Source organism: Agarivorans aestuarii, from assembly GCF_019670125.1.
Lineage (GTDB): Bacteria > Pseudomonadota > Gammaproteobacteria > Enterobacterales > Celerinatantimonadaceae > Agarivorans > Agarivorans aestuarii.
In genome coordinates, this window is record NZ_AP023033.1 from 2,300,614 (window position 1) to 2,415,956 (window position 115,343).

Sequence of the window (115,343 nt, forward strand, 5' to 3'; positions counted from 1 at the left end):
CATAGATTTCAAGTGATTGAGTTTGAATCGATTTTATCGAACTATTACTTGTTTTTGAATCAATAACGAAGCAATAACGCGCTTAGCCTCTAAGTTTTCTTCAGCAACTGCATAATAGTCTTTGATATTATGCAGTTGCTGTTCTAATTTTAGTGTAACTAAGAATAATGGAGCAGGGCATGAGTGACTTTCTTTTCATCGATGATATCGACGAGCCTTCAGAAGAAGTTACCAAACCAACATGGAAATTACTGGTCATTGACGATGAAGCAGAAATTCATTCTGTGACCCGATTAGTATTGTCTGATGTGGAAATTGATGGTTATAAGCTCGAGTTTTTATCGGCATACAGTGCTGAAGAAGCACAACGAATGTTCGAAGAGCATAACGACATAGCCATTGCACTAGTAGACGTAGTAATGGAAACCGACCATGCAGGTTTAGAACTAGTTAGGTGGATTAGAGAGACCAAAGAGAATCACGCTACACGCCTAATTTTGCGAACCGGCCAACCAGGGCAAGCTCCTGAAGAGTCAGTGATCAAAGACTACGATATTAATGATTACAAAAGTAAAACCGAGTTAACCGCCACTAAGCTTAAAACCATTACCTATTCAGCAATTCGCTCTTATCGAGATATCTTGTTTATTGAGCGCCACCGTCAAGGCTTGATAAAGGTCATCGAGTCCACATCTTTGGTACTTAAAAGTAAAACCTTGTATCACTTTGGCTCTGCGGTGCTAAAACAATTGGTTGAGCTGTTTCAGCTCGAAAGCTCAGCTATGTACATCACAACCCTTACCGAAGATGTCCTTCGTCATCAATCTTTTAACGTACTTGCCGCCACTGGTGACTTTGTTACTAACGAGCATAACGAATACAATTTCGACCAAAGCAAAATCCCGGAAGACGTAAAACTGCTACTAAAACGTGCTTTAGAAGAAAAGAAAACTTTAGTTACCGATAACTGTTATGTCGGCTTCTACCCAACTGATAGTCGCAGTGTTAGCCTGTTGTACGTGCAACACGAAAACCCCTTAGACGATATTGAAAAAGGCCTGCTTGAAGTATTCGCCACCAATATTGCTCTTACTTTTGAAAACCTCACTATTAAAGAAGAAATTCAAGATACTCAAAAAGAGCTGATATTCATTATTGGCGATGCTATTGAACAGCGCAGTAAAGAAACCGGTTCTCATGTAAAACGGGTATCGTTAATTTGTGAGTTAATGGCCAAAAAGCTCGGTTTTGACCCAGAGTTTGTAGAAGCGTTCAAACACGCTGCGCCGCTTCATGACTTAGGTAAAATCGCTATCCCAGAGTCGATCTTGCATAAACCTGGTAAGTTAGATGCAGAAGAGTGGAAGATCATGCAAACCCACGCGCAAGTGGGTTACGACTTATTAGCAGATTCCAATAAAATCATCGCACGTTTAGGTGCCGAAATTTCTTTATGTCACCATGAAAAATGGGACGGCAGTGGGTACCCTCGCCAACTTGCTGGAGAAGATATACCTTTTGTTGGTCGTATTATGGCAATCACCGATGTATTCGATGCCTTAGGCTCTAAACGCTCTTATAAAGAGCCTTGGAGCAATGACGAGATTAAACAATTCATTATTGAACAAAAAGGCAAGCATTTCGATCCGCAACTGGTTGATATTCTTGTAAATGACTTTGATGAATTCCTCGAAATAAGAAACACTTACCCTGACTAAGTTTTTTATTGAGTTTTATCCTTAAAAGGCGCATTCTCACAGCATTATTCAGCTAAGTTCGTTGCTTAGCGTTACTGTGAGAAGGCCTTCTTTTGGCACTTAAACCTACTATCTACAAATTGCGAATATCCTTATCAGATTTAAACCGCAATTATTACGACACTATCAACCTTACTATTGCTCAGCATCCATCTGAAACTCTTGAGCGAATGATGGCGCGGACTATTGCTTATTGTTTGAATGCTGAAGCAGATTTAGAGTTCACCAAAGGGCTTAGCGAGGTTGAGCAACCAGACATTTGGCAAAAATCTTTAGAAGGTGACACCTTGCTGTGGATAGACGTAGGCGAGCCAACTCCAGAGCGAATTAAAAAAGCAACAAGATCAGCTAAGCAAGCCAAGGTATACAGTTTTAATTCAAAATCAGATACTTGGTGGCAACAAACAGAGAATAAAATCAACTTGTTAGATGCAGAAGTGTGGCAGTTTAGCTGGGATGAAATGGTTACATTAGCCAGTTTTACTCAACGTACCATGGATATGTCAGTCACTATTACCGAAGAATCTGCCTATGTAACCAGTGATGACAATGAAATAGAGATCCACTGGAAAAACTTAAAGTAATCTTTAAAGAAGGAAGCCTTTGTTTCCTTCTTATCCGCAACACTTTTTAAATTTTTTGCCACTTCCACAACTGCATGGATCATTACGCTTAGGTGTTTTTTCTACCACCTTAGTACTAGGTTTAGCAATTAACAGCTCTAGCTGCTCAATATTCTCTTCAGCTTCACTATCTACTGTTATATCCACTACCATGCGGTGTTCTGCCGCACGCTGGCTAAGCGCTATCTTACGTTCTTCGCTGTTTACTAAGAGCGGCAAAGGGTTTTCTTCGGTTCCAATTTTTGCTTCTCGCTTGGTATTAAAACCAAAACTTTCGTGCTTTGGTTTTTTCTCAATACGACCTTTAAAAAAGAACTTAGACATATACTCCCCCTCGAAACAAATTAATTAGAGCAGGCTTATACAGCAATATTTACGACAAATAAACTACTAAAGAAGCTTTTAAAGCTCACACAGGTGGGATGCGGGAACCTAGGCAAAAAAAAGCCACTTAACAAAAGTGGCAATACAAAGGCAAAACATATTCAACCAAATATTTAGGGTTGGGAGTGGCCATAGCCAACCACTCTCGAGTTGAACTGAACGCGAGAACTAGCCGTTGTTACGATTAGTTAAGTAAATTAAAGCACTTACTAACGGATTTGGTTACTGTCAAAGTTAACAGTTTGACAAATCCTGTTACCTTTACTAGCTAATGTTTGATTTGTTAATTAGCTTGGGGCGAACTAAGGTAACTAGAACATCGACATAGATCTTAGAAGTTGTAGGGTTTGCAGTAATGCTCACAAGGTCGGTCCCAAAACCACTACTAAGGAGTTGATATGGCAACGTTAAACGGTATTCCTAAAAGCTTAATTGGCTTATGCATAGGCATGGTGTCTACAGCTTGCTTAGGCTATGAGCAATGCGAAAATGATTGGATAAACAAATCTGATCAACAGTTTGCTGCAGATTGTGTCGCCATGGCTTTTGACGACGACTTGAAAGCTCGGGAACAATTTGCGTGGATGGCATTCACCAGAATTAATCAGCTGATTAAAGATAGCCATGGTGTATCTAAGTCAGACAAAGTACCGCAGTGGATGGCATGGGCCACTGATGACGACACGTTTAAAACCTTTCCAACCTTTAAGTTTACAGAAACTAATCGCGCCGATATAACCGACGTGACTTCTAAAAAAGTATTAGCTGGCGAAGTATCAATGACTGATCCTGATTCAGCCAACGAAGAGGTTACCCGTAACGCTGTTAGCTACAATTATCTCACTGAAACTGCTAAGTTAAATACCAAAGTTGGCGTATTAACTTACCTTAAAGCCGGCAACCAAGTAGACATGCCGGTTGGAACAATTGAATTAAAAGCTTCATGGCTAAAAGTTCCTCCAGGAGGTGCACCAGAAGGCGCTCTTACATTTGGTTTCGAGGATGGTGTGTATTGGTGGAGGGGAGTGCACATCATGGTTAAAATGCGCTCTTTAAAAAACAATGACGACTTATTTTATAGCGAAGAGCCTAGCTGGTTTTGGACCACATTCGAATTTAATGGTAACCCGGGCTTAGAACATGTTCGTGATCAGTTTGTCACCCAACGTGCGCCATTATCAGACAAAGAGAGAGATACGATACTTAAACAAGGTGGCATTAGTGGATTTGGTTTTGAGCACTATTCTCCTAATGGCACTCAAATACGTTACACCGAAAATGCCGAGGGCAAAGTTCCGGTAATATTGGGGCATACAGATATGGAAGACTTTGCAGGCGCACCTAATACTGCTCAGCCTAGTTATTGGGCTAGCTTCAACTCGTCTTGTCATACTTGCCACGCCACTGCAGCCATCAACCCAGAAACCGAAACTTACTTTCCGTTTTCGGTGCCCGTTGGCAAACTAACTCCTCAATACTACGGCCAGCCGTCATCAGATAAACCAAATCTATACTTAGGAGACGGTTTTGTGCCTTTAGACTTTATGTGGCCTATAGCGTTTCATGCTAAGTAATCGTGGATAAGCTTGTATGCAAAGTGGCGACGGTTAGTTTCTACTTTGCGTAAACTTAGTCTATAAACCTTGCTTTATAGAATCTCTAAATCATCCAAACACTGCTGAGCTTTATCCAGAACCTCACTACGTTGCTGCTCAGTTTTTTTGAACCAAGAACTCATTACCATTTGGGTTCTTGGATTTTTAGCCATGGTATCCTGATGTTTGTCCATAAAGTGCCAATACAAAGCATTTAGCGGGCAGGCAGTATCTTCTGTAGTTTGCTTAACTTTGTAGGCACAATCCGAGCAGTAATCGCTCATTTTATTTATGTAGTTCCCACTAGCAGCGTAAGCTTTCGAGCCAACAATACCGCCATCAGCGAATTGGCTCATACCCCTGGTATTGGGCATTTCAACCCACTCAACGGCATCGATGTATATACCTAAGTACCACTGATCAACTTCGTCTGGATGAATACCAGTTAACAAACAAAAGTTCCCTGTTACCATTAAGCGTTGAATGTGATGAGCGTAGGCAAAATCTAAGGACTGTTTTATTGCATGTCGCATACAGTTCATTTTGGTGTCTGCTGTCCAAAACCAGCTTGGTAATTCACGTTCAGCTTGTAAGGTATTGAGTGAAGCGTATTCAGGCATGTTGGCCCAGTAAATACCGCGAACAAACTCTCGCCAGCCAATTATTTGTCTTACAAAACCCTCTATTTGGTTAATGTCAATATTGCCATTACCGTTCTCATACGCATAAATGGCCGCATCAACAACCTGCTTTGGGCTAATAATTTTGGCGTTTAAAGCAAATGAGATCCGAGAATGATACAAACTCCAACCTTTATCTCCGTCGAACAGAGCGAGTTTCCCCGTCATTGCATCTTGGAACTGACCAAATCGCGGTAAGCAGACTTCACAAAAGTAGCTCAATAGTTCCAGCGATTGCTTACGGTTTACCGGCCAAAGTAAGTGGTTGTTAGCGCGTCCAATGGTTTTAATCTTATGTCTGTCTAGTCGCACTAAAATACTACTCACGTCGTTGGCAAATAACAAAGGCTCAGGCACATTCGCTAAGTCATCTGCTTTTAGCTTATTGCGATTGTTTGTGTCGTAATTCCATTTTCCACCTAGAGGCTTATCGTTAACCATCAGTACATTAAAGCGCTGGCGCATTTTTCTATAAAAGCCTTCTAAGCGATGACTTTTCCCTTTTTTGAAATAGTCTTTTATTTCTTCGTCAGCAAGGTAGAAATGTTCACTGCTATATACACCAGTAGCGATGGGAAGCGAGTTGCAAAAAGTACTTAGTTGATGTCTTAAGCGAAACTCATCGGGATATTGGTATTCAAATTTTTTTACTTTGTACTTGCGGAATAAGTAATTCAAAAGTTCTGGCAGGTCTGCAAAGTCTTCAGTGTCATCTAGGTTTAAATGTAAAGCTTGATGTCCGGATTGCTCTAAAGCCTGGCTAAACAGCTCCATTGCAGCAAAAAAGGCCGTTACTTTTTGAATGTGGTGAACGGTATAACAAGCTTCTTGTTTAAGTTCAGCAAGCACATACAAGGTGTCCGTGTCCTTTGTTTTATACCAAGAGTGATTAGCATTTAGTTGATCACCAAGTATTAAGCGTAAGGTGCGGTATTGTCTCTTTCGCCCGGTCATTCAGTCCTGTTCCTTGTGCTGTCGGATATCAATTCAAAAATCAACTTATCTACAGTTAGTCTTACGGTTAGCAGTTGATGAAGGTTCAAGCGTTATTCTAAAAGTCTTCTTAATACTTAAGCGTAGCCGCAGAAACTAGCTTGCTTTAGAAGCTTTAAAGGCCAACTAAGCTATGCTTATTGGTAGTTTTCATTATTATGCTTTGGTGACTTAGCCACCATGTAGAAGGGATTCGAAAATGGCACTTTTAGACCTAAATCTAGCGCTTAATAAGCTTGTTGAAAAAGTTGATCAAGTAGAAGGGATTGTTGTTGAACAAGGCAAGGCTAAAGCTTGGGAAGCATTAGACAATGGCGCTAAAAAATTATTAAGCAAAGTAGGTATAGATGCCTCAGAGCTTAAAAGCTTGTTTTCATTTGTCGAGCAGGTAGCCACCGACCCCTCACTCGTGTTGGCAACAGAAGAATGGAAAGTACCTTTAGCTACAGGCCTAAGTGTAAATGGCCGCATTGGCGGTCACCTAGTTATTGACCTCGTACAGCCAATAGACAGCCAACAATATAGTGAGTTTCAGCAAGTTAATATGGCTACTGTAGCGCTTGATCAAACCTTGCAATTAAACACCGGGTTAAGCGTTAACCTGCCAATCAAACTACTTAATTTGGCTAATACCAGCAACGCTCACCTTAAGTGGCAAGTAAAAGTAGTGTGCGCCGTGGCGCATGACCAAAAGCTAATTAGCTTTTTGGCTCAACTAACCAAAGAAAAGTTACCCTTGTTTTCGCTAGAAAACCTAGCAAAAACCATCAATGCGCAGTATCCAAAACATGCAGTTCAAGGCTTCATTGTTAACCAAACCAGAGCCATATCTACCTCAACCACGGCTACCTTGGGCCACGTTTGGAGCGTATCTAGCAGCAACCAAGTATTAGATATAAAACTAAACGCAAATGCTGGTGTATCGTTTAAGGCCAATTACGCCTTTAGCGGAGAATTTAAGCTAGTAGTAAAGCCCGCGGATATTGGCTTACAAATAGCTATGTACCAGGTTACCAGCAGTAGTAAGGAACAGGGCGTAAGCCTAGACGCAATGCTTAACTTAGAAGGCTTAGATAAAGTAGCCGAAGCCTACCTTACAACACCATTAGAACAGCTCGACGGTGCAGCGCAACAACTACAAACACTACTTGAAGGCTACAAAGAGCCGGGCACTTGGCTAGTTGAGCAGCTAGACGATCACTTAGCGCAAGCGCTTAGCGACCAAGATTGGAAAGACATCGCCTTACTGCTCGCCGATGGCGATAACCAAGGCATATCGGCAGAGTTAGGCGAGGTGGTTAAACAAAAGCTCTCGCTAGCCTTAAGCTTAAAACCAATGCAGTGGATGAGTAATCCTAATGATGTGTCTAAGCAAATAAGTCACTATTTACAAGAAAACACCTTTTTAAGCCCTGCGATGTTAACGCGACTAAAACTCGATGAGTTTGTTACTAAAGGCTGCAATAAGGCTAATGAAAAAGTAACCGAACAAATCGCCTCAATCGCCGAGCAAGCTCAAGGCCAAGTAAGTCCCTTGCTCAAACCGCTTAAACAAGTCAAAGACGCCAAAACCAAACTAAAAGATCAGTTAAATCAGCAACAATTAAATCAAGCCTTAAGTGACTGTGTAAGCAATTGGTTAGAGCAATACAACCAAGCGCGAACAACCCTTAGCTTAGCCATTAAAAAGGCCGGTGATCTACAGCTCGGTTTATCTTTGTATGGCACTCAAGGCAAGCAAACCACAAATGAAGCAATGCTATGTTTTAACATCCAAAAGGTTAGCGCCGCAGCATCACAACAACTTTATCAAGACCTACTACTGGGCAAGCCAATAGATTTAGACGCACTTAATACCATGAAGACAAAAGGCAATATCAGCAATTTGTCGGGGTGGTTAGTAAAAAGCTGTAAGCTACGAAAAGAAGTCGGCCTTAAATTTAACTTAGGCGACGATTTTCAGTTTTCTCAGCAGAGTGTGATTGAGAAAATAGCCAAGGCCAAAGTTGATCACACCGGTCAACTGCTTGAACTTAAGGCAGACAACGTAATTAGGCACAGTTCTAAAACTCTTAAAGAAAGCAGAAGCGCAGAGTTTGTAAGTGCCTTCGACGTATTAGCGGCGCTTAAATTTGGCGCAAGCCCCAACATTGGTATTGGTTTAAGCTTCGAAGATAAAGGGGTGATGACACCAACAGAAATGCAGCAGTTTTTAGCGCCCTTAAGCCATGAGTCACTGTCATTAATCAACAGCAAAAGTTACCTATTAGCTCTTGAACGCTTTAAAGTGCTCTACCAAAGTCAGCAGCTGTCGCGCTCAATTATCGAGTGCCAGTTAAGCTTGAGTGCCAAAGATATCCGCTGTTTAGCTGCGGCAATTCCCAGCGAAATAGAAGCCAGTGCAATAGAACTGTTGTATAACATGACATTATCTAGCACCGATAAAGACCAAATCGAAACTGCCAGCAAAGCTGGTGAGATCAATAAGCGCCAGCTAGAAGCATTTTTAGATACCGAAGTCTCAAGCTCGGCACCTTCGGGCGCTCATACCTCGCATAGTCTTCTACAAAAGAAAGTACAAACCATATTAGGCAACGCGCAGCGTCTTTCACAGTTTGTGGGTATATATAGCAAGCTAAGTACGCAAATTGAATCACTAGACAGTACCGATCCAAAAGCCTACATAAACACGGTTAACCAAGCCAATGAAGAGCTGGTTAGCGCGATGCAGTCCTTTATCAAGGTGAGAGGTTGGTTTAGTGGCTTGTTTACCGAAGCCCTTCCTAAAACCACGGTGGTATTGTTGGTTATTCTTGCCAAGTACTTTGGCAGAGACGAGCCACTGTTAAGCCCGGTTATTTCCTACGACATCAGTGGCAAAACCGAAGTGTTGTAAACAACTAGCCGTGCAAGCAACAAGATTGCACGGCTAGTTAAGTTACTAGCTTTGTTACATCCCCAAATAGCCACGTATGTGGTCGCCGAAAGGTTGGTAAACCTTATCGTCTGTCCAATATTGGGTATGGCTCCAAGGCGTATTACCACTAATAATCCCGCCAACTTGCACACACTTATCTACCACAAACTGGTAACTTGGGCCTAAGTCATTAAGCGGCCAACCTAACCAATCATCGGCATCAAAATAGTTAAGCCAGCTAAACTGGGGATTAGGTTTATCAAAACACTGCCGCTGGGTTAAACCACCCAAAAACAAAGGGATATTACAGCCAGTAGTAAACAGCAGTTTTTATCGGCTACCTTTTAGGTAAGCAATTTTGTCATCATCAATGTTAGTTAAAAAGTCATTGTGGTTAATATCCCAAACCTTAGCGTTATTTCTATTTAGCGCATCCCAAAAGTAGTTAGAAACCACCTGTGCGCCAAGGCTATGGCAAATGATCAACACCGGCACGTCTAAGTTAAAGCCGCAGTCATCCATACCCTTAAACATGGCAGCCTGTATGGCCTTAACGATATTCATGTACTCTTCGGTTTGCCGGCGCCCAGCCACTTCTAAGCTTGTAGCATCGGCAAAGGAGTTCATAAAAAAGCGCCGGCCAAAGTTAGATATAGTGCTAAATTGATTGTGATATTTATCCCAAATGTCACTCATCAATTGGTCTTGCGGGGCTTGTAAGGCCGAGTAGTATTTAGCGCGCTGTAACGACACCTTGTTCATTACATCTACGCCAAGGTAAGCGGTCAGTTTTTGTTCTAATCCATCGGCAAAGTTGGGTTTACGTTGCCCCATGCCATGCACTGCTAAAACAATAAGCTCTTTCATAACCGTATCCTCTAGGGAAGTTGTTAAGGATTTAAGAGGCAGCTGAACAGCGTATTTAGTAAAACTCAGCCTTTAAATTTTAGTTCATCCAAAGGAAGTTAAAACCCTATTCAAAATTAATATGCCTAAGGTCAGTTATTGATTGAGCATTGCAAAGCTCTTGTATAAGGGCCATGGCCAGTTTAAAGGATTGACCATTATCAGCACAGGTCTGTATGACCTAGTGCGAAAAGGATAGGGCGCTTATGCTCGGCACAACTAACGAAATTGCATTCTCACAAGATGCACCTTTAAAGGTGGTCATTGATGTGGGTTCGCAACTGATTATTTTAACTATCGTGATTGTCACTGCGCTAATCGTGCTTGGCAAAGTGACTAAGGGCTAGGGCATGTTTCAAACACTTGGCGAGATAGGCTTTGCGCCGGTTGAGGTGCTAATAGCTGCGTCACTTATCTTAAATTGGCGTTTGTTATCCCGCATGGATAAACGCCTATACAAACATGAATGGCAGCAAGAGCTAGCCACCAAGAAGAAACGCAGCACCAAACGGAAAACCAGCCGCAAGAAAGCGTTTAAGTTGTTTAAATAAAAAAGCCCGCATAAGCGGGTTTTGTTTGATTAAAGTGTAATTTTACCAAATGTAATCAAGGCAAAGGTACAAAAAAACGGAACTAGCTAAAAGATAAGGTAACACATAATCGCTAAAGCAGGCTTGTTGATAACAAAACGAAAGTGCACCTTTTAATCTGAAAAAAGTTAATTTAACTATGCTAAACCTAATTTCTACCTTAAACTTTTCGGTAAACCAGCGATTATCTCTACCTTCTTGCTCATCTACAGTTTCTATCTCCCCTTCATAAACCACGGCAAAGAAGCGTTTGTAGCTTAAAATGAGGTTGTCGCCATGAACAAAATTACTTAACGTTGTTTTTTCTATGTTTGGGTAAGATTCAAGAAATACTTTTTCTATATAGTCTTTAGTGTGTAGATTTATGCATCTTGAGTAAATCGTTGATACTAAGCACGGCGCATCTTGCTTTTGATACTGATAAAACCTCCACCCAAAGTAAATCCAAAACAGTAAGATCAGGGTGAAAACTGAGTGAGAATCACCCAATTCAATTTTTAAACCGAAAATTGATAACTCTTTTATCTTGATTCCTAAGTGGATATAGCAAGCAACTAAGATACTAAATAGCAGAAAATTCCTACGCTGTCGTATCAAACCATCAGACATCTTTACGTCCACGAATACCTCTAAGCTTCAAAAAAAGAAGGGGTGCATGTTTTTGCCATTTTTATTCCTTCCACTTAGCAAGCGCATAGGCTTGGCAGGAAGTTATAACTGTTATTTCATTTCTTCCCATGGAAATTCTTATGCGCTGCTCGTTGATTTGCTCTATTTCTTTTCCAACACTGTCTGAATGCTCCCAAGCGATTGAAGTTAGTTGACCTTTGCATGAAGTAGCTAGAGAGTCACTTTCTGGAATAAATTGGTAACGAGAATAAAAAACGGTAATCCCAAAACCTTTTTCGTTGTCTTCTATACCATACTCAGTGTGATCATCGTATGTAGAGAGAGGTATGTTTGTATGACTCACAGGTCTAGCGCAACCTAACATTAATAAGACAAGCGCTGATACTAGATATAACTTCATGTGTGTTCCTAATTTTAATTTTGCAAATATAATAATATTATCAGTATTCTATGTGTAGTGTTATCAGAGGATTAGTAAATGCCGCTAATACCATTTATCGGCCATACCATTTTTCGATGACCATTAATTTAAGGAGTGCGGCGAGGTGAAAATTGTTATTAAGGTGCTGCTCATAATGCTTGCACTCGTGATTGTGTTTCTTTATGTCATGGGAGGTGAGGAGCCCACTACCAATGCAAAAACCTACAAACACGAGAACTATAATGGGCTATATCCTATCTCATACTCCAGTGATTCCAGCCTTTGTGGTGAGGTCGGGTATCAATTCAAGCTAATACATCAAAACGATGGGCTGAGTGATACTTCTAAGATGCATAAAAGTAACTGTAAAGATTTGGGCGGAGGTGATCTTGAGGGGTACATTTTCCCTAAAGCCCGACCAAATATGAGGGTGTTTTGGCAATTTAAGAATGGAAGAGTTAATTACAAATGAATAATAGAGGCGCGGAATGCGCCTTTTTTGTTACCTAATATTTAAAACGTTAGGTTGCTTATCTACCCAGTAAGGCACAGGCGCAGAGCGCCTATTGTTAAGCCATTTCTGAACACGTTCATATTGTGGTAAATCAAAAGCCTGACAAATCGCATTAAGCTGTTCTGGCTTTAAGCATTGTCCGGTAGGCGTATATAGAAGCCCGTTAAAGATTCGAAAATCTTCCTAACCTAAAGAGCATGGTAAAAATCCGCTAGCTGCAACGTCCATTAAGCGCTTTGCGGTGTTGGGAGCTTGATTCTTTTTTATACCAATCACGAGCAGTGCGCTCGGGTATGCCAAAGTAATCGGCCACTTGAGCCGGTGAGTCGAAATAGTTTTTTAAGTCTGTGCCGTTAAATGTTGGATGCAGTTGGCTATTTACATATGCAAAACTCCTCATACGGGGCTTGGAGAGTGCGGCAATTGCAGTATTGTTAGCAATTGATTTATATGGATACCAATATATTCAATTTAACATAATATACATTATGCGTCTTATGGGTGAGTTTTTAGTAATCCACACAAGTTTGCCTGTAATGCCGCGTAAGAATTGCAATTACTTTAAGTGATCCAAAGGCTTATGTTCAGCAGACTGATGGCGTTCTACGCGTGATGTATGCAAATACTGGGATGTGGTGTCGATACTATCGTGGCCAGCGTCGGCTTGCACATGTGATAACGGTCGACCCACTAAGTTTATGTCGTGAGAAATTCCGGTGTGTCTAATGCTGTGTGGTGTTAATTGGCGAATTTCATTGGCGTCTTGTTTAAAACCGTCTGCCTCGGCAAGCTTAGCGGCTTGTTCAATGAGAATGTAGATTTGCTCTCTTAATTGGCGAATACCAAGATTGGCATTAAGTAGTCCGGAGTCTCTACCTCGGCCAGCTGCTCGGTGCCTTACAAACAATGGCGTTTTCTCATTGGGTGTTGGCAAAGGCATTAGTTGTAAAAAGCGTCGATAACGCTGCAAGGCTTCTAGCAATTGTTTAGACACTGCAACAGTTCGTTTTTTACCGCCTTTGCTGCGCGGTATATAAAAGCCCCATACAGAGGTTTTAGTATCACGTTTAAATTGTCCCATTATCGGAGAAAAACCAGGCCTTGCGGCTACTTCGGATATTCGCAAATAGCAGCTGTACATAAGGCTAACTAAAAACAAAATGCGCTCGTTATCCTCTGGCGTTTGTTTAGCTAATTGATTAGCTGCGCTCATAACGTAAGACCACTGTAAGTCACTAAAGGATTTGATGTCTTCTAGGTCTTCGCCACTAATGGTGTGCTGGCTGCTAGCTTTAAATCGACCATTTTTCATTAAGGCCATGGCTGGGTTACGCTCGGTATATTCTTCGTTAATTAAGTAGGCATAAAACGAAGATAAAACGGCTAACTTGGTCTTTAGTGCTTTGTCGCTAATTTGGTAAGGCTGTTCTATACCGTCTATTTTTTTGCCTAAAAACGGCCGCCATTGTGGATTTGGCACACGTTCTTTTAACTGTTTGTCGACAACAAATTGGGCAACATTACGATAAGCGATTAGCTCTAGCGGTGGCTTGCAGCAGTAATCCAAATATTTACTTAGTACCCGTCGCGTTACCAAAGATAAGGAAATTTGCTCAACGGTATAAGTCCAATGTAAAAAGCTGGTGAGTTCGCTTCGATAGGTTTTATAATTGTTCTCGCTATGACGCTGCTCTAGCAACCAATCTACTGCGTATTCATAAACAAACCCTGCATCGCTAACCGCACTTAAGGTGATTTCTGCTAGATGTTGGTTAACGATTGCATTGCCGTCTTCAAGATATTGCAGGGAATCAAACAGTGGAATGGCTGGCGGTAGTATTAGCATGGGTGAAGTTAAGCTACTGAATAATATTGATATTATAACCCAAAAAGCAATTGCCGATAAATAGCATTATCGGCAATAAAGGATTAAATTGTTTACTCTATAAATGTAAAACCTAAGCCAAACTTACTGCTATAATAAGCGATTGGCTAACAGGCCCTGAATGATGAATGCTCGATGTGAGCCTTAGGATTTACAATGAATTTAAAAAATGAACTTCAATCAATTCACAACAAATTAGATACGGCAAAACGTAAGTTAGATGCCGCCCACGAACGTGGTGACACAGTGATGATTAATCAGTTCAATACTACTATTACCGCACTAACAAAAAAGCTAAAAAGTGTAAAAGCTCAGCAAACCAAAAAAATCAGCCAACAAGGCGGTGATGTTAAGTCCCTTCCCTTTAACCGCGTGCTGACTAAACAAGAACAAGCAGATATGGGTAAGTTAAAGAAGTCGGTTAAAGGTTTGGTGGTAGTACACCCAATGACAGCCTTAGGCCGTGAAATGGGCATTAAAGAAGTTACCGGATTTGCACCAAAAGAGTTTTAATTGTTTGGGCAAAGTGCTCGCTTTGCCCTACTCCTTTTTATGCTAATACTGAGCCACAAAGTTTGCCGGAATGTGACCAACGAACTTGCCGTCGTTGTCGTAGTCAAACCCGCCTACTCTTCACCTTGTTTGTACCATTGTTGAATGAGCCTAGTTGCGTTAGTTGGAACCTCTTTGAACGCCAAAGCATAGGCAATGAAGCTACAACTAAACTAATTGTTACAAGCTGCATCATGCTAAGCCACTAATAAAAAAGCCAGCTTAGCGCTGGCTATTAAATTGTGGTTGTAATTTCTAGTTTAAATCACCATCTTGCCAAAACTTAGTGCCTTTAATGGTGGCTTCTAAAGACAGCCCGGCTTCAGTTAACTGATAAATTTCTACATCACCAATAGCGCCTTCTACTTCGGCAGACCCCCCTTTATCACCTGCGGTTGCGGCTGCATCCGCTTGGGCGCCAAATAACCAGCCACTCTCTACAAACTTGTCGAAGGCTTCCCGAGTTTTGAAAATCATTAATGCACGAAAATCTTTTACACCTAAACCAAAACCTACTCCGGCTTCGCCCATTTTCATATAGGTTCTCTTACCCGAGGCGTTATCGACTGCTATGCCGGTTCCGCCGCCAGCTGAAATAACAAACAAATTAACCCCCACATTGCTGAATACTGCATAGCCAACACCACTGGACATTTTGCCCGATATATCGGGCTTTTCTTGTTTAAATTTAGCGATGGTCTCGTTCGCTGATTTATTGTATTCAGCCCGGTCTTCCTCTACACCTGCAAAGCTAAAGCTACTAATAAACAATAAGGTGATACTTAAAGCTGTGAGTAGGTTTTTCATCGTAGTTCCTCGTTATCCGATTTAAACTAATTTGAGAGTGGCAGTGCCACAGTAATTGTAGTGGTATTGTCTTTATCGCTGGTACGCATACTTACTTCGCCATTTTGCGCATCGCTAAGTAGGCTAACTGAATAAGTGCCTAAGCCAGTGCCGGTATCTTTTCCAGACGTAACATACTTTTCCCAAAAGTTTTCTCTAATGGCTTCGGGCACTGCGCCAACATTCTCAGTAGTTACCTGGACCTTTTGATCTACTACGTTAATTGATACCGAAACTCGACTGCGGCTAGGCGCTGCTTCACAGGCGTTTTTAAGCAGATTAAAAAACAGCGAATAACTTAAGGACTGGTCACCCAAGGCTAATACTTCGTTACCTGGATCTTCTTCTTCAGGTTCTAAGTACATTAATAGTTGCTTGGTGCTAAAGGTTTTCCTTACTACGGTTAACATTTTCTTAAGCATTAAGTGCACAGAAAATGGCTTAGCCTTAAGTTCAAAGCGGCCTTGTTCGATTTTATATAACTCGGTTGATAGGTTAATCATGTTGAGTAATTGCATAGACAGTTCGTCTATCATCACTGAGCTTTCGTTAATACTAGCAGTTGCCTGACGATCGGTTTTTATTTGTTCAGCTAAGGCAACGATACCGGCAATTGGCCCCTTTAAATCGTGCCTTAACAACTGATCCACACTGTTTTTTAGCTTCTCTTTTTCGATTAGATTATCTAAATCACTTTGTAGGTGTTTATGTAGATCGACTGATCGCAGATGATTGCGTACTCTAAGTTTAAGCAATTCGGGTTGTATAGGTTTTGTGATGTAGTCTATGGCTCCACCTTCTAAGCCTTTAGTTTGGTCACCAATCTCGGTTAAGGCGGTAACAAAAATAACCGGAATGTGTTGAGAGTTAGGATGTTGGCGGAGCTTTTCTAACACTTCATAGCCATCCATTTCTGGCATCATTACATCAAGTAATACAAGATCTGGTGGCGTTTCAGAGCAACAGATCTCTAACGCCTTTTTGCCGGTTTTAGTGAGCAGTACCCGGTAATCATCACGTAATAAGCCACCTAATAAGGTGAGATTTTCTGGTGTATCGTCAACAACTAATACTGTGTTTTGTTTTGACGCAGCTAAAGATGTTGCTACTACCGGTTCCGGTACAGGAAGCTCTTCTAACTCAGGTTCGTCATTGCTGGCTAAGGATTGACGGTTTCTCACATCACCTTTTGCTGCTTGCTGCAATCTAGATTGCAACAAAGCGGTGGTGAAAGGCTTGATAATAAGGTCGGTGACACCTTGGCTAATGGCTTCAGAAACTCTGTCTCGCTCTGCTTCTGCGGTAATCATAATAAACGGAATATGCCGCCATGTTTCTGATTGTCTAACTGTTTTAAGAAACTCGATGCCGCTCATGACCGGCATATTCCAATCAGACAGTATTAGGTCTACATGGCGCTTTTTTAATACATTTAGCGCTTGCGCTCCGTTTTCTGCCTGTATTACTTGGCCGATGCCAAAGCGACGTAATTGCTCATAGGTGATTTTTCTTATTGGTGCCATATCGTCTACGATTAGCACTGTGAGTTTTTTTAATTGCATGTAAACGCGTATCCTTCCCGCCAGGCCATTTATTCTTCTAGTGACTCTTTAAATCGTTCTTTTACTTCTAGTATTTCGGGAAGTGCTTCTATAAACAATGGCACTAATCTCGGGTCGAAATGGCTACCCGCTTCACTTTCTAACAGCTCGATGGCTTTTTCTACTGGCCACGCTTTTTTGTATGGACGTTCGCAAGTGAGTGCATCAAATACATCGGCAATGGCAACAATGCGCCCCTCGATGGGAATATCTTCTCCGGAAAGCCCATTAGGGTATCCTTTGCCGTTCCATTTCTCGTGGTGGGTTAATGCGACTGTTCTAGCAAGCTCGAGTAATTCTGAGCTATCTCCTTCGCCAAGGATTTCACCACCGATTACTGCATGACTTTGCATGATGTCCCATTCTTCGGCATCTAATTTACCGGGTTTTTGAAGTACTCGGTCAGGAATACCGATTTTGCCGATATCATGCATGGGCGCAGCATTCATCAAAATGTCGGCGTCTGCTTCGCTCATTCCTGCAGCTAAACCAAGAATGCGCGAGTAATAACTCATGCGAATAACGTGCATGCCGGTTTCGTTGTCTTTGTACTCGGCGGCTCGACCTAAGCGTTGAATGATTTGTAAACGGGTGGTGTTAATTACGTCGGTTTGTTCTTTTACCTTGCGGTCTAACTCGCGATTTTGATTGTACAAAGCGAGTTGGGTTTTCACCCTCACTTTTACTACTGGAGGGCTTACCGGCTTAGTTATGTAGTCAACAGCGCCAAGCTCTAGACCTCTTAATTCGTCGGCTGGGCTTATTTTTGCAGTAACAAAAATAACCGGAATATGGCGAGTGCTTAAGTCTTCTTTTAGGCGTCGGCAAACCTCGAAGCCATCTATGCCTGGCATCATAATATCTAGCAGTATTAGGTCGGGTTTATTGGCTTTAGCAACAATCTTTAATGCCATATCACCATTGCGTGCCACTTGCAGCTTGTAATCATTTCGCAGAATGCCTGCCAATACGTCGATGTTCTCTGGGGTATCGTCCACAATGAGAACAGTGGCCCTGTTTTCCATAAAATATCCTTGCTTACCAATCCATCGATAAAAATAGTTAGTAGTAACTATAGGCTTAAAATCAACAATTTAATAACAATGACGCTTAAATAATATGCGTTTCATTAGATTAACACGAATGTTTAGACCTAAGTCTAATTGGCGCTACCACAGAGCTAAAGCGCTTTACAAAAAGCCAATGTTACGTAAAGCCGATTTTTGGTTACGCGAATGTAAATTATTGGTTCATAATTGATCTAGATCAATGCGGTTTGTTGATTGGAAAAGATTTGTTAAATATTTAGCGAAGATATGCAAATAACTAGTTTTTCAAACTGTTATTTGCTTAGTCGATGAAGTATGATCGCGCCGTTAAGCTACTGGTTATAGGCTCTATTCGTGCTAAACGTGAATGTAGTTTAACAATTCGTTTCATGTTGTTGATGCCATAGCATCAAACTCGCTTAAACAAATAATAAATAGCAACGGAAGCATGTATTTATGAACCAAGCAGCTAGCACAGAGACTGATTACAACTACACGGTTGTTCGCCAGTTCACTGTAATGACCATTGTTTGGGGTATAGTAGGCATGGGTGTTGGTGTATTAATTGCGGCGCAATTAATTTGGCCTGCCCTTAACTTCGATACTCCTTGGCTAACTTATAGCCGGTTACGTCCCCTTCACACAAACGCCGTTATTTTTGCATTTGGTACCAGTGCATTAATGGCTTGTTCTTTTTACGTGGTACAGCGTACTTGTCAAACCCGATTGTTTGGTGGCCCACTCGCCTCCTTCGTATTCTGGGGTTGGAATTTGATTATCGTATCGGCTGCGATAACACTGCCTATGGGTTTCACTACTTCTAAAGAGTATGCGGAACTCGAATGGCCAATTGGCATAGCAATCGCGATTGTATGGGTGGCTTATGGAATAGTCTTCTTTGGCACCTTGGTCAAAAGAAAAACTTCGCACATCTATGTTGCTAACTGGTTCTTTGGTGCCTTTATTATCACCGTTGCTGTATTGCACATTGTAAACAATGCTGCCATTCCGCTAACTATGACTAAGTCGTACTCTATTTATGCTGGCGCCGTTGATGCAATGGTGCAGTGGTGGTACGGCCATAACGCGGTTGGCTTCCTGCTTACTGCTGGCTTCTTGGGTATGATGTACTACTTCGTACCAAAACAAGCTGGTCGCCCGGTTTATAGTTACCGTTTATCTATCGTTCACTTCTGGGCGCTAGTATCAATTTACATTTGGGCTGGTCCTCACCACCTACACTACACTGCGTTGCCTGATTGGGCACAGTCTTTAGGTATGGTGATGTCTCTTATCTTATTTGCTCCTTCTTGGGGCGGTATGATTAACGGTATTATGACCTTGTCTGGTGCTTGGCATAAACTTCGTTACGACCCAATTCTACGTTTCCTAATTGTTTCATTGTCTTTCTACGGTATGTCTACCTTCGAAGGCCCAATGATGGCAATTAAAACGGTTAACGCCTTATCTCACTACACCGATTGGACTGTTGGTCACGTTCACTCTGGTGCTTTAGGTTGGGTAGCCATGGTATCTATTGGTAGTGTTTATCACTTAATCCCTGTGTTGTTCGGCCAAGGCCGTATGTACAGCACTAAATTAATTAACACCCACTTCTGGCTAGCCACTATTGGTGTAGTCCTTTACATAGTAGCAATGTGGATCTCCGGTGTTATGCAAGGTTTGATGTGGCGTGCGGTAAACGAAGATGGCACCTTAACATATTCATTTGTTGAGTCGTTGCAGGCTTCTTACCCATTCTACTTTGTTCGCTTTATCGGTGGTGTGTTCTTCTTAACCGGGATGTTTGTTATGGCTTACAACGCTTATAAAACAATTACCGCTGAGAAAGGCTCTTTAGAAGCGATTGAACACGGACAGGAGGCATAACATGAAACACGAGTTAATCGAAAAGAATGTTGGTTTACTGGCCATATTCATTGTTATCGCGATTAGTTTTGGTGGTTTGGTGCAAATCACCCCGCTAATTTTCCAACCTGAAACCACTGAACCAGTAGACGGCCTAGTGCCTTACACTGCTTTGGAAATGGAAGGTCGCGATATTTATATCCGCGAAGGCTGTAGTAACTGTCATAGCCAAATGATTCGTCCTTTCCGTGCTGAAACTGAACGTTATGGCCACTACTCTGTAGCGGGTGAAAGCGTATGGGAACACCCATTTTTGTGGGGTTCTAAGCGAACTGGACCTGATCTGGCACGTGTTGGTCAACGTTATTCTGATGAGTGGCACCGCGTACACCTTATTAATCCACGCGATGTAGTACCTGAGTCAAACATGCCTGGTTTTCCTTGGTTAGAGGAAAACCTAGTAGATGGCTCGTTAACTGGTAAGAAACTAGCGCTATTTAAAAACCATTTTGGTGTGCCTTATACCGACGCTGACGTCGAAGGCGCAGCAGAAGCCGTTAAAGGCAAAACCGAAATGGAAGCTTTGATAGCTTACTTACAAGTGTTGGGTACAGCATTAAAATAAGGAGTTAGTTATGGACTTTGGTACATTTAGCGGCCTATATACTGCATTCTTAATGGCGATATTTATTGGCATTTTTGCCTGGGCCTACAGCAAGAAACGCAAAAAGGATTTTACTGAAGCTGCCAACTTGGTTTTTGCCGACGAGCCTAAAACTAGCCCGACAAAGGAATTTGAAGGAGCACAGAAAAAATGAGCACATTTTGGAGCGTGTGGATTACTGTAATAACCTTAGGCAGCATCGCAGGATGTTTCTTGCTGCTAAGGGCATGTAATAAAAACAACACCGGCGTAAAAGAAGGTGAATCAATGGGCCACGAGTTTGATGGGATTGAGGAGTTAAACAACCCTCTTCCTAAGTGGTGGTCTTATATGTTTATTATCACCATTGTTTTCTCGTTGGTTTATTTAGCTGCCTATCCTGGCTTAGGGAACTGGCAAGGTTTTCTTGGTTGGAAGAGCTCAGAAATGGGCATTAAGAGCATTGCAGAAGGTCAAGAGCGCGTTGCCGCTTACGACGGCAATGTCGCTAACCAATATCAAGGCGAGCTAGAAAAAGCTGATGCACGATTTGGCGAAGTTTTCCGCCAAGTTGCGTACAACGAATCAGGCGAATACCGAAGCGTAGAAGAACTTTCTGAAGATCCAGCAGCGGTTAAAATTGGCCAACGCTTGTATCTACAAAACTGTTCGCAATGTCATGGTTCTTCAGCTCGTGGTGGCAAGGGTTTCCCTAACTTAACCGACGGCGATTGGTTATATGGCGGAAGCGGCGAAGCGATTAAAGCTAGCCTTATGCATGGTCGTCAAGGTCAAATGCCTGGTTGGGAAGCAGTACTAGGTGATGATGGTATTAAAGAAGTTACCGCCTATGTTCTAAGCTTATCTGGCCGTAAGGTTAACGATGTAGATGCAGCAAATGGTAAAGGCCGTTTCGCAGTATGTGCAGCTTGTCACGGCGCTGATGGTACCGGTAATCAAACGCTTGGCGCACCTAATTTGACCAATGGTATTTGGTTATACGGTGGTTCACGTCGTGCTGTTGAAGAAACCCTACGCTACGGTCGTAACGGTGTAATGCCAGCTTGGAAGGATATTCTAGGAGAAGATAAGATCCAGCTTATTTCTGCCTACGTTTATCAGCTTTCTAAGAGCGAATAGACTTAAAATTTATAAAAAGCGACGCCTATGCGTCGCTTTTTTTTGTTATATTTAAGCCCCCCTTGTGAATGGAAGTATGCTGTTATGCAACAAGCTTGGTATAAACAATTTTGGCCGTGGTTTTTAATTGCGCTGCCTACGGCTGCTGTAGTTGCTAGCCTAACTACTTTTTATATTGCTGCTACAACTAACAACGACATGGTGGTTGAGTCTTACTACAAAAAAGGTAAAGCAATTAACGCTGACTTGTCGTTAATTGAAAAAGCGGCTCAATTGGGGATCAAAGCATCTGTTTCACCAGCCACCAACGGTTTGGTATTGGATATGTCCTTGCCTGAATCCTTAAAAAACCAACCACTCAAAATTGAATTAGCGCATAAAACTCTCGCAAAAAATGACCGCAGTTATGTCGTTACTGCTGATGGTAACGGTCGCTACCGCTTTGGCGATGACTTAAATGACTCTGGCCGCTGGTTTATTCGTGTTAGTCCAATGGATGATTCCTGGAGATTACAGGAAGAATTACAACTCCCGCTTTACAACGCAGAAGAAATAGATGGCAAGTAATCAAGGCCTGTGTTTTCACTGTAACGAAGTTATTCCCAAAGGTGTAAATCTACATGTTTCAATTCTCGGTAGCTCTCAAGCAATGTGCTGCCAAGGTTGTGCTGCCGTTGCGCAAACAATTATTGAAAGTGGTTTAGAAGACTATTACCAACATAGGACAGCTGCGGCACCAAGTGCTCAAGGCTTAGTCCCAGACGCCTTAGTTAAAATGTTGGAATATGATGACGAAAGCGTTCAGCTAGAGTTTGTTGCACAAAACGAAAACAGCAAAGAGGTTTTACTCTCAATCGAAGGCATTGCCTGTGCTGCTTGCGCTTGGTTAATCGAAAAGCAATTATTGCATATTCCCGGTGTTCAGAAAATTCATGTGAACTCGACCACCCAACGTGCGACGCTTGTGTGGGATGACCAGCACGTTAAGTTAAGCCAGCTACTGCAAAGTGTGCAAAAACTTGGTTATAACGCCACTCCCTTTCAAACTGATAAGCAAGAAGAAATAGATCGCAAGTTATACCGTAGCCATTTGCTAAAACTTGGTGTAGCCGGACTAGCCACCATGCAAGTAATGATGTTTGCCATTGCGCTATATGGTGATCTGTTTGATGACATGGAGCTTATCTATCGAGATTACTTTCGCTGGGTGAGCTTAATCATGGCAACCCCAGTGTTGCTATTCTCGGCTCAGCCTTTTTATTTTGGTGCTTACCGAAGCCTCAAAGCGAAAACTCTCAATATGGATGTACCAGTGTCCATTGCATTATTAGGCGCTTATAGTGCGTCACTGTATGCCACGGTAAACGGCACTGGTGAAGTCTATTTTGAATCGGTTTCTATGTTCACATTTTTGTTATTGCTTGGCCGTTTGCTCGAGTTGCGTGCTAGACGCAAGGCCAGTGAAACCAGCTCTAATATGCTTAAGTTAGTGCCTAAGTTGGCTATGCGGATTGATGAGTCCGGTCAACAACAAAAGGTTGCAGCGAGCCAGCTTAAACATTCAGACATCATCGTCATTTTGCCTGGCGAGGTGGTGCCAGCCGATGGACAAGTGGTGTTTGGAGAAAGTGAATTTGATGAGTCTTCACTTACTGGCGAATCACTACCTATTACTAAAAAGCACGGTGACAAGGTATTTGCCGGTACGATTAACCATGAACAAACTGTTCATTTAGAAGTAGAAGCGGTATCGCAAAATACCTTTATCGCTAATATCATGCGTTTACAAGAGCAGGCGCAAAGCGAAAAACCTAAGATAGCAACAATAGCCGATAGCGTAGCCCGCTATTTTGTTTTTGGTTTGCTGGTGATCGCCGCGCTCACCTACACCTACTGGCATTTTCATTCACCAGAAGATGCCTTTTGGATTACCCTTGCTGTTTTAGTTGCTACTTGCCCCTGCGCCTTATCGTTAGCAACACCTGCTGCATTGACAGCGGCCACCCATAAATTGTCTAAAACAGGCTTATTGGTTAAACGTGGGCACGTATTAGAAAGCCTGGCTAAAGTCACGTCAGTGGTATCTGATAAAACAGGAACACTTACCGAGGGCAAGCTACAAATTAAACACGTTAATACCCGTGATGATGTTGATGAGACGACAACGCTTAACTTGATTGGTGCTTTAGAAGCACAAAGCTCCCATCCAATTGCCAATGCCTTTAGCGAATACCAGAGCTACACGGCAAAAAATATAGAACACCATACTGGCTTAGGTTTAAGTGGAGAGGTAAAAGGCTTACAGCTCAAACTAGGTAAAGCGTCCTTTTGTGGTCAACCAGCCGAACCAAAAGCTGGAATGCTCGAACTAGTATTAATGGTCGATGATAAGTTAGCTGCCAGAGTTTATCTTTCAGATACCATCAAAAAAGACGCTGTTAGGTTTTCTCAAGGTTTAAAAACTCGAGACATCTCGCTTTCAATGTTAACTGGAGATGACTCTGCACAAGTGGAATATGTTGCAAAACAGTTACATATCACCGACATCTCCAGCGGCGCTTTACCTCAGCAAAAACTTGAAGTGGTTAGAACTAAAACGCAAAAGTCCCCTCACCTGTTAATGCTTGGCGATGGAGTAAACGACGGCCCAGTTTTGGCTGCTGCACCGCTGTCGGTTGCTATGGGTTTAGGCACCGACATCGCAAAATCTAGTGCAGACGCGGTGTTGCTCGGCAGCAAACTTACTACCTTACTTACTGCAATGGACCTTGCTAAAAAGACAAAAAAGATTATTGCGCAAAACCTCGCGTGGGCCTTGGGGTATAATGCCCTGATATTGCCCTTGGCAGTAGCAGGTATAGTTACACCCTATATGGCCGCTATTGGCATGTCGTTATCATCCCTGGCGGTACTCACTAATTCCTTAAGGTTAAACAAGCAATGAGTATTATATTTGTCTTGATCCCCATCGCCCTCATCTTTGTATGTGTAGGAATTGGTATTTTTTTCTGGGCTGTTAAAAGCGAACAATTCGAAGACTTAGACCGCCAAGGTATCAACATACTGTTTGACGATAAAAATAAGAGCAAACATGACGATGATCGCCCAAGCTGATTTTGCTGCTGCATTTATCACTGGTTTATTAGGCGCCACGCACTGCATAGCAATGTGTGGCGGCATCGCTTGCATCTTAGGGTCTCGCGCAAACAATTCCTCCAATAAGTTTTTAGTAAGTATCGGTTTTAACCTAGGCCGCATCCTAAGCTACTCGATTGCCGGTGCTATTGTTGCCGGCTCTATTCAAGCCATTAGCCAAGTTCATCGCTCGGTTTATATGTTGGTTGGTTTGCAATGGTTTGCTGCAATAATGCTCATCTTACTGGGCATCCACCTTACTCGTTGGTGGTCCATTCTTACTCCCCTAGAACAACTTGGAAAAGGTTTATGGTCAAAGGTACAACCTAGGGCAAGTAAGATGTTAGCACTACAACATCCAGTAGCCAGCCTACCTTTAGGCATGTTATGGGGTTGGCTACCTTGTGGTTTGGTATATTCAACTCTGGTATTAAGTGCTAGCCAAGCACATTGGCTAAACGGAGCAGGCGTGATGTTTAGTTTTGGTTTAGGTACATTTAGTGTGATGTTGCTGGCTGTATTACTGGGCCAACAATTGACTAAACTAATGACAAATCGAATATTACAAGTGTTTTCAGGATTGAGTGTTTTATGTCTGGGGATCTACCAAGTTGTTACATTGTTGTAGCAATAGATCTAGAAAACTTATTACATAAAGAGTAGAATTGCCTCGAACTCCTATAGCATAGTTTGAGTATGAGCATTAACCCAAAAGCTAGTCAAAGAATCCAAACTGGTGGATGTGAAATCCACTGCCAAGATTGCAGTATCGCCCAGTTATGTATCCCTTTCTCTCTTAACGAGACAGAGCTAGATCGCTTAGATAGTATTATTGAGCGTAAAAAGCCTATACAGAAAGGTGAAGAAATATTTGCTGCTGGTGATAAGTTAAAAAGCTTATACGCCATCCGCTCTGGCACAATTAAGTCCTATACCATTACCGAGCAAGGTGATGAACAAATTACCGGTTTTCATTTAGCTGGAGATTTAGTTGGTTTCGATGCCATTAATAACCAAGAACACCCTAGTTTTGCGCAAGCGCTAGAGACATCGATGGTATGTGAAATTCCGTTTGATACCATGGATGAATTGTCTGCCACCATGCCAAAATTACGCCGTCAAATGATGCGCTTAATGAGTAACGAAATTGTTGCAGACCAAGAGATGATTTTGTTACTAAGCAAGAAAAATGCTGAAGAACGCTTAGCTGCCTTTAACGGTTTATCGCAACGATTTTCTGAACGAGGCTTCTCGCCTAGAGAGTTTCGTTTAACAATGACGCGTGGTGATATCGGCAACTATTTAGGGCTAACTGTAGAAACCATCTCCCGTTTACTTGGTCGTTTCCAAAAAGCAGATATGATTGGAGTAAAAGGCAAGTATATCTCAATAACAGACCGAGACGCTCTCCGCCAACTAGCTGGTACCAAACAAAGCTAAGTATCTAATAACACTGACCTGATTTACATCAATCTATGGTAAAAAAATCTAGGTCAGTGTTAACTATCTCTAATTTATTTCCTACAAAATGAGCTAAAGTTAAGTAGCTATTCCAGACGATTCTAGGAGCTGCTTTATGATTAAGTATCGTAATATTTTGGTGGTTATCGACCCCCTTCACGACACCCAGGCGGCTTTGTCTCGTGCAGTGTTTCTTGCACAAAAAGAAGACAAGGCAAAAATCAAAGCTCTACTCACTATTTATGACTTTTCTTACGAAATGACCTCCATGCTCTCAGGCGAAGAACGTGAAGCAATGCGCTCAGGCGTTATAGAGGAGCGTAATGTTTGGTTAAATGAAGTAATTGCTGCAACAAACACCGCTGGTATAGAAATAGAAACTAAGGTAGTTTGGAATAATCGATTATACGAAAGTGTCATTGAAGAAGTACTCGACTTTGGTCACGACCTAGTGGTGAAAGCGACACACCCCCACCCAACTTTACAGTCTATTATTTTCACACCTAACGATTGGCACATTTTGCGCAAATGCCCTACGCCAGTATTGATGGTAAAAGAGCATGATTGGCCAACGGAAGGCAAGATCGTTGCTGCGATACACGCTGGTGCCGAAGACGAAGAGCATCACAAGTTAAATGAACGAATAGCAAATGAAGCAAAAGATCTAAGCAAGTTACTCGATGCTAATTTACATGTAGTTACTGCCTATCCAGCAGCTCCGGTGAATATTGCCATAGAGTTACCAGATTTTGACCCGCTTAAGTACAACAAGAACGTCATGGAGTTCCACAAAACCGCACTCAATAAGTTTGTAGAAGAACAATTTGAACAAGCGGTTACTACACATCTAGAAGAAGGCTTACCCGATGACGTTATCCCCGAGGTGGCAAACGATATAGATGCTGAAATCGTTATATTAGGCACCTCTGGCAGAAGCGGCTTTAGTGCGGCACTTATTGGTAATACAGCTGAACATGTTATTGACCAATTAGACTGTGATTTATTGGCGCTTAAACCGCAAAACTTTGTGAGTCCTTTTCAAAAATAGATAGTGCTTAACTAACGTAAAACATTGCTTAAGCAAAGCGGGGTTATATAATAGCCCCGCTTTTTTATTGGGAACACACTATGTCAGTTACAGCAAAACAACAATACAACCACAACAAACTACAAAAGCGACTTCGTCGTCATGTTGGTCAGGCAATTGCCGACTACAATATGATTGAAGATGGTGACAAGGTAATGGTTTGTTTATCTGGTGGTAAAGACAGTTATGCAATGCTAGACATACTAATGAACTTGCGTGCTCATGCCCCGATACACTTTGATATTGTTGCCGTTAATTTAGACCAAAAACAACCGGGCTTCCCAGAGCACATATTACCCGAGTACCTTGACGGCCTAGGTATTGAATACAAAATAGTAGAAGAAGATACTTACTCGATTGTTAAAGATAAGATCCCAGAAGGTAAGACAACCTGCTCGTTATGCTCGCGTTTGCGCCGTGGAATATTGTATCGAACGGCTACTGAGCTTGGCGCTACAAAAATAGCCCTTGGCCATCACCGTGACGATATTCTAGAAACGCTATTCTTAAACATGTTCCATGGCGGCAAGCTTAAAACCATGCCACCAAAACTTGTTAGCGATGATGGTAAGCATGTGGTTATTCGCCCGATGGCCTATTGCAAAGAAAGCGATATGGAAAAATATGCTGAGCTAAAATCTTTTCCTATCATCCCCTGTAACCTTTGTGGTTCACAGGAAAACCTACAACGTCAGGCAATTAAACAAATGCTAAATGACTGGGAAAAGCGATTTCCTGGTCGAATTGAATCAATGTTTAGGTCTGTTCAAAATGTTGTGCCTTCACACTTACTAGACCATCAACAGTTCGACTTTAAATCAATAACTCGTGATAGCGGGGTTATTGATGGTGGTGACATTGGCTTTGATGCTCCAGAGTTAGAAGACCAGCCAAGCCAACAAAGCCAGGCTGGTATTGTGCAAGTTGTTGAGCTTTAACCCGCTATAATCGGTGTGCGGGTTGGCCAAATTTTTTGGTTAACCCTCATCATTTGCTGTAACTCTTCAACGTAGGCTTGACCGCGTTCAGAATAACTACTCAGTTGAGTCGCGAGCTCTATCGCATTTAATTCTCCGCTAGCACGAGCTTGATTACGTTGCTGCTGGAAGCCTTTGTAAGCTGGATGACTGTTTAAATTGTTCATATAAACGCTTACAGACTCATACACACTATTAAACCTTCTTACTTCGTGATTAGCACCATCGTTACGGTTTAACGGAACCAAACCACAGCCTTTTTTATAACACCATTGACCAAATAAATTATTACCTTCGCGAGCAAATCGCGAGGTTCCCCAAGCAGATTCATTCGCCGCCTGTGCCAATACCAATGCTGGTGGAATTAAATCAACTTTAACTAACAATTGTTGTATTTGAGTGTTCGCATCCAGTGATTGCTCTACTCGATATAGTTCACCAAGTTCGTTTAAGGTTTGTTTCTGTTTGTTTGAGAGGGCTGAGCTCTTAGCTAACTTTGCGGCTATAGCTTCCACTTCTGAGCGTTGCTGTAATATTTTGCTATTGCTTGCTTCTATTAGCGGAGTAAGAAAGTTGGTAAAAGTTTGCTTCTTCTGTTGAACATTTTCTATTTCGTGCAGTGGAGGTAAATTTTGTGATTGTGCTTGCTGCTCTGGGGATTGTTCACAAGCAATCAAAAATGCTGCTAGTAATCCCGCTAAAATAATTCTTTTCAATTATTAACTCTTAGTTCTGAAGTGAGCTCACTAAGAAACTCAGGTACTAATTCGCTGGCGGGGCCGTAATAACGTTCGCCAAATTCGCTTTGCATTTCCGATGGCTCTAAGTTTAATTCAATAGTGCGCGCATCATGGCTCGCAGCTTCGTGAACAAACCCTCCGGCTGGAAAAACATGACCGGAAGTACCGATCGCCATAAATATATCACAGTGATTAAGTTGGTGATAAATTCTATCTAAACCAATTGGCATTTCGCCGAACCAAACAACATGAGGTCTAAGTCGCGTCGGAAATTGACAACAGGTGCACAACACGTCACTACCTAAGTCTTCCTTCCACACGGTTGTCTGATTACTAATTGGGCACCGTGCTTTTAGTAATTCACCGTGCATATGCAACACATTCTTACTGCCTGCTCGTTCATGTAAATTATCGATGTTTTGTGTAATAACTAGCAATTCGATGTCTTGATGCTTCTCAAGTTCTGCTAAGGCAAAGTGAGCTGGATTAGGATGAACATTGCCGTCTTGTAACTGCTTACGTCGTAGATTATAAAACTGATCAACAAAATCTGGTGAGCGTTGATATGCCTCTGGAGTGGCAACATCTTCTACTCGATGCTTTTCCCATAAGCCGTCTGCATCTCGAAATGTTTGAATACCTGATTCAGCAGAAACACCTGCCCCGGTTAAAACAATGACATTTTTTTTCATATTCATCTTCTTTTCATCTGATTCAGGTACAAGCTACTATAAATATATAATAAGACAGCATAAGACCCCATCCTACTTAAGTTGTAACAGTGTTCATCACGCAGCCTTTTAACTAAGTATTAACATACTAGCTAGTAGGAATTTCGACATAAACTAAAATATCTAGTTTCTACTTCCATTGTGACATTCAAAATCAAACTTTTGCGGCATATCTCGCTTTTAACACTTTTAAGGTAACTAAATCAGGGAATTATCATCAGCTGTGCTAATCTTGATCTAGCGCAATAAAAACTTGATAAGCCAGAATGTCTACCGGCTTGATACTATATTCATATATATTGAATAGTTTTGCGCTAGTGGTCAGTTATTCGGCATTCTACCGCGATTACGGTGTTACAATAATGTTGACACCCAATATTTGAATGTTTATGTTGTTATTGGCTCAAATTAGCACTCAAGCAAATTATTCGAGTGATATACCCCACAATAGAAGACAAACTGTACAGGGAAGAAAACATGTTAAAAAACACGCATATTAAAGCTGCTGTTGCTGCTGTTGCACTAGCCTTTGCTGCTAACGCAAGCGCTGCTGAAGGAACGTTAGACAATGTGAAAAGTAAAGGTTTCTTACAATGTGGCGTTAGTACTGGCTTGCCAGGTTTTTCAAACCCAGATGCTGACGGCAACTGGCAAGGTCTTGATGTAGACGTATGTCGCGCAGTAGCTGCGGCCGTTTTAGGTGACGCATCTAAGGTTAAATATACTCCCCTTACCGCCAAAGAGCGCTTCACTGCACTTCAATCAGGCGAAATTGATATCCTTTCTCGTAACACTACTTGGACGCTAACACGTGATAGTTCACTAGGTTTGAACTTTGCCGGTGTTAACTACTATGACGGCCAAGGTTTCATGGTAAGTAAAGAGCTGGGTGTTTCTTCAGCTAAAGAATTAGATGGTGCAGCTGTTTGTATCCAATCTGGTACTACCACTGAACTAAACCTAGCGGATTACTTCCGTGAGCACGGTATGAAATACACTCCAGTAGTATTTGATACTTCAGACCAAACAGTTAAAGGTTTTGAAGCAGGCCGTTGTGACGTTCTAACTTCAGACCAATCTCAGCTTTATGCTCTACGCATTAAGCTAGCTAAACCAGATAGCGCGATGGTTTTACCTGAAATCATTTCTAAAGAGCCTCTAGGTCCTGTTGTTCGTCAAGGTGATGACCAATGGTTAAACATTGTTAAGTGGTCTCTATTTGCAATGATCAATGCAGAAGAATATGGCCTAACTTCAGCTAACGCAGATGACATGCTTAAGTCAACTAACCCTAACGTTCGTCGTATCTTAGGTTTAGAAGGTCCTAAAGGTAAAGGTTTAGGTCTTGATGACAAATGGGGCTACAACATTGTCAAGCAAGTTGGTAGCTACGGCGAGTCTTTTGAGAAGAACGTAGGTACAAGCTCTCCACTAGGTATTGCGCGCGGTGTAAACGCCCTGTGGAATGACGGTGGCTTCCAATACGCTCCACCAATTCGTTAATTTCTACCTTATTAGAGCAGGGCTTGCCCTGCTCTCTTCGTTTTAATCCTACATTACTAGGTTACATTATATGGCTGCTCATCCTTCTTCAAAGGATAACTCAGCAAATAGTCTTCGTAAGATCTGGTTTGATCCCAACGTAAGAGCGCTAGTTTTCCAAATTATTGTCGTTATCGGTGTTATTGGTTTCTTTTATTACATCATCAGTAACGCGCTTTTCAACTTAGAACAACGTGGCATTACCACTGGTTTTGGTTTCATGAACCAAACAGCGGGCTTCGGCATTATTCAGTCTTTAGTCGAATACGACGAGAGCCACACTTTTGGTCGAACTTTCGTTGTTGGACTATTAAATACAATTTTAATATCAGCATTAGGTATCATTTTCGCAACCATACTCGGTTTTATTATGGGTGTGGCTCGTTTATCTAATAACTGGCTAATTTCAAAAGTTGCCACGGTTTACATTGAAACCATGCGTAACATTCCTTTATTACTTCAAATATTCTTTTGGTACTTTGCAGTACTGCGGGCTTTACCAAGCCCCAGACAAAGCGCGCACATAGGCGAAGCGGTTTTCCTCAACGTACGCGGTTTATATATGCCAAGTCCGGTGATGGAAGCGGGTTCTAACATAGTGGTGTTTGCTTTTATCGCTGCCATTATCGGTTCGTTCATTATCGCTAAGTGGGCTAAGAAGCGCCAAATGGCTACTGGTCAGCCATTTCCAGTGTTTTCGGTATCAGCGGGTTTAATTGTATTACTGCCATTGTTAGTGTTTTTTGTAATGGGCATGCCTATTTCTTTGGATTACCCTGCGCTTAAAGGTTTTAACTTCCAAGGGGGGATGGTGATAATTCCGGAGCTAGCAGCATTGCTTGTTGCCTTAACCACCTACACTGCCGCCTTTATAGCCGAGATTGTACGATCTGGTATTTTGGCTGTGAGTAAGGGGCAAAGTGAAGCTGCGGAATCTCTTGGTTTAACCCGTACCCAAGCGCTAAAATTGGTGATTATTCCTCAGGCTATGCGCGTAATCATCCCGCCGCTTACCAGCCAATACTTAAACCTTACTAAAAACTCATCCTTAGCGACGGCGATTGGTTATCCTGATTTAGTGTCCGTATTTATGGGGACAACCCTTAACCAGACCGGACAAGCTATTGAGGTAATAGCCCTAACCATGGCTGTTTACTTAACCATCAGTATTACAACCTCAATCTTGATGAATATTTACAACAAAAAAATGGCTTTAGTGGAGCGTTAATATGTCAGAGCATCAATTTAAACCTGATTTAGCTCCACCTAACCTCTCCGTAGGCTTTGTCGGTTGGCTAAAGAAAAACTTGTTTTCTTCATGGATAAACAGCTTTTTTACCCTGTTTATTCTTTACCTAATCGTTCCGCCACTAGTATCAGCATTCCAATGGGTGATCTTAGAGGCAGATTGGATTGGTGATAGTCGAGATGCCTGTACCAGTGATGGCGCATGTTGGGTGTTTGTAGCAGATCGTTTCTCTCAGCTTATTTATGGCTTTTACCCTTCTGCTGAGCGCTGGAGAGTAAATATAGTCTTTGTTACCTTCCTAATTCTAATCGCAGCATTGGTCTATGAGAAAACACCACATAAACCAAAAATTGCTATTTTTAGCTTAGTTATCTATCCAGTAATCGTATTTTACTTATTGCTCGGTGATTCGTTTGGCTTACCTAAAGTAGAAACTCATCAATGGGGTGGTTTAATGCTGACATTAGTATTGGCCATTGTTGGTATTGTTGCAGCACTGCCGATTGGTATATTGCTGGCTTTAGGTCGTCGTTCACATATGCCAATAGTACGAAGCTTTTGTACTATTTACATTGAATTCTGGCGAGCTGTACCTCTTATTACCGTTCTATTTATGGCGTCGGTTATGTTGCCGCTGTTTGTAGGAGAGGAAGTAGATTTCAATAAACTAGCTCGAGCGATGATTGGTATTATTATGTTCCAATCAGCCTACATGGCCGAAGTTATTCGTGGTGGTCTACAAGCTATCCCAAAAGGTCAGTATGAAGCCGGTGAAGCTTTAAACTTAAGCTATTGGCAGTCTATGGGTTTAATCATATTGCCGCAGGCTTTAAAGATTACCATTCCTTCAATTGTTAATACTTTTATAGCGCTTTTCAAAGATACTAGCCTGGTATTGGTAATTGGATTATTTGATTTATTAGCCATTGGCCAATCTGCGTTGGCAGATCCCGCATGGCTTGGTTTCTCTACAGAAATGTACGTATTTATCGCTTTTGTATTTTGGGTGTTCTGTTTCGGTATGTCTCGCTATTCGATTCATCTTGAGAAGAAACTACACACAGGACATTAATAAGGAAATTTTACATGACATCTAATCAAGCAAACCCTGAAGTAGTTATTCAGCTCAAGGGAATGAACAAATGGTATGGTGAGTTTCACGTACTAAAAGACTTAGATCTTACCGTAACCAAAGGCGAAAAAATTGTTATTTGTGGCCCTTCCGGCTCCGGCAAATCAACGATGATTCGCTGTATCAACCGCTTAGAAGAACACCAAAAAGGCGACATAGTCGTTAACGGTACAGAGTTACAAAGTGACCTTAAAAGTATTGAAACAGTGAGAAGTGAAGTAGGTATGTGTTTTCAGCACTTCAACCTGTTCCCTCACCTTACAGTTTTGCAAAACTGTTGCTTAGCGCCAATTTGGGTGAAAAAAATCCCGAAAGCGGAAGCTGAAGCCACTGCAATGAAATACTTAGAACGGGTTAAAATCCCAGAGCAAGCCGATAAGTACCCTGGGCAACTTTCAGGTGGTCAGCAACAACGTGTGGCTATCGCTCGAAGCTTGTGTATGAATCCTTCTATCATGTTATTTGATGAACCAACATCGGCTTTAGACCCTGAAATGGTTCGTGAAGTACTTGATGTTATGGTTGAGCTAGCTAACGAAGGTATGACAATGCTGTGTGTAACTCACGAAATGGGCTTTGCTAAACAGGTAGCCGACCGTGTGATATTCATGGATAGAGGTGAAATTATCGAAGAGAATGAGCCGGTAGAGTTCTTCGAAAATCCTCAGTCTGACCGGACTAAATTGTTCTTAAGCCAGATTTTAAATCACTAGAATCAATGCCTTAAGATACTAAAAGAAAAGGAAGCCAATTGGCTTCCTTTTTTAATACCCTAAATATTTTACTTAGGTTCGGCGTTCTCTACCCTACTCTTGAGCTTTTGCCCAGGTCGGAAGGTGACTACTCGACGCGCAGAGATGGGGATATCTTCACCCGTTTTCGGATTACGACCAGGGCGTTGATTTTTCTCCCTTAGGTCAAAGTTACCGAAGCCGGAAATTTTGACTTGTTCCCCACTTTCCAAAGCCACCCGTATTTCTTCAAAAAAAGCTTCTACTACTTCTTTAGACTCTCTTTTGCTGAAGCCTAAGTTTTCAAACAAATTTTCTGCCAGGTCAGCTTTAGTTAATGCCATAACTAGTCCCTCAAGGATGCGTCAAACTCTGTACGTAACGCCTCTACAATGGTGTCAACTGTAGCGGCAATCTCTTTTTCTTCAAGGGTACGGCTTTGCTCTTGCAAGGTTAAACTGATAGCAATACTCTGCATATCGTCTGCAATGCCTTTCCCTTTGTATACATCGAATAAGTTTACGCCAACTAATTGATTTCCGCCAACTTTCTTAATGCAATTTAATAAATCGCTAGCTTTTACCTGTTGCGATACCAGTAAAGCAAGGTCGCGACGGTTTGCTGGGAACTTAGAAATGGGCTGGGCATCTGGCAATTTGCGTTGAGTAACGGCGTCTAATACCAATTCGAATACAAATATCTTACCGCTCAAGCCAAAGGCTTTAAGATGCTGAGGATGCAAAGCACCAACGTAACCAACCACTTCTCCGTTGCGCAAAATGTTAGCAGCTTGCCCAGGATGTAACGCTGGGTTTTGAGTGGCTTCAAAGCTAAAAGAGCCTGCATCAACAGTTTGCTGAATAAGCGCTTCTACATCACCTTTGATATCGAAGAAATCGAGTTCTCGTTCAGTGGTGTTCCAAGCTTCTTGATTAGCATTACCACTAATTACACCAGCAAGCATTGGAGTTTGGCTAACACCATTTTCGGCATTTTGGTCAGGAACAAAACGCAAACCAGACTCAAATACTCGAACACGAGATTGCTGGCGCTTTTGGTTGTAAGAAACCGTGTCTAACAACCCGGTCAACAAGCTTAAACGCATTACCGACATTTCTACCGATATTGGGTGTGGCAATACCATTGTTTCTTGCTGTGGGTGCAACAGTTGTTGACGTTTAGGGTCAACAAAGCTGTAAGTCACTGCTTCTTGGTAGCCACGGGCGCAAAGTAGCTGACGCAATTTAGTTGCTGGCAGTTCAACTTCTTGATGCTGACTCATTTTTAATGAAGCAACTGGAGACACATTTGGAATGTTGTTGTAACCGTAGATGCGTGCAACTTCTTCGATAAGGTCTTCTTCGATATCCATGTCAAAGCGATAGCTTGGTGCTGTCGCTTCCCAACCTTGTTCGGTTTCTGACACTGACATGCCTAAGCGGGTAAGAATTTCAGTAACTTGCTGTTTAGCAAAGCTATAACCAACAACTTTTTCTAAACGCGCGTGGCGTAAAGTAATTGTCTTAGCTTTAGGTAATTTAGTTTGGTCACCAGACTCAACGACAGGGCCAACTTCGCCACCACAAATTTCAACAAGAAGTTGAGTAGCTCGCTCAATAGCTTGGTTTTGTAGTTGGTAATCTACGCCTCGCTCATAACGGTGAGATGAGTCAGTATGTAAACCATACTGTCTAGCTCTACCGGTAATCGCTAATTTGCTAAAGAAGGCACATTCTAAAAAGATATCTTTGCTCGTTTCGGTAACACCGGTTTTCTCGCCACCAAAAATACCCGCCATCGCAATAGGGCCGCTTTGGTCGCAAATTGCTAAGGTGTTTTCTTTAAGCTCAACTTCATTACCGTCTAGCAATACCAGCTTTTCACCATTGTTCGCTAAACGAACGTCAATTGAGCCCGTTAACTTAGCTAAGTCGAAGGCGTGCATTGGCTGGCCTTGTTCAATTAACACGTAGTTAGTGATATCAACTACTGGATCAATTGAGCGAATGCCGCTGCGACGGAGGTGTTCTTGCATCCAAAGAGGCGTAGCTGCTTTTACGTTTACACCTTTAATCACACGGCCTAAATAACGTGGACATTGTTCGGTGGCTTTAACATTTACTGTGAACTTATCATCAATGTTAATTGCAGCGTTTTGCCACTGTGGCTCTGCTACATCTAATTGATTAAGTACACCTACTTCACGCGCTAAACCACGTAGGCTTAAACAATCTGCGCGGTTAGGCGTTAAATCTACTTCAATGATTACATCATCTAGCTTTAAGTAGTCACGTAAGTCGGTACCAATTGGAGCATCACTCGGCAGTTCCATAATACCGTCGGATTCGTCACTAATACCCAGTTCACTGTAGGCGCACAACATACCGTGCGATGGTTGACCACGTAGTTTGGCTTTCTTAATCTTGAAATCGCCAGGTAAAACTGCTCCAACAGTAGCTACAGCTACTTTTAAACCTTGGCGACAGTTTGGCGCTCCACAAACAATATCAAGCAGCTCATCACCACCAACATCGACTTTGGTGACTCGAAGTTTGTCGGCGTCTGGGTGTTGTCCACACTCAACGACTTCACCAATAACAACACCGTTAAAATCAGCTGCAACAGGCTCTACGCCATCTACTTCTAGGCCAGCCATGGTAATTTGTTCAGCTAACTCTTCACGAGAAACACTTGGGTTAACCCACTCTCTTAGCCAGGATTCGCTAAATTTCATCTCAATCAACCCTTAGTTAAATTGTTTTAGGAAACGTAAGTCATTTTCGAAGAATGAACGTAAATCGTTTACGCCATAACGCAACATAGTTAAACGTTCTACACCCATGCCAAAGGCGAAACCGGTGTACTCTTCAGGGTCAATGTTTACTGCGCGTAATACGTTTGGATGAACCATGCCGCAACCAAGTACTTCCAACCAACCATTCTTACCTAGTACATCAACTTCAGCGGATGTCTCGGTAAATGGGAAATAAGAAGGACGAAAACGCACTTGCATGTCTTCTTCAAAAAAGTTTTGCAAGAAATCGTACAAAACGCCTTTTAACTCGGTGAAGTTAACATTCTTGTCTACCATCAAACCTTCAACCTGATGGAACATAGGCGTATGCGTTTGGTCGTAATCGTTGCGGTATACGCGGCCAGGAGAAATAATTCTGATTGGCGGCTTTTCGGTTTCCATGGTTCTGATTTGTACGCCAGAAGTTTGGGTGCGTAATACCAAATCGGGATTAAAATAAAAAGTATCGTGGTCAGCACGTGCTGGGTGATGCTCGGGAATATTCAGTGCATCAAAGTTATGGAATCCATCTTCGATTTCGGGACCAGATTTAACTTGGAAACCTAACTCACCAAAAAACGTTTGAATACGTTCTATGGTTCTTGTTACCGGATGCAAACCGCCTAATTCATCGGTTCGACCTGGTAATGTAACGTCAACGGTTTCGGCCGCCAATTTAGCATTTAGTTCTTGTTGAACTAACAGCTCACGTTTTTGATTTAAGGCTTCTTGGATAGCTTGTTTGGCTTGGTTAATAAGTTGACCAGCTTGAGGGCGCTCTTCAGGCGATAATTTGCCAAGTCCCTGTAGCTGTTTAGTCATTAACCCTTTTTTACCTAAGTACTCTACGCGAACGTTATCTAGTTCGTTAATCGCAGAAGCTGCTTCTATGTGAGTCTTCGCCTGATTGATTAGCGCATCAAGATCTAGCATGATTTCCTCATATTCCGCCAAGGGAACGGCTGATTTTTAGTATTTAATAAGACCGGAAATAGTACTTTAATGAGTCGCTGTTGGCTAGCGCCGAAGCTTGTTTGATAAGGATTTTTACAGGAGTTTGTTGGCTATTTAAGCAGGTAGCTAGATACCAATAGAGTCGTCAGAGGAGTTAAGGCTAAACAAGCCAATTTTAGAGACAAAAAAGGCAATAAAAAAGGGAGCCTAAGCTCCCTTTTCACAAACTTGATAAAACTTATAAAGCAGCTTTTGCTTTTTCTACCAATACTGTGAATGCTGCTTTATCAAAAACAGCAATATCAGCTAGGATCTTACGATCAATTTCGATAGATGCTTTTTTAAGTCCGTCAATGAAACGGCTGTAAGACAAACCATTTTGACGAGAAGCAGCATTGATACGTGCAATCCATAATTGACGGAATTGACGTTTACGCTGACGACGGTCACGGTAAGCGTATTGACCCGCTTTGATTACCGCTTGGAAGGCTACGCGATAAACACGTGAACGTGCTCCGTAGTAACCTTTGGCTTGTTTTAAGACTTTCTTATGACGTGCACGTGCTTGTACACCGCGTTTAACTCTGGCCATTCTTAATTTCCTCTAAACTTATGCGTACGGCAACATGCGAACAATTGATGCAACATCAGAAGCAGCAATCATACCCTTCGGACGAAGGTGACGTTTAACCTTAGTACGGCGCTTAGTCAGGATGTGACGAAGACCAGCTTGTTTGTATTTAAAACCACCAGAAGCAGTTTTCTTAAAGCGCTTAGCAGCGCCTTTGTTCGATTTCATTTTTGGCATTTTACATGCACTCCGCATTGCGATATTAACAACATATAACTAAAGGCGAACAAAAACAGCTTACTGTTAAAGTAAGCTGTTCGTTACTTGGAAGCCTTAGTTACTTCTTTTTAGGGCCTAACACCATAACAGCTTGGCGACCTTCCATTTTTGGAAAAGCTTCCACAACTGCTAACTCTTCTAAATCACCTTTAATGCGATTTAGTAGATCAAAGCCGAGGCTCTGGTGTGCCATTTCACGACCACGAAAACGTAGCGTTACTTTAGCTTTGTTACCCTCTTCTAGAAAGCGAACCAGGTTGCGTAGTTTTACCTGATAGTCGCCTTCGTCAGTTCCAGGTCGGAATTTAATTTCCTTAACCTGAATCTGTTTTTGCTTCTTCTTCTGTTCTTTTACAGATTTACTCTTCTCGTAAATGAACTTACCGTAATCCATGACCCGACAAACAGGTGGTTCAGCATTCGGACTAATTTCAACTAAATCAACGCCAGATTCTTCAGCGATGTTTAGCGCTTCATTCAAACTTACAATGCCAATGGACTCACCATCTAAGCCATTAAGGCGTACTTCTTGGGCTTGAATTTCTTCATTTATCTTATGTGCTCTTGCAGCTTGTTGCTGACCACGTCTTCCGGTTTTTATAATTTATACCTCAATACAATTATTGTCACGATTGGCGATTTCTTGCTTAATCTTCTCAACAAACTTGTCTACTGCAAATTTGCCTAAGTCATCACCCTTACGAGTTCTAACCGCAACCTCATTACTTTCGACTTCTTTATCGCCGACAACCAGTAAGTAAGGAATACGCTTTAGAGTATGTTCGCGGATTTTAAAGCCTATCTTCTCATTTCTCAAGTCCGCAATGGCTCTAATGCCCTGTTTATTTAATTTTTTTACTACTTGATGGGTAAAATCGGCCTGTTTATCGGTAATATTCATTACTACAACTTGGCGAGGAGCTAACCACGTTGGGAAAAAGCCTGAGTATTCTTCGGTTAAAATACCGATAAAGCGTTCAATAGAACCTAAAATAGCGCGGTGAATCATTACCGGTACATGGCGTTCATTATCTTCACCTACAAAAGAAGCCGCTAAACGACCAGGCATAGAGAAGTCTAGTTGAACAGTACCACATTGCCATGCTCTATCGAGACAATCGTGAAGAGTGAACTCAATCTTGGGACCATAAAAGGCGCCTTCGCCTGGTAGGTATGAAAACTCAATACCTTTAGAGCTTAGTGCATCAGCTAAAGCTTTTTCAGATTTATCCCACGTTTCGTCATCACCAACGCGCTGCTCTGGGCGCGTAGAGAGTTTTACTTTAATCTCTTCAAAGCCAAAGGTTTTGTATGTCTCGTATACCATGTCGATACAAGAGGCTACTTCATCTTGAATTTGATCTTCTGTACAGAAGATGTGGGCATCATCTTGAGTAAATCCACGTACGCGCATCAAACCGTGCAAAGAGCCTGATGGCTCGTTACGGTGACAAGAGCCAAACTCCGCCATACGTAACGGAAGATCACGGTAAGATTTCAAACCTTGGTTAAAGATTTGAACATGACCGGGGCAGTTCATTGGTTTAACTGCATACTCACGGCTTTCTGATTGGGTAGTAAACATGCCATCTGAGTATTTATCCCAGTGACCTGATTTCTCCCACAAGCTGCGGTCCATGATTTGTGGCGCTTTAACTTCTTGGTATTCGTATTTAGAAAGTTGTTCGCGAATGTAACTTTCTAACTGACGGAAAATCGTCCAACCAGAGTCATGCCAGAACACCATACCTGGCGCTTCTTCTTGCATGTGGTAAAGATCTAGCTGTTTACCAATTTTACGGTGGTCACGCTTAGCAGCTTCTTCAAGGCGTTTTAAGTAAGCAGCGAGTTGCTTTTTATCTGCCCATGCTGTGCCGTATACACGTTGTAGCATTTTGTTTTTGCTATCACCGCGCCAATAAGCGCCGGCAACTTTCATCAATTTAAAGTGATGACAAAACTTCATGTTTGGCACGTGAGGGCCACGACACATATCTACGTATTCTTCGTGATGATATAAGCCTGGAGTTGCGCTTGCTTCAATGCCTTCAATAATTTCTAGTTTGTATGGCTCTTCGCGTTCTTCGAATACCGCTTTTGCTTCCGCAAGAGGAACGGTTTTCTTAACCACATCATAATTGGTTTTAGCCAGTGCCTTCATGCGCTTTTCAAGATTCTCAATATCTTCTTGAGTTAGCGAGTGCTCTAAATCTATGTCGTAGTAAAAACCATTATCAATTGTTGGACCAATGGCCATTTTGGTTTCAGGCCACATTTGTTTAATGGCATGACCCAATAAGTGAGCACAAGAGTGGCGAATAATCTCTAAACCATCTTCGTCTTTAGCGGTGATAATCGCTACTTGTGAATCTTCAGAAATAAGCTCACAAGCATCTACGCGTTCGCCGTTTACACGGCCTGCTATACACGCTTTAGCTAGGCCTGGGCCAATATCTGCAGCGATATCTAAAGTTGAAACTGGGTTTTCGAATTGACGTTGACTACCGTCAGGAAGAGTAATAACTGGCATATTTATCCTTGCTCATACAGTGGTGATGCCTACGCAACATCACATGATTTAGTCGATAAAATTGAGTACTTAATGCACTTAAAAGATGCGCAATATTAAAGGTCTGCGCAGATAACTTCAATAGCTTAGGGTTTATTGATCTAAAGACTCGTGGTTCTTGCGAATTTGAACCATAATTGAAAGGTGGACATATTGGAGTAGATGTTATGAAAAACTATGTCGAAAAAATGATTTCCTGCCCAACTTGCGGTCACCATACACCGTTAATTATTGATGCGAGCAATGGTGACCAAGATTTCTATGAAGACTGCCGAGTTTGTTGCAACCCAATTCACTGCCGCTTACAAGTAGATGAAAGCAACGACAAATTATTAGCCTTTGTAGACGCCGACGACGAACAGTACTTTTAGCCTAACCAGCGTTTTAGTTCACCGTTTTCTGCAAGCTTTTTGATGGTATCTATGGCTGTCTGAGTCGCGCTGTCTATTTCAATATTCACTAAATCCCCTACTTGCTTGTCGCCTAAAGTAGTTACCCGAAGTGTTTCGGGAATAACGTGTAACCAAAATCCTTGTTCGCTTAGTTTTCCAACCGTTAAACTAGCGCCATCAACACACACAAACCCCTTATAAATAACATAGTCGCGCCACGCCTTATCTAAGGCTAGATGAATAGCTAAATTGTTTTCTGTTGGTAACAACTCAATTATTTTAGCAGTACTATGAATATGGCCAGAGACTAAGTGGCCGCCGATCTCATCACCCACCTTTGCAGCGCGTTCAATATTTACCAAATCTCCTTCTTTTATTGTGCCTAAGTTTGTTAGACTTAGCGTTTCTTGAATCAAGTCGAATTGAACACCTTGTTCGCTTATGTTGACCACCGTTAAACAGGTTCCGTTTACGGCAACACTGGCGCCTATTTTCAAGCCTTCGGTATCCGCTAAATCAACCCAGAGTTGCATGAAACCTGGTGAAAACTCGACTTTGACAACTTTTCTTTTACTCTGAACTATTCCGGTGAACATGAAGCATTTTTTCCTGGGTTTTAAACAACGTTTTTCTAAAGAGTGTTTTGCCATTTTACGACTGGCAGGTCCTATTGTAGTTGCTCAACTTACCATAACCGGCATGAGTTTTGTCGATACGATTATGGCGGGATCGGTAAGCCCTACTGATTTAGCCGCTGTAGCAGTAGCTGCAAGCTTTTTTAACCCAATAATCTTGCTACTTCAAGGCATATTAATGGCGGTAACGCCGCTAGTAGCCTATCAAATTGGCGCTAAGCAGGCGCACAACGGTGGTAATATTTTTCGTCAAGCTTTAGTGATTTCTCTGCTACTTGCAGCCGTTGCTTGGGTTATTCTTTGGTTTGCGCCAAGTGTATTCAATATCATGGATGTTGAAGAACAGCTGGTTGGCTTAACCAAACAGTATCTATATTTTGTAAGTTTTGGTTTACCCGCCTTTGCTTTATACCAGGTATTAAGAGGGGTAAACGAAGCGTGTTCTAACATAAAAGCCATAATGCTGATTGGTATAATTGGCTTGTTAATCAACATTCCCATCAACTACATCTTTATTAACGGGCTATATGGCATGCCCAAATTAGGCGGCGCAGGTTGTGGCGTCGCAACCGCTATGGTGAATTGGTTTATGGCCTTGGCTATGTTGGTATATGCCACTAGAAGTAAAACCTTACTGCCACTTAAACTATTTGAGCGTTACAACGGACTAGACTGGCCAATAGTTTCACGAATTTTCAAACTAGGTTTACCTATCGGCGGTGCGATATTCTTTGAGGTAACCTTGTTTTCGATGATTGCCCTACTACTTTCTCCTCTTGGCGCAGACATTGTAGCGGCTCACCAAATTGCACTTAACTTTACCTCAATGGTATTTATGCTGCCCTTAAGTATTGGTATCGCTCTTACCATTCGAGTAGGTAATTTTATGGGTGAGAAATCCTTAGATAAAGCGCGGATCACCGCCTACAGCGGAATCATATTGTCTATTATCATCACCCTATTTATTGCCAGCGCCACCATTGTATTTCGTCACAACATTATTGGTTGGTATACCGAAAATACAACGGTTGCTGCAATTGCGGCTCCACTCTTTTTATTGGCCGCTACTTACCAGCTATCTGACTCGCTTCAAGTTTGTTGCGCCGGAGCACTTAGGGGCTACCAAGATACTCGCTTCATCTTAATTGTTACCCTTATTAGCTTTTGGCCAATAGGCTTAGGCGTGGGTTCTATACTTACCTTTACAGATTACTTCACTGAAAAACCTATGGGAGTGATCGGTTTCTGGATAGCCATTGTATTAGCACTAACGGCCTGTGCTATCGGTTTATGCTGGCGCTTAATATGGGCAAGTAACAACCCAGACAAACTTCACCTAATCAATAAGGAAGCATGAGTAAAAAGCAATTCACCCTATACCTGTTTTTATTCTCCAGCATAGCAGCAGGTGCTTATGGTGTGTTGCATTGGCTTAAGCCGCCTAGCGATCGGCTATTTCTAGACTACAGCACACGGCTAAACCGTGTGCTTTCAATATCCATAGAAGCGCCAAACCAAGCTCCAACCCTTCCTACTATTTCTTGGCGAACCAATTTACGAGTTGAACCAGAGCTAACACTGTCGCTGCTAGACAGCTTAGCGCTAAAATCTTGTGGTTTAGACCAATTGGTATTCGAGAAAAATTCAAGCCTAGGTAAACATGCCAGCGCAGACTACCGCTTAGTGTGGCACACCGAATCTATTGGTGGACTACAAACTTGTCTAAACGATCTTCAGCTTAAACCAGAGTTAAGAACCACTCTTACGCATATCTTAGAAACTAAGCTTGCTGCAATTGATGTGTATTGGAATAACTACTTGCTCAATGAGCAAAGCCTAAGACACTTGTGGATTAGCCAACAACGGCTAAGTGTTAACCCCTTATCTACTTATCGCGCTTTAGCTTTAAACCTCCAGGAATTAAGCCATATTCATAAACAGCTAAAAGCTAGCGACACCATTGATAAAGAACAGTTATTAAGCTTAAGTGAACGGCTGCAGAAAGGAGCAAGCATTGTTGCTTTGCTACAAGAGTTAAACGTAACAAGCGCTTGGCTTAATCAAGTTTCTGGCGCCTTAGCGTCACGCCAGTTTAGTTGTCATGAGAGTGAAGAGAAATATCAAATACTGCAGAACATACTAAGCAAAGTTTACACCTTAAAAGTTCAAGATTATCTGGCAGAGTTAGACCAGAGTGCCGGTTTAGTGTTGCCTGTTCTGTCACCGCTAATGCAACAATCCCATCCCCTGCTATTAGAACGTGCCCACGCCATTCATGTTGAATTTAAACAGGCAAATCGACAACACGTAAACCAATGGAAATTGATTTTAGAAAGCTGTAACTAAGCTTTAGAGAAACACTCCTCATGCAAGTTCACTGTTGCACATCACCCAGTACTGCTTAATCATTGAGCATACAACTCTCATATTCTTTAACAGCGGTTGACGACCGCTTAGAGTTACAGTACCTTTCGCTGCGTAGGATAAAACCTAGTAATACAACCGTAGCTCAGTTGGTTAGAGCACCACCTTGACATGGTGGGGGTCGGTGGTTCGAATCCACTCGGTTGTACCAAAATCTAAAACGATATTCGCGTAGCTCAGTTGGTTAGAGCACTACCTTGACATGGTAGGGGTCGGTGGTTCAAATCCACTCGCGAATACCACCTCTTAATCGTCCCTACTCTTTTATTTTTCATACAGCCTTTAAGTAATGTTGCTGAATTCGCGCTTGCGGTTCTAGGTTTAAATTGCTTAAGTAAGCTTGTTGACTTACCCGCCCCTGTTCTAAAAACACCATGTAATCGGCTAAACGTTTAACCTCTTCTAAGTCGTGGCTTACATATACAACCGGAATCGAAAGCTGCTGATGTAGTCTTTCCAAATAAGGAATGATCTCTTGTTTTAGAGTGGCATCTAATGCTGATAGTGGCTCGTCCATTAACAATAGCTTTGGTGAACTTAGCAAAGCTCTAGCAATTGCAACACGCTGGCGTTCTCCCCCTGATAAACAGCTGGGTCTGCGTGTTAGTAAATGTGAAATACTCAATAACTCACAAGTATCGCTAATACTTACTTTTCGTTTTTCTCGACGTGTTAAGCGGTGACCAAACAACAAGTTTTGTTCTACGTTTAGATGCGGAAATAAACTGGCTTCTTGGAATACATAGCCAATTTCTCTTTGATGAGTAGCAAGATAGATCCCTTGCTTATCATCTTGCCAAACCTCACCATTGACCGAAAAATAGCCACCACTAAAACGATCTAAACCAGCCATTGCGCGTAAACACGAGGTTTTACCAGAACCCGAAGGGCCAAACAAAGCAGATACACCGGTTTGGGGCAAAGTAAGCTCAATGTTCAACGTAAAGTCATCACGCTGGCTGTGCAATTGCAATTCTAAGCACATAGTTTAAGCCTCTGTTTAGTAAAATCGTTCAAGCTATAGATAATGAGCAAAGCAACAAATGAAAACACCAACATTCCGCCCGCTAACCAATGAGCTTGACCATATTCTAATGCCTCAACATGGTTATATATTTCTATCGACATCACTCGCGTTTCACCTGGAATATTGCCGCCGATCATAAGCACTACGCCAAACTCTCCAATGGTGTGGCAAAAGCCCAAAATGGCAGCGGCAAAAAATCCTGGCCTAGCGAGGGGAAAAGCGACTTTCCAAAACACTCGCCAAGGACTTGCACGTAATGTCATAGCCACTTCTAAGGGTCGTTTACCTATTGCTTCAAAAGCGTTTTGCATGGGCTGCACAACAAACGGCAAGGTATGTACTACACAAGCAATCACAATGCCGGTGAAAGTGAATGGCAATCGCCCTACTCCTAGTTGCTCAGATAAACTGCCTAAGGGGCCGTTTGGCCCAAGTAGCAGCAGTAGATAAAAACCCAATACAGTTGGCGGTAGCACTAGCGGCAACGCAAACATTGCACCTATTAGTGACTTTAAAGGCGATTGAGTTTGCGACATCCACCACGCTAATGGCGTGGCAATAATCAATAACACCAAAGTAACAACACTGGCCAACTTAAGCGTTAGATAAACCACAGTTATATCGGGCATTTAGCACTCCTTTGCCATTTGGCTACTTAAGGTCGTATCCAAAATCTTTAATTAGCTGCTTAGATTGTTCTGTTTGCAAATACGCTAAAAATTGTTTTGCGGCTGCATTGTTACTGCCTTGCTTAAGTAACACTGCGTCTTGTTTAATTGGTGAGTACAGCTCATTTGGCACTAACCATAGCGAGCCGCCATTTAACTGCTTATCAACGAGTACTTGGGATAAAGCAACAAAACCGAGATCAACTGCGCCAGAACTAATTTGTTGGTAGGTTTGTCCAACAGATTGCCCCTCTACAAATTTAGGCTCAAGTTTGTTGTAAACGCCAAGATTTTTCATTGCGCTAACCGCGGCAGCCCCATAGGGAGCTGTTTTAGGGTTACAAATAGCGATATGCGTTAATTCTTCTTTTAGTATTTCACCTTTGCCGTCCACTAACTCTGGGTTGTTCGACCACAGCACCAAGGATCCTAAGGCATAGGTAAACTGGCTTTCTGGCTCAGCTAATCCCTCTTCCACTAATAAACTAGGTCGTTGTTGGTCCGCGGCTAAAAACACCTCAAAAGGCGCACCATTTTTAATCTGTGCATACAACTTACCTGTTGAACCAGCAGACACTTGAACGTGATGCCCGGTTTCTTTTTGGTAGTGTTCGACCAAGGTCAAAACAGGTTTATAAAAATTTGCAGCCACAGCTACTTTAATCTCTGCAGCTTGAAGGCTTGTTACTTTTAGTGTTGCTACAACCAGTAAAACCCAACTAACACATAAGTTGCTTAATAGTTTTTTCATTACTACTTCCTAGAGTTTAATAACTACAAATAATGACTGCGGATGCACTAAAAGAGACGGCTACTTGGCTCTCCTCTTTTATATCCAGTTGTTCCTCAAGTACGCTTGGAACAATAGCGGATAAGTTTTTTTGTTCGGCTAGCTGAACACTAATATCCAAGTTGTCTGGCCCTTTGTTTATGCGGCTAACCCGCCCGACAAATTGGTTAGTGTTACTTTTGGCGGTATCTGCACCTTTGCGAATGCTTACTTGAGAGGCTTTTATCAAGCACAAAACTTCGCTGCCTAGTGTAAGATTTAGCTCTTCTACAGATTCCATAGACAGTAAGGCGTTAACGGTTAGTTGGCGGCTTATTGCCACTTTAACCAAACAGTTAACTGATTTTTTATCAATCAATACAACTTGGCCAAGTAGTTGATTTCTTGCGCTGCAACGCAAACTCATACGACGCATTAGTTGTCTAAATTCAACTACGTTTAGCTGCTCATCACAGGGTTCGTTAATTTTCGGCTTCAATTGTTCAAAAGCTTGCTGATACTCAAGCTCCAAGGCTCGGTATAAACTTAACAGGCCAATTCCGTAATCTGTCAGCTGAGTTCCACCTCCATGTTTACCGCCACTTTTTTTAATGACCAAAGGATGTTCAGATAAGTTGTTAATTGCATCTAGCGCATCCCAAGCTGCTTTATAAGACATAGGAATAGACTTAGCCGCTGCACTTAGAGAACCGTATTCAGTAATGGCCTCTAAAAGCTTTATTCGTTTATCACTAAGAAATGGACCTAGCTCACTGCAAAGCTTAATTTTTCCCATCAGTGGTTGGTTGGTATGATTAAGTTCTCTTAAGGTCATATTCGCACCTATACAACGCCTTTGGGCGCTCAGTTAAATTGAACAAATGCGAACTAAACGCACCGTTAGTTACCTTATTGCAAGCACGACGCCAACCAACAAATATCGTTAAGAAGCCCGTTAATACGGGGATTAAGCAACAAAGTAAGGTGACTAATAGCTGTAGCGAAGCTAACAAACTACGCTGTATTGTTAGCTATATAACGAAGGCCTAAAGCAAGAAAAAAGGGCTAATTAAATTAGCCCTTTGAAACAGTTTTAATCAACGAAGCATTCGGAATAGGATGAACATTCCTGACAACTTGGTGCTCTGCAAACGTAGTCCCCACCTTGTTGGCAAAGCTGACGGTAAAAGAAACGTTTCCAGCGCATGTTGTTAGTATTTTGCTGATGTAATAACGGAAAGTTATATTTAAGTAATTCCCCAAGTTCACTGCGGTTGCGCAGCCCTAAGCTATGCCAAAGATGCGATTGAGATAAACAGGCAGTGGCCACAATAATTGCCATTTGAAAGGCAAAAGGTACTTTGTCGTTGCAATGAGCAAATAGCAGCGCACTCAGCTCGTTACGTTCTTGTATGCGTAGCTCAAATACTTCTTCTAGTACTTGAGCGCGTTTACGCAAACCCGCTTTAAAGGGCTGTTTCCACAAGAGCTCTTGTTTACTAATATCGTCACTAGCAATTGCCCGTTTTAAGTCCATATAACTGGCATTATCTAAGCCAAGACCATAAGGCAGTTCGGCTTGGCCAGTTAATTGGCTATGAATGACCAACTTAAACCAATTTCTATTGTGCATAGACATTGGCGGGCAAACCCGAGATAAAGCTTGTTGCCACTCTGTACCTATAAAACTAGTGGTTTCTTGAAGAGTTTGTATTTCCATAAACGCTCCTAACTTAAGGCAATAACGTTGGCTTCTTGGGGCAATCCGGTTAACGAACCAGGAGGATTTAACGCACAACCGTTTGCATCAACAATGGCGGTTTCTACTGGGCAGATTTGAGCGCACTGGGCACCGTTAACGTTTTTTGCACATTCATCACAGCGGTGAGCGATAACCGAAAACTGTTTGTCATCGCTGATAATTGCCTTACTTGGACATACTTCTTTACAGGCATAACAGGCGATACATGCTTTAGTGATAGTAAAGGCCATTAGCTACACTCCCCCATGCTGCAAGGAGAATTACTTGTCTCTGCTTGTGAACGTAAACCCTGTTGAAGCTCTTTAAGCGCTAAGTCCACATCGCGCAGTGCATAATCGGTGCTCACTTGGACCTTAAACTCCGAGAGTTCTTGTTGAGGTGCAAAACCAATTCGGCTGCACAGAATTTTGTCGAAGTGCTTTAGTTGGCTTAAGTCTTTAGCTGCAGATTCGTCACACTGCTGACCGCCTCCGCAATATTGTTGCCACACAAAGTTATCTAGTTGTTTGATTTCGTCGGCACTAACTTGATAGTGCAAGAACTGGGTAGCATGGCCAAAATGCTGATCAATTAAACTTAAGCTTTTGCTAGCTACTGCGACTTGTATGGTCTTGGGTGCTGGTAAAGTGATACTACTTTCTAGCTGACTAATATCTACATCTTGGCCAAGTTTACCCACTGCATCGGCACGGCATTGCTGGCAATGCGTCATTTGCTGCATACTTTGTCCTGCTTGCTCTCTAGCAAGGTTTAACTCTTCTTTGCTGGGCTCTCGCTGCCCCATTAATCCAAAGTAAGTACCATGTGATGGATCAGAGATTAATGGCATAATGTTGTGAATAAAGGCACCATAGCGACCGAGCTCTTTAGCCAAAGACTCTACGTGGAAGTCGTTGATCCCAGGGATCAGTACGGTGTTCACTTTAACCAGCATCCCTGCCTTAATTGCAGCCTCTAAACCTAGTAGCTGACGATCAATTAAGGTTTGGGCTGCCTCGCGTCCGCGCAAGCGGCGTTGGTTGAAATACACCCAGGGATAGATTCGCTGACCAATATCTGCATCAATACAGTTAATGGTAATGGTTAAGTGTTTAACGCCAGCAGCAAGTAAGGAATCAAGCTGATCGACTAATGCTAAACCGTTGGTAGATACACAAAGGTGAACATCATCGTCTACCTTGGCTATCGCTTTTAAACTGGCTAAGGTTGCTTTTGGATTTGCCAGTGGGTCACCCGGACCGGCAATTCCCACCACCTGGGTTTCAGGCACGTGCTGTTTAACTTTTACAAACCGGGTAGCTGCTGCTGCGGGAGACAGTAACTTCGACACCACTCCAGGTCGGGTTTCGTTGCTGCAATCAAACTTTCTATTACAGTAGTTACATTGAATATTACACGCTGGCGCTACCGGTAAATGGATCCGTGCATATTGGTGGCCTTCTTTAGAAAAGCAAGGATGCTTTGCTACCAAGGCGGCTTGCTCGCTGGCTTTTAAGCTTAATGGACTATTTCCATCGAATGGCTTAAGTGTTTGTATTGTCATGAAAAGCTTCCTTGTTCACTACTATAAAGTAAGTAGTGCAAGGGCTATTCCAACTAGCTTTTCCTGTAATTACAGTAACTTAAATGCTATTTTTTTGGAGCTTGTGAGCCTGTCTGTAGTAATTGTTGCAAATACTACAGCCTTAACGCAGCTAGTAGCTCATAAACTTAGCCATGTTCTGCTAGCTAAGGTGGTAACAACAGTCTTTTGGCTATAACCACTTACAAACCTTAATAGCTCTATTCCTAGACGTTTTTTAAGTAAGTCCGCTAAGCTAAACGGGTCTTTCTAAATCCCATTGTCAATAAGCAACCAACAATAGCTTGGCTTGAAACAAACTTGAGCTTGTAAATGATCTAAGGCAAAAGCGGTTAGGTCATGCCAAAATCCATGACCTTCACGCAGAGTTTCTGAGGGAGTTTTCCAATGATATCCGGTTAAAGTGGCTTGCTAACGCTGATGCTAATTGCTTTAGCTAAGCCGCTGTTACATTAATTGGCATAAGTCGGCTACAACACTAAATGACAGCTCATCCTTTAGAGTTGCCTTACATTAATGTTCATAACTTGAATCCGATAAGCAATTTGTCGTGGCGTCATATTAAGTAAACGCGCCGCTTTTGCTTGCACCCATCCGGCCTGCTCTAAAGCAGCAATAACCCGTTCTCTTTCATCCATTTCAGGGCTATCCAGAGTGACTTTTTCCATACTGGGTCGCGGACTTATTTTTGGCCCGTCTAAGCCATCAATAACGATCAAGTCTTGGTCAATCACTCCGCTCTCACTCATCACCGATGCACGCTCTAGCAAGTTTTCTAACTGGCGAACATTACCCGGCCAGTCGTAAGCCATCATCATACGAATTGCGCCGTCGGTAAGTTGTAGTTCTCGTCTTTGTTGCTTAGCGAGTTTATCAATTAAAAACTCTGCCAAATCCGGTAAGTCTTCGATTCTATCGCGCAACGGTGGCGGGAACATCGGCATTACGTTCAGTCTGTAATACAAATCTTCTCGAAAGCGATCTTGTTTTACCTCTTCTTCAAGATTACGGTTAGTCGCGGCAAGTATCCGCACATCTACATTAATGGTTTGAGTGCTGCCTACCCGTTCAAACTCTCCTTCCTGTAATACTCGCAATAGCTTTGCTTGAAACGCAGAAGAAATTTCGCCAATTTCGTCTAAAAATAAGGTGCCGCCGTCGGCCATTTCAAAGCGGCCTTTGCGTTGCTTAACCGCTCCGGTAAAGGCGCCTTTTTCATGACCAAACAGCTCAGATTCAAGCAAGTTATCCGGTAAAGCAGCACAGTTTAGTTTGATAAATGGTCCGGTAGCCCGCGGCGAATTGTAGTGAATTGCATTGGCAATTAGCTCTTTACCTGTGCCTGATTCGCCGCGAATCAGCACCGTGCTATCCCATTTGGACACCAAACGGATCTGCTCAAATACTCTACGCATTACCCGAGAGTGGCCAACAATGTTGTCCATGCTGTAATTGCTTCTTACCTTGCGGCGTAATCTATCGCGCTCAGCCTCTAGTTGGTCGGTTTGCACCGCAACGTCTTTGGCCAGCAATACGCTTTTAGCGATTAAGTTGGCGGTCATTTCAAGAAAACGGGTAAACAAGGCTAGCTTTTCTGGCGCATCTATTTGCGGTTGAGCAGCAAGCACTCCTAATACTTCGTTAGACTTTTTAATTGGCACCGCAATAAACGGCAAATCGAGAGCGTATAGGTCTAACTTGTCAGCAAAGCGTAAATCATTAGACACCTTGCTCAATACTATCGGCTGTTTTTGAGTAAGCACTGTGCCTACAATGCCCTCTCCCGGACGATAGCGGATGTTTTTTGCCACACTGCCATTTTCATGATTTGGCGTGTGCACCGTATCTACGCTAAGCATTTGTTCGTTTTCTGCAATTAGCGCTAACATTGCGTGTTGCAACATAGCCTTGTCGTGTAATACCTGCAGCACTTTGGTTACGCTTTGTTTGTAATCTAAGCTGTTGGTTAATACGCTGCTAACGTCGTACAAGGCAGCTAAATGTTTCTCTGCAATATGAGATTCGCGTTTCGTTGAATATTCCATTATTCACCTCGTTTACGTCTACGAAGAGGAAGTACGATGCGTGCTTTACAGCCGCCTAAAGATGTAGATAAGTACTGAACGGTGCCGCTATGTTCACTAACCACTTGCTGAACAATGCTTAAGCCAACGCCACGACAGCCGCTATGGTTACTGGGTTTAGTGCTGTAAAAGGGTTCAAATACTTTCAGTTGCAGTTCTTTTCTAATGCCAGGGCCGCTGTCTTCTACGGTGATTTCGATTTCTTCGTCCACCAATTGAGTACTGCAAACAATTTCTCGGCGGGTTTTCTTGGCATAATCAATCGCCTCAATGGCGTTATCGATAAGCTGTTTTAAGGCCACGCGCAGTCGAGAAGGTTGCCCAATTAACGAAGGTAGTGTGCCATTTAAACTAAGCTGCATAGTGATGCTGCGATTTAGCAGTCGGTCGCTAGATAACTCGGTTACTTCATGAACCAGCTGATTAATATTAAGCGACTGAGTTGGCTCGTGTGGTTTGCGCGGTAAGGCGCTTTCTAATTGAGCAATGGCTGCGTGCCCTGCTTCTAAGCCTGCCTGCATGGCTGCAGTTCTTGCGCAGTTGTTAGCCACCCCACAAAACATTTGTAAGGCAGAGTCAATCATATTAATTGGCCCTTGAATCTGATGTATCGCTGCGTGCAGAGCTTCTTGCATACTGTGCAAGGCTTCCGATTCTTCGGTAGATCGGCGTAACTCCGACAACAGTTGCTGCGCTTGTCTGCGCCGTTCTTTACTTACCTCGCTTAGAGTGATGACCAAATAGCGACTAAGTTTAGGGACAAAATAGTCATCAACCTCAGTGCCATTAATGTTCACCGTAGAGAGACAACAGCTAAACCAGCGTTTACGCTTACCCTTGCCCACTTCTACATTAAAGGTTTGGCCTTCGTTAAAGGCTCCATCAGCACCTTGGTTTCCTTTTAGTTGCTCTAAGGCGATGCTCACCGGCTCTTCGTTAAAATCGCTACGTAGGGTTTTGTAAGATAGATTATCTAATATCACTTGTTGAGATTGGTCTAACAAGGCAATCGCAACCGGAGCGGTATTTAACACCGCTTCAACCATCAGTTTCTGATTAGCCGCCTTGGTGTGTTGCTGATGTCGTTCACTAATATCTTGGTGAACACTAACGTAATGAGTGATGTTGCCTTGCTCGTTTTGCAAGCCAGTTATCGAGAGTTCTGCTAGGTAACGTTGGCCAGATTTCTTTTTATTAACCAAACGCCCATTCCAGTTTCCTCCACTACTAATGCAAGCCCACAGGGCTTGGTAAACTTCTTTAGGGGTGGTTTTATAACTCAGTAAGGAATGGTTGTTGCCAATCAGATCGTTTTGACTATAACCAGTGATTTCGGCAAAACGTTTATTCACAAACACAAAGTTTGCATCTAAATCACTTACCGACATAGCCATTGGCATTTGCTCTAACACACTAAAGCATTGCGATAGGATTTGGTTTTCGCTCAAAGGAGCTAATTCTTCGAAGGCTTGCTCTAAGGTAGATTTAAGTTCATTCATCATTCAATCAATCCTTTGCATTGCTGGCTTAACGGCTGAACATAAGGGTCAATGCAAGCGCCATTCCTTTCGCAAACACACCGTGCCACAAGGGCTTGTTGAATAAACATTGTTTGATTTACAACAAATTTAACTAATCTATCAGTTAAATTTGTCGTGTTTACCACCCTAAAATTTCTGAAAACTCCACTATCGTTTTGTCTCTAATACCCAGTAATACGTGGATTCTTTCCCCAATTTGGTTCATCTCCCCAACTTGGTACACGCCCTGCAATACAGCCAATAGCGATTCAATAGTGTGGAGTAACTAATGGCTGACTACCTGCTTATTTTCATTAGCACTGCGGTGGTAAACAACGTTGTCTTAGGTAAGTTTCTAGGTTTGTGCCCGTTTATGGGGGTATCAAGCAAAATTGACAGCGCGCTTGGCATGGGATTAGCGACCACCTTTGTGTTGTGTTTAGCCGCCATTGCCGCCTGGGTGATTGAAGCTTTGCTGCTCGCCCCCTTAGGTATTCAAGTAATGCGGATCTTAGTGCTTATTTTGGTGATTGCCGCAGTAGTTCAACTTACCGAGCTTATCATTCAAAAAAATAGCCCAGAGCTCTACCAAGCCTTGGGAGTTTTCCTACCGCTAATTACCACCAACTGCGCTGTGCTAGGTGTTGCTTTGCTAGTTGTACAAAACAACATGAACTTCATCGAAACCCTTTGTTATGCCTTTGGCTCTGCAGCAGGATTTAGTTTAGTAATTGTGTTGTTTGCCGGTTTACGCCAGCGACTCAAACTTGCCAAGGTTCCAGTAGCCTTTGAAGGCCTTCCCATTGCATTTATAACAGCTGGCTTGCTGTCTATGGCCTTTTTAGGCTTTAGCGGCTTAGTTAGCCAATAGGAGCCAAACATGATTATTGTTTCCATCATCTTACTTATCTTGCTCGGCGCAAGCCTAGGAGCGTTGCTGGGTTGGGCCTCAAAGGCATTAAAAGTGGAAGGCGACCCAAGAGTCGATGAACTAGAAGCCATGTTACCCGGCGGCCAATGTGGCCAGTGTGGCGAACCCGGCTGTCGCCAAGCTGCCGAAGCCATGGTTAAAGGTAATTTATCTCCTTCTTGCTGCCCCCCTGGAGGCAATGCCTTAGCGGCAAGCATAGCCAGTTTATTGGGTGTAGAAGTAAGTAATGACCCCGATGCTGTTCCGGTGGTTGCTTATATAGACGAAAGCCAATGTAGTGGCTGTACTCGATGCTTTAAAGCGTGCCCTTTTGACGCCATTGTTGGTGCCAGCAAACAAATGCATACAGTAATTAGCCAAGTATGTACCGGCTGTCGTTTATGCGAGAAGGCGTGCCCGCAAGGATGTTTAAGCATGCAAGCCCAACAAGTTCAGCTTAATACTTGGCAATGGCCAAAACCGCAAACGGCCTAAGGAGCGAACATGTTTAGCCTAAAACCAAAACCGTTTAATGGTGGTGTTCACCCTAAAGGTTATAAAGAACTCACCCAGCAACAAGATATCAGTAAAAGCTTTGTCCCAGACCGCGTTTATTTGGGTATGCAGCAACGCAATGGCTCAATGCTTAATAGCCTAGTTGCGATTGGCGACCAAGTAACAAAAGGTCAGCTTATCGCCCGCGGAAGCAACGACATGACGGTGCCCTTACATTCTCCAGTAAACGGCACCGTGGAAGACATTAAACCATTTTTAAGCAGCCACCCTTCGGGCATTAAGAGCCAAACCTTGGTGATTTCAAATAACGGAGATAAACGCTGGGGTGAAGATTATCCCTCCAGTGATTACCAAAAGCTTAGCCACGAACAAATAGTAGAACGGGTACTTAAAGCCGGCGTTGTGGGTTTAGGCGGAGCTGGATTTCCAACCGGAATAAAGCTTCGTTTAGCGCGTAAGTCAAAAGTACATACCTTGCTCATTAATGGTGGTGAATGTGAACCCTATTTAACCTGTGATGATCGGCTAATGCGCGAGCAAGCATCCGAGATCATCGCTGGCATTAAACTTATGGCTAAGGCTATTGGGGCAACCTCTACCATTATTGCCATCGAAGACAACAAACCTGAAGCGATTAATGCAATAAAACAGGCCTGTGATGGCTTTAACGGGATTAGTTTAAAAGTTGTCCCTAGCCTTTACCCAATGGGCTCAGAGCGACATTTAATTAAAGCCGTAACGGGTATCGCTATAGAGCCTGGCCAACTTAGTACCGCTCAGGGAATATTGGTACACAACGTAGCTACCGCAAAAGCGGTCTATCAGGCGGTACGTTACCAACGCCCACTGATCGAGCGCGTGATCACCGTATCTGGTGATGCAGTAGAGTCGCCAGCCAATATTACCGTACCTATCGGAAGCTTAGTTTCTCAGGTCATCGCCGAATGTGGTGGCTTAAAAGCAGAAGCTAAAAGAATGATTGCTGGCGGACCAATGATGGGGCAAGTATTACCTTCACCTTTTGTTCCCATCGATAAAAGTGTTGGCGGTTTATTAGCTTTAAGCGAAGAAAAAATAAACCAAAGGGAAAGCCAAGACTGTGTGCGATGTGGTAACTGCGTAAAAGTATGCCCAATGGGTTTAATGCCTTTTCAAATGGCCGCACATAGCAACAACGATGACTGGCAAGGCGCGCAGGAGTTTGGCCTAGATTCTTGTTTATTATGTGGTGCTTGTAGCTACATTTGCCCCTCTAGTATTCCTTTGGTGCAATATTTTCAACATGCAAAATCCAATATCAATGCGCAACGCAGCATGACCCAAAAATCTAACTTAGCTCGCCAACTAACCGAAGCACGCCAACAGCGTTTAGCGCGTGAAGCCGCTGCTAAAAAAGCGGCGAAAGCTGCTAAGCGAAAACGCCCTACACGCTCTCGTAATACTCAAGGAGAAAGCTAATGGCCGCATTTAATCCAGTAGCAGCGCCTCATACCCATTCGGGCTTATCTACTACCAACATCATGTATTTGGTAATACTGGCACTAAGTCCAGCAGCCTTACACGGGGTTTGGCTATTTGGCTTACCAGCCGTCACAGTGCTGGTGAGTTGCTGCATCAGCGCTTGGCTAAGCGAAGTAGTCTGCTTACAGCTACAAGGTAAAAACTGGTTAAGCAGTGTTGATGGTTCTTCGCTACTTACAGCTCTATTGCTGGCAATGAGCTTACCCGCTAGCACTCCTTGGTGGATAGCAAGCATTGGCTGTGCGTTTGCTATTATGATTGGCAAGCACGTATATGGCGGATTAGGTCACAACCCCTTTAATCCCGCCATGCTTGGCCGAGTTATGTTACTTATTTGCTTTCCTTTCGAGTTAACCAACTGGCAAGCAACCAGTAGCCCAAGCTTAGGTGCAGAGGGATTAGCGTTTAGCCAACAATGGATGGGAATTGACGGAGTAAGTGCTGCTACGCCTTTGGCAGATTTGAACCAAGTTCAAGCTTGGAATGAATTGCTTATAGGTACACATGCTGGCAGCTTAGGCGAAACTAGCGCTTTGCTCATTGCCTTAGGCGGTCTATTTTTAATTTGGCGCGGCATTATTCGACCTTACATCCCCTGCTCCTTGCTACTTGGGATTGCGATCCCTGCCAGTATCGCTCATTGGATTAATCCACAAGACTTTGCTTCAGCTTTCTCCCATCTATTATCTGGTGGTGCGATGCTAGCAGCATTTTTCATCGCAACTGATTTAGTGACTTCACCTACTAGTCCGCGTGGACAATTGTTGTTTGGCGCCGGTTGTGGCTTGCTCATTTGGCTAATTCGCAGTTTTGGTAGTTATCCAGAAGGCGTAGCCTTTGCAGTGCTGATTATGAATGCAGGTACGCCAGTAATTGATCACTATTTACGCCCCAAAATCTTTGGCAGCCAATCTCTATTTAAACGCAGCAAAGGAGCCTAGTTATGACCTTACCTTGCGTTGAAAAACACATTAATAGCAGTATTTATCAATCATTATCCTTAGCGGTGGCAGTTGGATTATCCAGCGCCTTATTGTTGGGCTTAAACACCATTACCTCGCCAGTTATCGCTCAACGCGTTAATGAAGACAAACTTGCAGCCATTGAACTAGTAATGCCTAGTTCTCTATACCAAAACGCCTTACTCGCTACAGAACATCCTTTTGTAGTGAATGACCGGCAATACACGGTATATAACGCCTTAGATCAACAAGGCCAAGCCAGCGGCTACGTGGTGCAAGTAAGCGCCAAAGGATATGCCGGACCAATTAACTTGCTAGTGGGTGTAGATGCTTCATTAGAAATTTTAGGCGTACGTGTACTAAACCATAGCGAAACACCTGGCCTAGGCGACAAAATCGAAATTGCTAAAAACCCTTGGGTCCTTAGTTTTAATCAAAAAAGCTTAAGTAATACCTCAAGCAAAGCCTGGGCAGTGAAAAAAGATGGCGGCGAGTTTGACCAATTTACCGGCGCAACCATTACCCCGCGTGCAGTGGTTAATGCAGTGCACCAAGCCTTAAGTGATCTAGCGGCTAAACAAGGAGTAAAAGCATGAGTAAATACAAAAACATCATTGCTGACGGCCTATGGAATAACAACGTAGTACTCGGCCAATGTTTGGCACTGTGTCCATTACTGGCGGTAACCTCAAGCGCTACCAACGGTTTAGGCCTTGGCTTAGCAAGTTTGGTGGTGATGGTAATGGCAAACTTGATCAGCGCCCTAAGCAAAAACTATGTTAGCCGTGCGGTGCGCATCCCAATAAACATATTGATGATAGCCACCTTGGTTACCATTACCGATATGTTATTGAATGCTTGGGTTCATCCCCTACATAAAGTATTAGGCCTTTTTATTCCGCTTATTGTCACCAACTGCGCCATTCTAGGCCGGGTAGAATCCTTTGCCAGTAAACAAGCACCATTGCCTGCAGTGGTAGATGGTTTCGCAATGGGCTTTGGTTTTACTTGGGTATTGGTGTTTTTAGGTGGTGTACGGGAGATGATTGGCTCAGGCACCTTGTTTGCCGACGCCCACATATTGTTGGGCCCCGCTTTCAAAGCCATAGAGTTCACCATAATCCCCGATTACCGAGGGCTGCTGTTAGTAATTTTACCGCCTGGTGGATTTTTAGTTCTTGGTGGATTGCTTAGCCTGCATAGACTCATCCAGCAAAAACTAGAAAATAGAGCGAAACCAGCAGCAGTTTGCTCAGCCAAAGTTAGCGTTCAGCAATAGGAGGTTACTATGTTAGTGAGCATTGCCTACGCCACTCCTCAGCAGCAACTTTGCATTAATGTAGAAGTGGTAGAAGAAAGCAGCGTGATTAACGCCTTGCATCAATCAGGCATCTTAGATTTATGCCCGGAAATACAACTGGATAAACAAAAAGTAGGGATATTCGGCAAATTTGTAACCTTAGAAAGTCAGCTGGTTGCAGGAGACCGAATAGAAGTTTATCGGCCTATCACATGGAAGCCTCCGATAGAAGAAGATGAAGACGATGATGATTAAGCAACAGACCAGAGCCTAGTTCTAAATCAAATAAGCAATAAGCTAACAACTTATTGCTTATTTGCTTCTATTCATCTGCTCGCTTCGTCTTAAAACAAACAATCTTCAACAATAGCTCTGTTGTATTTATAACAAAAGCAATAAGAACTAATCATAAGTCATTGTAATTGCGTAATATATTTAGTGGATTACATCTTGCAATAAGTTATATAAGCCAGCTATTTAAGGAGTACTATCATGGCAGATGTAGGAATCTTTTTTGGGACAGACACCGGAACAACACGAAAAATTGCTAAGCAAATTCATCAGCAATTAGGCGCTGATCTTAGCGACAAACCGCTTAATATTAATCGCGTTGATATCGACACCCTAAGCAGTTACAAAATGTTAATCCTAGGCACCCCAACTTTAGGCGAAGGCCAACTACCGGGTCTAGCCGCAGATTGCCAAGCAGAAAGCTGGGACGAGTTTTTACCGCAATTAGAAGTTGCAGATTTCTCCGGCATAAAAGTCGCGTTGTTTGGTTTAGGCGACCAAGTAAACTACGCTAGCGAGTTTGTAGATGGATTAGGTGAGCTTTACGACGCCATCGCAGAAACCGGCGCAGATCTCGTTGGCGAATGGCCAGCAGAGGGCTACGAGTTTGATGATTCATCAGCCTTGTTAGACAACGGTAAATTTGCAGGGCTAGTGCTAGATAACGACAACCAGAGTGAGTTACATGCAGAGCGCATGGCTGGCTGGTTAGAGCAGATAAAAGCAGAGTTTGGCGTTTAGCCACTTACTTTCTTGTAAAAATTAGAGCGCTTAAGCGCTCTTTTGTTTATTGCCTTATTGAAACTCTTCACCCTTATTATCTAAAGTTTTGCAGCCACATTGTTGGCATACTACGTAGCGGTCTAATAAATCTAGAGATGCACCTAATGTACTTGCTGTGCCACCAAAAAAGCCTTCCATAAATGCTTTAAAACGTTCTGTTTTACTGGTGCCATATTCAGATGGTTTCTGCTTCATTAGTTCTTTATGGTCTGTGTCTTCACCACACTTTTTACAATACTGCTTAAACATACAACGCTTTCCTTGCTTAAAAAATTAATACAGTTTTAGTCTTGGTAAGCTTAATCGTATTGCACACCGCGATGTTTAAGCCAACCATCAACATGGCGTCCGGCGGGGTCATGATGAGTCCAATGAACCACCCCACCTTTGCTATTCCATTCATATTCACCATAAAACTCAACTTTATCGCCCACTCTTAAATTCTTAAGGCGCGGGGCTAAATCGATATTGTGAGCAACCAACAGGGTTTGGCCATTGTTTAACTTAAGAATAAATCGTTGATGGCGTGAGCCCTGCTCGTCATCCGCTAATACTCTTACAACGTAACCTGAGCTATTAACCTGCAAATCACTGACTTTGTTCTTAAAAGCTGAGGCGATTTGCTGCTCACCACTTGCTAGTGCAAATAAACTAAAACACGCTAAGCTCAGCAGCACAGCGAACTGATATAAAGGTTTAAAAGACATAGAGAATCTGTTCCTAAATAATCCAAAACACTTAGTTAATAATTAACATTATCAATATAACTTATAAAGTTCATCAAATAACAATCACTAATTGCTAGAAATTGGCTGACTAAGCCTTAGGATTAACTAGGGTCTGTTGATCTTTGGTGTTGAAATTTTGTTCGAGATAAGCGGGCTTTAATCGCGGTAAGCACTTAGAAACCTAGAGGGCTAAGCAATAAGGGCTTAACAAGGAGTAAAGTTCGCTTATCCGAACCTTTCAGGCTGCATTTCTTAGCCATTTATTCAGCGTTAGCGAGTGATTCTTAAGCCCACTTAACTGCACACTCACTGCCTTGCCTAAATGGCTAATAAATCGCTGCAAAAACCATCAGCAAAGATCAACAGGCCCTAGATTATTTATCTTTGGCAGCCGACACTAGAAATTGGCTTTTGGGATTAGATTCGAGATTTGAACTGTCTTCAACCACCAACGAACGGTCTTTTAAACCTATGCCGGTACATTTAGTTTTCATTGACTCGGTTAATAGATAAAAGGCTTTATGGCTGGCTTCTTCATAACAAAGGCCTTCTGGGCGTATGTTAGAAATGCAGTTTCGGCTTGAATCTTTAGCACCGCGTTTAGGGTTCCAAGTAATATAAATACCCATGCTATCAGGCGATGTAAGACCAGGACGTTCGCCAATTAAAATTAGGGTAATTTTTGCCTTTAAACACTCACCTACATCATCTCCCACCGCCACGCGCCCTTGTTTGACAATGGTTAAAGGCGCTAAAGACCAAGAGTATTTATCATCCTTAGTTAACTTGGTCACCAAACTTTCTATCACTGGCGCTGCATGGCGTTGAATGGCGGTTGAAGAAAGCCCATCAGCTACAACAATAGCTAAGTCGTACTCTTGACTAATTTTGTCTCGATGCTTTAGCAAACTTTGCCACGAGGCTTCGCAGAGTTGGCGGCCAAGATCGGGACGCTGTAGATAGGTCATTCGATCATTAGCTTTGCTGTTTACTACCATGGGAGCATGTTTTATATGCTTTTGAATAATTGATGAAGCTTGTAGCTGCTCTATAAGACTTTCTACAGCTAAGGCCTTATGCACCGCGTCTATCGCGCGTGCGTGGTCAAGTTGAAAAGGTAGTAGCTGTTGAGTGGGAATACTGGTTCCAGCACGTCCAAGCGCTATACGCGCCGACGTAAACTGCTTTAAAGCCTGCCAAGGATTTTCGGCAACTAAACCAATAGCCTTCTTGCTTGATTTTGTAGAAGGCTTACTCATAGTTCATTTTTCTCAACTAAGGAGATAGGCGAGCTAAATGCTTGGGCAAGATTATGATTTAGTTGTACTTTCTCTACGTCACTAAATATATCCATGTTACTCAACCAAGTCTCAAACTCTGGCGCAGGTTTTAAGCCGAGCACTTTTCGAGCATAAAGCGCATCGTGAAAGGAGGTTGTTTGATAATTAAGCATGATATCGTCAGAGCCAGGAATGCCCATAATAAACGAACAACCAGCCACCCCCAATAAGGTAAGCAAATTGTCCATGTCATTTTGATCGGCATAAGCATGGTTGGTGTAGCAAATATCACAGCCCATCGGAAGGCCAAGTAGCTTGCCGCAAAAGTGGTCTTCTAAACCAGCACGGATAATTTGTTTACCATCAAACAGATATTCAGGGCCAATAAAGCCCACAACCGTATTCACCAAAAACGGATCGAAATGGCGTGCTACTGCATAAGCCCTGGCTTCGCAGGTTTGCTGATCAACCCCAAAATAAGCATCTGCCGATAGCGACGTTCCCTGGCCAGTTTCAAAGTACATCACGTTATTGCCAACGGTTCCGCGCTTTAACGACAACGCGGCGTCTTGGGCTTCTTGCAGCACATTGAGGTTCACACCAAAGGTGTCATTAGTGCCTTGTGTTCCGCCAATGGATTGAAAAACCAGATCAACAGGCGCACCTTTGTCTATGGTTTCTATGGTGTTTGTCACATGAGTCAATACACAAGACTGAGTTGGAATTTGATAATGCTGAATGACTTCGTCTAAAAAGTTTAGAAGCTTGATAGTTTGCGGAACATTATCAGTGGCTGGGTTAATACCTATTACGGCGTCACCATTGCCATACATTAAGCCATCAAAGATTGTCGCGGCAATGCCATCTAAAGAGTCTGTTGGGTGATTAGGCTGTAAACGAGTAGATAGTCGATTTTCTAATCCAACAGTGTTACGAAACGCCGTGATTACACGACACTTCTTCGCTACCAAGATTAAATCTTGGTTACGCATTATCTTGCTTACTGCTGCAACCATTTCGGGGCTAAGCCCAGGCCGGAGCGCCGCTAATGCTTCGGCGTCGGCTTCGTCACTTAATAACCAATTGCGAAAATCTCCAACGGTCATATGTGAGATAGGCGCAAATGCCACGCTATCGTGGTTATCTATAATTAGCCGGGTAATCTCGTCAGATTCATAGGGAACCAGCACTTCATTTAGAAAGGTTTTTAAGGGCAAGTTAGCTAATGTCATTTGCGCTACAACGCGCTGCTCGGCAGTTTCTGCACTTACACCCGCAAGAATATCGCCCGAGCGCTCTGGGGTAGCCTTTGCCATTAGCTCGGCTAATGAACCAAAGTTGTATACGGTGTCCCCTTGTTGCCAGCGATACGCTGCCATAGCCATCCCTTTCGTTGTACTTCAAATAGCAGCAACAACGACTTACGCCGTTGCTGCTCTGGTTTGTTAGCTGTAGCGGTAAGGTCTACCTGCTTTTTCCATGTCAGCGTTGTATTTCTTAAAGATTTCTACAATCTTAGCCTTAGTTGGCGATTCTTTGGCGATTTCATCCCAGAATACATGTGCCTCTGCTTCAACCGTAGCCCATTCTTCATCAGGAATCGAAGTTAGCTTCATATCACTACCCTCAACTCGCAGTTTAGCTTCGCCACCCCAGTACCACCATTGACGGTAATAATGTGACGTATCTAAACATAGCCCTAGAAGCTCTTTAAGGTGATCAGGTAATGCATTGTAGCGATCCATATTGGCAAAGAATGAACCTATCCAAGCACCAGAAATATTGTTTGTTAAGAAGTAATCGGTAACCTTAGACCAACCCACGGTGTAGTCTTCGGTAATGCCCGACCAAGCAATACCGTCTAGCTCTCCCGTTTGCAGAGCAACTTCAACATCTTCCCAAGGAATAGACACCGGCACCACACCAAACTTAGCCAAGAAGCGACCAGCAGTTGGGAAGGTAAATACTCTTAATCCCTTAAGATCTTTAAGGCTAGTAATAGGTTTTTTAGTAGCAAAATGACATGGATCCCAAGCACCCGCAGAAATGTGCTTAACACCTACTTTGGCGTACTCTTCTTTCCAAATTTTGTCTAAACCATATTGATTAAACAATACAGGCACATCCAGTGAATAACGGCTACCAAATGGGAAGTAACCGCCAAAGGTGGTTACTTCTGTAGGAGAAGCCATAGAGTCATCATCAGATTGAACCGCATCAATAATGCCTTTTTGCATGGCGCGAAATAGCTCGCCCGTTGGTACCAGCTGATCGGCAAAATAGAGCTCAATTTGCATCTCTTCACCGGCAATGCGGTTGAATGCTTCAATGGCCGGCTTTATTACATGCTCAGCTAAAGCTGGACCTGCATAGGTTTGCATACGCCATTTAATCTTCGGGCTAGCGGCAAAGGTTTTGGCCGGAGCCAACATGGTACCCGCGGTAAGTGCAACAGCACTTGTTAAAAACTTACGTCTTGAGTTCATTGTTATCCCTCCAGTGGATTATTGCTAGCAGACCCTTGCCCGCCTTAAGGTAAATATTGGTTAATAAGCTATTGAATAAATTAAGTTTTACTTGCCATATACATAATCAGGAAGCCATAAAGCTAAACTTGGAAAAACCATTACTAGGATTAATGCAAAAACCATAATGCCGACAAATGGAACTACCGAACCGTAAATGTCACGCAGGCTAATTTGCGGCGGAGCCATAGCACGCATCAAAAAGAGGTTGTAGCCAAAAGGCGGAGTCATATAGGCAATTTGGGAAGTCACGGTATAGAGAACGCCGTACCAAATAAGGTCAAAACCTAGTGCATTAACCAGAGGCACATATAGCGGCGCAACAATCACCAACATAGCGGTGTCGTCTAAAAAGGTGCCCATCACCAAAAACGACAACTGCATTAAAATAAGAATCGCCCAAGGCCCAAGCCCTAGCTGCTCGGTAAACAAATGCTCAATGGATTTTACTGCGCCCAAGCCATCAAATATGGCCCCAAAACCAAGGGCAGCAAGAATGATCCACATAAACATACAAGAGATGGCCAAGGTACTACGTACAGAGTTCTCAAATACCTGTTTGGTCATGCGCCGTTTGAGAATAGCGGCCAAGAATGCTGCCATTGCACCAATAGCCGAGCTTTCTACTAAGCTTGTCCACCCATTAACAAAAGGAATCATCATTGAGGCAAAGATGCCAAGGGGTAACAGCCCTGCCCTAAGTAGCCTTAGTTTTTCGGCCATAGGCACGTTACGCTCTTCCTCGCTTAACACCGGGCCTAAGCTGGGGTTAATCCGACAACGTACTGCAATATAGATAATGAACAGTGTTGCCATCACCAAACCTGGAATAATACCAGCTAGCCAAAGTTGACCAACTGGCTGGCGCGCAATCATCGCGTAAAGCACCAATACCACCGAGGGAGGCACTAATATGCCTAAAGACGAACCGGCCTGAATAACCCCAGTGACCATTTTTTTGTCGTAGTTACGCTTTAACAGTTCGGGTAGCGCAATGGTGGCACCTATCGCCATCCCAGCCACCGACAAACCATTCATTGCCGAAACCAGCACCATAAGCCCAATGGTACCAATGGCTAATCCACCGGGCATCGGCCCCATCCAAACATGAAACATCTTGTATAGGTCGTCGGCAATTTTTGATTCCGACAACACATAGCCCATGAAAATGAACATTGGCAGCGTAAGCATCGGATACCAATTCATTAGCTTCATGCTGGCAGTAAATGGAATTTCGGCGCCGCCAGTACCCCAAAGTAATATGGCGGCAATTGAGGCTACCGCGCCTATTGCAGCAAATACACGTTGACCCGTTGCCATTAGCAACATCATCAACGAGAACATCATTGTTGCTATCATGCCGTAACTCATTTGATCTGAACTCCTCGAATAACTGCAATATCTTTAATTAATTGGGAAATGGCCTGCAAAATCATCATCACAAAACCGGTGCACATTAGTGCTTTAATAGGCCACAACAATGGGCGCCAAGCAGAGCGAGTTCGTTGGCTATATTCAAGGGAGTAAAGTGTGCTTTCTAAGCCACCGTATAGCAGTACAATTAAATAGAAAATCAAGAAGAAGATGGTGAATGCATCAACCCAAGCGCGTTTTTTAATTGACCAATTTCCATAAAATAGGTCCATGCGCACATTGGCATTTAGCTGCATCGCATAAGCGCCACCAATAATGTAGTAAGCAACCATCATGAATTGCGCAGACTCTAAGGTCCAGAGAGACGGCATAAAGAAAGTTTTTGATACCGATGACCACATAAGCACACCAACAATCAAAAATATCCCATACATCATTAAGCGACCAACTCTTCGATTGAACGCATCAACATATTTGACATAGGCAATAATAAAACTCGGCATTAACTTTCCTTTTTATACGAACACATGGGTAAAACCTTTTTCCCATTTACAGCTGTTAGTCCTTAAAGCAGTACAACTGGCTATTTTTTACTCACACCTAGGGTCCAAAAATTCCAGCTATACATCGAAGAACACTTGCAAGAATTGGCCTTGTGATTCCCTGCTAGTCAAAGATTAAGTAGCCATATTGTTGTCCATATTTATTAACAAATAAGGCAATATATCCTTAACAATTTAACTGGACCAGTTTTTGCTGCTCTTGCATCAACAACCATAAGTAAGGTTCAGCAATAGCTATTCCGATTAACTATCAATTATTGGCAACATTAAAAATGCATATAAAACAATAAGATAATAGGCATATCGCCCTAAATTGGTTCAGAGCTTGAATCGAGGAAGATAAATATGGTGACAAATACGCAAACAAACGGTGACTCATTGTTGTGCACAATTCACTCTAATGATGCAAATCATCAAGCGGCAAACTTAGTTAACTGGCAGCAAGAGTTTGATCAACTAAGCAAAGGTCGCTTTGTTGGTCAAATAAATGAAATTAACTTCCCGAATATTCATGTATTTCGCGAAGACACCAACCAAGAGCTAAGGCAGCAATGCCAAGTTGAAGAAGGAGGATTATGGATAGGTTTTAGTAGCAATCAAAAAAGTTGTCGTATTAACAACCAAACCACCCGCCATAGTCAGTTTTTATGCCGACCAGGTAGCCTAGACTTTGAATTGCTCACGCCCGAACACTTTTCTATTTATGGCTTGGTATTGCACAAAAGTTTATTCAGCCAATTAGAAGAACAACAAGATGACCCCATTATTAGCCAAAGTTTTGATAGCTTATGGCTAGATAATATCCCCGCTAGTACCTTACAAACCTTTCAGCAATACCTGTCTCAACTGTTACAAACAGAAGGCAGTCGCTGGAGCAGCAACACCCAAGCACTCATTTTAGAAGACGCAGTGCTTAACCTACTTAGCCAAGCACAAAAACCCGCTTTAGTTAGCGCCCCTGCTTTACATCAACGCCAACGCATTATGCAACGGGTTAAAAGCTACCTTACAGAATCTCGTCTTAAAAACCCTATTACCATTAGCGAGCTATGTGCTGCAGTGCATGTTAGTCGCCGCACCCTGCAATATACCTTTAGCCAATGCTGCGATATGACACCAAAACAATACATCCAGATAATTCGGCTAAACCAAGTTAGGCGAGCATTACTGCATTGCCAGCATCAACAAACCATTGCTGAAGTGGCATTTGATTATGGCTTTTTTCATCTAGGACAATTTTGCCGGGATTACAAAAGACTGTTTTGCGAAACACCCAGTGAAACCAGACGCCGAGAGTTTGCCTAACCTTGTGTTGTTCGAAATAACAAGCGCAGGCGTTATTCCTGCTTTAAATTCGTAGCAGCTTGTAAGCTACCAAAGTGGCATTTGGCTTATTGCATCACTTTGCACAAAGGTCCCGACAAATTGCTCTACGTTTTCTTCACCATTGGCATAGAGTACATACAGGTTGTAAGTAAGCTCGCCTTCACCGTCGCCTTGGGTGGCATCACTCACTATCGGTTGAACTTGTAGCGTAGCTGTGGAACTTGGCTCGATTAAAAGCGGCGAATCAAAAACCAGCTCAGAGACTGGATTTAAGTGATTTAAATATATCGTTTGCTGGTTGTTGGAAGTATTTAGTGGTGATCCTCCATCGCTTGCCTCACCGCCTGTCGAATATAAGTTTTTGGCTCTAAAGCCGTAAACAGTTACTAAGGCCTGCTCTTGGTTTTCAAACAGCATGTTTAGTTTAGGCGGTTCAATCAATCCCGATATATAACTAATCGCGGCACTATGCCATAGATAATCAGACGTGGTGTCATCAAACTCAGCGAACTTCGAGATTTTTGGATCTCGTAGCATTTTAGTTTTTATAGATTCTGGTATTTGACTAGCACGCCAAGGGGACTCAGCGTTTTGATTATTTGGGTATAACCACTCAAGGTTAGCGCTATCGCGTTGCCAGAAAACTTGATGAACGGCTAGGCCTTTCGCGTTCACAATATAAGGAGTATTCGAGTAAACCCACATGGATGCATCTTCTTGGTAACCCAAGTTTCTGTTGTTGTATTCTCGTAAAGGCTCCCATAAATCGTCTACTGTTAAGCCTTTAAGCTTCCATGTTCCAAATTCGGAGCTAACTTGATCTTCGGGCGAAATATAGACACTGTTTAGCACCAAATTGCTTGGTGCGTCTGGTGGAGGAGTTACAGTGGAAGAACACCCCAAACTCAGCCAGAACACTGCCGCAAACATAGCAACTAGAAAACCCTTAATGGTTAGATTCATCCTATCCTCTCAAATTGTAAACCTAAGACCTAACTAGAAGTAAATAGTCTACTTAACTGGCAGTAAATGAGTAAAAACCAGCAAGCAGTGGTTTTACATTATTGAATGTATTCAACTAATTGGCCATGGGATAATAAGTAAAGCTCTGGGTATGGTGCTAAACCATGATCTTTCAACAGCCGATTCACATCCCTATAAGTACGCACTATCTGTTTCTGATCTAGCTTCGCCACATCAACAATGTTTTGTTTAATTACCGGGTCTGTTTTTTTGGGCAAATAGCCTAGATAGAAGCGATCGCAAGCTTTGAGATTCTCAGAAAATAATCTCGCTGTAAGGCATTGTTCGAAATCCTCGATGGCTTGGCTATCTGCTTCTTGTTGCGCTGTTATAGGGCCAAAACTAACAAAATAAAATAGTAAACCCGCAGCTAACAAAGAGGTACTGCTTATAGCGAGCCAAGTCTTCTTACTGCTTAAAATACTCAATGCCACTTGCATGTCTCTATTGTTTATTGACGCCAAAAGCAGCGAGCGCCGATTTTTGGCGTCCGCTGCCTTTGTTTGTTATGCATTTTCACCAATTAACTCTACTTGTGTATTAAGTATTTGGTGCATCATTATGAGTGAAAATTTCACTCCGTCCTTTTCTTCGATCATATCCTTAAGATATATCTTGTTGTCGTCGTATTTTTCGGGAAAACGAATACTCATATAAGTCATGCGTTTTTTATCTGCTTCCCAGAAGCGATACTTCACTTCATCGTGACCTACATACTTCTTTAGAAAGCGGTCAATCGTCAGGCCTTCTCTCTGCCAATTAACTAGTTCTTTACTCACCCACACCTCACCCCATGTTTCAAATACGGGAAAATGAGCGAGTACGTTACGCACGAACTTAAACAGAGGGCCTCCAATCTCAGATTCCATCGGAGGACGTTGCGTCTTTAGCGCTTCAAGTACATGCTTGAATGGCTCATAAGTCAAAAGCTCGGCATAAACTGCAAAGATGCTCGACACTTTGCCAAACCTATAGCAACCCCCTTTTTCCCAGAAATCATCCATCATGATCTCATCGAACAAGTCGTAAAACCGGTTGTACCCAAGACTGAGGAACAACTCTTCGGATTTATTAGGTCTCGCTTCCATTGCACAATCTACCTAGATGCATAACGCCTCATTAAGGGGCAATAAAATAGTTGGCTAAAATTAGCGACGAAGGAGCAAAAGCCAACTGTTTTTTGTCCTGCTTTAATGACTTGTTATGCAGCCATTGCATCTTGTATCAATGTTTTTGCTTTGTTGTAAATTTCACAGTTTTCTAAAAAATTAGAACAAAAGCCAGAGTATTTTTCTCTAGGGTCAGTTAATTGCTCAATTTTTTCAATTGCTTCGTTGATGCTTCTTAACCTATTTCTTTTTTTTGCATCTGTATCTGCATCATAATAATCCGCTATAGCCTCTTGGAGTGTATCTTGGAAAAAATATAGATTAACTAGAATCTCAGAGCGCGGTTTCATTAATCTAACCGAATTTAAACCACAAACTTCAATTGAATTGTCGCCAATGGATTTATTTGCACCTGACTTGGCTAATATTCGAATATCTGAATATTCAAAGATTTCTTTTGGATCCATTTCATAAGGGTTAACAATTGGATCTATCGAAGTATCATGATCTAATTTTGAACCGTTACATTTTCTACAACAGGGTAATAGGTTTTCCCACTCAAATGTAAAATCAGGATGTATTGACTTTGGCTTGAAATGTTCAACTTCAATATTCCCGCCTTCAGCGGGCTTGCATTCGCAAAAAGCACACTTTTCATGAGAAGTATTAAATAGTTCTTCTTTAATATCATCGTGCCTATAGAATTTTGTAAGTTTAGACTTTTCATCTTTAGGAATAGCCGAATAACTTCCATATGCAGCAATCGCTGTTTTTAAATGGCACAGCCAAGTATATTCATTGTCTTGTAGCACCTTCGGTTTGCTGGTTCGATTTAACTTAATCATTAGAAACAGCCACCATAGATGCCATACGAGTATTTAGAACTGTTAAGATAGTGTCATTTGGGTGACATACCATTTTCAGTTTTTCAATTGCTTGATTTAAACCATCTATTGATTTGGCCTCTATTTGAACGAACGCCTCATTTATCAGTTTTTCATAATCTTTGTTTTCTAAACTTTTCACCCCCATGATCTCTGAGAGTATCTGATCTGTACTCCAACCCGAAAACCTGAATTTTGACGGCTCTAAATTATACTCGTTTTCATATTCATTCTTAGCCATAACAATCACTTCATTTTCTCTAGCAGAAGCCAATAAATGAGGTGAATGAGTTGTAACTATAAACTGAAGGTTTGGAAATATATTTGTAAGTCCATCTCTTAGAGTAAATTGCCACTCAGGGTGCAAGTGAAGATCAAGTTCATCAATTAAAACCGTCCCTTGAGCTTCAGAGGCAATGCGCTCCCCTTCATCTCTTGTACCTTCGATCCATTCAAAAATTTCGGCAATGATTGATAATACAGCTTGGAAACCTGCTGATAATTCTTCTAAATAGCATTCATTACCGTAAATGGAGAAAATGGGTTCTAAATCTTTACCTGTCTTTACATATGAAAAATTGCTATGGAATGGTCCAAGTGTTTGCAAATTATTTATCATATGCTCCCAATTTTCTCGCTCTTCTTTGGCCCATTCTTTATCAATCATAAAGTATCGATTCACAAACCACTGTTTTATGTTAGTTTGCTTATCACCATATAGAGAATGCGAGCTTGTAGCCAACCTGTTGTTTAATTGCTCTTCTATTGGTTGTTCTCGTTGCATACCACTAATTTGTTGGTATTTTATATTTCTATGTGCCCCAATAAATAAGGGACAAAACTCCCTTAATTTACTTTTAGACTCATGTATTAGAATATTTTCTCTATTCTCTTCTTGGGTAGGGGGAGTCCATGCTTTTATCGTACTTTTACGGTAACCGTCATTTTTAATAGAGTTCTGACCAACACCAATCCGCTTTTTATGGTCCTTTAAAGTTAAATCAGTCCAAAACTCAGAATCGTCACCTAAGCGCGAATATTGGAAGCCCCGATGATCAAAGCAATGAGATATGCCGGCTAAAATAGAAGTTTTACCGCAACCATTAGGTCCTGCAATAAAATTAAATCCTTTATTAAATGAAATATTTAATTCTTTAAATTGACGCACCTTTTTCAGATGCAATTTTTCTATATAGCTTGCTGACAATGCCATACTCCTTTTTTGGCTGCATAACAGCTTATTAATATGAAAAATTCCTTGTTTAAACACGGAATTTTTCCTCTTATCATACATTTTATAAAATAAAGGTTATCACCTTTCCTAAGCTACATCAGCCACCTAGCTCGAAAAATAACAAAAACATCAGCATGAAAGTATGCAATCACTTGTAGAAAGTAGGAATCGCAACAACACTGTGTATAAAAACAGTTATTGTGAGGTTTAGGGGTTTACGCACCAGACAGTTAAAAAGCTAAAACTACTGGGGATTACGACTAAGGAGCTTGTTTCTTGAACTGTGGAACACCGTCGGGTATCAGTTCCCAACTGGCTTTTGAATCCACATATATGTGGCGACTTAGTTTTATATTGGGGTCGCCGTTTATGCAGCCTAAGGTTACACCATGTACTTCTTCTTGATATACACCTACTAAGGTAGAACCACATTTGCTGCAAAACTGTAAACCAAAGCTCTGCTCTCCTATGTATGAAGTAAGCAAGGTTTCGCCTCTTAACCAAGAAAACTCGTCAGATTTAACTAAGGCATAAGCAGAGGCTTGGGCACTAAAAGCTTTGCGGCATCGGGAACAATGGCAGGAGCGAGCATCGTGTAACTCGCCCTCTATTTGGTATTTAATTGCACCACAAAAGCATTCTCCGGTAATGGCCATGGGCGCTCCTAAATTATCGAAAAGTCTTGGTTTTTGGCATGTTCTTACTGCGCGTTTAGGCAAACAGCTCAATTAGTTTAGCGACTTGCGTTATTGCCAACAAACCACCACACACAATAAGTGTAGTGCCAGTAGACGTGTCGTTACTAGATGCTGAATTACCCGCAGAACTTTTGCGATCTCTTAATACCTTGCCCCACACGACTAAGGCAACAGCACACAAGATAATAGTAAGATGTATGGCTAAGCTAGACAAAACCTCAGTTTCCACTCGGTATCCTTAACAGCAGTTATTGGCGAAAAATTTAAATCCGCTTTGCTTTGATGAAAACGGCAGCGCCTTAGCTTAATGCCTTAGTGGGATATAGTAAAAGCTTAGCTGGACTTACTTGCTTGTGTCTTTGTTGACCAAAGGCGCAGAGGATATTTTGGTAGGTACTTTAACTTGTTGGTTAAGCGTGTCTTTTACCTCGCCTAACTCAAGCTCTTTCTCAATTTTGGTGGATACCTCAGCCATGGAGGTTTTAGCTTTGTTGTACCATGCAAATCCAGTGCGCAAGGCATTAGGTAGGCGTTGAGGGCCCAATATAACGAGGCCCAAAACAGTAATAAGCAAAATCTCTAAGGAGCCAACATCAAACATGTTTAGCTACCAAGTTGCTTGTTGTTGTCGCCCTGCTCTGCGCTTATTGGGTTACTCACATTTTGTTGAGTATTATCTTCGCTCATCGCTTGTTTAAAACCTTTAATGGTAGAGCCTAAATCCCCACCCAAACCTCTTAAGCGTTTGGTTCCAAACAACAAGGCAACGATTACAGCAATAATTGCCAGTTGCCACACACTAATTCCAGCCATTTCTTCTTCCTTAAACTGTTAACTAAAACAGGCCCATCTGGACCTGTTATATGTTTCTAGAGTTAATTACACACCTAGCTCGCCACCGTCGGCTTTACGAATAGCCACAACCGATGCGCGAGGACGAAGATCCATGCCTACTGGCGTTTCTTCTGCTGCATTGTTGCTGTAAGGCCAGTTACCAGGATGCTGGATAGACACAAACATGGTGGTGTAATCTGGGCTAATGGTAAAACCGGTAACTTCACAGCCATTAGGGCCAACAAAGAAACGACGTAATTCGCCTTGGTTCTCGCTGTTAATGGTGTCTGCATTACCGTCTGCGTCTTTAATCGCTGAAGGTACAACCGCTAGCATTTGATCGTTAGTGTAGCTGGTTACTTCATCAGCGCCGTTATCGGTTTGAATCCACAAAATACCGCGATTATCAAAGGCTAAACCATCTGGGCTAGCAAACTGGTTAAACTCGCTTAGGCCAGATAAGTTTGTGGCTTCGTCGCCGTCGGCTGGAGAGCCAAATACAAAGAGGTCCCAAGTAAAGTCGGTAGCAGCTTCGCCTTCGTCCCAACGGATAACATGACCAAACTTGTTGTTTAGGCGTGGGTTAGCTGGGTTAGTACCAGTGGTTTCATCACGGCGCGTATTATTAGTTAGAGTTAAGTAAACAGAACCAGTAATTGGGTCTACCGCACACCACTCTGGGCGGTCCATTTGAGTTGCACCAACCAAGTCTGCTGCACCAGCAGTGTTTAAAATAATCGCCGCTAGAGAATCAAAGTGATCACCCAGCGTGCCGCCATCTGTGGTAGCGCCATCTAAGGTTAACGGCAACCAATGGCCAACACCGTCGGCATCAAATTTAGCCACATATAAGGTGCCTTCGTCCATGTACTTATCGCCCATGGCTAAACGGTCGCTAGCTTCTGCGTCTGCTGCATCCCAAACTGCGGTAGACACAAATTTGTACATGTATTCAAAACGCGAATCGTGACCAGAATAAAACACAATCGGCTTGCCAACTTCAAGGGTACCAAAGGTACAACCTTCGTGGCGGAATCGACCTAAAGCGGTACGTTTAACTGCGCGCGAATTAGCTGTGTAAGGGTTAATTTCTACAATATAACCGTGGCCGTTAGCTTCGTTACGGTAGTCGTCCATGGCGCTTGCACCACTTGGAGTTACGTTAAAACGAGAGAACTCGTCGACACGCTCATCGGCGTGACCGGCTAGGGTTTCCCAGCCATAACGCGCTGTGCCAGAGGTATCTAAACCAATTCGGTCTTGCTCTGCAGTGGTGGTACCTAAGTTGATGAAGTAACCAGGCCAATTTTCTTCACAAGTTAAGTAAGTGCCCCAAGGCGTGTAACCATTACCACAGTTGTTTAAAGTACCGCGTGCTTGGCTGCCATCTGGCGAGAACGGTGTAACTAACAAGCTTGAGTTGGCTAATGGGCCTGAAATATCCATAACCGTTGCACCAGTGTAACGGCGGTTTAATGGATCACTTTCTACCATCACCCACTGACCGTCTTCCTGCAACTGAATACGAATAACACTTACACCGTGAGCGGCAATTTCTTTACGTACTTGGTCAACGCTGCTGCGAATACCCGCGTCATCTCTGTCGCTGCCATTTTGATGCAAAGCATTTTGGTCGATGTACTCATGGTTTACCGCTAGTAAGCCATCGGTACCAGCGTCATTTAATGGGAAGAAATGTAAGCCATCGTGATGCATTCCCATAGAGTTGTTTTGATCAACTGCGTCGTTAGTGCCGTCATCTTTCCAGGCTTCTGCCATAGCATTGATTGGCTGGCCCCATGGCGCAAGTACTTGAGCGGTGTAACCTTCAGGAACACTTACTGCGTCAATTTTAGAACCAGCAATAGAGTTGAAGTTTAAGCTAGCACTTGGAGCGGCAGCACCACCGCCAGTAGCAGAGTTAGAAGAATTACAACCAGCTAAACCAAAAGCGCCAAAGGTAGCCATAGCGCTTAGGCCAAGTCCACCTTTAAGAATTTTACGACGAGACATGCGAACATCTAATACTTCATCAAAGGTAGGGTTGTTACTTTTATTGAAGCGAGTTGGGTTAAATATTTCCTTGCTCATTTTCTTATATCCTAGTTGAGTACTCTCTTTTGTTGTGCGGATTAAGCTAAATGGCAATTGTTACATTTGAGTTAAGTTTAGATTTCAGTTTTAGTGAATTATGTAAGCATTAGGTGACCAACAAGTAGACAAAGAATGCGTAAACGGGAGACTTATACTACCTCTTAACGAGTAGACCAAGTTAAACAACACAATAGCCAATTACGCGACTGCACAATTAGCATGATTAACTATTGCTGACCAAATGCCTAAATTTTAATATTATTTTGATTAATAACTACGTGAGCATCTTGTCTACACAGGATTAATTTAAATTTTCACCTTTACAAGCACGGCTTAACCAAACTCTCTGCTGCTGCTTTTGCGCATGTTCATAAAGGGATTGCTTAATTTTGGCTTTTGCATCATCAAAACTCACCCGATGCTCTGGGTAATGCTGTTTACACCATAGTAAGTGGTAGCCCATGCCAGTGTAGATTGGTTGACTAAAGCTCTCGCTTGGCATGTTAAACAACACCTCATCTAGTTCGGGTAACAGTTGTTGCTTAGCCACAAGGCCTAAATAGCCACCATTCACAGCTGTTGGGCACTCTGAATGTCGTTCGGCCAGTTTTTCAAAATTGCTACTGTTTACCTTATTGGCCAGCGCTTTAATTCGAGCCTTAGCTTGCTGCGGGGTATTCTCTTTAAACTGCTCATTAATGGTAAGTAGAATATGATGAGCAGCGCGGCGCTCTACTTGTAAAAACTTCTCTGGATAGCGCTGATAAAAGGCTAAGGCCTGCTGCTCTGTAACCTCGGGAATATCTTTGCTTACATAGGCAAGCACCGCTTCACTGCTTAGCTCGTTTCGCAATGCTTCGCGCAAACCATACTCAGAAAGTTGGTTGGCTAACAAGGCTTGATCATAGGCTGCGTTAGATTCAAAATTTTGTTTAATCAGTGCCAGAGCTTTATCCAATTGCGGCTCATCAACATGAACCTTTTCAGCCTCTTTTGCCGCTAGCACCTTTTGCTGGATGCGAATGGTTTTACTCACCACTCGCTGCAACTCAACATGCTGATTCTCACTTAGTTGATCAGTATTAAGATCAAATAAAGCAATACTGGTTTTCATGGTGATATAGGCTTGACTGCTATCTAACATACGCGGCTTCCTCTTCTTGCAAAGCTGTAAGTGCGCGCTCTGGAACTTCTACATCTAACTCGCCGTATTGAATACGATAACAAGGGCTGGTTTTAGCTTTGCGGCGCACTGCTAATACATCTACCACCGTGCCCTTTTGGGCTACCACTTCCCCTTCCTGAGACAAACTAAGGGTTAACTCGGCTTTGTCGCCATATTCAAACTGATTAGGTTGCCAAACTAGCTCGGCGTCAATCAACTCATGCTCTTTGCAGCCAATGGTTAAGCCTCGATTAATAAACTGCACTTGATAAACAATCTGATCTTGCAGGTAGTATCCCGATTGACGCACATAGCCGGTAGCACCGCGTCGCACTAATAAAGCGCCTTTTTTACAGCCAGGAAAGCTGCCGTCGTTTCGAATGTTTTCAACCACTCGAACTTTACATCCGTAACCAAATTTTGCTGAATTCATCTGCTATACCTCTTTATTCACAGCCTTCGCAAGCATCACAGTTAGGCACTTGGTGTGCCAACACAACGCCTTTTTCTAAAAGACAATATGCTTTGCCAACCGCTGCTTGATAGTCACTAAAACTGTTTGAACCTTGCTTTACTAATACTTGGTTAAGCAGGCGCATAAACAACACTCGCTTAACTCGAACCAAACTAGCTTGGTAGTTAACGCCAAAGTGATTAAGAAAATCTTCGGCGCTGGCAAGCTCACTAATATCTAGATCTTCTTCGGTCTGGTTAGCTAATGGATTCGCTTGCATATATTTTTCCTTAGCTAAATGCACACTGCATCTAAGTGCTGATTAATACTCTGCCGATAAAAGCTCAATAGCTCTTTGGCATTAGGGCTACGTTTGTTAACTTCTGCCCATGCGCTTAAAACCGAACGTAATGCCTGACATTGAGCAAAATTGAGGGCAATGCCTAAATCTTGATAAACCGATTTAATGGCAGCCACACCAGAGTGTTTACCTAATACAACGCTGTGTTTACGGCCGATAATCTCAGGCGCAAAAGCTTGGTAGTTATTGGGATCTTTTAGCAAGCCATCTACATGGATGCCAGACTCATGAGTAAATACCTGTTTGCCCACTATGCTCTTACTAAGCCCAAGCTTACGGCCTGAAGCCTTGGCAACTAACTCACAAATAGGGTTTAACGATTTTAGATCTACAGCAGGTATCGCCCTATTACCGGCTAGTTGGGTAACATTTAGCGCCATAAGCACCTCTTCTAAAGCGGCATTACCGGCCCTTTCTCCTAAACCAATTACCGTGGTATTCACCGAATCGGCGCCGGCTTTAACAGCAGCTAAGGTATTAGCCGTTGCCATACCTAAATCGTTATGCGCATGCATTTCAATTTGTAGGTCGCTACGCTGCTTAAGGCTACTAATAAATACTTCTGTAGCAAAAGGGTCTAACAAACCCAGAGTGTCGGCAAAACGTAAGCGCTGTGCACCAAAACCTTGGGCTTTCTCGGCAATAAGATATAGCTCATCTAAACTGGCGCGTGACGCGTCTTCCATGCCAACACAAACTTGCAGGCCAAGCGCTAAAGCCTGTTTAATGCCCCGCTCCAATTGGACAAAAAGCTGAGCAGTAGAAAGTTGTAGCTTAGATTCGCGTTGCTGTTTAGACGCTGGAATAGATATGTCGATCAAATCTAAACCTAGGCCATTTGCCAGCGAGATATCATGCTGGTGTAAACGGGTCCAGCCCATGGTTTTGGCAAACGTTAGTTCATCGCATATCGCTTTAATCACTTCCCGTTCGGAGTGGCCCATTGCTGGCACGCCAACTTCAAGCTCAGTTATCCCTGCTTGCTCCAAACTGGTGGCAATGGCGAGTTTCTCTTCGCCATTAAAAGCCACCCCAGCGGTTTGCTCGCCATCACGTAAGGTAGTGTCATTAATGATCAACATAATGAGTCCTTCTGTGTTAACACCTAGGCATAAACCGGACTAAAGCTTTCGCTCGCTGGCTGATTGGTAGTCACATCCCAATACGGCGATAACATGCGAAGCTTTTCAACAATCCCGGGCAGTACTGCAAGCACTTGGTCAACCATGGCCTCGGTAGTAAAGCGAGAAAGAGAGAAGCGAATCGCGCCATGCGCTGCGGTATAAGGAATTTCCATTGCCCGCATTACGTGAGATGGCTCTAACGAACCTGAAGTACACGCCGAACCAGAGGATGCGGCAATACCGTGTTGATCTAACATCAACAATATCGACTCGCCCTCGACAAATTCAAAAGCAATATTGCTGGTATTGGGTACGCGATGTTTTGGGTCGCCAGTAACAAAGCAATTAGGAACTCGCGCTAACAAGCCCATTTCTAGGCGATCACGCATCAGCTTTATGCGCGCAGAGTCTTGCTCTATCGATTGCATTGCTAGTTCGGCAGCTTTACCTAAACCTACAATTCCGCTGCTATTCTCAGTGCCCGCTCGACGCCCTCGTTCTTGGTGGCCACCACGCAATAGCGGTCTAAACTTGGCGCCACGGCGTAAATACAAAGCACCAATGCCCTTAGGTGCATGAAACTTGTGACCAGAAATAGACAATAAATCTATGCCACTGTCTGCAACCTGAATCGGCAACTTACCCGCAACTTGCACCGCATCAGTATGAAATACAATACCGTGTTGCTTAGCTAACTCCGCCATTCCTCGGATAGGAAATAGGCTTCCGGTTTCATTGTTGGCCCACATAAAGCTGGCAATAGCGACATTATCGCTTAGTGCTGCCTTGTAAGCTTCCATATCCAAACGGCCACGTTGGTCTACGCCTATCCAATGAATGGTGTAGCCTTTGCGCTCTAACATTTGGCAAAGTTGTAAGGTGGCAGGATGCTCAATTACCGAGGTAACAATATCTTTGCGACTAGGGAAAGCTTCTACAGCAGAAAGGATAGCCGTAGCACTGGCTTCGGTTGCGCAAGAAGTGAAGATGACTTCACTGGCATGGCTCGCACCAATTAGTTTTTGCACCTGTTCTCTGGCTTTCTCGATGGCTTGGCCAACTTGACTACCAAAACGGTGAATTGACGAAGGGTTACCATAAAACTCACTAAGAAAAGGCAACATCTCTTGCAACACTGCTTGGTCCACTTGGGTGGTGGCGTTGTTATCTAAATAAGCTAACTCAGTTTGGTTGGTTAAGGTGGTTAAAGTACTCATGCTAAAGCTCCTTACGCTAAACTAGCTGCGCCAACGGGATAAACAGTAATGGTTTCGCCAAGGGCTTGGCTGATCTTTTGCTCGATCATTGCCAGCGTACCCGCTGATAAACCACAGCCAGAACAAGCACCAGTGAGTGATACAAACACCATGTCATCATCTACATCTGATAGCTGAATATCTCCGCCATCGGCTTGTAGTTGAGGCCTAACCTGCTCTAAGGTTTGTTCAATAATTCGAATGCGCGCCACAATGCTAGTAGCACCTGCTGGATTGGCTTTAACTGGTTCTGGCTCAGCTAAAGGAGCGCCTAAGCACTCTTCAAGTACCCACTCAATTTTCTCGTGACAAGCAGCACAAGCACCGCCAGCCTTGGTGTAGTTAATAACATCTTCCAAGGTTTCTAGCTTGTTTTGCGCAACTACACGCTTGATCAAGGCATCGTCGATAGCAAAGCACTTACAAATTAACTCGCCTTCTTCATGCTCTTCGGCGACTTCTTCACCGCGGTATTGCGCCACAGCCGCATGCAATGCTTCCATTCCCATTACCGAACAATGCATCTTTTCTGGCGGTAAGCCGTCTAAGAAGTCGGCAATATCTTGATTAGAAATGCTCATTGCTTGATCGATGGTTCGGCCAATGATCATTTCAGTTAATGCTGATGAAGAAGCAATAGCGCTACCACAACCAAAGGTTTGAAAACCGGCATCTTCTATCACGTCACTATCAGGATTAACTTTAAGGCTTAAACGTAAAGCGTCACCGCAGGAGATTGAACCCACATCGCCAATAGCGTTTGCATGGTCGACAGCTTTAGCATTTTTAGGTGTGAAGAAATGCTGTTTAACTTTTTCTGAATAATTCCACATACGCTACCCCACAATGTTTTATTAATTGGTAGTGGCGATAACTCCTTGCTAAAGACACATGCTGCCTAAAACTGAGTGTTGATAAGCCATTGGGAACCTAGAACACAGCGTTTCTTGCTCATTGGCAGTAAACTCATCAACAAGGAGTTATCACCTGAGTAGACTATTGCAAATGTGGTACCTAGGTTGGAAAGAACGTAAATGTTTGTAATATATGAATTTTAATGTGATTCAACAAAGTGCACAGTGTGAGTTAAATCACATTTAGTGAGGTATTGTGAGCTTCACTACAGAGCTTTGTCGTTTGTTGGTAGGTAGCTAGTATTCGTTAGGTACCTTATAAATCGATCTGAAAGGTAGCAAATAAATGTCGGTAAGAGTGTCTTTGTCCTTAGTTAGCTCCACAAAATAGTGGTTTCAGTAGTTAATGATAATTAACTACTGAGGAGGCGTTCATTGAATACCCCATGGTGACATCCGTTTCACCGTCCACCAGATAAACATTGTCAGTTGTTAGCTTTGATGAAATAACACCTTCAACCCAAACCGGATATTGCACCGTTTCTACTTTGTACCCTGCAGGATAAGAAACTAAAACAATTTGGTTGGCTGGAGGTGGCGGCATATGAATACAAGCTCCAGCATAAGGAACTAACAAAAAATCAGTCGCAACTAACGGAGCAGAAAATTCTATGGGTACCAAAAACCCCGGAATGCGGACTTTTTCTCCATCAAAATCAGAAATTATTGTTTCAGAAGCAAGCCTTTGGACTTCGATGTATTTTTCTCGAAGCATGAGTAGTTCATCAGCGTCTAAGCCATCAGCCTTCAAGTCATTTTTAAGCACTGTAAGTTTTGCCGCTGATTCAGCGTCATCATACTGATTAAGAGTAAATACTTCCTGTAACAACTGTCTTTGTTGATAACTGAGTTCTGGCAAAACAAATTGATTTGGTACTGGTTCCGGCTTTAAGTCTTTCCAACCCAATAGTATTAGTTCGCCAGACAGACTAGAAAACGAAACAAGGAATAAAACAGCGGCAATCAATCTTTTCATAGCTTAGTTTCACATATTTTTTAGAGGATCTAATCGATAGAAAGATTCATCGGCTGATAAAGCCGATGAATCATGGAGCTTTTCTAAAGGCTGTTTTTATAGATAACGCCATCTTTCATGATAAGTTGAATTGACTTCGGTGAATCGGGACGCTTTTCAGCGCCAAACCACTGGTCACCGGTACCTACAACTGAAAAGTCTTCAAGAGGATTACCATCAAGCAAAAGGATATCAGCATAGGCCCCTTTCTCAATTACTCCAAGTTTCGCATCTGGATAAGGGTTCATGAAATCACCAGTTAGTTTCGCAATTTCACCACCCACTGAAGTTAAGGTTTTTAGTGATTCAAAAGGTCCAAAGAAGTCATTGTTGAGTTTCTTTTCATAAGCAATTTGAATATTACAGGCATCAACCGAGCCAACACAGTCGGTTTGGAAGCCGCGAGGAGCTGGACATTCTTTCATATTAGGAATGTAATCTTTAAATGCTGCAGAAGCTGATTTAGCTTTAGCTAAGCTAGAAGGTACATTTTTAATTGCAGGGATCTCTAAAAGATTCGGATCGAAGGCAGTAAGATTGGTAGTGATATACGCACCCTTTTCTTCCATTAGCTCTGAAATTTCGCAATCAAACATAAAGCCATGTTCAATCGACTTAACCCCAGCATTTAGCGCGCCGATTATGGCCTCTTTACGGTATGAGTGCGCCATAACATAACTGCCGTAGGTATTAGCAACCTCAACGGCTGCGCCTACTTCTTCTGGGGAACCTGCAAGTAGTTGCCATGGATCAAAGGCTGAAACCACACCACCTGATTGCATGTATTTCAGCTGAGTGGCTCCCATTCGAAAGTTATTGCGAGCATACTTTTTCACCTCTGCAACACTATCTACTTCTTGTGCCATATTTAAACGACCAAAATTTGTTTGCTCTCCAACCGGTGCAGTGTAGTTGGCAAAATCGGCATGACCACCACGAGTACTTAGGAATGCACCAGATGGATAATAGCGAGGACCTACAATATCGCCCGCATCGATGGCCCTTCTTAAACCACCGTTAGCACCACCAGCGTCACGGACTGTTGTAAATCCTTGCATTAAGTACATTTCGGCCATACGAGTACCATGAATAGCAAAGTCTTCCCAAGTGGTATTAGACTCCATCGCAGGTAAACTAGGTCCCATCAACATAAGGTGGGCATGATTTTCGATAAAACCAGGGGTTAGAGTTTTACCTGTCCCATCAATAACCACAGCATCTTCTCGCACAGTAATAGCTTTGGCAGAGATAGACTTAATTTTGTTGCCCTCCACTAACACAAAATGATCTTCGTATAACTTGTTTTCAGTGCCGTTAAAAATATCGACATTTTCAAACAAAGTTTGTGGAAGTTGAGCGTCTTCTGCTGCAATAGCAAAACAGGTTATCATCGCAAATGATGATGCAATAATGGTCTTCTTCATGTCTATGTCCTTATAACTGTGTCGCTCATATTTAAGCGAAGTCTCCGTGTTCCTGTTAATCCCACTTAGCTAAATAAATACCCTAGCTCGAATGCCAAAAACCAAAGCAGAGCTTTGATTCGAAAATGCTGGATCTTTGATGTATTGGATATCTGGAGTGACTTGCAAGTAGTCACCAAATTGCATGTTGTAGTATAGCTCCGCTGTCCACTGCTCATCAGAATTCGCTATAGGCCGCAAAATTTCTTCATTTATCTCTGACCAGTTAACCGCAAAGCCTAAGTTATTCTTTTCCGCACCAAGACCAAAATAGCCAAAGCCAACACTTAGTGATTTGTCGTAGAGGGCTACTTGCCCTTCAGAAACTCCTCCTCGAACAAATGGCATCAGTTGTGAAGTCAAGAACTGGCTCCAAGAAAAGTTAATTCCTTTGCCACCATCGGTATAACCAGGTGCCGGATAATTTAAATTGTGCCGAGTACCTTCACCAAAATTCCATAAGGTAAAATGGATATTGTCAGTGTAGATTTGCTCCTGTGAAGCCGTCCAACCGAGTTCTAGGGTTGAGAAATAAGCGGCATCACTGCCAAATGCACTGTTAAAGCCATCAAGTATGTCGTCAGATTTGCCGTTTGCATCTGCAAGGCCGGCAATAGCGTAGAAGTTGTTACCTATCATATGCCCAACAGATAAAGCTAAAATGCCGTCGTCGGGTAAGCCCATCACTCCTGAGCCTGTAGAAAATGCTAAGTTGGTAAATCCTGACCACGGACTAGCTAGGGCATAAACGTCGACATAATTAGTGACATCTTGCCAGCCAATTATAACGGTCCCTTTACCCCCATTTATCTTTTGCTTCCAGTTTAAATCGGTCACTCTAAAGCCTTGGTCGCTAAATGCGGGGGCGATTAGACCAGCGTAACCAAGGCCGTCTTTACCAGAGAAGTTGTCAATAAAAGCGAAGTTTTTGGGCGTGCTGTCACCATAAGCGTGACGATGTTCTATTTTCCACACTAGGCTACCGCTATTACTAGCACCTTGATTAATCAAGTTCCATGCCCCGTATAGCCTAGCAACACCAGAAGCGGCGTTTACCGAATTTCTGTTAGCACCATCAGCAGAGGCCAAACCTAGAGCAAAGTAGTCAGCACCGAAGGTGAATCCATCTTTAGCAAGTTTTTCTCGCCAATCTAATTGCTGCGTTCTTTGTTGAGCAATGGTGTTTTCTACAGAATCTGGGCTTTCAAAATTTGTGGCCGTTGCTGCTCCTGGCATACCGCCACATAAAAACACGGTACACACAGCAGATAGTTGCTTAAATTTAAACCATATTTTCATTCAACCGAATCCTTTCGCTAGTTGAAACGTAATCAGTGATTACATTGTTGAATTGAGCTAACTAAAGCTTGTAACAGTGCTCTTTCAAACATGCCCCGAATAAACTTCCCACACGCCTTGTGAACTCAGCTTCTTGTTTGCCACATCAGCCCAGTTACCATTCTGCCTTAAAGGAAATGTAAGCATATGGTTGTTAATACGTTTCATTTCAGTAAATAGATTAGCAGATACAAGTGCTTACTCAATAGCCATTTGATGACAGTGTTAGCAATACGCCTGAACTAAGTATTTTTGAATTGCTTGCGATAACTAGACGGAGATTATTTGTAAATTCGCTTGAATGAGCGTGAGAAATGAGCAGTGTCTGAATACCCAAAACGGTTTGCCAATTGGGTAATAGATTCTTTGTTATGTTGCAGGTGTATTTCCACCTGTTCAAAAACGAGCGCTTCGATAAATTGTTTATACACTATGTTCTCTGCTTTAAGCCTTCGTTGCAAAGTCCTTACATTTAGACGCAAAATGTCGGCTGCTAGCTTAATTGGCAATTTACCCATCGATAAATAAGGTTTAACAGCAAGGGGGAATTGCTCTCTAAAACTTAGCACGTCCGTAGCATTAGTAATTGTATTAGTTGTATTACTTAGAAAGTGAGTGTTGAATACCGCTGGCGAAAAAAGCTGCTGTTCTGGTATTTCTAACGCCGTTACTGGTCTACCTAAGAAAAATTGCGCATGTTCGAGTGACGGTAGTTTGGCAAAGTCATCAAGACAGTTACTTTGAATACCTATTTTCATTGGGCGCCACTGGTCGTTGCTTAGGGCTCTTATCAATTCCGCCATACAAATAACTGAAAACATCTCTGCGTATTTAAACCAGCTTTCATTAACGCCTTTTTTTTCGCGTACTAACCACCGAGTGTTACCCGATTCTTCAAGATAAAGGTTTGTATCGGTAGATTGGTGTTTTAGAGCTTCACAAAACCGCTCTAGCGCATCTTTAACTGTGCCAATTTGAGAAATATTTGCCAGCATTCGGGGAACAAAGGTTTCTTTGCAAGAGCGAAGAAATAACCACCCTAAGCGATCATTAGCTAAAGATTGTGCCAATATGTCTAACACGTTTTTTAAACAAGTTTCTGGCAGGTACTCATAATCAGCGTTGTTATAAATATCATTGGGTATCAATGCAGCTCGTAACAAGTCGTAGCTTTTATGGTCAATCTCTTTGAGCATTGATGCAAAAAACTCAACATTTTCACGCCGAACCAAGGGGATGTTTTTATTTTCGTTACTACTCATTTCATCCATTCTTCGTTTAACATTCAGGTAACTATTTGAGCATGATTACTACTAGTGGCCTTGCTATCTAAAGTTCAATATTTAGTATAATACTGTCGTTACGTTAAGTGACAACAAATGGCCCGCTATTTAATACCCGAAAAGAATCATTATTAGTGCGCGGAACAGCTTGGAACTATCCGTAAACTGCTAGATGAAATAATCAAAAACTGTTGTTCGTTAGTCGCACAACAAGCTTTAAGTAGTAAAGTCACTACCATTAGATCTGCTAAAACTTAATTCTAAAAAAAGAGCTTACCGTTGCCGATAAGCTCTTTTTATTAACGCGTAATAATTACACCTATAGTTTATTCGTCAACGAGCTTCCAAGTGCGGATCCAATCAACCTTCATGGTATTGTTGTTATCGTTAAGCAAGTCTGTTTTTTGCGGCAAACCACCTACCCAACTTGAGTCTTGGCTCCATAAGTCCCAAATAACAAACTGCTCTAGTGTAAACGGCTGTTGTGTAGTGACTTTATTAACCGGTTCACCGTTTAGATAAAACTGTACAGTGTGTTCATCTTTCCACCATGCACCAAATACATGGTAATCATCTGTCCACAACACACCTTGCAAGGTGTTTTCATCTGACAAATCGGTACGGTTGTCCGAGTTGCCATGATTTCTTTCGGTTGAACCATTCTTTGCAATAAAGTACTGAGAGTTCATCTTCCACGGGAAATCTGGCTGACAATTACAGGTAGGAACCGGGTTAATTTCAATAATATCGATTTCGTCTCGATTATTTATATCGCCATTGTTTAACCAAAAAGTACTGTAGGCAGAGATATTGGCCACCTTAATGCGGCTCTCTGTGTACATAGGAAACTTAATTTTGGCAACTGAACGTACACGAGAAGTTTCGAACCACTGATTAGGGCTATCAGCATTTAAGGTTGCTTGTATCCAAAGATTACCATCCGACACACCCGAGTTTTTGTTCAACATGTTTACCGGGGTATTACCATAGTTCCAATTGGTTTTTATCCATTTGGCGCCATTCCAAAACTCAAACTCATCAGACAAACTTTCTACTTTTTCCCAACGCTTGCCTAAGGGCGTTGTATTGTTAAACGATACAAAGCTTGGCAAGTTAGCATCAGCGGTATTTACATCTATTACTCCTGGAGAGTTTGGCTCGCATCCGGTGTTATCAACGGTAACGCCAGGAGGTGTGTTAGGGCATTGATCAACATCATTGCTGACACCGTCATTGTCATCATCAAGTTGCGATTGCGCACAGCCATCTTGATTTACAGGCTGGTTGGCTGGAGTGTTAGGGCATAAATCATTTACGTCGAGTACCCCATCACCATCGCTATCTAGCAAAGGTGGATCAACCGGGTCTGTAGGCTCGCCTTGCCATTCCAATTTAAACGACGCTAAGTTCCACTGCCAGTCATTGCTACCCAGCGCGTGAATACGTAACTTTTGCGTGCCGGCCGCTAAAGACACTTCGTTAGCTGGGCTAAGTTCAGTAAAATTGTCCCAGCCATAAGCGGGTACCGACGCTTGAGCATAAGACACCCAGCTGCCATTTTCTAATACTAAAAGCTCAATCTGTACGTTTGACGTAATCGCTGTTCCCACATTAAAAGTAACCAGGTACTTTCCTGCACGGTCAATATCTACGTTGTAGTCTACAAAGTCGCCGCTATTAATATAATTAATCGCCGACTGCCCCGCTACGCTGTAGATGCTTACTGGGCTTTGCTGATTATCATCAAAACTGCCACCTTGACTTACAAAGTCGGCGGCTTGAACCGTAATGGTGCCACTAGGATCGCTAGCAACATTTTCGTCATAGATAAAACGAAACTCTTGGTTAGGATGGTCGGCTAAGCAGGTCCATTGGTGGAACTCTGAGCCTTTATCGGTATATGCACCCTCTACGTCGAGGCATTTTTCGGTGGCACGGTTTTTAAGTTTAAACCAACCATTATTCATATCTTGCAGTGACCATTGCTGATTAACACTAGCATCTGCACAAGTAAGTTGCTGAATACGCGCGCCGTTTGCAGAGTCACTATTCGCAACCTCTAAACACTTTTGGCTTGTTTTGGTTTTAATACTGTAAAAACCCTCGCCGCGCTCAACAAACTCAAGCCGTTGGTTTCTGTTGTTTTCTCCGCAAGTCCATTGGCTAAAACCAGAAAAATTAGCAGTGTTTCCCCCGGTCAAATCAATACACATTCCGCTATGTCGAATCTCAACATTACGAAAATCTGCATTACTTACTGTAACGGCATGCACAGCATTGCTCGCCGAAAAAGCAAACGCCAAGGCAATGCCTAGCGAAAGATTATTTTTACGAATCATCATATATTCCATTATGTTTTGGCCAATCACATTTAGTTCAAAAACCGAACAGTAGCCTAGAAACAAAACAAATAGAAATAAAAAATTAGCCAATAAAAACAATCAATTAAATTACAAAATCACAATAATTACTAAGCCATAAATAGTACTTAATAAAGCCATTTTAAAAGTGAGGAGTAGATCATTTAAGTAAACATTTTCAAAAATATTTAGACCTAATTTAGCGTGAATAAAGAGGAAGTTTTTAAGTATTATATTAGGGTCTGTTGATCTTTGGTGTTGAAATTTTGTTCGAGATAAGCGGGCTTTAATCGCGGCGAGCACTTAGAAGCCTAGTGGGCTAAGCAAGAAGTGCTTAACAAAGAGTAAAGTTCGCTTATACGAACCCTTCGGGCAGCATTTCTTAGCCATTTATTCAGCGTTAGCGAGTTATTATTAAGCCCACTTAACTGCACACTCACTGCCTTGCCTAAATTGCTAATAAATTGCTGCAAAAACCATCAGCAAAGATCAACAGACCCTAGTAATTATCTAAAAGATAATTTCGCTTAGTTGCTGATTAACAGCAAAGACCAAGTAGCGACAAGCATGCGCAAACAATAAACGGCCTGGCAGTATTACGCTGTGGGTTTAAGCGATAGTTTGTTGCGTAGCTCAGAGGCTAAACCACGCGATAAGCGTCGACTTACCAGTAAACCCAATACAAAACCCAAACAAGCAAAACCGGCACAGGCAATATCAAGTAAAGATGGTTCAAGAAAAAACAGTAATTGATTAGTGATCAGCGCAAAGCTTATTAAACCAAACAATGCAGGCATTAAGGCTGCCAAAATAGCTTTGAGTAGAAAGCTATCTTGGCAATTAAGGGTAATGTTTTGACCAAGTTCTAAACCTTGAGTGGCAGAGAATTCTGCATTAAGTAGGTTTGGTGACTCTGGATTAACGGTTAAGCAACTGCTCTTACTGGCGCACGAAGTACAAGCACTGGCACGCTGCCCTTGCAACACAACCTTGCCTTTGTCGACACTAATTACCTGCATGCTAATCTGCGCCATAGATACTACCTCTTTACACCAACGCACTGGCAGGCGTATGGGTATGACAATTTTTGGCGCAAACGGTAGAGCAAGCCGCGCAGCCGATACAATCGCCAGCGTTGGCTAATTCCATCACCATTACTACGTCGTCTTCATAATCGTCAAACGCTTCATCGTCTTCGTCAATTTCACGCTCAACTAGATCAAATACGTCACGAGGACATACTTTGTAGCAACGCCCACAGCCTATACAAGCATCTTGATCTAGCGCTGTTACAAATTGCGGCTCCCAGGGCGTTCCATCGCGGGTTAAGCCCATGTATGTTTTATCACTCATTATTTTTTCCTTATTTTGAAAGTTAATCTTGCCCTACCAGGGCTCGTCTAATAATTCGTTGAGACGTTGCTCTTGTTGCTGCGGGTCGAGGTTTTGGGAGTACATCCAAGGGAGGGGTTGATGTATAAACTGCAAGTGAATGTCGCCTAACAACACGCTTAGCTCGGTGTCGCTATCAACCATTAAACTGCAAATCCCTTGCTGTTTAAGCAACTCATTTGCGCTATGGCCACAAGCATTGCTAAAAACAGCAGCGCAGCCAGCTAAGGCATCAATTCGTTGTTTTAAACGGCCTTTGTCGTGACCTGGTTTTGCTTGGTCAAACTGTAGAGCCTCTAACAGTTGAATGTGGTGTTCACCAAAGCCATACACCAAAAAGGTATGGGCACTGCCAAAATGCTGATCGACACAATGTTTACTTTCGCTGGCAAACGCTACTTTAAAAACATGTTCACGCTGCTGGCCATCTTCAATCACTCTTAGCTGTCTTTGCATCGCATTCATAGTTAACCCCTAGCTGCTCAAGGCTGGCTGAGTGCAGCTAGATGGCTCAAAGCGATAGCTACTTTTATGAGCTGGTACTTCATCTTGATGGTTTGCTTTAAGTAAATTAGCCATTGCAAACAAGCGTTGCCGGGCACCTTCATAGCCCACTTGCAAAATATCACTATTACCAAACCGGTCGTGGCAAGGGAATCCCGCGCGTAACACTGGCGTATGCGGTTCGCACATGTTGGCACAGTGAGTATTACCTACAATCAGCTCACATACATCAACGCACGTTTCCAAATCTGACAAATCCCCGACAACTACACTGTTCGTTTTTAGCTGCGGTAAACTTGTCACATTAAGCGTGGTAACCACTCGCTCAACACTTGCTCCTACCTCAGAAAAAACCTCGCAATAACCTGCAGCAAGGTCTGGCTCAAGTGCGATGGCCACTTTAGCGTCACTTAACAAAAAGTGGCTATCAAGAAAGGCATCTTGCAGCCGTTTACGCTGCCGAGTAATCCATTGTGGAACGGGTTTGTTAGACAGCTCGGCAAGTTTCATTACCAATTGGTCGGTCTGCTGCATGCCCATTCCTGTTCCCATGAATAAAGTTGGTACTTGGTAATGCTTTTCTAGCACACTTGCAGCTGGCAACATCGACTCACCAAACACCAAACTTGCTTTACTGTGAATACAACTCGCAAGCTGACTTAAACCAGTACCACCTGTGGAAGTGACCGAAAAGTCATCATCAGCTAAGTGCCCGTCTAAAGAATCGCTAAGATTGGGTACTAACACCGGGTTAAAGCCAAAGGCTTCACAATAGCGGGCTATTAACTCCAAATCGGCACTGGTTAAAGCACAGGACACAAAAACATTTAATTGCTGAATGGTTGAATCGAGTTTTGGCACACTTAGTTGCTTTTCAACTAATAACTGCTGCATGCATGCTTCAATAGTACTGGCAAACCCACTTTGCATAGACCCGGTAAAATCTGGAGTATTTACGCTTACAATCCGCTTGTTCGAAAACTGAGGATGTTGCGTTTTAAACTCTCGCACAACCCTGGTTACATCGCAGCCCTGCATCTCGGTTAAACCTGTTGTCATCACCACGATAAGTGCAGCTTGGTGCTTTTCGCACAGTAATTTAAGTGCACTTGATAAGTTGTCGTCACCGCCCATAACAGCTGCGATATGATCAATGGCAGTGTTTTGCAGCGGAATGGGTTCTCGGTAATGTTGAATCAAATACACTTTTGCGAACGCCCCGCAGCCCTGCGAACCGTGCATTAAAGGAATTGAATTATCTAAACCCATACATGCCAATGTAGCGCCAGTGGCGGCACTGGTTTTTAAAGCTTGCTCAACCAATGCGCTGCGTTTAACTGATACTTTATTTGTCATGTTACTTCTCCCCTACAGGCGCACTGCTGGTCCACGGCGGGTTACTGGTTACTAACGGCCAAATGGCACTGTCTAAGGTACGGCAAAGCTCTTTAGCAAAAGTAAGCATGCCTTGATAACCCGCGTAGGCATGTTCACGTTCTTGATTAATATCTAGAAACGGCAGACGCGCTTTTAAGGCGGTATACATGTTACGCCCGCCGGCAATCATTAAATCGGCGTTATGTTGTTGAGCTACATTGAGCAGATTTCGGGCGCCGCCTTCATCTAGCATCAGCGCATCTTCACCCATGATTTGCTTAATTCTTGCTTTGTCTTCTGCTGTCGATTTCTTGGTTCCGGTAGCTACAACGCTAATACCTAGCTCTTGTAAAGCGGAAACGATAGACCAAGACTTAACACCACCGGTATACAGCAAAGCCTTTTTGCCTTTTAGACGTTCTATGTAAGGTTGTAGTTGCAGCCGGATCAACGCTTCTTGCTGAGCAATAAGCACTTCGGTTTCTCGGCTCACTTGAGGGTCATCCAACAACTTGGCAAAACTACGCAACGAAGCAGAGGTATCCTCAATGCCATAAAAACTGCCTTCAAACCACTGAATGTTCCAGCGTTCTTGCAACATACGCGCGACATTAATTTGCGCTCTGGAACACACCACCATGGCAACATCGGCCTGGTGCATGGTTTGTATCTCGTGAAAGCGAGTATCCCCTGACATGCAACTTAATACTCGATAACCTAAACGTTCTAATAGAGGAGATACGTGCCAAAATTCACCTGCAATATTGTATTCACCAATCAACACAATATCGTTCACCCGCCTTGTCGGATCGTGACGCATAAAAGGTTTCTCTGGCGGGTCTATGGTGCCCACCACCTGCTTAACCATCACTTCACCAGCTATCCGGTTACCTAGGTTTTTGCTGCCATAAAAGCCTGCTGCATCTACCGCTATAACTGGAATATTCCATCGGCTTTGAGCCAATTTACAAATAGCCTCTACATCGTTTCCTTCAAGAGCGGGTACACAAGTGACATATACAAAAACTGCTGGAGGGGAATGTTTTTCTATGACCGTTTTTATCGCGTGTAACAAACGCTTCTCGGCCCGCCCCATAATCACGTCTTGCTCATTTAAGTCGGTAGTAAAACCCAAGCGAAATAAATTGCGGCCCGATGCGCGAGTGCCTCTGTTGTTCCAGCTATTGCCCGCACAAGCTATAGGCCCATGAACAATATGGGCAACATCGGCAATCGGTAACAAGGTAATCTGCGCGCCATCAAAACTACAACCGCCTGCGGTTGCCCCAGGTACTGGTCTAGCACAGCCAGATTTTTCTCCAGTGTTATGCTCGCAAGCAGGTTCATCTAATAACTCGGCTATGTCGCTTCGCTTCATGCTTACACCTCACAACAACTATTTGGATCAATGACTAATTGTTGTATTGCAAAGCGTATTCCATAGGAGAATAGCGGTATTAGGGGCTTTGAACGGCAGACTATTTGTCGTAATTGCTACAAACCATAACGACTAGAACAATATGTGGGAAATAGTGCGACTTTGTCGAACTGAGTAAGTCGCCCGTAATATTGGGCGACTATCGTAAGAAGAAGTGGCAAATAGCTAGTTTGTAGTACTCAAAAAATCTGTTAAACAGAAAAGTCTTCAATAGAACCACTACGCGTTACTACTTTATTGCGTCCAGTTTCTTTTGCTTCATAGAGGGCTTGGTCGGCAATCGCGATCATTTTGTCCGCTAGCATTTCAAAATCACTGGGTAAACTGCTTTCATTAAAGCCGAGATAATAAGCACCAATAGATACGGTAATTGGATCTTCTGTTAGCTTAATACTGCCAATCGCCTTCATCACCCGACTAAATACCTTTGCACAACCGTTTAAATTGCTATTGGGCAACCAAATTAGGAATTCTTCTCCACCCAAACGAGCAACAAAGTCATAGTCTCTTAAGGAATTGCTAATTTGCTTCGCGGTTTCGACTAATGCTTTGTCACCAAGCTGATGACCGAAGGTATCATTGAGTTTTTTGAAGTGATCAATATCCACAATTGCTAAGGTGCCCTCGCCGCCAGTTCGGCTTAACAAGTTCATACTTTTCTTTAGCTTTTTGTACATCCCACGGCGATTTGGTATCTCGGTTAAGCTGTCGTAGTTCGCTAATCGTTTTAGCTTTTGATTAAGTTTGTTTAGCTGCTCTTCTTGTTGCCTGCGAATCAGTTCTACTTCTATCCATGAAGCCATTAATTGCACCGCATCAATATCAATTTCTTGGAAGTGACGAGGATAAGGAGCAGGACTAGAAAAATTTAGGGTTCCGTAGAGTTCACCATTTAAACGAATAGGCATACCAATGTAAGACTCTAAACCAAATGCTTTGTAAGCCGGATGCCTGGCGTACATATCATGTTCACCAATGTATTCTAGAGCTACCGGTGCTTGGGCTTCACAGGTGATTCCACAGTATGTGGTATCCAAGGTAAAACGATCGCCAGCTTTGAGCTCAACAGCCTCTGGAGTGACGCAATATTGGACAACATAGTCGTTTCCCTGAATCTTGGACAAAATAGCGATATCTAAGTTAAAACGCTCTAAGCCCATTTGAAGCAGTGCCAAGATTTGTGCTTCGAAGCCTTGGTTATGTGCATTTGTCACTTGATACAAACGACGAATAACTTGTTCGCTGCTAGTGTTAGCCTGATTAAGACAGGTTGTTGACATGCATTAAGTCCTTTAAATATTGGATTAAAACAGTATTTACTAACAATAGTATAACTAGCTTGTTTACACATGAATAGCGTTAAAACTCGTTAAGAATTAACCAACTAACAGTTCTCAATTAATGTTCGATCTACCTCACTCTACAGCGCCACTTAACCAATGGGGCTTAATTTGGTTTAGAGCAAATTTTTACTATTTTACTTGTTATAAACTGCTGCAAACTTTAGAAAGGATCCGGTGATGAAACTATCGCTTTTTAACGTGAGTTTAGCGAACCCCGTTACCCAGTTATTTGAACAAGTATTTGCTGACTCTGAAGGCGCAGAAGAAGGCCAGTTAATAAAAGCTTTAGTCGCTGAAATGATAGAGACTACACCAGAGCAAGACTTAATTGGCTTTGTAGCAAGCACAAACGAAGAAATGGCGGGTTGTATCTTTTTTAGCCGCATGTTGCTCGCATCTAACGACGTGGCGTTTATATTGTCTCCGGTGGCTATAGCTACCAAGCAGCAAGGCCAAGGTGTGGGCCAAAAGCTGATAAATTACGGTGTGGAGCAATTACGCAAGCTAGATGTAGATTTGTTAATCACTTATGGCGACCCAAACTTTTATGGCAAAGTTGGCTTTAAGCAAATTACCGAGCAACAAATCAAAGCACCATGTAAGTTAAGCCACCCAGAAGGGTGGTTAGCGCAAAGCCTGTCCAATCAAGAAATCCCCAATATCAAAGGGTCAAGCCAATGTGTTGCCGCACTAAATAAACAAAAGTACTGGTAAGCGAAAGCCCAAGTTGCCAACTTGGGTTTGCATTGGTACTTAGCCAACTAACAACAAATACTAAGCCCTTAAAGTGCTTACTTTAGCTATTTAGCTCAACTAACTACCGGCAAGCTTTGCCAGTAAATGGTTTAGCTGTTTTTGCTCATCGCTACTTAATACCGACATAAACTGTTGTTCTTGATCATGTAGCTCAAGTGTTACTTGCTCAATAAGCTGCTTACCTTTGTTGCTCAACTTAACCAGCTTACTGCGTTTGTCTTCAGGATTATCCACCCTTTCAACCAAACCTGCCTTGGTAACTCGATTCAATACTTTAGTAAGCCCGCCAGAACTGAACAACATAGCACTGTATAACTCGGTAGGTGTTAAACAGTAAGGTGCTGGGTGTCGCCTTAAAGTGACTAAAATACCAAAATCAGCAGCTTGTAGCTGATGTTGACCTATCAGCTGTTCCATTGCTTGGCTAAGCGCATGCTGGGTACGAACCATTCGTAGTATCGCAGGAGTGATAGTGCTGTAGGCTTCTGGCCAGTTTTTTTGAGTGGAGCTTAAAATGCTAGTGATGCTTTCTTGATGCTTCAATATTGGTTCTCGGTTAGTAAGCTACGCCTTCAATATATCTTGCCAGAAAGATAAACTCCAGATAATATCTTTCTAGAAAGATAAATAGGTAAGCTTATGCAACAGAGAATATCCAAGAAGCTCATTATTTTATTGGCATCAGTGTTTGCTATGACGCCGTACGCCATCGATAGTTATTTACCAGCTATCCCGATTATTGCTACAGACTTTGGGGTTAGTACCTCATTAGTGGCGATAACCGTTAGCATTTACGTATTTGGAATGGCTTTAGGGCAACTTATCGGCGGCCCTTTATCTGATAAATATGGTCGCAAACCAATAATGGTGATCGGTCTGCTTATCTTTGCTGTGTGCAGTGTATTTCTGGCCTTGGCAAACAATTTAGCCTTGTTTTGGTTATGGCGAATATTGCAATCAATAGGCGGTGGTATTGCTGTTGTAGGAGTACCAGCAGTAATTAGAGACAATGCCGAGGGCAAAGAGGCTGCCAAACTGTTTTCGCTAGTTATGCTAATCATGATGATTGCTCCATCTATCGCCCCGTCTGTTGGAACTTTTATTCTGCAAGTCTCTAATTGGCATTGGATATTTATTAGTTCGGGGATATTTGCTTGTGTGGTTGCCATATGGGCAATTGCTGTTATGCCTAAACAAGCCAACACACAACATGGCCCAAGCAATAAGGTAAGTTTTATTGATGTATTGAAGCACAAACATGCTCTTGGATATTTGATTTCCCAAGCATTTGCCTACGGTGTATTGATGACCTTTATTACAAATGCTCCGTTTGCTTATATCGTAAAGTTTGGGATCTCAGAACAGCTGTTTTCAATGTTGTTTATTGCAAACGTGGTGGGCGTTGTGATTGTTAACCGTTATAACTCTTATCGTTTAAATAACTCTGAGCCCGAACACATGTTAGTGAGCTTTTTGGCCTTGCAATTTGTCGGAGCAACAGTGTTGGTTGCCTCTATCGTGTTCGCGCCCAACAACCTCTGGTTTGCGGCAAGTGGTTTTATTATTTGCATGGCTGCAACTGGTGGCACGATGTCTAATGCTAACGTATGTTTTTTGAAACACTTTGGTAAAGGCGCCGGCACCGCCCAGGCAGTATTAGGCGCTATTCAGTTCTTTGCTGGCGCAGCGATTAGCGCTGTAGCTGCTATGCTTTCGCACACTAGTCTGTGGCCAATGGTACTTACTATGCTTGCATCAACAACCATAGCCTTGCTTAGCGCCCATAAAGCTAACATCTTGAATCAAAAAGAGAAGGCTGAGCTTTGTTGTGCTAAATAGGTGAGACTGCAGCGATTTAGCTTAACAGCATTCTTGTTCAATTTTATAAAGTAACTCTAAAGCCTGGATGTCTTCACAAACTTCGAAGTACTCATACAAAGGATTAGTTTGATTACCAATAAAATTAAGGTTATCTCGCTGCATTTTTGCTTGTTCTGCGCGTTTTTCATGAAAGTAAGTCAGCCATAGATCGCCTCCCCTTTTTGCGCTTAGATGTTGTTTAAGCATACTGATTAGGCGGTCTGCATTTTCATCACAATTGATGTTGCAGAAAGAGACATAGCGATCGGTAATATTACTGCTCATAATTAGCTAACCTGTTTAAAAAAACAGCCTAATGCTGGCACTAGGCTGTACATAAGAATCTATTTGAGTAAATCACTCTTCGTGCAAGGCAATTACCACACCAATAGCTAGATCAACGCTGTTGGTTAACCTGGCACAGCTAGTACCTTTAGCCATTAAGAATAAATCAAAATAACTAGCACTCATAAATGCCTCACGTTCAGCCATATCATCTTCACTGCACTCAATAATACGAATGCTTGGGTGATGCTTTTTAAAACAGCTAAGCTTTGCTTGGTAATCGTCTTTATCGGCCAAACTTGCCACTAACTTATCAATTAGGCTTTGGCTTAGTTCTTCTGTAGCAGCGTGATCTTCATGCTTACACCCGCAGCTATGCTTAGGTTTTGAGTCTTCTGACTGGTGGCTCTTACACTGACAACTAGATGAGTGTTTTGGGCTATGTAGCTGCTCTTCACCTTTGCAAGAACATTGCTTCGACTCTGCTATAACACCCGGCTCTATAGTAGACATGGTTCTGTCTCCTGCTTTTCTAGCAATTTAGCTAACCAACGCGGTGGGCAATCCATCACTGTTTGCAAGCGTTCTAAGATCGATCCTGCGGCCTGAGGCGTAAGCTGTTTCAAAGGCAAAATATCAGCGCGGCTCACCCGAGCGGCAGCAGGCCCGCCTATCGACAAGGTGGCGAGTAATTGGCAATCACCGATTAAGTCAATTAAGTAGCTAGTACGCGCATCGCCACTTAAGTTTTCAATTACCGGCCGAACATCTACTAACTGAAAACCCTGAGCACTCACTTGATAAATAAGAAAACGTAAGCAAGAGCCAAAGTGTCCGTCGATGCGCTCCAAGTTATTAGAACTTACAGCGAGTTGCACAATCGGTCCTTTTAGCAAGGTTTGCTCAGGTACTACCGGCGCTTCCATAGGACTGATTTGCTCTGAGCTTAATATTGCGTGTAATTGATTTACTTGGCTGCGCTCTACACTGTAGCGAGAGTTTTGAAATACTTCGCGTAATATTTTGGGGCTTAAGGCTCTTAACTTTTTCTCAGTTAATGGTTCGCCGCAGTGACCCACCAGCAATGATACAAACTGCTTTAGTTCAATATCTGGAATCGCTTTAGACGCCACAGCCAATCGCAGCGCTAAGTTATCGTTAATGTTTGATTTCATCGGTACTCCTTAGCGTATCAATCTCATCACCAGGACTCACGCATACTAAGCGCGTCTTGCACGAAAAGTTTTAGGTAAACTTGGCGCAGGGTTTACTGGCTCAATATAAAATTTACTGCCGTCACTTAGCTCAACCACCCCGCCCCATTGATCAGCTTGATCAAATTGAAGTGAGCTAATGGGTAACTCTAGATCCTTCTTTGCGATGTAAGCTTGTAATTCACCTGAGCTTTCACGGCTAATAATTAGGTTTGGCATATCTCTTCCTTAAGTGGCCGGGGCTAAAGCCCCGGCCTGTCTTGTGGTGGGCAGTGATTAACGTACTAGGTCGAAGCCATAGTCTGTTTTACCCATTTCGCTGGTATCTTGATCAAGTTTTGCCAGCACTTCGTTTACTAAGGTAGTTAGCATGTACATGCTGCCCTCGTAACCCAAAGTTGTGTTGCGGTGCAGGTGGTGGCGATCAAAGATCGGGAAGCCAAGACGAATTAGCGGTACTTCGAACTCTTCACCTTTCGCCTTGGTATCACGCTGGATAAACTTGGCGTAAGAGTTACCAATCATAAAGTCTGGTTTATTGGTAAATACCAATGAACGGAAGTGCCATAAATCTTTACCTACGTGGATTTCGGCGTTAGCGGTGCTAGGAGATTGAGCAATCAATGCTTCCATCTTCTTGCGCCAGCGCTTAGCGCCGTTGTTACACAAGATGTGTTTAACTTCACAACCTAATTCTTGCAAGAACTTGGTTAAGCCCATTAGGTAATCAGGATCTCCATAGATAGAGAAGCTAACACCATGCAACCAGGTATGAGAATCAGTCATCATGTCTACTAAACGACCACGCTCGGTCGCCAATGACTCAGGGATCTCTTTACCTGTTAGTTCTGAGATTTTTATTAGCAGTTCATCGGTCCAATCTAAGCCCATTGGGATATTTAGCGCTGGTACTTCATGCTTCCACTGGCCCTCTACGTACTTCTTAGTTTTAACCAATTGATCTGGTTGCAACAATAAAGTTGTAATTGCGTTAGGTGCATCTTCCATCTCCGCAATTGGAGTGCCACCAGCATACATACGGTACTCGCCGTCAGCAGGGGTATCTAGCACTTCTGAAGGGTCACAAAGCAGGCTGTAATCAACACCCATCTGCTGCATCATCTTGTGAATAACACGGTAGTTACCAAGGTAGGTTTCAAAGCCCGGTACAATGTTAATTTTACCGTTGCTACCTACGGTTTTATCTTCCATTTTGTTGCCAGTAAAGTACTTGGCAAAGCCTTCAAACATGCCATCCCAACCAGTTACATGGCTGCCTACAAAGCTCGGTGTATGAGCAAAAGGTGTAGGTAATTCCTCTGGAATATAACCGTCTTTCTTAGCATTACCGATAAAGGCATTTAAATCGTCACCAATTACTTCTGCCATACAGGTAGTTGAAACCGCGATAACTTCTGGCTTGTATAAAGCCAAAGAGTTTTGCAGGCCATCAAACATGTTTTTCTGGCCACCAAATACCGCTGCGTCTTCTGTCATTGAGTCTGATACACAGGCAACAGGCTCTTTGAAATGTCGGTTAAAGTAGGTTCTAAAGTAGGCTACACAACCTTGCGAACCATGCACATACGGCAGAGTTTTCTCAAAACCTAGTGCACACAGTACTGAGCCTAAAGGTTGGCAGGCTTTGGCTGGGTCTACGGTTAAAGTTTTGCGTGAAAAGTTAAGATCTTGGTACTCTTGAGTAGTGGTCCACTCGAAGATTTCTTTTACTTTTTCATCACTTGCGCCTTCTTCGTGCTCAGCGCGCTTACGTGCCATCATATCCTTGTATTCTGGCTGTTCAAACAGGGGGTAACCCGGTTTGATATCATCTACTGATTGACTCATTCTACTTCTCCTTTCGCGCCACTCATCTGTGAACTACGAATTGAGTTAATTTTTAAGCGCTAACAGCACTCATCCTGATATAACTTAACGCCTAGGCCGCTTCTGCAGCTTTATCTGCTTTAGCTTTCCATGGTGGAGTTAGTTTGTCCCAACAAGGGTTGTTTAGGGTCATGTCCATATCGCGGGCGAAAATAGCGAAGCCATCAAAACCGTGATAAGGGCCTGAGTAATCCCAGCTGTGCATTTGGCGGAAAGGTATGCCCATCTTCTGGAAGATGTACTTCTCTTTTACACCGGCACCGATAAGGTCAGGTTTAAGTTTGTCGGCAAAAGCTTCCAACTCGTAGCCTGTAACGTCATCGTAAATTAGCGTGGCGTCTTTCACTTCTGGTACGGTTTTGCTGTAGTCATCGTTATGACCAAACTCATAACCGGCACCAACAATTTCCATACCTAAGTCTTCATAAGCACCAATTACGTGACGAGGACGTAAGCCACCCACATAAAGCATGACTTTTTTGCCTTCCAAACGTGGACGATACTTATCAACCACGGCTTGCCATTGCGCTTTGTAATTTGCGATAACTTCTTCAGCTTTTGCTTGAATGGTTTCGTCAAATTTTGCAGCGATAGCGCGTAACGACTCTTCACACTTAGTTGGACCAAACAGGTTGTATTCCATCCATGGCACACCATACTTCTCTTCCATATGGCGACAGATGTAGTTCATTGAACGGTAACAGTGAACTAAGTTAAGTTTTACCGAAGGGGTGTTTTCAAGTTCAGGTAAAGTACCGTCACCAGACCACTGGGCTACTACACGTAAACCAATTTCTTCCAACAAAATACGTGAAGACCAAGCATCACCACCAATGTTGTAATCACCAATAATGGCTACATCGTAATCTGTGGTTGCTACTTCCTTGCCTTCTGATTTATCCAATACGTAATCACGTAAAGTATCGTTAGCAATGTGGTGACCTAGAGATTGGCTCACCCCGCGGAAACCTTCACAACGAACTGGTACGATTGTTTTGCCAATCTCAGCGCCTTTGGTTTTAGCCACTGCTTCAATGTCGTCACCAATTAGCCCTACTGGACATTCGGATTGAATAGAAATACCGTTTGCCAATGGGAACAACATTTCAATTTCGTCGACAATAGTTGAAAGTTTTTTATCCCCACCAAATACGATGTCACGCTCTTGAAAGTCTGAAGTGAAGTTCATGGTTCCGAAGCTATTTACACCCGTATAACCGGTGTAGTAGTTTCGGCGACCGGCACGTGAATACTGACCACAACCTACTGGACCATGAGAGATATGCACCATATCCTTTATTGGTCCCCACACTACCCCTTTAGATCCTGCATAAGCACAACCACGGGCGGTCATAACACCAGGTAGTGATTTACGGTTAGCCGTAATACAACTACCACCTTCGCTATCGTTCGCGCCTAAGTGCTTTTTACGATCGGCTTTGGCTTTCTCTGGATAGACTTCTAACACCTCATCAATCAGCGCCTGAGTCTCTGCTTTTTTATCCGACATTACTGCCTCCTATAGCTTTAATAAGCTCATCGTTAACTAATGATTAAGCAGTAGCTTCTTCTGCAACTTGGCCGATGATGGTTTCATCTTCTTCGTCCATGATGCCGAATTCCATCAACAACTCTTCAAGCTCGTCCATAGTTACGGGGGTTGGAACAACGAATAGCTCGTTTTCGATGATTTTGTTCGCAAGCGTGCGGTATTCATCAGCTTGGTTACATTTTGGGTTGTACTCAATAACCGTCATACGACGAATTTCAGCTTGCTGTACTACGTTGTCACGAGGCACGAAGTGAATCATTTGGGTACCAATTTTGGCTGCAAGCGCTTCAATTAGCTCGTCTTCACGGTCACATTTACGCGAGTTACAAATAAGACCTGCTAAACGAACACTACCGGTTGCAGCGTACTTACAAATACCTTTTGAAATGTTGTTGGCTGCGTACATCGCCATCATTTCACCAGATACAACAATGTAGATTTCTTGCGCTTTGTTTTCACGAATAGGCATGGCAAAACCACCACACACAACGTCACCTAGCACATCGTAAAATACGAAATCTAAGTCTTCTTCGTAGGCACCTTCTTCTTCTAAGAAGTTAATCGCTGTAATTACACCACGACCGGCACAACCTACACCTGGCTCTGGGCCACCAGACTCAACACAACGTACACCGCCGTAACCCACTTTAAGTACATCTTCTAATTCGATGTCTTCAACTGACCCAGCTTCTGCTGCCATTTCCATAATGGTGTTTTGCGCTTTTGCGTGTAAGATTAAGCGCGTTGAATCGGCCTTAGGATCACAACCGATGATCATTACTTTTTTGCCCGCTTCCGCTAAAGCACCAACCAAGTTTTGAGTAGTGGTAGACTTACCAATACCGCCTTTTCCGTAAATTGCACATTGACGAATAGCCATAACATTTCTTCCTATTAGCTTGATAAACGGTTCCCACGGTAGCTATTGCCAGAACCGTTCCAAGTAAAAGAAGCCGCGTAACCTACTGATAAATAAAGAGTGTATAAATACCCCTACAAAATTCAGTCTCGCTGCGCCAAACAAATTGGCAGCTAAATGTAGCTTTTGTAGTAAAAGTGACTAGGGAACTTAGTAGGTCTTATTAAACCGGCACTACATATAGGAGCCTTGAATTTATAACTACGCAATACCTGAGGCGCCAAGGACTAGGCTCGTTACTCTTAGCTTATGTTGATCAAGTATGCTTAGTTGTGGTTATGAAGTTTTAAAGCTAGAAACCTTCAATACCAATACCAATACCAAAGCAATCCATTTCTATGAAAGAAACCGATGGAAGATCGTAAGTGAAGAAACAGATGCTGATTTTGGCTTTGTTCGGGCGTACCTAGAAAAAGTAACAACAGTGGCTAAAGCTGTGCCCTAATAGTAAAAAAGGCCTGTGAAACAGGCCTTTTTAGATGTGAAAACCAGTGAGCTACAGCTAAGGCTAGTTTATTTCTTTTCTAAGTTGCTCTACTTGATCAAGTGAACCTAAATCAGTGCCCTGCCTGCTAGCGGATGCAGCGCCACAAGCCAAGCCATAAGGTAAAGCCTGAGCTAATGATTCACCTAAACTTAGGCGCCAAACCAACCCAGCCACCATAGAGTCTCCGGCCCCAATAGGGTTAGCTTCAACAATACTCGGGCTGGTAAACTCGGCACATTGCTGTTCATTTGCCATTAGCGCGCCTTTTTTACCTAGAGACACCACTAAGTTCTTAGGTCCCATGGCGAGTAAAGCTTGGGTCCAGCCTTGAGTTTGTTTTAACTCCTCGCTACTTAAACCCAATAGCTCTTGAGCTTCGTCAAGGTTAGGTTTAACTAAGCTTGGCTGAGCCAATATCCCTTCTCTCAGAGCCTCTCCACTGGTATCTAATACCGCATGTGCGCCAGCACTTTCAATCAGTGTAATAAGCTCTGCATAAAAGTTTGCTCTTACGCCCTTAGGTAAACTGCCACCCAATACCCACCAGTCACCTGCGTGGAGGTTTTGTTTAACTTGGTCGACTAAGCTTTTTAGCTCTTCTGGGCTAACTTCTGGGCCTGCTTCATTCACCTTAATATGTCGCTTATTCCCCGCTTCCACAACAGTAACGTTGGTACGCGTTTCGCCTGCTATTTGAGTAAATTGGCTTTTAATGTCCATTTTACTCAATTCGCTTGCTAGGCGTTGACCAGTAAAGCCACCAATAAAACCCATTGCGGTGCTTGTTACACCAAGGTTTTTAAGCATCCGAGATACATTAAAGCCCTTTCCACCGCAATCTAGGCGTGAGTGATTGGCACGACTTACACTATCAAAAGCAAACTCATCTATTTGCAGCTCTAAATCAGCAGCTGGATTTAGTGTTAATGTGTAAATCATCGTCATTCCTTATAAGAAAGCTTCGAACAAGGCTTTTTCGGCTGCAATGTTCCAGGTGTTACCTTTACCTAAAGCGTTTGCCACAGTAGGTAACTGTTCAGCTAGTTCATCTAACCCTAATAGCGGTAAATCTTCTAGCTGTGGGAAGATCAGGATCTTGCCTGGGTACTTAGCATCAATCATCGCTTCAATACCATCCTTAGCCACATTCATACCGCCAATAGCTGCTACACAAATGGCAGGAGCAATGTTACCCGCTACAGTGTTATCCATCACTACAGTTTGGTCTTCAATTGTTAAGCCTGACGTACCTGTGTATTGGGCATTACTAAGGTAAACAGAACTAAAGTCTACCGGTGCCAAGGTGCCATTAGGAACACCAGCAAACAATACCAACATGCCGTCATCTTTCATAAAGGTAGCTGACTCGGCCATGATATCGGCATTTGGTACACACACCACTACGTCGTCGGCTAACTTGCCTTTACTATGAGACTCTACAAATTCTGGCAGGCTCACTGGGTTGTTAATTGGGTTGTAAGTCACCAATTCACAGTTGTTGCTTTCGGTTAAGCTAGCAAAACGCGCTTCAATTTCAGCTAAACGCTGGTCGTTAATGTCGGTCACAATCACTTGACGAGGACCGTCTTTAAGCTCAATTGCGCGCTGAACATGCATTTGACCCATTGGGCCACCGGCACCAACAAAAACAGCAAAGCCATCTTTTCTTAAATCACAACGGTTACGCTGCTCACCGTACGAGTCGGCTACATCTACACCATTATTACCAATAAAGGCTACGTAGTCGTAATGTAAACGGCCAACATCGGCATTTACTAAACCATCTACTGGTTTCTTACCTACCATATTCATGGTGCCTCGACGGGCAACATGTTTAGCAATGCTCGTTAGTTCGTCGGCTGATTGTGGTGCTAGTACCACAATGTCATCAAAGCCTACGCCATCGGTAAACTCAGCAACTGCTTGTTCTAAGTTGCCGGCGTTAATGTCGTTGCGAATCAACACATTTTTAGCTTTGCTTTCTACCAAAAGACGAAAAGCTTCCGGTACGTTGCTAAGAATTACAGTGGCAGGTGCTTCTAAGCCTTTAGAAAAGCCATAAGCTATTTGGTCATCAGCTTGGCCAGTAATCCACATTACACCGCCTTGTTTTGGCTCTAAGCGACGACGCTGGGTATAAGACGCCCAAACACATCCCCAAGGCTCAAGTAAGGCTGCTTCAGCAAAACCTAGTTCGTCAGACACTTTGAGCAAACATGAACCTGTATCAGTTTCTAATACTTCTGGCCCAATTAAGTGATACTGAGTTAAGCCGCCAGGAACCGTGTAACCGTATGCGGTACTCTTACCATTTTGGTAAATATCTGGCTGCATCGCATAACGCTCACCCACTTTGTATTCACCGCTAAGGCCTTCACCCACTTTAACTACCGTGAGAGTAGCTTCATGGCCCAAACGCGTTGGTTCTTTGCGCAAATCTCGGTTGTACAGTTTAGGGTGCGAGCTACCTTGGTTAATTAACTTAACATCAGAAAAGCACAGGCCTACTGCGTCAACTCGCACTAGCAGTTGGTTATCTGCTGGTTCAGGTACATTGAATAATTCTGGCTGATTATCTTTACCAATATTTTCCACACCGGCGCCGTACATGTTCCAAGTGCTGGTGGTATTTGGTGTTGCTTGGTCTAGTTGTTGATATTTTTCGTATTGACTAGTCATCTTGATACCTACTCTTTATATTCTGTTTTCTACTAAATAAGATCATCATGGTTTTTGTACATCGCCATGACGGCTTCGGAGCTACACATTTGCAGGGCTTTTTCTGCTTTAGCCTGCAACTTGCTGTAAGACACCGAACGAATGATGTTTTTTACTGCCGGAACATTGGCTGGACTTACCGACAGCTCTTGAACCCCCATACCCACTAATAAGCAAGCTATGTTAGGGTCGGCAGCCATGTTGCCGCAAACCCCTACCCACTTACCGTTGGCAGTGGCTGCTTTAACGGTCATAGAAATTAACCGCAACAAACCTGGATGGTAGCTGTCAGCTTCACAGCACAACTCAGGGTTTAGTCTGTCCATCGCTAAGGTGTATTGGGTTAAATCGTTAGAACCGATAGAGAAGAAATCGACATGTTTAGCTAAGGTGTCGGCCACTAAAGCGGCAGATGGCACTTCAACCATAATGCCTAAGGGCAGTTCAGGTGCATTAAGTGACACACGAATCTTATCGGCCAGTTCTTTGGCTTTGGTCCATTCAGACATTTTGGCGATCATTGGGAACATAATGTGGATCCCTGATTTGCCAAATTGCTCTACTTGCCAAATTGCTGTGCGATAGATAGCTTCTAGTTGACGTTCAAACATGTCTTGGTGTTTAAACGATAAACGTACGCCACGAACCCCTAAAAACGGGTTATCTTCGTGCGGCATATCCATCCACGACACCGGTTTGTCACCACCAATATCCGCCGTTCTCACAACAAGTTGGCGATCGCCAAGCTCGTTCGCGATGCTTTTAAGTGCATCTATCTGTTGCTCGATGGAAGGTTCTTCGCTTGAAGCTTCAAACAAAAACTCGGTTCTAAGTAAGCCTGCGCCTTCTCCGCCATTTTCCAAGATACTTGGTGCATCTTTAGGTTTAGCGATGTTACAAACTACTTCAATATGGCGACCATCTTTAGTTACAGCAGGTTCATGTTGATGCTCTGCTTCGGCTAAACGCATTTGTAACCAAATATCGATGTTTTGGCTTGCTTGCTCTAGTGTTTCGCTACTAGGGTTAATCACTACGCTAGCACTTTGTGGATCGACCACTGCCATTTGTTGGTCAGCCACTTCGCACAACTTGCCAGCGCCAACACCAACCACTGCAGGAATACCCAAGCCTCGTGCAAGAATTGCCATATGACTGTTAGGACCACCTAACTCGGTAGCAATGGCTTTTACCGCTTTGCCCTCTAAGCCAGCAGTTTGCGAAGGTGAAAGATCTTTTGCCAACAAAATGAACTCTTCATCAGGAAAACTTAGTGTTTCAGCTGAGGTAAGAATCGCGATAACACGCTGGCTTACATCATTTAGATCGGCTATACGTGCCTTTAGTCGCTCGTCTTCAACTTTAGATAAAGCATCAATTTGTGATGTTAAGGCTTGTTGCCAAGACCAAGCAGCGCTATTGCCTTGCTCTATATATTGCAAACATTCTTGATTTATAGCTTCGTCGCTTAGTAACTGTTTTTGCGCTTTTAGAATAGCGGCTTCTTGTGGTGCTTTTTCTAACAGCTTGTTATGTAACTCGTCGCTTTGTTCAGCGGCTTTGCTTAGCGCTTCTTGCAGTGCTTGTTTTTCACTACTTTCGCCACTGCCTTGCTGCTCCACATTAATGTTTGAAGCACGCAATACAAATATAGGTGCAGCGGCAATACCTGGTGAGGCAGCCATGCCCTGCAATACCGCATCACCAGTGGCATTAGCTAAAGCCGGCAAACCGGCCAAAGGATTGAACTCGGCGTTTGCGTTGTCTTCTTCGTTATCGAGACCGGCTTTTATCATTTCGGCTAGTTGGTCAACGGCTTCTTCTGCATGTTCGCCTTCGGCTGAAACCACCACTGAATCGCCCAATTTTGCCCCCATGGCCAGTAACGCAGCCATGGACTTAGCATTAGCACTTTGCTCACCATTTCGAATGCGAATTTGAGTATTGGCAAAACTGGCCGCTTGTTCACTAAGCAAACTTGCAGGGCGTGCATGCATACCGGCTTCATCTACGATGAGCGCACTTTGGCAAATAGCAAAGTCGTCCTTAATAACTGTTTCTTTAGACGCAGCAGCGCCCAAAGCAGTAATGATTTGATGTTTGTCACTAGTCACGGCCAACTTGGCTGATAACTCTTGGTCCATCACCACGGTGGTTAAGGTTTGTAATAGGCTTAAATGATCTTCACCTTTCGCTGCGATGCCAACAACCAGCTTTACGCTGTCGCCATTGTCATTCCAAGTAATCCCCAGCGGGATTTGAACTATCACCACACCACTTTTGGCGACTAAAGATTTGGCTTCGTTCACTCCATGTGGAATAGCGACACTATTAATTAGGTAGGTGCTCACCTTTTGCTCTCTAGCTAGTAAAGCGTCGAAGTAGTCTGCGTTAACTAAACCAAGCGCTAACATTTGTTCAGATACAAAACGCAATACTTGCTCTTTGCTAGTAAAGCTTTGGTTTAAGTAGATTTGCTTGGGTTCTACAGTAAGCGAATCTGGCTCTTCATTAGCAGCGACTGGCTGCTCAATAGTGGCTGACTGCACCAATTCTGGTTGAGAGGCAACCTCTGTCTCTTTCTCACTGGAAGCGAATAAACTTTTAAAAAAGGACATGCTTATCTCGTTTTGTTGATTTAGCAAAGTACCTTGCCGCTTAGGCTGGGCAATTTGACGTAAATGGTTAGAAGATGCGGCCTACAGCGTTAAACTGCAGCGCTGTAGGCGCTTCCCAATGGATTACAAGAACTTAGGCTTTAAGGCTCGCCACTAATTTGTCGTAGAAGCTGGCGTCCATAAAGTTTCCAATACTTACATGACGAGCACTTGGTAACTTCTCTTTAGCTCTGGCAGATAACTCTTGTTGAGTAATCACAATGTCGGCATCGTGCAAATCGTTAATCGCCGAATTAGTCACATTGATATCTAAGCCTGCATCTTTAATCTTGCCTCTTAGCACTGTGGCGCCCATGGCTGATGAGCCCATACCCGCGTCACAAGCTACAACGATAGATTTCACTTCACCGTTTGCAGCTACAGAAGCGCTAGCACCAACAGGGATTTGACCTTTTGATTCAGCTTTGTTGGCATCAACCGCTGCTTGCGCTGCTTCTAAGTCATCAGTCTCTGATGCGTCTCGACGAATAATCACCGATGCCACCAAAAATGAAGTTGTCGCAGCTACAGCAATAGAACCAAGGGTTAAGATAATGCCCATACCACCAGTAGACATAAGCACTAAGGCAAATACCGAACCTGGAGATGGCGGACCTACTAATGCATTACCGGTAATCATATTGAAAGCAACTCCTGCCATACCACCAGCGATTACTGCGATGATTAAACGTGGTTTCATTAAGATGTATGGGAAGTAGATTTCGTGGATACCACCAAAGAAGTGGATAATAGATGCACCATACGCTGATTTTTGAGCAGTACCTTTACCTACAACCATGTAAGCAAGCAAAATGCCTAAACCAGGACCAGGGTTAGTTTCAATTAGATAAAAAATTGAAGCGCCAACTTCTGCAGATTGCTCGGCACCAAGTGGGGTAAATACGCCATGGTTAATCGCATTGTTTAAGAACAAGATCTTAGCCGGCTCTACAATAATAGAGACTAAGGGCAACAATGAGCGGTCAACGATCCAGCCAACACCATCACCTAAAGCAGTAGTAAGCACAGAAACCACCGGGCCAATAATCACATAGGCAACCATTGCCATGATCATGCCGATGATCCCCAGTGAGAAGTTGTTTACCAACATCTCAAAGCCCGGTTTAATTTTGCCATGTACCCAAGTATCAAACTTGGCGATAGCAAGACCACCCAGCGGACCCACTATCATCGCGCCCATAAACATGGGAATGTCGGTTCCCACAATAACACCCATGGTGGTCACGGCACCGGCAACCGCACCGCGATCTCCGCCAACAATTTTACCGCCGGTGTAACCAATCAGTAGAGGTAGTAAATACAAGATCATTGGTCCAACTAAAGCGGCCAAACTCTCGTTAGGTAACCACCCTGTTGGGATGAATAAAGCTGTAATTAAACCCCACGCGATAAATGCCCCGATATTTGGCATAACCATCGCACTCAAAAAACGTCCGATTGACTGAACGCCAACCTTTAGATTGTTCGCAGACATTAGTCTAACTCCTTATTCCTTTATGCTCGTAGTTGCTTTGAAATTTGACTCAAAGGCCAAATTCAAGCTGTCGAGTATTACTCGCTCTTCATTTGTTGTTAGCCATAGTTCTATCATCGAAGGATCTGTCATTAGTTGAGCAATCGACGAAAATACGTATGACTGAGACTCTCTAAGCTTTTTTAAATTTTCTTTTAGAGGTACAGCAAGCAAGAAGATGATGCGAACATCCTCATCCTCTTCATTCCAGTAAAACTCATCACTCTTTACTCGAACGAAACACAACACCGGTTCATTGATGTGTTGAGTAATTACGTGGGGAATAGCAATATGTTGTCCGGCAAATGTACTAACAATGTTCTCGCGTTTGTTTATGTCGTTATATAAGCCAATTGGGTCTGTGGTTTTGCGTAACAAAAACAGTTGGGCACATATGCTGTATAAAGCTTCGTCTTTAGACTCAGCTTCAAAGTCGAGCAATATGCTTTGTTTTGTTATCAGATCCTGATTCATTGTTATCCCTCGCATCACGTTAAGCCGAGTATAGAAAGTGAAATTTATGTGTCAAAGAAGGTGATTAGATTTGACGTCATATAACGATTGGCTTTAACAAAACGGCAACACCGCCTTTAATGTAATCATAAGCAGTCATAGGTAATCATTTGCAATCAAAAACTCTGTGATCGGGGTAAAAGTTTTCAAAACGCAATCAATTACAATCGTTTTTAATCACAAACTTCTCAAGAGTTTTCAAATGCCAGCCAAGCTTCGTCATAACAAGATTTTAGCCCACCTCCAAGAGAATACTGTGGCCAGCGTTCAACAATTGGTAGAGCTTTTAGACTGCTCCCCGGCTACGGTTCGTCGTGACATTATCGACTTGGATACTCAAGGTAAGTTAAAAAAGATACGTAATGGTGCAGAAAAGATACTTTCGCCGAATGTGGTTAGTTCACCGGGAATGGTAGGCTTTTACCCGAACATATCTGACTACGAAAATTACGAAGAATCTGACCGCATTGCGCGTAAAGCGGTAGACTTGTGTGAAGTAAGAGACAACATCTTTGTTGGTGAAGGACAAATACCATTCTTAATGGGCAAATACCTAACCGATACTCACGTACATGTTTACTCGAACTATTTGCCGCTACTCACCTATTTGATTTCACAAAGCTACCCTCACCTAGTTGTTTTGGGCGGACAATATATAAAAAGCCAAAGCTTGTTGGTGTCTCCCGATAACCATACTTCTTATCAGGGACGCTACTTAATCGTAAGTGGCGACGGCCTTACCGAAGCAGGTTTAACAAAATCTGCTTTATTAACCTTTATGGAAGAAAAGAAAATGCTGCAATATGCCGACAAAGTTGTAGCCATGGTATCGGCAGATAAGGTTGGCGTATTTGGTGGTTTGTCGCTGTTCAGCTTAGATGAGATAGATATAGTGATTACTGGAGAAAATGCTGACTCCAGCATGATAGAGCTACTTAGAACCAATAATATTCAAGTGTATTTGGTATAGACACAACAGGCAGAAAGAAGGGCGCTACATGCGCCCTTGTTACTTAAGCGTTACTGGGTTTGATTCCATAGAACAAGGCGTATAACACTGGAACGATGACTAAGGTCAATACAGTTGCGAAGCCTAGACCAAACATGATGGTTACCGCCATCGAGCCAAAGAAGGCATCAAACACTAAGGGTATCATGCCAAGAATCGTGGTTAAGGCGGCCATACTAACCGGCCTTACCCGGCTAATGGCACTGTCTACTACTGCTTGATATTGATCCTTGCCTGAGTGCGTCTCAATGTTAATTTGGTCCATCAGTACAATGCCGTTTTTAAGCACCATACCACTTAAACTCAACACGCCTAATAAAGCGGTAAAGCTAAATGCCGAGTTGGTAGCTAGCAAACCAACTGCTACACCAATTACAGCTAACGGCACTGTGAGCCAAATAACAATGGGTTGGCGAATCGAGTTAAACAAGAACACTGTAATGATGAACATAAATAAATAGCCCATCGGCAGCGAGCTAAACAGCGCTTGCTGTGCATCATTAGAAGATTCGTACTCCCCGCCCCACTCTAGTGAATAACCAACGGGCAATGGAATTGCTTCAACTTGCGGGCGTAAACGAGCAAATAAACTCGCGGCCGTTTCATCTCCCAAAATGTCGTGATCTGCCAATACGGTTAACGTACGTTTGCGGTCTTGACGTTGAATAAGTGGCTCAACCCAATCTAAGCTAATGTCATCAACCACTTGTTGAATTGGCACATAGGTTTGCAGCGCTGGGCTCCAAAGCTTGAGGTTTTGCACCGTTGAAAAATCAACCCGTTCTTCTTCAGGCAAGCGCACAACAATGGGTAGCATTTCTGTGCCATCTCTAAACAAGCCAATTGCACTGCCGCCAAAGGCCATTTGTAAGGTATCAGCCAAGTCTTGCTTAGAAATACCTAAACGACGCGCTTGAGACTCATTAAACTGCGGCAACAAGTCTTTAGTTCGCTCACGCCAATCATGGCGGATGTTTCGCGCACCAGGGTCTGCATTAAAGATATCTTCAACTTGGACGGCAACATCGCGCAATACTTGAGGATCGGAGCCAATAATTCGAGCTTCAATCTTAGAAGCAGGTGAAGGGCCAATCTCCATTAAGCGGAATTGAAAGCTCACTTGCCTAAAGGCATCACGTAAGTCGGTATCTAATACACGCATCAAATCAAGCATTTGTTCACGGTCAACAACCCTTACTTGCAGTTGGGCAAAGGCTTGATAGCTTTTTTCAGGGCTGTAGGTAAGACTAAAACGTTGCAAACCTTGGCCTGTTGTAGACGTAACAAATTCTACTTGTTCCTTGTCTAACAAGAAGTCTTCTACTTTTTGCACTTGCTTATAGGTGTCGCGAATGTCGGTACCCTCAGGCATCCACATGTCCACATAGAACATTGGCGTATTTGAAGGCGGGAAGAATGAATTCTTCACCAAGCTAAAGCCGTAGAATGCACCTGCCAACATCATTAGCATCACTACTACTGTTAGCATTTTAAAGCGCAAGCAGAACTTCAGTAATTTGCCAAATATTACAAACAATAGGCCTTTGTATGGGTCGTCGTTACTTTGCTGTTTTTCGCTGCTCTTAGATGACAACAATAGATTTGCCAAAAATGGCGTAAGTGTTATTGCGGTAATCCAACTTAAGAATAGTGAGAAACAAAGTACCCAAAACAACGAACCCATAAATTCACCCGTTGCATCGGGCGATAAGCCAATAGGCGCAAAGGCCACAATAGCAATTACCGTTGCGCCTAATAGCGGCCACTTAGTTTGCTCTACAATGTCTTTGGCAGCTTCTACTTTAGTTCTACCGCGTTGCATGCCAACTAAAATACCTTCTACTACCACAATCGCGTTGTCTACTAACATACCCAGAGCAATAATCAGCGCACCTAGTGAGATACGCTGTAACTCGATATCGTAGATACTCATTAAGATGAAGGTGCCCATCACGGTGAGAAGCAGCACCGCGCCAATAATCACTCCGCTGCGCAAGCCCATGGTAAACAACAGCACCAAAATCACGATACCCACCGCTTCGGCCAAACTAAGCACAAAACCGTTAACCGACTGCTCAACTTCTTTGGCTTGATTGTAAAGCGTGTGAATCTTAATCCCAGCAGGTTTAATGTTTTCAAGCTCGGCTAAACGCGCGTCTACGGCCTCTCCCACCTTAACCACGTTAACCCCAGAGGAAAACGAAATACCTAGGTTTAGTGCAGGTTCGCCATTGTAATTAAGCAAGTTACTGGGTACTTCCTGCACATCACGGGTAACGGTAGCTACGTCTTTTAAGCGAATAAGATTACCGGTATCGCGCCCATGAATAATTAGGTTTTCAAAGGTTTCGATAGAATTTAGTTCACCGGTTGGGCGCAATGTAAGCGTTTGGGAGTTAACAGTAACCTCACCTGCACTAATAACTGCATTTTGCTGGGCTAACAATCCAGCTACAGTGTTCATATCTAGGTTTAGCGCTGCCACTCGTTTAAGAGACATTTCTACAAACAATTGCTCTTGTTGGTCACCCGCTAAGCTAATTTTCCCAACGCCATCAACTACTTCTAGCTCACGTGTTAAGTAATCAACGTAACGCTTTAACTCTACGTAAGAATAGTTCTCGCCAGTAACCATTAACATTACGCCATAAACATCCCCAAAGTCGTCCATAACCTGAACGGGGTTTACACCTGGAGGTAACGAGGGCTCCAGATCATTTACTTTACGTCTTAATTCGTCCCATATTTGCGGCAGTTCATCAGGACCATAGTCCATCTTCATGCTCACCATAATTTGCGA

General features: G+C 42.9%; 116 protein-coding genes and 2 tRNA genes (2 of these 118 only partly in view). 39 read left to right on the forward strand and 79 right to left on the reverse strand.

Annotated elements, in window-relative coordinates:
- Positions 1 to 3, reverse strand: the beginning of a protein-coding gene (locus K5609_RS10720) for a GGDEF domain-containing protein (protein WP_221077128.1). Its footprint begins 1,218 nt before the window's first position; the window shows 3 of its 1,221 coding nt (coding positions 1–3); its start codon is at positions 1 to 3; its stop codon lies off the left edge, out of view.
- Between the two features lie 176 nt (positions 4 to 179).
- Here K5609_RS10720 and K5609_RS10725 point away from each other — a divergent pair, with 176 nt between their 5' ends.
- Positions 180 to 1,718 carry a DUF3369 domain-containing protein gene (locus K5609_RS10725; protein WP_221077129.1) on the forward strand — a complete coding sequence of 513 codons (1,539 nt, stop codon included), beginning with the start codon at positions 180 to 182 and terminating at the stop codon, positions 1,716 to 1,718.
- Between the two features lie 92 nt (positions 1,719 to 1,810).
- Positions 1,811 to 2,341, forward strand: coding sequence for a YaeQ family protein (locus K5609_RS10730; protein ID WP_221077130.1), 531 nt, complete (start codon positions 1,811 to 1,813; stop codon positions 2,339 to 2,341).
- 30 nt (positions 2,342 to 2,371) lie between these two features.
- On the opposite strand, the gene K5609_RS10735 is transcribed toward K5609_RS10730, so the two are convergent.
- Complete coding sequence (locus K5609_RS10735; protein WP_221077131.1) at positions 2,372 to 2,704, reverse strand: PBPRA1643 family SWIM/SEC-C metal-binding motif protein; 333 nt, start codon at positions 2,702 to 2,704, stop codon at positions 2,372 to 2,374.
- 458 nt (positions 2,705 to 3,162) lie between these two features.
- On the opposite strand from K5609_RS10735, the gene K5609_RS10740 reads away from it, so the two are divergent.
- Positions 3,163 to 4,338, forward strand: a complete 1,176-nt coding sequence (locus K5609_RS10740) for a hypothetical protein (protein ID WP_221077132.1) — start codon at positions 3,163 to 3,165, stop codon at positions 4,336 to 4,338.
- A gap of 74 nt (positions 4,339 to 4,412) precedes the next feature.
- Here the strand turns inward: K5609_RS10740 and K5609_RS10745 are convergent, their stop codons facing one another.
- The gene (locus K5609_RS10745; protein WP_221077133.1) at positions 4,413 to 5,993 is read right to left on the reverse strand and encodes a cryptochrome/photolyase family protein; all 1,581 of its coding nucleotides are present in this window, start codon (positions 5,991 to 5,993) and stop codon (positions 4,413 to 4,415) included.
- Positions 5,994 to 6,231: 238 nt separating this feature from the next.
- Between K5609_RS10745 and K5609_RS10750 the strand changes: the two genes are divergently transcribed.
- Positions 6,232 to 8,928: a hypothetical protein gene (locus tag K5609_RS10750; protein WP_221077134.1), complete on the forward strand. Its 2,697-nt coding sequence runs from the start codon at positions 6,232 to 6,234 to the stop codon at positions 8,926 to 8,928.
- A gap of 54 nt (positions 8,929 to 8,982) precedes the next feature.
- On the opposite strand, the gene K5609_RS10755 is transcribed toward K5609_RS10750, so the two are convergent.
- Both K5609_RS10755 and K5609_RS10760 read right to left on the reverse strand, forming a co-directional pair.
- Positions 8,983 to 9,240 carry a hypothetical protein gene (locus K5609_RS10755; RefSeq protein WP_221077135.1) on the reverse strand — a complete coding sequence of 86 codons (258 nt, stop codon included), beginning with the start codon at positions 9,238 to 9,240 and terminating at the stop codon, positions 8,983 to 8,985.
- Between the two features lie 39 nt (positions 9,241 to 9,279).
- A complete protein-coding gene (locus K5609_RS10760; protein WP_221077136.1) occupies positions 9,280 to 9,816 on the reverse strand; it encodes a hypothetical protein in 537 nt (178 codons plus the stop codon).
- Positions 9,817 to 10,061: 245 nt separating this feature from the next.
- Between K5609_RS10760 and K5609_RS10765 the strand changes: the two genes are divergently transcribed.
- A complete protein-coding gene (locus tag K5609_RS10765) occupies positions 10,062 to 10,202 on the forward strand; it encodes a hypothetical protein (RefSeq protein ID WP_221077137.1) in 141 nt (46 codons plus the stop codon).
- A gap of 3 nt (positions 10,203 to 10,205) precedes the next feature.
- A complete protein-coding gene (locus tag K5609_RS10770) occupies positions 10,206 to 10,406 on the forward strand; it encodes a hypothetical protein (protein ID WP_221077138.1) in 201 nt (66 codons plus the stop codon).
- A gap of 42 nt (positions 10,407 to 10,448) precedes the next feature.
- On the opposite strand, the gene K5609_RS10775 is transcribed toward K5609_RS10770, so the two are convergent.
- From K5609_RS10775 to K5609_RS10790, 4 genes are all read right to left on the reverse strand, one after another.
- Entirely contained in the window at positions 10,449 to 11,054 is a 606-nt protein-coding gene (locus K5609_RS10775) for a hypothetical protein (protein ID WP_221077139.1), read from the reverse strand.
- Positions 11,055 to 11,115: 61 nt separating this feature from the next.
- Positions 11,116 to 11,475: a hypothetical protein gene (locus K5609_RS10780; RefSeq protein WP_221077140.1), complete on the reverse strand. Its 360-nt coding sequence runs from the start codon at positions 11,473 to 11,475 to the stop codon at positions 11,116 to 11,118.
- 746 nt (positions 11,476 to 12,221) lie between these two features.
- The gene (locus tag K5609_RS10785) at positions 12,222 to 12,410 is read right to left on the reverse strand and encodes a hypothetical protein (protein ID WP_221077141.1); all 189 of its coding nucleotides are present in this window, start codon (positions 12,408 to 12,410) and stop codon (positions 12,222 to 12,224) included.
- Between the two features lie 156 nt (positions 12,411 to 12,566).
- Positions 12,567 to 13,856, reverse strand: a complete 1,290-nt coding sequence (locus K5609_RS10790) for a tyrosine-type recombinase/integrase (RefSeq protein WP_221077142.1) — start codon at positions 13,854 to 13,856, stop codon at positions 12,567 to 12,569.
- 195 nt (positions 13,857 to 14,051) lie between these two features.
- Here K5609_RS10790 and K5609_RS10795 point away from each other — a divergent pair, with 195 nt between their 5' ends.
- Positions 14,052 to 14,408 carry a YibL family ribosome-associated protein gene (locus tag K5609_RS10795; protein ID WP_221077143.1) on the forward strand — a complete coding sequence of 119 codons (357 nt, stop codon included), beginning with the start codon at positions 14,052 to 14,054 and terminating at the stop codon, positions 14,406 to 14,408.
- Between the two features lie 294 nt (positions 14,409 to 14,702).
- On the opposite strand, the gene K5609_RS10800 is transcribed toward K5609_RS10795, so the two are convergent.
- From K5609_RS10800 to K5609_RS10810, 3 genes are read right to left on the reverse strand one after another with little or no spacing between them, the layout of a single operon-like run.
- Positions 14,703 to 15,254, reverse strand: coding sequence for a lipid-binding SYLF domain-containing protein (locus tag K5609_RS10800; RefSeq protein WP_221077144.1), 552 nt, complete (start codon positions 15,252 to 15,254; stop codon positions 14,703 to 14,705).
- Positions 15,255 to 15,280: 26 nt separating this feature from the next.
- Positions 15,281 to 16,855 carry an ATP-binding response regulator gene (locus tag K5609_RS10805; RefSeq protein WP_221077145.1) on the reverse strand — a complete coding sequence of 525 codons (1,575 nt, stop codon included), beginning with the start codon at positions 16,853 to 16,855 and terminating at the stop codon, positions 15,281 to 15,283.
- Positions 16,856 to 16,884: 29 nt separating this feature from the next.
- On the reverse strand, positions 16,885 to 17,919 hold the full coding sequence (locus K5609_RS10810; protein WP_221077146.1) for an HD-GYP domain-containing protein: 1,035 nt from the start codon (positions 17,917 to 17,919) through the stop codon (positions 16,885 to 16,887).
- A gap of 480 nt (positions 17,920 to 18,399) precedes the next feature.
- Here K5609_RS10810 and ccoN point away from each other — a divergent pair, with 480 nt between their 5' ends.
- From ccoN to ttcA, 11 genes are all read left to right on the forward strand, one after another.
- Complete coding sequence (gene ccoN, locus K5609_RS10815; RefSeq protein ID WP_221077147.1) at positions 18,400 to 19,833, forward strand: cytochrome-c oxidase, cbb3-type subunit I; 1,434 nt, start codon at positions 18,400 to 18,402, stop codon at positions 19,831 to 19,833.
- A 1-nt stretch (position 19,834) separates the two neighbouring features.
- Positions 19,835 to 20,437, forward strand: coding sequence for a cytochrome-c oxidase, cbb3-type subunit II (ccoO, locus tag K5609_RS10820; RefSeq protein WP_221077148.1), 603 nt, complete (start codon positions 19,835 to 19,837; stop codon positions 20,435 to 20,437).
- Between the two features lie 10 nt (positions 20,438 to 20,447).
- Positions 20,448 to 20,630 (forward strand): cbb3-type cytochrome oxidase subunit 3, encoded by a 183-nt coding sequence (locus K5609_RS10825; protein ID WP_163134473.1) that lies wholly within the window; start codon positions 20,448 to 20,450, stop codon positions 20,628 to 20,630.
- Positions 20,627 to 21,595 (forward strand): cytochrome-c oxidase, cbb3-type subunit III, encoded by a 969-nt coding sequence (ccoP, locus tag K5609_RS10830; RefSeq protein WP_221077149.1) that lies wholly within the window; start codon positions 20,627 to 20,629, stop codon positions 21,593 to 21,595. Before K5609_RS10825 ends, ccoP begins: the two co-directional genes overlap by 4 nt.
- 27 nt (positions 21,596 to 21,622) lie before the next feature.
- Entirely contained in the window at positions 21,623 to 22,162 is a 540-nt protein-coding gene (locus K5609_RS10835) for a FixH family protein (protein WP_221077150.1), read from the forward strand.
- Positions 22,152 to 24,539: a heavy metal translocating P-type ATPase gene (locus K5609_RS10840; protein WP_221077151.1), complete on the forward strand. Its 2,388-nt coding sequence runs from the start codon at positions 22,152 to 22,154 to the stop codon at positions 24,537 to 24,539. Before K5609_RS10835 ends, K5609_RS10840 begins: the two co-directional genes overlap by 11 nt.
- Positions 24,536 to 24,709 (forward strand): cbb3-type cytochrome oxidase assembly protein CcoS, encoded by a 174-nt coding sequence (ccoS, locus tag K5609_RS10845; protein ID WP_221077152.1) that lies wholly within the window; start codon positions 24,536 to 24,538, stop codon positions 24,707 to 24,709. Before K5609_RS10840 ends, ccoS begins: the two co-directional genes overlap by 4 nt.
- Complete coding sequence (locus tag K5609_RS10850) at positions 24,687 to 25,358, forward strand: sulfite exporter TauE/SafE family protein (protein ID WP_221077153.1); 672 nt, start codon at positions 24,687 to 24,689, stop codon at positions 25,356 to 25,358. The genes ccoS and K5609_RS10850 overlap by 23 nt, the downstream gene beginning before the upstream one ends.
- Before the next feature lie 68 nt (positions 25,359 to 25,426).
- Complete coding sequence (gene fnr, locus K5609_RS10855; protein WP_221077154.1) at positions 25,427 to 26,170, forward strand: fumarate/nitrate reduction transcriptional regulator Fnr; 744 nt, start codon at positions 25,427 to 25,429, stop codon at positions 26,168 to 26,170.
- A 136-nt stretch (positions 26,171 to 26,306) separates the two neighbouring features.
- Positions 26,307 to 27,239 (forward strand): universal stress protein UspE, encoded by a 933-nt coding sequence (gene uspE, locus K5609_RS10860; protein WP_221077155.1) that lies wholly within the window; start codon positions 26,307 to 26,309, stop codon positions 27,237 to 27,239.
- Between the two features lie 80 nt (positions 27,240 to 27,319).
- A complete protein-coding gene (ttcA, locus tag K5609_RS10865; protein WP_221077156.1) occupies positions 27,320 to 28,216 on the forward strand; it encodes a tRNA 2-thiocytidine(32) synthetase TtcA in 897 nt (298 codons plus the stop codon).
- On the opposite strand, the gene K5609_RS10870 is transcribed toward ttcA, so the two are convergent.
- Entirely contained in the window at positions 28,213 to 28,971 is a 759-nt protein-coding gene (locus K5609_RS10870) for a glucosaminidase domain-containing protein (RefSeq protein ID WP_221077157.1), read from the reverse strand. The genes ttcA and K5609_RS10870 overlap by 4 nt on opposite strands.
- Positions 28,968 to 29,687, reverse strand: coding sequence for a Sir2 family NAD+-dependent deacetylase (gene cobB, locus K5609_RS10875; protein ID WP_221077158.1), 720 nt, complete (start codon positions 29,685 to 29,687; stop codon positions 28,968 to 28,970). Before cobB ends, K5609_RS10870 begins: the two co-directional genes overlap by 4 nt.
- Before the next feature lie 516 nt (positions 29,688 to 30,203).
- On the opposite strand from cobB, the gene K5609_RS10880 reads away from it, so the two are divergent.
- From K5609_RS10880 to K5609_RS10895, 4 genes are all read left to right on the forward strand, one after another.
- Positions 30,204 to 31,229, forward strand: coding sequence for an amino acid ABC transporter substrate-binding protein (locus tag K5609_RS10880; protein WP_221077159.1), 1,026 nt, complete (start codon positions 30,204 to 30,206; stop codon positions 31,227 to 31,229).
- 70 nt (positions 31,230 to 31,299) lie between these two features.
- Positions 31,300 to 32,496 (forward strand): amino acid ABC transporter permease, encoded by a 1,197-nt coding sequence (locus K5609_RS10885; protein WP_221077160.1) that lies wholly within the window; start codon positions 31,300 to 31,302, stop codon positions 32,494 to 32,496.
- A gap of 1 nt (position 32,497) precedes the next feature.
- Entirely contained in the window at positions 32,498 to 33,589 is a 1,092-nt protein-coding gene (locus K5609_RS10890) for an amino acid ABC transporter permease (RefSeq protein WP_221077161.1), read from the forward strand.
- A gap of 14 nt (positions 33,590 to 33,603) precedes the next feature.
- A complete protein-coding gene (locus K5609_RS10895; RefSeq protein WP_221077162.1) occupies positions 33,604 to 34,362 on the forward strand; it encodes an amino acid ABC transporter ATP-binding protein in 759 nt (252 codons plus the stop codon).
- Between the two features lie 68 nt (positions 34,363 to 34,430).
- On the opposite strand, the gene ihfA is transcribed toward K5609_RS10895, so the two are convergent.
- From ihfA to thrS, 7 genes are all read right to left on the reverse strand, one after another.
- Complete coding sequence (gene ihfA / locus K5609_RS10900) at positions 34,431 to 34,724, reverse strand: integration host factor subunit alpha (protein ID WP_016401503.1); 294 nt, start codon at positions 34,722 to 34,724, stop codon at positions 34,431 to 34,433.
- A 2-nt stretch (positions 34,725 to 34,726) separates the two neighbouring features.
- Positions 34,727 to 37,114 (reverse strand): phenylalanine--tRNA ligase subunit beta, encoded by a 2,388-nt coding sequence (gene pheT / locus K5609_RS10905; RefSeq protein ID WP_221077163.1) that lies wholly within the window; start codon positions 37,112 to 37,114, stop codon positions 34,727 to 34,729.
- Positions 37,115 to 37,126: 12 nt separating this feature from the next.
- On the reverse strand, positions 37,127 to 38,107 hold the full coding sequence (pheS, locus tag K5609_RS10910; RefSeq protein WP_163134457.1) for a phenylalanine--tRNA ligase subunit alpha: 981 nt from the start codon (positions 38,105 to 38,107) through the stop codon (positions 37,127 to 37,129).
- 259 nt (positions 38,108 to 38,366) lie between these two features.
- On the reverse strand, positions 38,367 to 38,720 hold the full coding sequence (rplT, locus tag K5609_RS10915; RefSeq protein ID WP_016401506.1) for a 50S ribosomal protein L20: 354 nt from the start codon (positions 38,718 to 38,720) through the stop codon (positions 38,367 to 38,369).
- A gap of 18 nt (positions 38,721 to 38,738) precedes the next feature.
- Entirely contained in the window at positions 38,739 to 38,936 is a 198-nt protein-coding gene (gene rpmI, locus K5609_RS10920) for a 50S ribosomal protein L35 (protein WP_016401507.1), read from the reverse strand.
- Between the two features lie 100 nt (positions 38,937 to 39,036).
- Complete coding sequence (infC, locus tag K5609_RS10925) at positions 39,037 to 39,579, reverse strand: translation initiation factor IF-3 (protein ID WP_084681800.1); 543 nt, start codon at positions 39,577 to 39,579, stop codon at positions 39,037 to 39,039.
- A 3-nt stretch (positions 39,580 to 39,582) separates the two neighbouring features.
- Positions 39,583 to 41,508 (reverse strand): threonine--tRNA ligase, encoded by a 1,926-nt coding sequence (thrS, locus tag K5609_RS10930; RefSeq protein ID WP_221077164.1) that lies wholly within the window; start codon positions 41,506 to 41,508, stop codon positions 39,583 to 39,585.
- A gap of 206 nt (positions 41,509 to 41,714) precedes the next feature.
- Here thrS and K5609_RS10935 point away from each other — a divergent pair, with 206 nt between their 5' ends.
- Entirely contained in the window at positions 41,715 to 41,918 is a 204-nt protein-coding gene (locus K5609_RS10935) for a CPXCG motif-containing cysteine-rich protein (protein WP_221077165.1), read from the forward strand.
- Here K5609_RS10935 and K5609_RS10940 read toward each other — a convergent pair.
- Positions 41,915 to 42,535, reverse strand: coding sequence for a riboflavin synthase subunit alpha (locus tag K5609_RS10940; protein ID WP_221077166.1), 621 nt, complete (start codon positions 42,533 to 42,535; stop codon positions 41,915 to 41,917). The two genes, K5609_RS10935 and K5609_RS10940, sit on opposite strands and share 4 nt — an antisense overlap.
- On the opposite strand from K5609_RS10940, the gene K5609_RS10945 reads away from it, so the two are divergent.
- From K5609_RS10945 to K5609_RS10960, 4 genes are all read left to right on the forward strand, one after another.
- Positions 42,534 to 43,931, forward strand: coding sequence for an MATE family efflux transporter (locus K5609_RS10945; RefSeq protein ID WP_221077167.1), 1,398 nt, complete (start codon positions 42,534 to 42,536; stop codon positions 43,929 to 43,931). The genes K5609_RS10940 and K5609_RS10945 overlap by 2 nt on opposite strands.
- Positions 43,928 to 44,920 carry a DUF3080 family protein gene (locus tag K5609_RS10950; protein WP_221073684.1) on the forward strand — a complete coding sequence of 331 codons (993 nt, stop codon included), beginning with the start codon at positions 43,928 to 43,930 and terminating at the stop codon, positions 44,918 to 44,920. The genes K5609_RS10945 and K5609_RS10950 overlap by 4 nt, the downstream gene beginning before the upstream one ends.
- Before the next feature lie 152 nt (positions 44,921 to 45,072).
- Positions 45,073 to 45,149 (forward strand) — tRNA-Val (locus tag K5609_RS10955).
- A gap of 14 nt (positions 45,150 to 45,163) precedes the next feature.
- A tRNA-Val gene (locus tag K5609_RS10960) sits at positions 45,164 to 45,240 on the forward strand.
- 29 nt (positions 45,241 to 45,269) lie between these two features.
- Here the strand turns inward: K5609_RS10960 and modC are convergent.
- The 9 genes from modC to nifL all read right to left on the reverse strand — a co-directional run bounded on the left by modC (position 45,270) and on the right by nifL (position 54,392).
- Positions 45,270 to 45,983 carry a molybdenum ABC transporter ATP-binding protein gene (gene modC / locus K5609_RS10965; protein ID WP_221073685.1) on the reverse strand — a complete coding sequence of 238 codons (714 nt, stop codon included), beginning with the start codon at positions 45,981 to 45,983 and terminating at the stop codon, positions 45,270 to 45,272.
- Positions 45,974 to 46,654: a molybdate ABC transporter permease subunit gene (gene modB / locus K5609_RS10970; RefSeq protein ID WP_221073686.1), complete on the reverse strand. Its 681-nt coding sequence runs from the start codon at positions 46,652 to 46,654 to the stop codon at positions 45,974 to 45,976. Before modB ends, modC begins: the two co-directional genes overlap by 10 nt.
- A 22-nt stretch (positions 46,655 to 46,676) precedes the next feature.
- The gene (gene modA / locus K5609_RS10975; protein WP_221073687.1) at positions 46,677 to 47,444 is read right to left on the reverse strand and encodes a molybdate ABC transporter substrate-binding protein; all 768 of its coding nucleotides are present in this window, start codon (positions 47,442 to 47,444) and stop codon (positions 46,677 to 46,679) included.
- Positions 47,445 to 47,460: 16 nt separating this feature from the next.
- Positions 47,461 to 48,297: a TOBE domain-containing protein gene (locus K5609_RS10980; protein WP_221073688.1), complete on the reverse strand. Its 837-nt coding sequence runs from the start codon at positions 48,295 to 48,297 to the stop codon at positions 47,461 to 47,463.
- 258 nt (positions 48,298 to 48,555) lie between these two features.
- Entirely contained in the window at positions 48,556 to 49,182 is a 627-nt protein-coding gene (locus K5609_RS10985) for a nitrogen fixation protein NifQ (RefSeq protein ID WP_221073689.1), read from the reverse strand.
- A gap of 8 nt (positions 49,183 to 49,190) precedes the next feature.
- A complete protein-coding gene (locus K5609_RS10990; protein WP_221073690.1) occupies positions 49,191 to 49,454 on the reverse strand; it encodes a 4Fe-4S dicluster domain-containing protein in 264 nt (87 codons plus the stop codon).
- Positions 49,454 to 50,767 carry a nitrogenase cofactor biosynthesis protein NifB gene (gene nifB, locus K5609_RS10995; RefSeq protein ID WP_221073691.1) on the reverse strand — a complete coding sequence of 438 codons (1,314 nt, stop codon included), beginning with the start codon at positions 50,765 to 50,767 and terminating at the stop codon, positions 49,454 to 49,456. The genes K5609_RS10990 and nifB overlap by 1 nt, the downstream gene beginning before the upstream one ends.
- A 536-nt stretch (positions 50,768 to 51,303) precedes the next feature.
- On the reverse strand, positions 51,304 to 52,851 hold the full coding sequence (gene nifA / locus K5609_RS11000) for a nif-specific transcriptional activator NifA (protein WP_221073692.1): 1,548 nt from the start codon (positions 52,849 to 52,851) through the stop codon (positions 51,304 to 51,306).
- Positions 52,851 to 54,392, reverse strand: a complete 1,542-nt coding sequence (nifL, locus tag K5609_RS11005) for a nitrogen fixation negative regulator NifL (RefSeq protein WP_221073693.1) — start codon at positions 54,390 to 54,392, stop codon at positions 52,851 to 52,853. The genes nifA and nifL overlap by 1 nt, the downstream gene beginning before the upstream one ends.
- A gap of 307 nt (positions 54,393 to 54,699) precedes the next feature.
- On the opposite strand from nifL, the gene rsxA reads away from it, so the two are divergent.
- The 8 genes from rsxA (at position 54,700) to K5609_RS11045 (ending at position 60,651) form a co-directional block, all read left to right on the forward strand.
- Entirely contained in the window at positions 54,700 to 55,281 is a 582-nt protein-coding gene (gene rsxA, locus K5609_RS11010; protein WP_221073694.1) for an electron transport complex subunit RsxA, read from the forward strand.
- Positions 55,282 to 55,290: 9 nt separating this feature from the next.
- The gene (locus K5609_RS11015) at positions 55,291 to 55,815 is read left to right on the forward strand and encodes an RnfABCDGE type electron transport complex subunit B (RefSeq protein WP_221073695.1); all 525 of its coding nucleotides are present in this window, start codon (positions 55,291 to 55,293) and stop codon (positions 55,813 to 55,815) included.
- Positions 55,816 to 55,824: 9 nt separating this feature from the next.
- On the forward strand, positions 55,825 to 57,294 hold the full coding sequence (rsxC, locus tag K5609_RS11020; protein ID WP_221073696.1) for an electron transport complex subunit RsxC: 1,470 nt from the start codon (positions 55,825 to 55,827) through the stop codon (positions 57,292 to 57,294).
- Entirely contained in the window at positions 57,294 to 58,298 is a 1,005-nt protein-coding gene (locus K5609_RS11025) for an RnfABCDGE type electron transport complex subunit D (protein WP_221073697.1), read from the forward strand. Before rsxC ends, K5609_RS11025 begins: the two co-directional genes overlap by 1 nt.
- Positions 58,299 to 58,300: 2 nt before the next feature.
- Positions 58,301 to 58,915: an electron transport complex subunit RsxG gene (gene rsxG / locus K5609_RS11030; RefSeq protein ID WP_221073698.1), complete on the forward strand. Its 615-nt coding sequence runs from the start codon at positions 58,301 to 58,303 to the stop codon at positions 58,913 to 58,915.
- Positions 58,912 to 59,598 carry an electron transport complex subunit E gene (locus tag K5609_RS11035; RefSeq protein WP_221073699.1) on the forward strand — a complete coding sequence of 229 codons (687 nt, stop codon included), beginning with the start codon at positions 58,912 to 58,914 and terminating at the stop codon, positions 59,596 to 59,598. The genes rsxG and K5609_RS11035 overlap by 4 nt, the downstream gene beginning before the upstream one ends.
- 9 nt (positions 59,599 to 59,607) lie before the next feature.
- Entirely contained in the window at positions 59,608 to 59,874 is a 267-nt protein-coding gene (locus K5609_RS11040; protein WP_220721353.1) for an RnfH family protein, read from the forward strand.
- 237 nt (positions 59,875 to 60,111) lie between these two features.
- The gene (locus K5609_RS11045; protein ID WP_016401533.1) at positions 60,112 to 60,651 is read left to right on the forward strand and encodes a flavodoxin; all 540 of its coding nucleotides are present in this window, start codon (positions 60,112 to 60,114) and stop codon (positions 60,649 to 60,651) included.
- A gap of 54 nt (positions 60,652 to 60,705) precedes the next feature.
- On the opposite strand, the gene K5609_RS11050 is transcribed toward K5609_RS11045, so the two are convergent.
- The 7 genes from K5609_RS11050 to K5609_RS11080 form a co-directional block, all read right to left on the reverse strand.
- Entirely contained in the window at positions 60,706 to 60,942 is a 237-nt protein-coding gene (locus K5609_RS11050) for a hypothetical protein (RefSeq protein WP_221073700.1), read from the reverse strand.
- A 50-nt stretch (positions 60,943 to 60,992) separates the two neighbouring features.
- On the reverse strand, positions 60,993 to 61,400 hold the full coding sequence (locus K5609_RS11055; RefSeq protein WP_221073701.1) for a DUF3465 domain-containing protein: 408 nt from the start codon (positions 61,398 to 61,400) through the stop codon (positions 60,993 to 60,995).
- Positions 61,401 to 61,795: 395 nt separating this feature from the next.
- Entirely contained in the window at positions 61,796 to 62,680 is an 885-nt protein-coding gene (gene eutC / locus K5609_RS11060; protein WP_221073702.1) for an ethanolamine ammonia-lyase subunit EutC, read from the reverse strand.
- Positions 62,677 to 64,080: an ethanolamine ammonia-lyase subunit EutB gene (locus K5609_RS11065; RefSeq protein WP_221073703.1), complete on the reverse strand. Its 1,404-nt coding sequence runs from the start codon at positions 64,078 to 64,080 to the stop codon at positions 62,677 to 62,679. Before K5609_RS11065 ends, eutC begins: the two co-directional genes overlap by 4 nt.
- A 66-nt stretch (positions 64,081 to 64,146) precedes the next feature.
- A complete protein-coding gene (locus K5609_RS11070) occupies positions 64,147 to 65,187 on the reverse strand; it encodes a TRAP transporter substrate-binding protein (protein WP_152784836.1) in 1,041 nt (346 codons plus the stop codon).
- An 87-nt stretch (positions 65,188 to 65,274) separates the two neighbouring features.
- Positions 65,275 to 66,597, reverse strand: coding sequence for a TRAP transporter large permease (locus tag K5609_RS11075; protein WP_016401539.1), 1,323 nt, complete (start codon positions 66,595 to 66,597; stop codon positions 65,275 to 65,277).
- The gene (locus K5609_RS11080) at positions 66,594 to 67,103 is read right to left on the reverse strand and encodes a TRAP transporter small permease subunit (protein ID WP_221073704.1); all 510 of its coding nucleotides are present in this window, start codon (positions 67,101 to 67,103) and stop codon (positions 66,594 to 66,596) included. Before K5609_RS11080 ends, K5609_RS11075 begins: the two co-directional genes overlap by 4 nt.
- Before the next feature lie 405 nt (positions 67,104 to 67,508).
- On the opposite strand from K5609_RS11080, the gene K5609_RS11085 reads away from it, so the two are divergent.
- Complete coding sequence (locus tag K5609_RS11085) at positions 67,509 to 68,468, forward strand: helix-turn-helix domain-containing protein (RefSeq protein WP_221073705.1); 960 nt, start codon at positions 67,509 to 67,511, stop codon at positions 68,466 to 68,468.
- A gap of 66 nt (positions 68,469 to 68,534) precedes the next feature.
- On the opposite strand, the gene K5609_RS11090 is transcribed toward K5609_RS11085, so the two are convergent.
- The 27 genes from K5609_RS11090 to K5609_RS11220 all read right to left on the reverse strand — a co-directional run bounded on the left by K5609_RS11090 (position 68,535) and on the right by K5609_RS11220 (position 95,089).
- Entirely contained in the window at positions 68,535 to 69,452 is a 918-nt protein-coding gene (locus K5609_RS11090) for a hypothetical protein (RefSeq protein WP_221073706.1), read from the reverse strand.
- A 98-nt stretch (positions 69,453 to 69,550) separates the two neighbouring features.
- Positions 69,551 to 69,889 carry a hypothetical protein gene (locus K5609_RS11095; RefSeq protein WP_221073707.1) on the reverse strand — a complete coding sequence of 113 codons (339 nt, stop codon included), beginning with the start codon at positions 69,887 to 69,889 and terminating at the stop codon, positions 69,551 to 69,553.
- A 129-nt stretch (positions 69,890 to 70,018) separates the two neighbouring features.
- Positions 70,019 to 70,600 carry a hypothetical protein gene (locus K5609_RS11100; RefSeq protein ID WP_221073708.1) on the reverse strand — a complete coding sequence of 194 codons (582 nt, stop codon included), beginning with the start codon at positions 70,598 to 70,600 and terminating at the stop codon, positions 70,019 to 70,021.
- Positions 70,601 to 70,713: 113 nt separating this feature from the next.
- Positions 70,714 to 71,466: an HNH endonuclease family protein gene (locus tag K5609_RS11105; protein ID WP_221073709.1), complete on the reverse strand. Its 753-nt coding sequence runs from the start codon at positions 71,464 to 71,466 to the stop codon at positions 70,714 to 70,716.
- On the reverse strand, positions 71,459 to 72,775 hold the full coding sequence (locus tag K5609_RS11110) for an AAA family ATPase (protein ID WP_221073710.1): 1,317 nt from the start codon (positions 72,773 to 72,775) through the stop codon (positions 71,459 to 71,461). The genes K5609_RS11105 and K5609_RS11110 overlap by 8 nt, the downstream gene beginning before the upstream one ends.
- 224 nt (positions 72,776 to 72,999) lie before the next feature.
- The gene (locus K5609_RS11115; protein WP_221073711.1) at positions 73,000 to 73,395 is read right to left on the reverse strand and encodes a GFA family protein; all 396 of its coding nucleotides are present in this window, start codon (positions 73,393 to 73,395) and stop codon (positions 73,000 to 73,002) included.
- A 55-nt stretch (positions 73,396 to 73,450) separates the two neighbouring features.
- On the reverse strand, positions 73,451 to 73,666 hold the full coding sequence (locus K5609_RS11120; protein WP_152784823.1) for a hypothetical protein: 216 nt from the start codon (positions 73,664 to 73,666) through the stop codon (positions 73,451 to 73,453).
- Positions 73,667 to 73,780: 114 nt separating this feature from the next.
- A complete protein-coding gene (gene tatB / locus K5609_RS11125) occupies positions 73,781 to 74,038 on the reverse strand; it encodes a Sec-independent protein translocase protein TatB (RefSeq protein WP_221073712.1) in 258 nt (85 codons plus the stop codon).
- 2 nt (positions 74,039 to 74,040) lie between these two features.
- Positions 74,041 to 74,250, reverse strand: a complete 210-nt coding sequence (gene tatA, locus K5609_RS11130; protein WP_016401547.1) for a twin-arginine translocase TatA/TatE family subunit — start codon at positions 74,248 to 74,250, stop codon at positions 74,041 to 74,043.
- 66 nt (positions 74,251 to 74,316) lie between these two features.
- A complete protein-coding gene (locus tag K5609_RS11135; protein WP_221073713.1) occupies positions 74,317 to 76,362 on the reverse strand; it encodes a PhoX family protein in 2,046 nt (681 codons plus the stop codon).
- A gap of 304 nt (positions 76,363 to 76,666) precedes the next feature.
- Positions 76,667 to 77,509: a peptidylprolyl isomerase gene (locus tag K5609_RS11140; protein WP_221073714.1), complete on the reverse strand. Its 843-nt coding sequence runs from the start codon at positions 77,507 to 77,509 to the stop codon at positions 76,667 to 76,669.
- Positions 77,499 to 77,963 carry a nitrogen fixation protein NifZ gene (locus K5609_RS11145; RefSeq protein ID WP_221073715.1) on the reverse strand — a complete coding sequence of 155 codons (465 nt, stop codon included), beginning with the start codon at positions 77,961 to 77,963 and terminating at the stop codon, positions 77,499 to 77,501. Before K5609_RS11145 ends, K5609_RS11140 begins: the two co-directional genes overlap by 11 nt.
- A 13-nt stretch (positions 77,964 to 77,976) precedes the next feature.
- Positions 77,977 to 78,264, reverse strand: a complete 288-nt coding sequence (locus K5609_RS11150) for a nitrogenase-stabilizing/protective protein NifW (RefSeq protein ID WP_221073716.1) — start codon at positions 78,262 to 78,264, stop codon at positions 77,977 to 77,979.
- A 14-nt stretch (positions 78,265 to 78,278) separates the two neighbouring features.
- Positions 78,279 to 79,427, reverse strand: a complete 1,149-nt coding sequence (nifV, locus tag K5609_RS11155) for a homocitrate synthase (RefSeq protein WP_221073717.1) — start codon at positions 79,425 to 79,427, stop codon at positions 78,279 to 78,281.
- A 23-nt stretch (positions 79,428 to 79,450) separates the two neighbouring features.
- Positions 79,451 to 80,686 carry a cysteine desulfurase NifS gene (gene nifS, locus K5609_RS11160; RefSeq protein ID WP_221073718.1) on the reverse strand — a complete coding sequence of 412 codons (1,236 nt, stop codon included), beginning with the start codon at positions 80,684 to 80,686 and terminating at the stop codon, positions 79,451 to 79,453.
- Between the two features lie 11 nt (positions 80,687 to 80,697).
- On the reverse strand, positions 80,698 to 81,558 hold the full coding sequence (nifU, locus tag K5609_RS11165) for a Fe-S cluster assembly protein NifU (RefSeq protein WP_221073719.1): 861 nt from the start codon (positions 81,556 to 81,558) through the stop codon (positions 80,698 to 80,700).
- Positions 81,559 to 81,982: 424 nt separating this feature from the next.
- On the reverse strand, positions 81,983 to 82,615 hold the full coding sequence (locus K5609_RS11170; protein WP_221073720.1) for a DUF3299 domain-containing protein: 633 nt from the start codon (positions 82,613 to 82,615) through the stop codon (positions 81,983 to 81,985).
- Between the two features lie 83 nt (positions 82,616 to 82,698).
- On the reverse strand, positions 82,699 to 84,078 hold the full coding sequence (locus K5609_RS11175) for a metal-dependent hydrolase family protein (protein WP_221073721.1): 1,380 nt from the start codon (positions 84,076 to 84,078) through the stop codon (positions 82,699 to 82,701).
- A gap of 69 nt (positions 84,079 to 84,147) precedes the next feature.
- Entirely contained in the window at positions 84,148 to 85,416 is a 1,269-nt protein-coding gene (locus K5609_RS11180) for a carbohydrate porin (RefSeq protein WP_221073722.1), read from the reverse strand.
- 320 nt (positions 85,417 to 85,736) lie between these two features.
- Entirely contained in the window at positions 85,737 to 86,717 is a 981-nt protein-coding gene (locus K5609_RS11185; RefSeq protein WP_221073723.1) for a helix-turn-helix domain-containing protein, read from the reverse strand.
- 347 nt (positions 86,718 to 87,064) lie between these two features.
- Positions 87,065 to 89,080 carry an RICIN domain-containing protein gene (locus K5609_RS21840; RefSeq protein WP_221073724.1) on the reverse strand — a complete coding sequence of 672 codons (2,016 nt, stop codon included), beginning with the start codon at positions 89,078 to 89,080 and terminating at the stop codon, positions 87,065 to 87,067.
- Between the two features lie 614 nt (positions 89,081 to 89,694).
- The gene (locus tag K5609_RS11195; protein ID WP_221073725.1) at positions 89,695 to 90,132 is read right to left on the reverse strand and encodes a SoxR reducing system RseC family protein; all 438 of its coding nucleotides are present in this window, start codon (positions 90,130 to 90,132) and stop codon (positions 89,695 to 89,697) included.
- Positions 90,133 to 90,145: 13 nt separating this feature from the next.
- Positions 90,146 to 90,451, reverse strand: coding sequence for a ferredoxin III, nif-specific (fdxB, locus tag K5609_RS11200; protein ID WP_152784799.1), 306 nt, complete (start codon positions 90,449 to 90,451; stop codon positions 90,146 to 90,148).
- A 33-nt stretch (positions 90,452 to 90,484) separates the two neighbouring features.
- Positions 90,485 to 90,955 (reverse strand): NifB/NifX family molybdenum-iron cluster-binding protein, encoded by a 471-nt coding sequence (locus tag K5609_RS11205; protein ID WP_221073726.1) that lies wholly within the window; start codon positions 90,953 to 90,955, stop codon positions 90,485 to 90,487.
- Positions 90,956 to 90,964: 9 nt separating this feature from the next.
- Entirely contained in the window at positions 90,965 to 92,350 is a 1,386-nt protein-coding gene (gene nifN / locus K5609_RS11210; RefSeq protein WP_221073727.1) for a nitrogenase iron-molybdenum cofactor biosynthesis protein NifN, read from the reverse strand.
- A 1-nt stretch (position 92,351) separates the two neighbouring features.
- The gene (gene nifE / locus K5609_RS11215) at positions 92,352 to 93,749 is read right to left on the reverse strand and encodes a nitrogenase iron-molybdenum cofactor biosynthesis protein NifE (RefSeq protein ID WP_221073728.1); all 1,398 of its coding nucleotides are present in this window, start codon (positions 93,747 to 93,749) and stop codon (positions 92,352 to 92,354) included.
- Positions 93,750 to 94,000: 251 nt separating this feature from the next.
- On the reverse strand, positions 94,001 to 95,089 hold the full coding sequence (locus K5609_RS11220) for a sensor domain-containing diguanylate cyclase (protein WP_221073729.1): 1,089 nt from the start codon (positions 95,087 to 95,089) through the stop codon (positions 94,001 to 94,003).
- A 240-nt stretch (positions 95,090 to 95,329) separates the two neighbouring features.
- Here K5609_RS11220 and K5609_RS11225 point away from each other — a divergent pair, with 240 nt between their 5' ends.
- Positions 95,330 to 95,866 carry a GNAT family N-acetyltransferase gene (locus K5609_RS11225; protein WP_221073730.1) on the forward strand — a complete coding sequence of 179 codons (537 nt, stop codon included), beginning with the start codon at positions 95,330 to 95,332 and terminating at the stop codon, positions 95,864 to 95,866.
- A 99-nt stretch (positions 95,867 to 95,965) separates the two neighbouring features.
- Here the strand turns inward: K5609_RS11225 and K5609_RS11230 are convergent, their stop codons facing one another.
- Positions 95,966 to 96,451 carry a MarR family winged helix-turn-helix transcriptional regulator gene (locus K5609_RS11230; protein WP_221073731.1) on the reverse strand — a complete coding sequence of 162 codons (486 nt, stop codon included), beginning with the start codon at positions 96,449 to 96,451 and terminating at the stop codon, positions 95,966 to 95,968.
- Positions 96,452 to 96,547: 96 nt separating this feature from the next.
- Here K5609_RS11230 and K5609_RS11235 point away from each other — a divergent pair, with 96 nt between their 5' ends.
- Positions 96,548 to 97,747: a multidrug effflux MFS transporter gene (locus K5609_RS11235; RefSeq protein WP_221073732.1), complete on the forward strand. Its 1,200-nt coding sequence runs from the start codon at positions 96,548 to 96,550 to the stop codon at positions 97,745 to 97,747.
- Positions 97,748 to 97,768: 21 nt separating this feature from the next.
- Here K5609_RS11235 and cowN read toward each other — a convergent pair whose 3' ends face one another.
- The 12 genes from cowN to K5609_RS11295 all read right to left on the reverse strand — a co-directional run bounded on the left by cowN (position 97,769) and on the right by K5609_RS11295 (position 111,495).
- Positions 97,769 to 98,053 (reverse strand): N(2)-fixation sustaining protein CowN, encoded by a 285-nt coding sequence (cowN, locus tag K5609_RS11240; protein ID WP_221073733.1) that lies wholly within the window; start codon positions 98,051 to 98,053, stop codon positions 97,769 to 97,771.
- A 72-nt stretch (positions 98,054 to 98,125) separates the two neighbouring features.
- The gene (locus K5609_RS11245) at positions 98,126 to 98,566 is read right to left on the reverse strand and encodes a hypothetical protein (protein WP_221073734.1); all 441 of its coding nucleotides are present in this window, start codon (positions 98,564 to 98,566) and stop codon (positions 98,126 to 98,128) included.
- Positions 98,554 to 99,228, reverse strand: coding sequence for a NifB/NifX family molybdenum-iron cluster-binding protein (locus tag K5609_RS11250; RefSeq protein WP_221073735.1), 675 nt, complete (start codon positions 99,226 to 99,228; stop codon positions 98,554 to 98,556). The genes K5609_RS11245 and K5609_RS11250 overlap by 13 nt, the downstream gene beginning before the upstream one ends.
- A gap of 45 nt (positions 99,229 to 99,273) precedes the next feature.
- Complete coding sequence (nifT, locus tag K5609_RS11255; protein WP_221073736.1) at positions 99,274 to 99,486, reverse strand: putative nitrogen fixation protein NifT; 213 nt, start codon at positions 99,484 to 99,486, stop codon at positions 99,274 to 99,276.
- Between the two features lie 57 nt (positions 99,487 to 99,543).
- On the reverse strand, positions 99,544 to 101,115 hold the full coding sequence (nifK, locus tag K5609_RS11260; RefSeq protein WP_221073737.1) for a nitrogenase molybdenum-iron protein subunit beta: 1,572 nt from the start codon (positions 101,113 to 101,115) through the stop codon (positions 99,544 to 99,546).
- A 91-nt stretch (positions 101,116 to 101,206) separates the two neighbouring features.
- Entirely contained in the window at positions 101,207 to 102,664 is a 1,458-nt protein-coding gene (nifD, locus tag K5609_RS11265) for a nitrogenase molybdenum-iron protein alpha chain (RefSeq protein WP_163134396.1), read from the reverse strand.
- A gap of 43 nt (positions 102,665 to 102,707) precedes the next feature.
- Complete coding sequence (gene nifH, locus K5609_RS11270) at positions 102,708 to 103,586, reverse strand: nitrogenase iron protein (protein WP_221073738.1); 879 nt, start codon at positions 103,584 to 103,586, stop codon at positions 102,708 to 102,710.
- Between the two features lie 547 nt (positions 103,587 to 104,133).
- Positions 104,134 to 105,051, reverse strand: a complete 918-nt coding sequence (gene pfkB / locus K5609_RS11275) for a 1-phosphofructokinase (protein ID WP_221073739.1) — start codon at positions 105,049 to 105,051, stop codon at positions 104,134 to 104,136.
- 9 nt (positions 105,052 to 105,060) lie between these two features.
- Positions 105,061 to 106,791: an alcohol dehydrogenase catalytic domain-containing protein gene (locus K5609_RS11280; RefSeq protein ID WP_221073740.1), complete on the reverse strand. Its 1,731-nt coding sequence runs from the start codon at positions 106,789 to 106,791 to the stop codon at positions 105,061 to 105,063.
- Positions 106,792 to 106,823: 32 nt separating this feature from the next.
- The gene (gene ptsP, locus K5609_RS11285) at positions 106,824 to 109,448 is read right to left on the reverse strand and encodes a phosphoenolpyruvate--protein phosphotransferase (protein WP_246611837.1); all 2,625 of its coding nucleotides are present in this window, start codon (positions 109,446 to 109,448) and stop codon (positions 106,824 to 106,826) included.
- 133 nt (positions 109,449 to 109,581) lie between these two features.
- Positions 109,582 to 110,982 (reverse strand): PTS mannitol transporter subunit IIBC, encoded by a 1,401-nt coding sequence (locus K5609_RS11290; RefSeq protein WP_221073742.1) that lies wholly within the window; start codon positions 110,980 to 110,982, stop codon positions 109,582 to 109,584.
- Positions 110,983 to 110,994: 12 nt separating this feature from the next.
- Entirely contained in the window at positions 110,995 to 111,495 is a 501-nt protein-coding gene (locus tag K5609_RS11295; RefSeq protein ID WP_221073743.1) for a PTS sugar transporter subunit IIA, read from the reverse strand.
- Positions 111,496 to 111,736: 241 nt separating this feature from the next.
- Here K5609_RS11295 and K5609_RS11300 point away from each other — a divergent pair, with 241 nt between their 5' ends.
- A complete protein-coding gene (locus K5609_RS11300; RefSeq protein WP_221073744.1) occupies positions 111,737 to 112,504 on the forward strand; it encodes a DeoR family transcriptional regulator in 768 nt (255 codons plus the stop codon).
- A gap of 43 nt (positions 112,505 to 112,547) precedes the next feature.
- Here K5609_RS11300 and K5609_RS11305 read toward each other — a convergent pair whose 3' ends face one another.
- Positions 112,548 to 115,343, reverse strand: the 3' portion of a protein-coding gene (locus K5609_RS11305) for an efflux RND transporter permease subunit (protein ID WP_221073745.1). Its footprint extends 264 nt past the window's final position; 2,796 of the gene's 3,060 nt are visible here — the last part of the coding sequence; its start codon lies beyond the right edge, outside the window — the gene reads right to left on this strand; the stop codon is at positions 112,548 to 112,550.

Bases quoted from the DNA above. Each gene is read 5' to 3' on its own strand.
- K5609_RS10725 (WP_221077129.1), top strand. From the start codon at position 180: ATGAGTGACTTTCTTTTCATCGATGATATCGACGAGCCTTCAGAAGAA.
- K5609_RS10735 (WP_221077131.1), bottom strand. From the start codon at position 2,704: ATGTCTAAGTTCTTTTTTAAAGGTCGTATTGAGAAAAAACCAAAGCAC.
- K5609_RS10740 (WP_221077132.1), top strand. From the start codon at position 3,163: ATGGCAACGTTAAACGGTATTCCTAAAAGCTTAATTGGCTTATGCATA.
- K5609_RS10745 (WP_221077133.1), bottom strand. From the start codon at position 5,993: ATGACCGGGCGAAAGAGACAATACCGCACCTTACGCTTAATACTTGGT.
- K5609_RS10750 (WP_221077134.1), top strand. From the start codon at position 6,232: ATGGCACTTTTAGACCTAAATCTAGCGCTTAATAAGCTTGTTGAAAAA.
- K5609_RS10760 (WP_221077136.1), bottom strand. From the start codon at position 9,816: ATGAAAGAGCTTATTGTTTTAGCAGTGCATGGCATGGGGCAACGTAAA.
- K5609_RS10765 (WP_221077137.1), top strand. From the start codon at position 10,062: ATGCTCGGCACAACTAACGAAATTGCATTCTCACAAGATGCACCTTTA.
- K5609_RS10770 (WP_221077138.1), top strand. From the start codon at position 10,206: ATGTTTCAAACACTTGGCGAGATAGGCTTTGCGCCGGTTGAGGTGCTA.
- K5609_RS10775 (WP_221077139.1), bottom strand. From the start codon at position 11,054: ATGTCTGATGGTTTGATACGACAGCGTAGGAATTTTCTGCTATTTAGT.
- K5609_RS10780 (WP_221077140.1), bottom strand. From the start codon at position 11,475: ATGAAGTTATATCTAGTATCAGCGCTTGTCTTATTAATGTTAGGTTGC.
- K5609_RS10785 (WP_221077141.1), bottom strand. From the start codon at position 12,410: ATGAGGAGTTTTGCATATGTAAATAGCCAACTGCATCCAACATTTAAC.
- K5609_RS10790 (WP_221077142.1), bottom strand. From the start codon at position 13,856: ATGCTAATACTACCGCCAGCCATTCCACTGTTTGATTCCCTGCAATAT.
- K5609_RS10795 (WP_221077143.1), top strand. From the start codon at position 14,052: ATGAATTTAAAAAATGAACTTCAATCAATTCACAACAAATTAGATACG.
- K5609_RS10800 (WP_221077144.1), bottom strand. From the start codon at position 15,254: ATGAAAAACCTACTCACAGCTTTAAGTATCACCTTATTGTTTATTAGT.
- K5609_RS10805 (WP_221077145.1), bottom strand. From the start codon at position 16,855: ATGCAATTAAAAAAACTCACAGTGCTAATCGTAGACGATATGGCACCA.
- K5609_RS10810 (WP_221077146.1), bottom strand. From the start codon at position 17,919: ATGGAAAACAGGGCCACTGTTCTCATTGTGGACGATACCCCAGAGAAC.
- ccoN (WP_221077147.1), top strand. From the start codon at position 18,400: ATGAACCAAGCAGCTAGCACAGAGACTGATTACAACTACACGGTTGTT.
- ccoO (WP_221077148.1), top strand. From the start codon at position 19,835: ATGAAACACGAGTTAATCGAAAAGAATGTTGGTTTACTGGCCATATTC.
- K5609_RS10825 (WP_163134473.1), top strand. From the start codon at position 20,448: ATGGACTTTGGTACATTTAGCGGCCTATATACTGCATTCTTAATGGCG.
- ccoP (WP_221077149.1), top strand. From the start codon at position 20,627: ATGAGCACATTTTGGAGCGTGTGGATTACTGTAATAACCTTAGGCAGC.
- K5609_RS10835 (WP_221077150.1), top strand. From the start codon at position 21,623: ATGCGTCGCTTTTTTTTGTTATATTTAAGCCCCCCTTGTGAATGGAAG.
- K5609_RS10840 (WP_221077151.1), top strand. From the start codon at position 22,152: ATGGCAAGTAATCAAGGCCTGTGTTTTCACTGTAACGAAGTTATTCCC.
- ccoS (WP_221077152.1), top strand. From the start codon at position 24,536: ATGAGTATTATATTTGTCTTGATCCCCATCGCCCTCATCTTTGTATGT.
- K5609_RS10850 (WP_221077153.1), top strand. From the start codon at position 24,687: ATGACGATGATCGCCCAAGCTGATTTTGCTGCTGCATTTATCACTGGT.
- fnr (WP_221077154.1), top strand. From the start codon at position 25,427: ATGAGCATTAACCCAAAAGCTAGTCAAAGAATCCAAACTGGTGGATGT.
- uspE (WP_221077155.1), top strand. From the start codon at position 26,307: ATGATTAAGTATCGTAATATTTTGGTGGTTATCGACCCCCTTCACGAC.
- ttcA (WP_221077156.1), top strand. From the start codon at position 27,320: ATGTCAGTTACAGCAAAACAACAATACAACCACAACAAACTACAAAAG.
- cobB (WP_221077158.1), bottom strand. From the start codon at position 29,687: ATGAAAAAAAATGTCATTGTTTTAACCGGGGCAGGTGTTTCTGCTGAA.
- K5609_RS10880 (WP_221077159.1), top strand. From the start codon at position 30,204: ATGTTAAAAAACACGCATATTAAAGCTGCTGTTGCTGCTGTTGCACTA.
- K5609_RS10885 (WP_221077160.1), top strand. From the start codon at position 31,300: ATGGCTGCTCATCCTTCTTCAAAGGATAACTCAGCAAATAGTCTTCGT.
- K5609_RS10890 (WP_221077161.1), top strand. From the start codon at position 32,498: ATGTCAGAGCATCAATTTAAACCTGATTTAGCTCCACCTAACCTCTCC.
- K5609_RS10895 (WP_221077162.1), top strand. From the start codon at position 33,604: ATGACATCTAATCAAGCAAACCCTGAAGTAGTTATTCAGCTCAAGGGA.
- ihfA (WP_016401503.1), bottom strand. From the start codon at position 34,724: ATGGCATTAACTAAAGCTGACCTGGCAGAAAATTTGTTTGAAAACTTA.
- pheT (WP_221077163.1), bottom strand. From the start codon at position 37,114: ATGAAATTTAGCGAATCCTGGCTAAGAGAGTGGGTTAACCCAAGTGTT.
- pheS (WP_163134457.1), bottom strand. From the start codon at position 38,107: ATGCTAGATCTTGATGCGCTAATCAATCAGGCGAAGACTCACATAGAA.
- rplT (WP_016401506.1), bottom strand. From the start codon at position 38,720: ATGGCCAGAGTTAAACGCGGTGTACAAGCACGTGCACGTCATAAGAAA.
- rpmI (WP_016401507.1), bottom strand. From the start codon at position 38,936: ATGCCAAAAATGAAATCGAACAAAGGCGCTGCTAAGCGCTTTAAGAAA.
- thrS (WP_221077164.1), bottom strand. From the start codon at position 41,508: ATGCCAGTTATTACTCTTCCTGACGGTAGTCAACGTCAATTCGAAAAC.
- K5609_RS10935 (WP_221077165.1), top strand. From the start codon at position 41,715: ATGAAAAACTATGTCGAAAAAATGATTTCCTGCCCAACTTGCGGTCAC.
- K5609_RS10945 (WP_221077167.1), top strand. From the start codon at position 42,534: ATGAAGCATTTTTTCCTGGGTTTTAAACAACGTTTTTCTAAAGAGTGT.
- K5609_RS10940 (WP_221077166.1), bottom strand. From the start codon at position 42,535: ATGTTCACCGGAATAGTTCAGAGTAAAAGAAAAGTTGTCAAAGTCGAG.
- K5609_RS10950 (WP_221073684.1), top strand. From the start codon at position 43,928: ATGAGTAAAAAGCAATTCACCCTATACCTGTTTTTATTCTCCAGCATA.
- modC (WP_221073685.1), bottom strand. From the start codon at position 45,983: ATGTGCTTAGAATTGCAATTGCACAGCCAGCGTGATGACTTTACGTTG.
- modB (WP_221073686.1), bottom strand. From the start codon at position 46,654: ATGCCCGATATAACTGTGGTTTATCTAACGCTTAAGTTGGCCAGTGTT.
- modA (WP_221073687.1), bottom strand. From the start codon at position 47,444: ATGAAAAAACTATTAAGCAACTTATGTGTTAGTTGGGTTTTACTGGTT.
- K5609_RS10980 (WP_221073688.1), bottom strand. From the start codon at position 48,297: ATGACCTTAAGAGAACTTAATCATACCAACCAACCACTGATGGGAAAA.
- K5609_RS10985 (WP_221073689.1), bottom strand. From the start codon at position 49,182: ATGGAAATACAAACTCTTCAAGAAACCACTAGTTTTATAGGTACAGAG.
- K5609_RS10990 (WP_221073690.1), bottom strand. From the start codon at position 49,454: ATGGCCTTTACTATCACTAAAGCATGTATCGCCTGTTATGCCTGTAAA.
- nifB (WP_221073691.1), bottom strand. From the start codon at position 50,767: ATGACAATACAAACACTTAAGCCATTCGATGGAAATAGTCCATTAAGC.
- nifA (WP_221073692.1), bottom strand. From the start codon at position 52,851: ATGGAATATTCAACGAAACGCGAATCTCATATTGCAGAGAAACATTTA.
- nifL (WP_221073693.1), bottom strand. From the start codon at position 54,392: ATGATGAATGAACTTAAATCTACCTTAGAGCAAGCCTTCGAAGAATTA.
- rsxA (WP_221073694.1), top strand. From the start codon at position 54,700: ATGGCTGACTACCTGCTTATTTTCATTAGCACTGCGGTGGTAAACAAC.
- K5609_RS11015 (WP_221073695.1), top strand. From the start codon at position 55,291: ATGATTATTGTTTCCATCATCTTACTTATCTTGCTCGGCGCAAGCCTA.
- rsxC (WP_221073696.1), top strand. From the start codon at position 55,825: ATGTTTAGCCTAAAACCAAAACCGTTTAATGGTGGTGTTCACCCTAAA.
- K5609_RS11025 (WP_221073697.1), top strand. From the start codon at position 57,294: ATGGCCGCATTTAATCCAGTAGCAGCGCCTCATACCCATTCGGGCTTA.
- rsxG (WP_221073698.1), top strand. From the start codon at position 58,301: ATGACCTTACCTTGCGTTGAAAAACACATTAATAGCAGTATTTATCAA.
- K5609_RS11035 (WP_221073699.1), top strand. From the start codon at position 58,912: ATGAGTAAATACAAAAACATCATTGCTGACGGCCTATGGAATAACAAC.
- K5609_RS11040 (WP_220721353.1), top strand. From the start codon at position 59,608: ATGTTAGTGAGCATTGCCTACGCCACTCCTCAGCAGCAACTTTGCATT.
- K5609_RS11045 (WP_016401533.1), top strand. From the start codon at position 60,112: ATGGCAGATGTAGGAATCTTTTTTGGGACAGACACCGGAACAACACGA.
- K5609_RS11050 (WP_221073700.1), bottom strand. From the start codon at position 60,942: ATGTTTAAGCAGTATTGTAAAAAGTGTGGTGAAGACACAGACCATAAA.
- K5609_RS11055 (WP_221073701.1), bottom strand. From the start codon at position 61,400: ATGTCTTTTAAACCTTTATATCAGTTCGCTGTGCTGCTGAGCTTAGCG.
- eutC (WP_221073702.1), bottom strand. From the start codon at position 62,680: ATGAGTAAGCCTTCTACAAAATCAAGCAAGAAGGCTATTGGTTTAGTT.
- K5609_RS11065 (WP_221073703.1), bottom strand. From the start codon at position 64,080: ATGGCAGCGTATCGCTGGCAACAAGGGGACACCGTATACAACTTTGGT.
- K5609_RS11070 (WP_152784836.1), bottom strand. From the start codon at position 65,187: ATGAACTCAAGACGTAAGTTTTTAACAAGTGCTGTTGCACTTACCGCG.
- K5609_RS11075 (WP_016401539.1), bottom strand. From the start codon at position 66,597: ATGAGTTACGGCATGATAGCAACAATGATGTTCTCGTTGATGATGTTG.
- K5609_RS11080 (WP_221073704.1), bottom strand. From the start codon at position 67,103: ATGCCGAGTTTTATTATTGCCTATGTCAAATATGTTGATGCGTTCAAT.
- K5609_RS11085 (WP_221073705.1), top strand. From the start codon at position 67,509: ATGGTGACAAATACGCAAACAAACGGTGACTCATTGTTGTGCACAATT.
- K5609_RS11090 (WP_221073706.1), bottom strand. From the start codon at position 69,452: ATGAATCTAACCATTAAGGGTTTTCTAGTTGCTATGTTTGCGGCAGTG.
- K5609_RS11100 (WP_221073708.1), bottom strand. From the start codon at position 70,600: ATGGAAGCGAGACCTAATAAATCCGAAGAGTTGTTCCTCAGTCTTGGG.
- K5609_RS11105 (WP_221073709.1), bottom strand. From the start codon at position 71,466: ATGATTAAGTTAAATCGAACCAGCAAACCGAAGGTGCTACAAGACAAT.
- K5609_RS11115 (WP_221073711.1), bottom strand. From the start codon at position 73,395: ATGGCCATTACCGGAGAATGCTTTTGTGGTGCAATTAAATACCAAATA.
- tatB (WP_221073712.1), bottom strand. From the start codon at position 74,038: ATGTTTGATGTTGGCTCCTTAGAGATTTTGCTTATTACTGTTTTGGGC.
- tatA (WP_016401547.1), bottom strand. From the start codon at position 74,250: ATGGCTGGAATTAGTGTGTGGCAACTGGCAATTATTGCTGTAATCGTT.
- K5609_RS11135 (WP_221073713.1), bottom strand. From the start codon at position 76,362: ATGAGCAAGGAAATATTTAACCCAACTCGCTTCAATAAAAGTAACAAC.
- K5609_RS11140 (WP_221073714.1), bottom strand. From the start codon at position 77,509: ATGTTAGATAGCAGTCAAGCCTATATCACCATGAAAACCAGTATTGCT.
- K5609_RS11145 (WP_221073715.1), bottom strand. From the start codon at position 77,963: ATGAATTCAGCAAAATTTGGTTACGGATGTAAAGTTCGAGTGGTTGAA.
- K5609_RS11150 (WP_221073716.1), bottom strand. From the start codon at position 78,264: ATGCAAGCGAATCCATTAGCTAACCAGACCGAAGAAGATCTAGATATT.
- nifV (WP_221073717.1), bottom strand. From the start codon at position 79,427: ATGTTGATCATTAATGACACTACCTTACGTGATGGCGAGCAAACCGCT.
- nifS (WP_221073718.1), bottom strand. From the start codon at position 80,686: ATGAGTACTTTAACCACCTTAACCAACCAAACTGAGTTAGCTTATTTA.
- nifU (WP_221073719.1), bottom strand. From the start codon at position 81,558: ATGTGGAATTATTCAGAAAAAGTTAAACAGCATTTCTTCACACCTAAA.
- K5609_RS11170 (WP_221073720.1), bottom strand. From the start codon at position 82,615: ATGAAAAGATTGATTGCCGCTGTTTTATTCCTTGTTTCGTTTTCTAGT.
- K5609_RS11175 (WP_221073721.1), bottom strand. From the start codon at position 84,078: ATGAAGAAGACCATTATTGCATCATCATTTGCGATGATAACCTGTTTT.
- K5609_RS11180 (WP_221073722.1), bottom strand. From the start codon at position 85,416: ATGAAAATATGGTTTAAATTTAAGCAACTATCTGCTGTGTGTACCGTG.
- K5609_RS11185 (WP_221073723.1), bottom strand. From the start codon at position 86,717: ATGAGTAGTAACGAAAATAAAAACATCCCCTTGGTTCGGCGTGAAAAT.
- K5609_RS21840 (WP_221073724.1), bottom strand. From the start codon at position 89,080: ATGATGATTCGTAAAAATAATCTTTCGCTAGGCATTGCCTTGGCGTTT.
- K5609_RS11195 (WP_221073725.1), bottom strand. From the start codon at position 90,132: ATGGCGCAGATTAGCATGCAGGTAATTAGTGTCGACAAAGGCAAGGTT.
- fdxB (WP_152784799.1), bottom strand. From the start codon at position 90,451: ATGAGTGATAAAACATACATGGGCTTAACCCGCGATGGAACGCCCTGG.
- K5609_RS11205 (WP_221073726.1), bottom strand. From the start codon at position 90,955: ATGAATGCGATGCAAAGACAGCTAAGAGTGATTGAAGATGGCCAGCAG.
- nifN (WP_221073727.1), bottom strand. From the start codon at position 92,350: ATGACAAATAAAGTATCAGTTAAACGCAGCGCATTGGTTGAGCAAGCT.
- nifE (WP_221073728.1), bottom strand. From the start codon at position 93,749: ATGAAGCGAAGCGACATAGCCGAGTTATTAGATGAACCTGCTTGCGAG.
- K5609_RS11220 (WP_221073729.1), bottom strand. From the start codon at position 95,089: ATGTCAACAACCTGTCTTAATCAGGCTAACACTAGCAGCGAACAAGTT.
- K5609_RS11225 (WP_221073730.1), top strand. From the start codon at position 95,330: ATGAAACTATCGCTTTTTAACGTGAGTTTAGCGAACCCCGTTACCCAG.
- K5609_RS11235 (WP_221073732.1), top strand. From the start codon at position 96,548: ATGCAACAGAGAATATCCAAGAAGCTCATTATTTTATTGGCATCAGTG.
- cowN (WP_221073733.1), bottom strand. From the start codon at position 98,053: ATGAGCAGTAATATTACCGATCGCTATGTCTCTTTCTGCAACATCAAT.
- K5609_RS11245 (WP_221073734.1), bottom strand. From the start codon at position 98,566: ATGTCTACTATAGAGCCGGGTGTTATAGCAGAGTCGAAGCAATGTTCT.
- K5609_RS11250 (WP_221073735.1), bottom strand. From the start codon at position 99,228: ATGAAATCAAACATTAACGATAACTTAGCGCTGCGATTGGCTGTGGCG.
- nifT (WP_221073736.1), bottom strand. From the start codon at position 99,486: ATGCCAAACCTAATTATTAGCCGTGAAAGCTCAGGTGAATTACAAGCT.
- nifK (WP_221073737.1), bottom strand. From the start codon at position 101,115: ATGAGTCAATCAGTAGATGATATCAAACCGGGTTACCCCCTGTTTGAA.
- nifD (WP_163134396.1), bottom strand. From the start codon at position 102,664: ATGTCGGATAAAAAAGCAGAGACTCAGGCGCTGATTGATGAGGTGTTA.
- nifH (WP_221073738.1), bottom strand. From the start codon at position 103,586: ATGGCTATTCGTCAATGTGCAATTTACGGAAAAGGCGGTATTGGTAAG.
- pfkB (WP_221073739.1), bottom strand. From the start codon at position 105,051: ATGATTTACACATTAACACTAAATCCAGCTGCTGATTTAGAGCTGCAA.
- K5609_RS11280 (WP_221073740.1), bottom strand. From the start codon at position 106,791: ATGACTAGTCAATACGAAAAATATCAACAACTAGACCAAGCAACACCA.
- ptsP (WP_246611837.1), bottom strand. From the start codon at position 109,448: ATGTCCTTTTTTAAAAGTTTATTCGCTTCCAGTGAGAAAGAGACAGAG.
- K5609_RS11290 (WP_221073742.1), bottom strand. From the start codon at position 110,982: ATGTCTGCGAACAATCTAAAGGTTGGCGTTCAGTCAATCGGACGTTTT.
- K5609_RS11295 (WP_221073743.1), bottom strand. From the start codon at position 111,495: ATGAATCAGGATCTGATAACAAAACAAAGCATATTGCTCGACTTTGAA.
- K5609_RS11300 (WP_221073744.1), top strand. From the start codon at position 111,737: ATGCCAGCCAAGCTTCGTCATAACAAGATTTTAGCCCACCTCCAAGAG.